Genomic DNA, 108555 nt, shown 5'->3' with positions numbered 1-108555 from the left:
AGATCGCCGGGCGGGAGCCGGGGCCGAACAATTGGCAGCGGTTCGGGCGGGCAGGGGCGGCAGGCTGAATACGGAAGCTCATGGGGCACCTATGGGTAATTTTGTTTCATCATCAGTCCCCATTCTGGTATGAAATTGCGCCGTCAATCGCAAGGAGGTTTTCGCAGTCGCAGCATTTCAATGATTTTTGTGGCCTCGCGGCGCAGCGCACGAATTTTGCGCAGCCAACGGTAATTCGCGGGAAATCCTGCGCATTTGCATGCAGATGCGTCGACAACGCCACGCACTTGCGTATTCTCGCGCGCAATATGCGGACAAATTCAATGCCGGAGGCTTGCCATGATCAAAACCCCCTATCTGCTCTTTCTGGGCGACGCGCCTGACTCTCTGTCCGCCAAAGTCGCCCAAGGCATCAAGGACTGGCGCCCCGACAATGCGGTCGGTCAGTTTCGCATGGAAGGCTGCAAGGCCGATCTCGGCTTGCAAGACATGACGCTGGCCGAAGCGCGTGAGGCGGGGGCCGAGACATTGGTCATCGGCGTCGCCAACCGTGGCGGCAAGATCAGCGCGGCTTGGAAAGAGGTGCTGATCGAGGCGCTGAACATGGGCTTCGACATCGCCTCTGGCCTACACAACCTGTTGCGCAACGAAGCCGATCTGGTCGCCGCCGCCAAGGCGAGCGGCACAACCCTGCATGACGTGCGCGTGCCCAGTGTCGAATATCCCATTGCGGACGGTAAGAAACGCAGCGGCAAACGGGTTCTGGCCGTGGGCACCGATTGCTCGGTCGGGAAAATGTACACCGCCCTCGCGCTGGATGAGGCGATGCGCGAAAAAGGCATGAAAAGCACCTTCCGTGCCACGGGCCAGACCGGCATCCTGATCACCGGCGAAGGCGTGCCGTTGGATGCCGTGATCGCCGATTTCATGGCCGGGTCGGTGGAATATCTCACGCCCGACAATGATGACGACCATTGGGACATCATCGAAGGGCAGGGCAGCCTGTTCCACGTCTCCTACTCAGGCGTGACCATGGCGCTGATCCACGGCGGCCAACCCGATGCGCTGATCCTCTGCCATGAGCCAACCCGGACCCATATGCGCGGCCTGCCGGAATACAGCTTGCCAAGCATGGAAGCGGTCCGCGACGTGGCTCTGACACTGGCGCAGGTGGCCAACCCCGACTGCAAGGTCGTTGGTATCTCGGTCAATACCTACCACATGCCTGAGGCCGAGGCGGACGCCTATCTGGCCGAGGTCGAAGAGCGTCTTGGCCTGCCTGCGGTCGATCCCTTCCGTCAGGGTGCTGCACGACTGGCCGATGCGCTGGCGGCGCTGTGATCATGCAGATCGACGTTACCGCAGATACGTTCAAACTGGCACAGGTCTTTACCATCAGCCGTGGTTCGCGGACCGAGGCCAAAGTGCTGACCGTCCGCGTGACCGATGGTGGCGTGACCGGCTGGGGCGAATGCGTGCCCTACGCGCGCTATGACGAGACCCTCGAATCGGTCACGGCTGAGATCAACGGCTTGCCCGGCGATATCACCCGCCAAGCGCTCTATGACCTTTTGCCTGCCGGGGCCGCACGCAACGCGGTAGACTGCGCGCTGTGGGATCTGGAAGCCAAACGCGCGGGCAAGCGCGTTTGGGAACTGGCCGGGCTGACGGCCCCGGGGCCGGAAGTCACGGCCTATACCCTCTCGCTGGACGAACCCGAGGCGATGCGCGCGCAGGCCGCGAAACACAGCCATCGGCCCCTGCTCAAGATCAAGCTCGGCACGCCTGATGACATGCCCCGGCTCGAAGCCGTGCGCGCAGGTGCGCCCGATGCCACCATCATCATCGACGCCAATGAGGGTTGGTCGGCAGAGGTCTACGCCGACCTTGCGCCCCATCTGGTGCGCCTTGGCGTGGCGTTGGTCGAACAACCCTTGCCCGCAGGGGACGACGACGCGCTCTTGGGCATGGACCGCCCCGTGCCGGTCTGCGCCGATGAAAGCTGCCATGACCGTGCCAGCCTGCCCGGCCTCAAGGGCAAATACGACGTGGTGAACATTAAGCTCGACAAGACCGGCGGGCTGACCGAAGCGCTGGCGCTGCGCGATGCGGCGCGGGCCGAAGGGTTCGACGTGATGGTCGGCTGTATGGTCGGATCGTCGCTGGCGATGGCCCCGGCGACGCTGGTCGCCCAAGGCGCGAAGGTGGTGGACCTTGACGGCCCGCTGCTTCTGGCCGAAGACCGCGACAATGCTTTGAAATTCGACGGCGCGGGCGTGCATCCCCCCGTGGCCGCGCTCTGGGGGTGACCATGCGAACTGTCTATGTAAACGGCGAATACCTGCCCGAGGATCAGGCCAAGGTCTCGATCTTTGACCGGGGGTTTCTGATGGCCGATGGGGTCTATGAGGTGACGAGCGTGCTGGATGGCAAGCTTATCGCTTTTGACGGCCATGCCGAGCGTCTGACCCGCTCAATGAACGAGCTCGACATGCGTGCGCCTGCGACCACCGAAGAACTGCTGGAAATTCACCGCGAGTTGGTGCGGCTGAATGACATCAAAGACGGGCTGATCTACCTTCAGGTCACGCGCGGGTCGGATGGCGACCGTGATTTCGCCTTCCCCGATCCCGAAACCACCGCGCCGTCGCTGGTTCTGTTCACCCAGTCGAAACCGGGTCTGGCCGACAACCCTGCCGCCCGTGATGGCATCCGCGTCATCAGCATCGAAGACATCCGCTGGGGCCGTCGCGACATCAAAACGGTGCAGCTTCTCTACCCATCGATGGGCAAGATGATGGCCAAGAAGGCGGGTGTCGAAGACGCTTGGATGGTCGAAGACGGTTTCGTCACCGAAGGCACCTCGAACAACGCCTATATCGTGAAAGACGGCAAGATCGTCACGCGCGAGACCTCCAGCGACATCCTGCACGGCATCACCCGCAAGGCGGTGCTGGAACTGGCCCGTGAGGCACAGATGCAGGTCGAAGAGCGTAACTTTACCATCGAAGAGGCACAGCAGGCGGATGAGGCGTTTGTGACCTCGGCCAGTGCTTTTGTGACCCCCGTAGTTGAGATTGACGGCGCCAAGATCGGCAGCGGCACGCCGGGCAAATTGGCGCCCCGTCTGCGCGAAATCTATCTCGAAGAGATGCGCAAAACCGCGATCTGAGTTTCAGAACCGCGATAAAACCAGCCCCGCCGCCACCAGCGCGGCGGCGGAGATGCGGGTGGGAGTTATGGCCTGCACCGTCAGGCCCAAAAGCCCCGTCGCATCGATGATCAGCGCCGCGCTTAGCTGGCCGAGGATCAGGGCTGAGATCACCGTCAGCGCCCCCAGCGTCGGGATCGCCCAGAGCACCGACCAGACGTAGAACGCCCCCAGCACACCACCCAGCAGCAAGACCGGCGAAGCCGAAGCCGCGCGGGGCAGGGCGCCCAACTCTCCGCGCATCAGCAAGACCCCCAGCAGGATCGCGAACCCCACGCCAAAGGACACCGCCGCCGCAGCGACCCCGCTGCCGATGTTGCGGCCCAAGGCGGCGTTGATCGGGGTCTGCAGGGCGACAGCCGCGCCCGCGACGGCCACGATGATAAGGGCGAGGATTGGGGTGTTCATGATGTCTCCGGCTATGGCTTGGCCCAGCATGGGACTTGCCCGGTCGGACGCAAGGGCTTTCGCAGGTCTGACCATCGCGGATAGTGTGGCGCAAAGTGAGGAGGCCATGATGCGCAACGAGATTGACCGGGCAGAGATGGAAGCAGCCGTGGGCCGCGAATTAGGCGTCTCGCCGTGGTTCATGATGGATCAGGCGCGGATCGACGCCTTTGCCGATGTGACCGAAGATCACCAGTTCATCCATGTCGATCCCATCCGCGCCGCAGAAACCGACTTCGGCGGCACCGTGGCGCATGGGATGCTGACCCTGTCGATGATGTCGGGCATGGCTTATGGCGCGTTGCCAGTGATGACGGGGGCCAAGGCGTCGATCAACTACGGGTTCGACAGCGTGCGTTTTATCGCGCCTGTGCATTCTGGCAAGCGTATCCGCGGCCGGTTCACATTGGCCGAGGCGCAGACGCGGGGGCGGGGCGATCTGATGACCCGCTTCGCGGCGAAGGTTGAGATTGAGGGGGCCGACCGACCCGCGGTTAAGGCGGATTGGCTCGTGCTCTACCAGTTTTAGCCGCCCCCTCGGTGTGCGGTTAGCCGTATTCTACAAGGGTGATGTTCGGTATGTCCGCTTCGGTCAGCCCTTCCAATATGCCGAAAGATAAGCCTGCTCTTTGCAGCAACACCGCCTCGCGGTCCGGATCGTAGACCATCTCCAGCGGGTCTTCTGCGTAGTAATCTACGGCCAGCAGATCTTCGTCTGTGTCAAAATCGGTGATCACCACGGCAGGGGGGCCGGGATCATTTGTATAGGTGAGGTTAAACAGGTCTCCGTCCTCGCCGCCGGTTGCGATGTCGCCGTTGTCGAGTGTCATGCGGTCATTGCCTGCGCCACCATAGACCGTGTCGGCCGAGGCATCGTTATCCAACGTATTGAAAGTGTCGTTACCTTCTCCGCCATAAAGCTGGTTAAAGCCTTGACCATCTTGGATGAAATCATTGCCCGCCCCACCATAAATCGTGTCATTCCCTGCATCGTCGGAATCATAGGGTACGCTGTCATTGCCAGCGCCTAGGAATATCCAGTCGTCGCCCGCGCCCCCGGAGATCGTATCGTTGCCCGCTCCGCCATAAATCGAGTCATCGTCGTTTCGACCGCTGATATTGTCGTCACCGGCGCCGCCATCGATGTTATCATTGCCATCACCGCCGATGCCGCGATCTGCGCCGTTGCCAAGGTTGATTATGTCATCCCCGTAATCGCCCCAGACGCGATCATTACCACCACCGGAATCAATCACATCATCGCCATCGCGACCGGCGATATCGTCAGTGTTATCACTTCCGGTAATCGTATCGTCGCCGCCACGCCCGGTGATAAACCCGCCTTCGTCCCGCGCGACGATGACATCATCGTCATTGCTGCCATGAAAGGATTGAACGTCATCGGGTACAAGTAAGGTATCCATTGATGTATCCGTGGGTTCAGGCGGATCTTCGGGGCGGTCATCATCTGAATCGTCGTCGTTCAAGTTAAGGATGAGGCCGAGGCCCAGCAAAGCTGGAAGTGCGAAAAAAGCGAGCATGAGGCAGTATCTCCTGATGGGAATACGCCAACACTCAGTGAAAAATTTACCTAAATCAAGTTATGTAAAATTTCTTTGTTGCCCAACTGCGAACAGTAGCGGCGCTATAACCGCTACTGTATCTACATGGTGTTCAATATTCAGCCTTTACCGACATTCTCCTCAAACGCGGTTTTGAACGCCTCTTTCTGACTGTCCTTCGCATCCGTCTGATGATTGGCTTTCCACTCGTCCATTGTCATCCCGTAGAACAGCTCGCGGGCCTCTTCCTTGCCCATGTCGATGCCACGCTCATTGGCGGCTTCCTGATACCAGCGCGACAGGCAGTTGCGGCAAAATCCGGCGAGGTTCATCATGTCGATGTTCTGCACATCGGTCCGGTCTTCCATCAGGTGTTTCTGCAACCGGCGAAAGGCGGCGGCTTGCAGTTCGATCTCGTGTTGGCTGGGCATTGCAGCTTCCTTCTCATATCACTGGACGGCACCGCGAGGGACCGTCATTCTGATGAAACCTTTGACAGGCACTCATGGGGGCGCTAGGCCACCGGATAGGCGATGTTATCGTTAACATTCGCTTTGGGGACATAGGACACGAAGGAACAGATATGAGACGTTTGCGCAATGTAAAGATCGTGGCCACACTCGGGCCAGCCTCCGAAACCCGAGAGGTGATCGCGGCATTGCACAACGCCGGTGCAGATGTTTTCCGGCTCAACATGAGCCACGGCAGCCATGAAGAGATCCGCGAAAAGCACCGTATCATCCGCGAGATCGAGAAAGAGACCGGCGGCGCGATTGGCATTTTGGCTGACCTTCAGGGGCCGAAGCTGCGCGTGGGTGTTTTCGAGGGCGACGGGCCGACCTTGGAAGAAGGGGCATCCTTCCGGCTTGATCTTGATGAGGCGCCGGGCGATGCGGCCCGTGTTTGCCTGCCCCATCCCGAAATTTTCGCAGCCCTTGAGCCGGGCGCGAGCCTGTTGGTGAATGACGGTAAAATCCGTCTGAAGGTGCGCGACTGCGGTCCTGATTTTGCCGATTGCGAAGTCGTGACGGGCGGTGTGATCTCGAACCGCAAGGGCGTAAACGTGCCCGACGTGCTGCTGCCTTTGGCCGCCCTGTCCGAGAAGGACCGCGCTGATCTGGAGTTCGTCTGCGAGTTGGGGGTCGATTGGCTCGCCCTCAGCTTTGTCCAGCGGCCCGAGGATGTGACCGAGGCGCGCGATCTGGTCAAAGGCCGAGCGGCGATCCTGTCGAAAATCGAAAAGCCCGCCGCGGTGGAGCGTTTCGAGGCGATCTTGGATGTCAGCGACGGCATCATGGTGGCGCGCGGCGATCTGGGCGTGGAGCTGCCCGTGCAGAACGTGCCGCCGATCCAGAAGCGTCTGGTGCGCAAATGCCGGGCGGCGGCCAAGCCGGTGATCGTGGCGACTCAGATGCTCGAATCGATGATCGAAAGCCCGATGCCGACCCGCGCCGAAGTGTCGGACGTGGCCACGGCGATCTATGAAGGCGCGGATGCGGTGATGCTGAGTGCGGAATCAGCCGCCGGGGATTACCCGCTGGAGGCCGTGGCGACGATGGATAACGTCGCCCAAGAGGTCGAGGCCGATCCGACCTATACGCAGATCATCGAATCTTCGCGCACGGCGGACCGTACCACCGTGGCCGACGGGATCGTCGCCGCCGCGCGTGAGATTGCCGAGACGACGGACATCAAGGCGATCTGCTGTTTCACCCAATCGGGCACCACCGCGCTGCTGACCGCGCGCGAACGCCCCCGCGTGCCGATCATCGCGCTGTCGCCACTGGTCAATACCGCGCGCCGTCTGGCGCTGAGCTGGGGCACGAATTGCATCATCACCGATGGGCATGACCGGTTCAAACTGGCCGTCCTCAGCGCCGCGCGGGCGGCATTGTCAGAGGGCTACGCCGGGCCGGAGGATCATATCGTGGTGACAGCCGGTGTGCCTTTCAACGTGCCGGGCAGCACCAATATTCTGCGCGTGGCGCCCTGTGACGAACGTTTGATTTACGCCTCCGATCCGGAGTAGCCTTCCTCAACTAGGGGGATGTTGCGTGTGAACTCTGACTTGGCAATGGTGGTCGGCATCGTTCTGGCGGTGCTGTCGATCCCTTCGATCCTCTCTGCGGTGACCGACCGTCGGTCGCCGCGCGCCTCGGCCATCACGATCTTGATTGCTGCCGGGCTGATCGTCTTTGCCCTGCAGAAAAATCCGGGGCGCTATTCCTTCGAGACGCTGCCGGATGTCTTCGTTTCCGTGGCGGCGGACCTGTTGCCTTAAGCGCGTCCACAGCGCTGCTCAAAACCTCTTGCATCCTTGCCCGGGCGCGCCTATACGGCGCATCTTAGCCTGCACGACCGGCCTCAAGTGGCATGCCGAGTCGTGTTTATACCGAACTCAAAAGACGGAGACGGAAATGCCCAAGATGAAGACGAAATCGAGCGCCAAAAAGCGCTTTAAGGTCTCGGCGACTGGTAAGGTCATCGGCAGCCAAGCTGGCAAACAGCACGGTATGATCAAGCGGACCAACAAGTTCATCCGTAACGCACGCGGCACGACAACACTGTCCGAGCCCGATGCAAAGATCATCAAGGGCTTCATGCCCTACGCCCGCTGATATAGGAGTACCGAGATGTCCCGAGTTAAAGGTGGTACAGTCACCCACGCGCGTCACAAGAAGATCATCAAAGCCGCAAAAGGCTATTATGGTCGGCGCAAGAACGTCTTTAAGGTCGCCACACAGGCGGTCGACAAGGCCAACCAATATGCAACCCGTGACCGCAAGAATCGCAAGCGCAACTTCCGCGCTCTGTGGATCCAGCGGATCAACGCCGCCGTGCGCAGCCACGACGAAGCGCTGACATACAGCCGCTTCATCAACGGTTTGTCGTTGGCCGGTATCGAAGTGGACCGTAAGGTTCTGGCCGATCTGGCCGTGCATGAGCCCGAAGCCTTTGGCGCGATCGTCAAACAGGCGCAGGACGCACTGGCAGCCTAAGCTGACGTTGTTTTGAATTTGCGAAAGCCCCGCCTGATGGCGGGGCTTTTTGCGTTTGGGGGATCTGCGTTTCGGGGCGGGCGCACGGGCCTTGCCATAATCTTGCCCCGATAATCCCTTGCCACGGCCTTGCCTGCTCCTCACCCCCATGGACAATCTGCCCCAACGACAGGTCACTGTGCAGCCTATCTGCACCGGTGCCGCAGTAATTATCGTTGTTGGTCGGCAGGTTATTTAAAAAAGGTGGGGACGTTTATGCCCGGAATTGTAATCAACAGGTTGGACGAAGACCCCCATGAAACGGTCCACGGCATCCGCGACGATACCAGTTCGCGCGGTGTCGATTTGGATGGGGCGCGGATCACGCTGACCTATGCGGATGGCACGACCGAGACGCTGACTTGGCACGCGACAGACCTCTATACGAATGGCGCGGCGGTTGGCGAGAACACGCAGATGTCCTTTGGCTATGACTGGCACCATCTGGAAACGACCAAACCTCTGGCCACTATGGAGATTGACCTCCAGCCCGCCAGTTCGGTTTTCGATACCACCACAGCCCCGGATGACGATCCGAACGGCGGCTCTACCCCTACGTCGCTAGAGGGGTTTCCCTTCCGGGTAAGCGCAGACTCGCGGGATTTGGCCGGTGATCTTGAGGTGACCTACGCTGGCATCGTCAATCTGGCGGGTAGCCCGCCTGCGGGGGATCTTTTCACCACCATGACCGTTGATTTCTCCGCTCTGCCCAAGGGTGGGCTTGTGGGAAGTCTGGATTGGAAGTCCGACATCGACACGATGCGCGAGGAGGGGGATCTCGTCTCGACCGGCGTGGCCTGTTTCACGCGCGGCACCTTGATCACCACCGACAAGGGCGATCTGCCGGTCGAAACCTTGGCCCCCGGCGCGCGCGTGCTGACCCAAGGCAGTGGCTATCAAGAGCTTGTCGCCGCACTGCGCCGCTCTGTCGGGGCGTCGGAACTGGCGAGGAACCCCAAGCTGTATCCCATTCGGATCTCTGCTGGGGCATTGGGCGCGGGCCTGCCCAAACGCGATCTCATGGTCTCGCGGCAGCACCGCATGGTTGCGCGCTCGGGAATCGTGAAGCGGGTTTGCGGGGCCATGGCGGTGCTCGTCGCCGCCATCCGGCTGACCGAACTGCCGGGGGTGCATATCGACGATCGTGTGGCGCAGGTGGAATATTTCCACCTGATCTTCAAGCAGCACGAGGTCCTCTATGCCGAGGGCGCGCCGAGCGAGAGCTTCCTGCTGACCGCCGAGACGATCGGCACCCTAAGTCATGCGCAGCGCGAAGAATTCGCTGCACTCTTTCCCACCTTGGTCGCGGGCGACGGTTTTGGCGCATCCGCGCATCCGATCCCACCCGGGGCGGTGCAAAAACGGCTGATCGAAAAGCACAAGAAGAACGGGCGCGCGTTGCTATCGGTCTAACGTGTCGGGGTCATAGGGGTTCAGGCTGGCGGGGGGCAGGCTGATGCCGTCCTGCGCGGCCCGATGGGCGATCGCCTCTTCGCTGCGGCCCAGTTGCACGGCGATCACGGGAGGCGCTGTGCCCTCTGCCGCCAGAATGCGAAGCTGCTCAAGGTCTGCGGCGCTCCATGGGGCGCCGGTGCTGCGGTCATAATCTGCCATGTCGGAGGCTCCTTTCAGAGGTAAAACACGCCGCGACCACCGGCGGTTCCTCCGGGCGGGGAAGGGGGCGCGGCTGCGCCCCCTCATGCCGTTACTTCAACAGTGCCAGCATCTCTTTCGCCGCTTCTTCGGAAGAGGCGGGGTTCTGGCCGGTGACCAGCTTGCCGTCGACCAGCACGTAAGACGCCCAATCGTCGCCCTTGCTGTAGTCGCCACCGTTTTTCTTCAGCATATCTTCGACCAAGAAGGGCACCACATCGGTGAGGCCAACGCCCTCTTCCTCGGTGTTGGTGAAGCCGGTGACGCGCTTGCCAGAGACCAGCGGCTTGCCGTCGGCTTGGGTGTCCTTGAACACCGCAGGCGCGTGGCAAACGGCGCCAACGGGGCGGTCGGAGGCCCAGAAGGTCTCGATCAGGCGCTTGCTGTCGGCGTCATTGGCCAGATCCCACAGCGGGCCGTGGCCACCGGGGTAGAAGATCGCGTCGAAACCGTCCGCATCCACGTCGCCCAGCACTTTGGTCGAGGCGAGCGCTTTTTGCGCAGCGTCGTCGTCTTTGAAACGGCGAGTGGCATCAGTCTGCGCGTCGTCGCTGTCGCTGTTGGGGTCAAGCGGCGGCTGGCTGCCCTTGGGCGAGGCGAGGGTCACATCAGCGCCCGCGTCTTTGAAGACGTAGTAGGGCGCAGCGAATTCTTCGAGCCAGAAGCCGGTCTTGTTGCCGGTGTCGCCCAGTTCGTCATGCGATGTCAGAACCATCAGGATTTTCATAGTCTCTCCTTTCGGGGGAGTTTGGGCGCGCCGCTGCCATGAGGGCGCGCCGGAGGGATGCGGCCTAACGCATGGCAGAGGTGGTGGTTCCCCCATGCCGCTACAACCCCTACGGCTTGCATTCGCGGGGCGAGAGGGCTAGCAGGACGGGGTATTATTCCAAGGGCCTGTCATGGACGATCTGAAGCAAAAGTACCTGAGCCAAATCGCCGATGCCGGTGACGAATCCGCATTGGAAGACATCCGGCTGGCTGCCGTCGGCAAGAAGGGCGAGGTCGCGCTGAAGATGCGCGAGCTGGGCAAGATGACCCCCGAAGAGCGGCAGGTCGCTGGCCCCGCGCTGAACGCGCTGAAGGATGAGATCAACTCGGCGCTTGCCGCCAAGAAGGCAGCACTTGGCGATGCCGCGCTTGATGAGCGTCTGCGCAGCGAATGGCTCGACGTGACCCTGCCCACGCGGCACCAGCGTCAGGGCAGCATCCACCCGGTCAGCCAAGTGACCGAAGAGCTGACCGCGATCTTTGCCGAGATGGGTTTCTCGGTCGCCGAAGGCCCGCGCATCGACACCGATTGGTACAACTTCGACGCGCTGAACATCCCCGGCCACCACCCCGCGCGGGCCGAAATGGACACGTTTTACATGGCCCGTGCCGAGGGCGACGAGCGCGCGCCCCACGTGCTGCGCACCCATACTTCGCCGGTGCAAATCCGCACGATGGAGGCCGAAGGCGCGCCCCTGCGCATCATCTGCCCCGGCGGTGTCTACCGCGCGGATTACGACCAGACCCACACACCGATGTTCCATCAGGTCGAAGGTCTGGCGATTGACAAGGATATATCGATGGCGAACCTCAAGTGGACGCTTGAGGAGTTTTTCGCCGCGTTTTTCGAGATCGACGGCATCAAGACCCGCTTCCGCGCCTCCCACTTCCCCTTCACCGAGCCTTCGGCTGAGGTTGACATCCAGTGTTCCTGGGTCGACGGCCAGCTGCGCATCGGCGAGGGCGACGGCTGGTTGGAAGTGCTGGGCTCCGGCATGGTGCACCCCAAGGTGTTGCAGGCGGGCGGGATCGACCCAAACGAATGGCAGGGCTTTGCCTTTGGCATGGGGATCGACAGGATCGCGATGCTGAAATACGGGATTCCGGACCTGCGGGCGTTCTTTGATTCAGACCTGCGCTGGCTGCGGCATTATGGGTTTGCGAGCTTGGATCAGCCGAATTTGCATGGTGGGTTGTCGCGTTAAGCTACGCGTTCAGCGCGACACGGTCGCTATAGAAACCTCAGAAACTGCGTAACGCATCGCAACACAGGTCTAGAATGAAACTCTTTCGTCACGAAAACCGCGAGAATAGCGCTGGCTCCCGCGCGCTTTATGCGAAGTTCGAGATGGCCTACACCTTTGTGGATTTCTGCGCAGCGATCTGCTTTGTCGTAGGTTCGGCGCTGTTTTTCTTCGAGAGCACGCAGACCAGCGCGACGTGGCTCTTTTTGATTGGTTCGATCTTCTTTGCCGCCAAGCCGTGCCTGCGGGTGATCCGCGAAATCAAACTTTATCGGATGGGCGACATGGCCGATCTGGCCAAACGATACGAGAATTAGGGAACGATTATGAAATTCACCCTCTCCTGGCTCAAGGACCATCTCGACACCACGGCGTCGATTGATGAGATCACCTATGCCCTCACGGACCTCGGCCTCGAGGTCGAAGGCGTCGAGAACCCGGCGGCGAAGCTGGCCGACTTTACCCTCGGCTATGTGCAATCCGCCGAAAAACACCCCGATGCCGACCGGCTGAACGTTTGTCAGGTGGAAACCGACGAAGGCGTCATGCAGATCATCTGCGGCGCGCCGAACGCGCGGGCGGGGATCACCGTCGTCGTGGCCAAGCCGGGCGTCTATGTGCCGGGGATCGACACGACCATCGGCGTCGGCAAAATTCGCGGTGTTGAGAGCTTCGGCATGATGGCCTCCGAGCGCGAGATGGAGTTGAGCGAAGAGCACGACGGCATCATCGAGCTGCCCTCGGGCAAGCCCGGCGACCGGTTCATCGACTGGCTGGCCGAGAATGACCCCGCGAAGGTCGACCCGGTGATCGAGATCGCCATCACGCCCAACCGCCCCGATGCGCTCGGCGTGCGCGGCATTGCACGCGACCTTGCAGCGCGGGGCTTGGGCAAGCTGAAGCCGCGTGATTGCGATGCGGTTGAAGGTAACTTTGCCGCGCCGATCTCTGTCAGCATCGACGATGACACGCTGGACGGCTGCCCGGTGTTCTATGGCCGCGTGATCAAGGGTGTGAAGAACGGCCCAAGCCCGCAGTGGCTGCAAGATTGCCTGCGCGCCATCGGGCTGCGTCCGATCTCATTCCTTGTCGATGTGACCAACTTCTTCACCTTCGACCGCAACCGTCCGCTGCATGTTTTTGACGCCGATAAGGTCAAAGGCAACCTGCGCGTTCACCGCGCCAAGGGCGGCGAAGAGATCGTTGCGCTGGATGAAAAGACCTATACCCTGCAAGCGGGGCAGATGGTCATCTCCGACGACAGCGGCGTGGAAAGCATCGCGGGCATCATGGGCGGTGAGGCCACAGGCGTGACCGAAGACACGGTGAACGTCCTTGTCGAAAGCGCCTATTGGGACCCGGTGCAGATCGCCTATGCGGGCCGCGCGCTCAAGATCAACTCGGATGCGCGCTACCGTTTCGAGCGCGGCATTGATCCGGCGTGGACGCCTTATGGCATCGAACACGCCACGCGGATGATCCTTGATCACGCGGGCGGTGAGGCGTCTGAGGTTGTGGTTGCAGGGCAAGTGCCTGACACCCGCCGCGCCTACAAGCTGGACGCGGCCAAAGTGCAGTCGCTGGTCGGTATGACGATCCCCGAGAGCGATCAGCGCCAGACACTGACCGCGCTTGGCTTCCAGCTCGACGGTGACATGGCGCAGGTGCCAAGCTGGCGGCCCGATGTGCAGGGCGAGGCCGATCTGGTGGAGGAGGTCGCGCGGATTGCGTCGCTCACCAAGCTCGAAGGCAAGCCGCTGCCGCGTCTGACAACGGGCGTGCCGCGCCCCGTGCTCTCGCCCATGCAGCGGCGCGTCGTGACCGCACGGCGCACGGCGGCGGCGCTTGGGTACAACGAATGCGTGTCTTACAGCTTCATCGACCAAGCCTCTGCCGCGCTGTTCGGCGGCGGTACGGATGAGACACGGCTGGAAAACCCGATCTCGTCGGATATGAGCCACATGCGCCCCGATCTGCTGCCCGGTCTGTTGCAGGCCGCGGCCCGTAATCAGGCGCGCGGTTTTGCCGATATGGCGCTGTTTGAGGTCGGCCCCGCGTTCAGCGGCGGCGAGCCGGGCGAAGAGCAGATCATGGTCAGCGGCCTGCTGGTGGGCCGCACCGGTCCGCGCGACGTGCATGGCGCGGCGCGGGCGGTGGATGTCTATGACGTCAAAGCCGATGCCGAAGCTGTGCTGGCGGCCATCGGCGCGCCCGCCAAGGTGCAGGTCCTGCGCGGCGCGGCGGATTGGTGGCATCCGGGCCGTCACGGCAAGGTCTGCCTTGGCCCGAAAAAAGTGCTCGGCATCTTTGGCGAAGTGCATCCCCGCGTGCTGGCCGCGATGGACGTCAAAGGCCCCGCGATGGCCTTCACCATCTATCCCGCCGAAGTGCCGCTGCCGCGCAAATCCGGTGCCACGCGCCCGGCACTACAAATCAGTGACCTGCAAGCGGTCGAGCGTGACTTTGCCTTTGTCGTCGATACGGATGTCGAGGCGCTGACGCTGGTGAATGCGGCCAAGGGGGCCGACAAGAACCTCATCGAAGACGTGCGCGTTTTTGACGAGTTCATCGGCGGCAGCCTTGGCGAGGGCAAGAAATCCCTCGCGATCACTGTGCGGCTGCAGCCCAGCGACAAGACGCTGAAGGATGCAGACATCGAAGCCGTCGGTGCTAAGGTTGTCGAGAAAGTGACCAAAGCCACGGGCGGCGTGCTGCGCGGCTGAACGAAAGGACGAGCGATGAAAGTCTATCTCTCCGGTGAAATCCACACCGATTGGCGCGAACAGATCATCGAAGGGGCGCGCAGCCTTGAGGTGACCTTCATCGCGCCGGTCACCGACCACGCCGCCAGCGACGATTGCGGCGTGGCGATCCTTGGGGAAGAGGCCGACAAGTTCTGGCACGACCGCAAGGGCGCGCAGATCAACGCGATTCGCACCCGCAAGGCGATTGCCGAAGCGGATGTGGTCGTGGTGCGCTTTGGCGAACAATACAAGCAGTGGAACGCGGCCTTTGACGCGGGCTATGCCGCCGCTTTGGGCAAATCGCTGATCATCCTGCACGGCCCCGACCATGCCCATGCGCTAAAGGAAGTCGATGCCGCGGCGCTGGCCGTGGCCTCCGAACCGGCTCAGGTGGTCGAGATTCTGCGCTATGTGCTCACCGGTACCCTGCCGGGGTGACGCGGCAGCGGGGCTAGCCGCCTTAAAATTTAACATCTATCAAGGGCTTAAGTGCGAATCGATTCGGCAGCGTAGTGGACGCCGCTGCCTTGCGGGCTAAACCTTCACTAGCTGGAGGTTCATCAGCCTTGATCTGCCCCCGAAAGGCAGGCCAAATCCGACCCCCGCTGCCGTGCCAAAGTTGCGTGGCGGGTTAACTTTGGAAGGAGAAGGTCCATTTTAGCCGACACGCCCGCAGAGCAGGACGCGCGTCTTGAGACGCTCTATTCCTATGATATTCTTGATACCGAAGCCGAAGCGGATTTCGACGACATCGTCGAGCTTGCGTCCAAGATCTGCGAAACGCCCGTCTCTCTGATCAGTCTGGTTGATGAAAAACGCCAATGGTTCAAGGCCCGTGTGGGGTTTGAGCCGCAGGAGACCGGTTTGGATCAATCGGTCTGTTCTCACGCTATCATTGATGGGGGCTTTACCGAGATTTCGGATATGGGGGCCGATTCGCGCACCGTGGACAACCCGCTCTATGTGGGCGACCCACGGGTGAAATTCTATGCCGGGGCGAACCTTGTCGCGCCGAACGGCCAACCGATCGGCACGCTTTGCGTGCTGGATACCAAGCCGCGCACCCTGAACGACTTCCAACGCCAAGCGCTGCAAACCCTGTCGCGTCACGTGATGATGCAGTTGGAACTGCGCAAGAAAATCCGCATCGAGGCCGCCCTGCGCGCCGAGATGGACCACCGGGTGAAAAACTCGTTCCAGACCATCGCGTCACTGCTGCGGATGGCGACGCGCAAGGTGCAAGACCCCGACGCGAAAGATGTACTCGCCCTTGTAGAGCGGCGTTTCGGGGCAGTGGCATCGCTGCACAGCGAATTGATGGGACAGGGCGGCAGAGGCAAGGTGCAAACCTCTTCCTACCTTGAGCAGTTGAACAAACTTCTCGCCGCCAGCGCGCCGGATCACGTCACCATCTTTTGCGAGGCCGAGCCGGGCGAGTTGCAGGCCGTGCAAGCCTCGGCGCTTGGCATGATCGTGAGCGAGTTCGTGGCCAATTCGATCAAACACGCCTTTGTCGGGGATCGGGCAGGAGAGATCAGGATTTCTCTGCGTCGGCAGGAGGGGGGCGAGAGCTGGCTTTTGGAGTGTCGGGACAATGGTCGCGGGCATAACGGTGCCGTGTCGGGTGCCGATAGCACCGGCCTTGGGCGGTTGTTGATGGCGACGGCGGCTGAACAGCTAAGCGGGCGACTGAGTACCGATTTCAGCGCCAATGGCGCGCTTTTGCGGGTCTGTTTTCGGCAATAGGCGTGCCCGGAGCTGCAAATCGGGCGGTTCACCTGAAAACTTTATTGACCCCAATGTGCCGCAGTCCCAACTATCGGGTATGACGGCGAGGATATCGGCGCGACGTGGAATAGGGACAGAACTGTGATTCAAGAATTCAAGGATTTCATCGCCAAAGGGAATGTCATGGACATGGCCGTTGGTATCATCGTCGGGGCGGCATTTACGGCGATCGTGTCGTCGCTGGTGGCCGACCTGATCAACCCGATCGTCGGGCTTTTCACCGGTGGGGTGGATTTTACCAACAATTACGCGGTGCTGTCGGGCGATGTGCCCGCGAATGCCTCGTTAGAGCAGGCCCGAGAGGCGGGCGCGTCGGTCTTTGCTTACGGCTCGTTCCTGATGGCCGTGATCAACTTTTTCATCATCGCCTTCGTCGTCTTCATCCTGGTGAAGATGGTGAACCGCGTGAAATCGGCTGCGGAAAAGCCTGATGAGGTGGCGCCAGAGGTCAAGACCGGTCCATCGCAGCTTGATGTATTGTTGGAAATTCGGGATGCTTTGAAAACGCGCTAAGCGGCGCTATCGAATGAGAAAGGCCCGCCAGATTGGCGGGCCTTTCGTGTCTCACCGGTGGCGTTTAGCCCGCGATGGCTTGATCTGCGGTGATGCTGTCGATCCCAAGCGCGTCGCCCACGGCGGCATAGGTCAGCTTACCCGCGTGCACGTTGAGCCCGGCCTTGAGGTGGGGGTCATCCGCGCAGGCCTGTTTCCAGCCCTTATCGGCCAGTGCCAGCATGAAGGGCATGGTGGCATTGCCAAGCGCGATGGTCGAGGTGCGCGCCACGGCGCCGGGCATGTTGGCCACGCAGTAGTGCATGACGCCGTCGACCTCATAAACCGGGTCTTGGTGCGTGGTCGCCTTGGAGGTCTCGAAACAGCCGCCTTGGTCAATGGCCACGTCGACCAGCGCTGCGCCGGGTTTGAGTTCGGACAGTTGCGCGCGGCTGATCAGCTTGGGCGCTGCGGCACCGGGGATCAGCACCGCGCCGATGATCATATCGGCTTGGCGTGCCAGTTCGATGGTGTTGCCCGCGCTGGCATAGGCGGTTTTGAAGGTGCCGCCATAGATGTCATCAAGATAGCGCATCCGGGGCAGCGACCGATCAAGCACAGTCACATCCGCACCCATACCGGCAGCGATCCGGGCGGCATGGGTGCCGACGACGCCGCCGCCGATGACCATAACCTTGGCCGGGCCAACACCGGGCACCCCGCCCATCAACACGCCGCGTCCGCCATTGGCCTTTTGCAGCGTCCAAGCGCCAACCTGCGGTGCAAGACGCCCCGCAACCTCGGACATCGGCGCCAAGAGGGGCAGCCCGCCATTCCGGTCGGTCACGGTTTCATAGGCAATCGCGGTACAGCCCGAGGCCAGCAGATCATGCGTCTGATCCGGGTCGGGCGCGAGGTGCAGATAGGTAAAGAGCAATTGCCCTTCGCGCAGCATTTTGCGTTCGCCCGCCTGTGGCTCCTTCACCTTGACGATCATATCGGCGCTGGCAAAGATTTCCTTGGCCGTGTCGATGATGGTGGCACCTGCGGCGGTGTAATCCGCATCTTCAAAGCCCGCGCCGACGCCCGCCCCTGCCTGCACGATGACCTCATGCCCGTGGGCGATGGCTTCTTGTGCGGCATTGGGCGTCAGGCCGACGCGGAATTCCTGCGGTTTGATTTCTGTCGGGCATCCGATTTTCATGGGGGTCACTCCTCCTCCGTAGTGGGACAGGATTATCACAGCCGTCGTGCATATCGCTGCGAATTTGGGGTCGCCAAGCTGGGCGGTAATCGAATATCATTGCGTAGAAATGGAATTAGACGCGAAAGTATTGCGCATATGGCCTTGGATGAGATTGATCGGCGTGTTCTGCGCGCTTTGCAGCGCAACGGGCGGATGTCCAATGCCGAATTGTCGGACGTGGTGCATCTGTCGCCCTCGGCCTGTCATCGCCGTGTGCAGCGGTTGGAGAAAGAGGGCTATATCCGCGATTATGTCGCCCTGCTTGACCCGCGCAAGCTGGATATGCCGACCACGGTGTTTGTTGAGATCACCCTGCAGGCGCAGGCCGAAGAGGTGTTGGAAGCCTTTGAGAAGTCGGTCTCGCGCATTCCCGATGTGTTGGAATGTCATCTGATGGCGGGAACGGCGGATTACCTGTTGAAGATCGTGGCGGAGAACACCGAGGATTTTGCCCGAATCCATCGCCAGCATTTGGCGCGGTTGCCGGGGGTGGCGCAGATGCAGTCGAGTTTTGCGCTTAGGACGGTGTGTAAGACGACGGCACTGCCGGTGTAGTTGGTTCCACACGATCTGCGCCGCCGCGCCGCCAGCCCGGAATCAAGGCCGAAGGCCGCCGGGCAGCGCCAGACCGCCCGGACGGGCTGGCGCCTTTGCTGAGGTCGTGCCGTCCTGAGGTATTTCCCAAGCGCAGCTACCATAAACTGCCTAATTGGGGGATTTCGAGCGCCACCCCGCGGTCTGGCGTTGCCCGGCTCCGCTGCGCTCCCCCACAAAACAAAACCCCCGCTGCCATCGGCACCGGGGGTTCTATATCTGTTGCGTGTCGCGGGAATGATTTACATCATACCTTCGCGTTGCGCTTTTTTCCGTGCCAGTTTACGGGCACGACGGATCGCTTCAGCTTTCTCGCGCGCTTTTTTCTCGGACGGTTTCTCGAAATGTTGCTTGAGCTTCATTTCACGGAAAACGCCTTCGCGCTGTAGCTTTTTCTTCAGAGCCCGAAGGGCCTGATCGACGTTGTTGTCGCGAACACTAACCTGCATGTGGTTGTCACCACCTTTCTAGGATAAAGTTGCAAGGAATTGCAGGAAATGGGCCTATAACAGCCTATATCTCCTTTGTCCACCCCATCACGCCCCGATAGGAGCCCGCCATGACCCCGCCCAAGGCCGACCCAAAGGACCAGCTGCTTGATGCCGCATTGATGCATGTGCCGTTTGACGGCTGGTCGCCCGCGACGTTCAATGCCGCGATCAAGGACAGCGGTCTGGACCCGGCGCTGGCGCGCGCGGTTTGCCCGCGCGGGGCGGTCGATCTGGCCGTGGCCTATCACCGGCGGGGCGATGCCAAGATGTTGGAAGGTTTGGCGCAGGCTGATCTATCACAGATGCGGTTCAGGGACCGAATTGCCAAGGCCGTGCGCCTGCGGCTCGAAGCCGGGGATCGTGAGGCGATCCGCCGAGGCAGCACGCTTTTCGCCCTGCCGCATCACGCGCCCGAAGGGGCAGGCCTGATCTGGGAGACCAGCGATAAAATCTGGACTGCACTCGGCGATACATCGGATGATGTTAACTGGTACAGCAAACGCGCCACGCTGTCTGGGGTTTATTCTGCCACGCTGCTCTATTGGCTGGGGGATGCCAGCGAGGGGCATCAGGCGACGTGGTCTTTCTTGGACCGGCGGATCGACGATGTGATGCAGATCGAAAAACTCAAAGCCCAAGTGCGCGAAAGCCCGACGCTCAGCCGACTGATGGCCGGGCCGAACTGGCTTTTGAGCCACATCAAAGCGCCGCGAGGGCAGCAGGACCCTGATCTGCCGGGCCGCTGGACGCCGCCGAGCTGACGCAACCTGCGGGCGAACTGCGGGCTTCCCCGCCCGCCCGGCAGGTGCTAGGTCGGGGCACCCGGTTTCATACAGGCCCCCGATGACCAGCCAGACGCTCCCGCTCATTGATATTGAAAAGGTGTGCTACACCCCCGCAGGCACGCCGGTGCTGCGCGACGTCAGCCTCAGGTCAGATGCCTCGCGGATCGGCATCGTGGGGCGCAACGGGTCGGGTAAGACCTCTTTCGCGCGGGTTCTGTCTGGGTTGGTGGCCGCAGATGAGGGGCAGGTGCGGATCGGCGGGATCGACGTGGCCCGTGACCGCCGCCGCGCCATCGGCGCTGTGGGCATCCTTTTCCAGAACCCCGACCATCAGATCATCTTCCCAACTGTGGAAGAAGAAATTGCCTTTGGCCTGCTGCAAATGGGTCAATCTAAGGCCGAAGCGGCGCGGGGCGTGGCGGCAATCCTTGGTCAGTTTGAGAAGCGTCATTGGGCACAGGCGTCGATCCATCAGCTCTCACAGGGGCAGCGGCAGTTGGTTTGCCTGATGGCGGTTCTGGCGATGCAACCACGGGTGCTGGTGCTCGACGAACCCTTTGCCGGGCTCGACATCCCCACGCGGCTGCATCTTGAACGGGTCTTGGCCGGGCTCGACCTGACGCTGGTGCATATCACCCACGATCCGGCAGCGGTGGCGGGCTACGATCACATCCTCTGGTTGGAGCGCGGCGAGGTCGCGCAGCAGGGCAGCGCGCGTCCGGTGCTGCGCGCCTTTGAGACCCGGATGAAAGAACTGGGAGCGAACGATGATCTCTCTGACCTCGCCGGTTGAGACCCGCGCCCACGGCTGGCCCGCGGGGGCCAAGCTGGGGGCGCTTTGTGCGGCGACACTGTTGCTATTCGGGGTCGAAGATCCGGTCTGGCAGATCGCCTTTTGTGCCGGGATGTTGCTGCTTTACGCCCTGCCGGGGCGGGCTTTTCTAAAGGGCGGCTTGGGGCGGCTGCGGATGCTCTGGCCCTTTGTGGCGCTGATCTTGTTGTGGCATGTGCTGATCAGCGATGCAGAGGCGGGCCTTGTCATCGTGCTGCGCATGGTCACGGCGGTGGGGCTGGCCAATCTTGTGACCATGACCACGAAACTCAGCGATATGATGGCGGTGGTGCGTTGGCTTGCCACGCCGCTGCGCCGCTTTGGGGTCCGAACCCGCAGTCTGGAGTTGGCCGTGGCGCTGGTGGTTCGTTTCACGCCGGTGCTGGCGGCCAAAGGGCAGATGCTATCGCTGGCGTGGCGCGCGCGGTCGCGCAGACGGGCGGGCTGGCGGATTGTGATGCCCTTTACCGTGCTGGCCATCGACGACGCCGAACATGTGGCCGAGGCGCTGCGCGCGCGGGGCGGGCTGTGATTGCTTGACCGGGGAAGAGGGCTGGCCTAGGCATTGGGAACTTTAATTCAAGGACCCTCTCAATGGAACGCAATCTGACAATGATCGCCCTCTTCGCCGCGCTGATTGCGGCATTGGGCCTGATCCCGAAATTCACGCTTGGCTTCGGTGTGCCGATCACGGCGCAGTCGCTGGGTGTCATGCTCTGTGGCACAGTGCTGGGCGCATGGCGCGGCGGTCTTGCCGCACTGCTATTCGTGGCACTGGTGGCGCTTGGTCTGCCGCTTTTGGCCGGAGGCCGTGGCGGTCTGGGCGTCTTTGCCTCGCCGACCGTTGGTTTCCTCGTTGGCTTCCCGATCGGTGCCTTTGTGACTGGCTTTATCATGGACCAGTGGCGCAACGCGCCGGTGGGTCTGGCTGCCGGGGTTTCGGCCGTCTTGGGCGGCATCCTTGTGGTCTATGCCTTTGGTATCTTCGGCATGATGATGACGCTGAACAAGACGCTGCTTGAGGCGACCCTGCTGGTCCAAGCCTTCATCCCCGGTGACCTGATCAAAGCCGTTCTGGCAGGTTTCATCACCTCCGGTCTGGCCAAGGCACGCCCCGCAAGCGTGTTGTCGCGCAGCTAAAACGATTGGCCCGCTCCCCCAAAAGGGGGCGGGCCGCTACAGTCGCATCAGCGCGGCAGAGCCGATCCCCCCGGCTGCGGCAATCGCCGCCAATCCGGTGCCCGACCCCCGCGCCACCAATTCATGCCAGAGCCGCACCGCGTTGATCGCACCCGATGCACCAATCGGATGCCCGCGTGCCAAGGCACCCCCGCCGATGTTGACGATCTGTGGCGCGACCCCCGCGCCGGTGGCGCAGGCGATGGCCTGCACGGCATAGGCCTCCATGATCTCGGCGAGGGTCAGATCGCTGGCGGTTAATCCCGTTTGGCGAAAGACTTCGCCAATCGCCACCAGTGGTGCCAACCCCGGCTCTTCGGGTTTGCTGCCCTTGGTAGCGGTGGCGATGAGTTCGATTTTTGGCACGGTGAGCTCAGCCGCCATTCGGTCTGAGACAACGACGCAAAAGGCCGCTGCATCGGCAGCGACGGCGGCATTGGCGGCGGTGATGTCACCTGAAAGTACCTTGGCACGCCGGCAAAGCGCGGGGCTAAGGCGGCGGGTAAAGGTATCGGTCCCGGATCCCGCAAGTGGCACCAGCTCTGTTTCGGACGGCAGATGCGCGCGTGCCTTCGCGTGGCTTTCCACGGCCCACTCATCCTGCGCCTGACGGGAGATGCCTTGCGACCGGCCAAGCGCTGCGGCGGCATCGGTCATGTCGGGATCACGTTCGGGCCACGGGGTGAAGGGCGCTTGCGTATAGGCTTCGGGCGGGCGGCTATCGGCAAAGGTGCGGTAGCGCAGCGGTTGGCGGGAATAGCTTTCCGCGCCGCCCGCCACGACGATATCCGCCGCACCGCTGAGGATCATCTGCCGCGCCAAGGCCAGCGCATCCAAGCCCCCCGCGCATTGCCGGTCGATGCTGAGACCCGCGACATGTTCAGGCAGTCCCGCCGCCAGCGCGATGCTGCGCGCCGGGTTGCCGCCGGGGCCAAGGGCGGTGCTGCAAATCACCTCATCAACTTGGCGCGGCGCGATGCCTGCGCGGGTCAATGCAGCGGTGAGGATGGGGGCGGCGAGGTCGGGTAGCGAGAGGTGCGCCAAGGCTCCGCCGCGCGGGGTAACCGGGCTGCGGCAGGCCGAAATGATGTAGGCGCTGGTCATATTTGACCCTCCAGCCAGTTGGAGAGGGCGTTAAGGTCGATCTTGCCCGAGGGGAGCAGTGGCAGATCAGAGTTAAAAAAGACGCGACGCGGGGCGGCCAGCGTGCCAAGTGCTGCGCGGCAATTGGCGATGATCTCTTCGGCGGACAGTTCTTTTGCGGCAGTTTCAACCACCGCAACCAGATGCTGCCCCCGCAGTGCGTCTTCGCGGGGCAGAACCGCGCAGGGCAGGCGTGTATGCGCGGCGATCACCGTCTCCACCGCTTCGGGGAAGACCATTTGGTCGGCGATCTGCACCATCCGTTGTCGCCGTCCTTTGATCCACAGATGCCCGTCGGCATCCAATTCGCCTATTTCACCCACCGTCACAAACCCATCCTGCCAACGGGTGTCGGTGCTGCTTCCCAAAGCGTAACCGTCGAAAAGGTAGGGGCTGCGCACCCAAATCTCGCCCACATCAGAGGTGGGCCGCCCCGCCCTATCCAAAAGGCGGAGATTGACGCCGGGGTAGGGGCGGCCGACGGACCCTTCGGGGGTATGCGCATCGGCCAGAGTGATAAAGCTCGTCTCGGCCGCGCCATAGAAGACAGGCACCGCAGCCTCGGGGCAGAGCCCTTTGACCACCGCCCGCGTGGCCGCGTCGAGCGCGCCGCCGCCACAAAGAACCAGACGCAGCGAAGGCAGTGGCGCGGCTGCACCCCGCGCGAGCAGCCGCAATTGCGTCGGCGTGGCATAGAGGATCGTCGCCCCCGCCTCGGCAACACATACCGACTGTCTCCGGGGAGATTGATCCGCCAAGACATGCGCGTCAAGGCCGAGGTGCAGCGCCTCCAGCACGGCATAGAGCGACAGGGAGTGGCTGAGATGGCCCAGCACAGCAACGCTATCGCCACTGCTCAGCGCAAAGCGGTAGGCATTCACGTCAAAGCTGGCGATCCAAGAGGTTTGGCTGCGGCGCACGGCCTTGGGCTGGCCGGACGCGCCGCCGGTGAGGGTAAGGAATGCGCCGGGCGGGCAGGCGATGTCATCGGGCAGAGGGCGGTCGCTGAGGCAAAAGGGGGCCTGCTGGCTGATCGCTGTGGTAAGGGCCGTCAGCGCGTCGAAGGTCGGGGTTGCGGGCAGGGCGCGGAAGCTGTCGCGCTGGCCTTCGGGCGCGCGGGGCACTTCCGATTGTCCCGCGAAAAGCCGCGCGTCCTGATGCCATCTGAAATTGCCTTGCGCGCGCATCCGCCTTCTCCCACTTCCGTCGGGCTTCAAATTCCGGGTGCACGCCCCGGGGCCGCCCGTTAGGCTGCGGCAAAACCAGACCCGAGGATACTTCAGACATGACAGAGACCATGCGTGCAATCGAAATCACCGAACCCGGCGGTCCGGACGTTCTTCAGGGCACCACCCGCCCGCGGCCCCAACCGAAACATGGGCAGGTCATCATCAAGGTCGCCTATGCCGGGGTGAACCGCCCCGATGCGCTGCAACGTGCGGGCAAATATGCGCCGCCGGCCACCGCCAGCGATCTGCCGGGACTGGAGGCCTCGGGCGAGGTGGTCGAGGTCGGCCCCGGCGTGACGACACTGGCACCGGGGGATCTGGTCTGCGCCCTGCTGCCCGGCGGCGGCTATGCCGAATATGTGGCCACCCCCGCCGCGCATTGCCTGCCGATCCCCGAAGGCATGGGGCTGAAAGAAGCGGCCTGCCTGCCCGAGACGTTCTTTACCGTCTGGTCCAACCTCTTCATGCGGGGCGGGCTTAAGGCTGGGGAGAAAGTGCTGATCCACGGCGGATCTTCCGGCATCGGCACCACGGCGATCCAACTGGCGCGCATTTTGGGTGCGCGGGTGTTTGTGACCGCGGGCACGGATAGCAAATGCTCGGCCTGCATGAAGCTGGGGGCCGAAGTGGCGATCAACTATCGGGATACGGATTTCGTTGACGTGCTGCAGGCCGAGGGCGGCGCGGATGTGATTCTCGATATGGTCGGGGGCAGCTATATCAACCGCAACCTGAAGGCTTTGGCCGAAGATGGCAGGCTGGTGCAGATCGCTTTCCTGCAGGGCGCCAAACAGGAGGTGAACTTTGTCACGCTGATGACCCGCCGCCTGACCATGACCGGATCGACCCTGCGCCCGCAAAGCGATCTGGCCAAGGCGCGGATTGCAGAGGAGCTTTTGCAAAACGTCTGGCCCCTGTTGGAGCAGGGCCGCGTCGCCCCGGTGATGGACAGCACCTATGACCTGTCCGAGGCGAATGACGCGCACCGCCGGATGGAGGCCAGCGGCCATATCGGCAAGATCGTTCTAAAGGTCGGTGGCGCGCTGGACGCCGAGGCAGACCAATAAAATTTGAATCAGTAACGAATTGTTAACCAGTAATTCGTTTACTGATAGCACGGGTGGCCGGGACGCCAGCCACCCGTGTTGGAGAGAGAGCCGAAAGGCATTGAATGCGGGGGAGGAAATTACGCCTCTCCCGTTTTCGTCCAGATACCCGCGCCGATGGGTTTAGCGCAGAGGGGTGAACAGGGCGTTATCAAGCGTACAGTCCCGCCGAACGTCTGGCCCGCAGGGGATGAACTCAAGACTGCGAGACAGACAGATGCGCGCCTCTTGGATGTGGCCTTGCTTGCAGGTGATGGTGATCCCCTGTGCGGTCAGGTCGGGGTTCGCCTTGAGGAATGCCTCCTCTACCACGGAGGCGGGCAGGGAAACGGCGCGGTCGAGCTTGCGAAAGACCTCGGGGCGGTTGATGCGGGCGTAGGCCTCTCGTGAGAGGGCAAAATAATCCGCCGAATCCAGCCCGCTGCAAGAGCCGTGTTTCTTCCATTGATGCCATGCCAAGCCCCCGGTGCCCATGATATCGGCCATTGCCCCGGTCTGTGCGCGGTTGGGCGGGCGCTGGCCGCTTTGGCAATAGGACGGATACCCGCGCGTGAATTGTGGCCAAAGCCCATGCAGGGTCCAGCCGTGGTCCTTATCCGCATCGCATTGCGGAGACTGCCGCGCGTCGCCGGTCAATTCGCACCAATTGGGCGACCATGACAGGGACATGACGTAATAGTCGAATTCACCCGAACGCTCCCCCTCGGCCAGAGAGGGGGCGGGGGCAAGCAGCCCGAGGATCAGCAGACAGGCGCGCAGTGGCCGCATTGGGTCTTTCCTTATGACGTTTGAGCCAGTATACAGCCCGCAACTTCCCCGACAATGAAGACCGTTCTGCCAAGCAGGACAGCCTTTCAGGCGACGGGAAAATTGCGTTTTTAGGAGAGTGACATGGCAAAACCGATTATGGCCAAAGCCACCGCCGTCTGGCTCGTGGACAACACCACCATCAGCTTCAAGCAGATCGCTGATTTCGTCGGCATGCATGAATTGGAAGTGCAGGGCATCGCCGATGGCGACGTGGCGCAGGGCGTGAAGGGTTTTGATCCGGTTGCCAACAACCAGCTCACTCAAGAAGAGATCGACGCGGCGCAGGACAATCCGCTGCACAAGCTGAAGCTCAAGTTCAACGCCGCCGCCGAGGGCGAAGAGAAACGTCGCGGCCCGCGCTATACCCCGCTCAGCAAACGTCAGGACCGTCCGGCGTCGATCTTGTGGTTGGTCAAGTTCCACCCCGAGCTTAGCGATGGTCAGGTCAGCAAACTGGTGGGTACCACCAAGCCGACAATCCAAGCGATTCGTGAGCGCACGCACTGGAACATTTCCAATATCCAGCCGATCGACCCGGTTGCCTTGGGCCTGTGTAAGCAGTCCGAGCTTGACGCCGCCGTGCAAAAGGCCGCCGCGAAAAAGGCCGCTGCGGGCGAAGTGATGAACGACGACGAGCGCCGCAAGCTGGTGTCGACTGAGCAGAGCCTCGGCATGGACAACGAGCCCAAAATCCCCACGGCCATCGAAGGTCTGGAGACCTTCACCCTCTCCGGCAACAGCACGGACGACGAAGAGGAAGATGATCATTCCAAGGGCGATTACTCCGACGCCGACAGCTTCTTCTCGCTGCCAGAGAGCACCGATGAAGACGACGAGGATGAAGACAAGGCCAAGGGCTAAGCCCCTTCAGGGCGGTGTGGCGGAAGGAACTTTCGCCACAAGGATGTGTTAACGTGACAGGGCGTCGGATTCTTCGGCGCCCTGTTTCTCTTTGTTAAAAAGGCGCTTTGCGCCGGGGGATGGATTTGGAAACGGCATTGGACTGGATGATCTGGGGGCTGGCAGGGCTACTGATACTGTGCAGCCTGCTGCCGCTGAGCAAGCTGCCTTTCGGGGCGATCCGGGGGCTGGCCTTTCCACGTGAGCAATTCCTTGGTCTGGCGCTGCTGCTGGCCGCCGCCTTTGCGCTGGTCCAAGGGCCGACAACGACTTACGGCATGATTGGCATCGCACTCATGCTGGGCGTGGCAGCGCTTCAGGCGCTTTATATCACCAAGTTCACCCCAATTTGGCGCAAGCAATCGCTCGCCGCTTCGCCCGAGCTGCGCCGCGAGACGGACCGCCATTTCAGCCTGCTGGCGGCTAACGTCAAGAAATCCAACCGGGACTATGGCAAGCTCATCGCCCTCGTTGAGGCGCGGGTGCCGGATATCTTCATGGCCATCGAAGTGGATCAGGATTGGATTGATGCGCTGGATGCCGGGCTGGGCAAGAACTACGAGCACCGCATCGAGGTGCCGCTCGACAATGGCTACGGGCTTTGCGTGATGTCGAAACTGCCGCTGTCGGAGGTCGAGGTGCGGGAGTTGGTGACGCGCGACGTGCCGTCGATCCGCGCCCGGGTGCATTTGCCGATGGGGGAGGATTTCCGCCTCTATGTCGTGCACCCCGAACCGCCTGTGATCGAACATGACACCAAGGGGCGCGACAGCGAGATTGCGATGGTCGGTATCGAGGCCGAGAAAGATCCGCTGCCCGCCGTTGTTACCGGTGATCTGAACGATGTAGCTTGGTCCACGACGACGCGGCGCTTCCAACGGCTCTCTGCCCTGCTGGACCCGCGCGTGGGGCGCGGCATGTATAACACCTTTAGCGCGACGATGCCGTGGATGCGCTGGCCGCTCGATCACCTGTTCCACGACCCGCAGTTCCGCCTGCTTGAGATGGACCGACTTGATAAGATCGGGTCGGATCACTTCCCCATGTGGTTTGTCTTGGCGTTGGCCCGGACCGAAGCCGCCGAAAGTGACCCCGAAGAAACCGATCCAGAAGAGGAGCAAGAAACCAAAGATATGATCAAAGAAGAACGCAAAAGAGACCGCGACCCCATCGGTAGTGACTGGGAAGATGAGGAAGCCTAACAATCTGCCTCTCGGCTAATTTTACCCCTTGTACGAATCCTAAAACGGCGTATGTGGCGCATTACAGACGCCAACGCACGCGCCTCTGGCCGGTCAGTTCCTACTCTGACTGACCCGCGTTTATGTAGCGACGGTAACGTCTCTTGAAACGACACGCGGGGAACCAGCCCCACCTGCTCTTTGGAGATGACCATGAACGCTACAGTCCCCGGTGCCCTGCGCACCGCATCCACTGCATTCGCCGATCCGGCTGCCGCCTATATCGCTGCCAACAGCTTTGACAAACCAACGCTGGTGATCAGCCGCGACCGTGTCGCCGCGCAATATGACGCGCTGCACAAGGGGCTGGGCGAGGCGCATATCCACTACGCGGTGAAGGCAAACCCGGCGCCGGAAATCATCCGTCTGCTGGTCAAAAAGGGCTCTGGCTTTGACGCGGCCTCGCGGGCAGAGATTGAGCTTTGCCTCGGCCAAGGTGCGAAACCGGAAAACATCTCCTTCGGCAACACCATCAAACGCGCCTCCGACATCGCTTTTGCGCATTCCGCAGGCGTGACCCTGTTCGCAGCCGACAGCGAAGCCGAACTCGACAAAATCGCCGCCCATGCACCGGGCGCGCGGGTCTACCTGCGCTTGATCGTTGAAAACTCCATGGCAGACTGGCCGCTTAGCCGCAAATTCGGCTGTGCCGGTTCCGCGCTGCCTGCGCTGCTGAACCACGCGGTTGCCGTGGGCCTCGTGCCCTTCGGCCTGTCCTTCCACGTCGGCTCGCAGACCCGAAAGGCGGAGTTCTGGAACCCGGTGTTGGATCAGGTCGCGCCGCTGTGGCATGCCGCCCGCGCAGATGGCCATGACCTGCAACTGCTGAACCTCGGCGGCGGCTTTCCAGCCTTTTACGGCGAGAGCATCGAAGCGCCCCGCGCCTATGCTGCCGCTGTGATGCGCGCCGTCAAAGCCCGCTTTGGCGACGTGCCGCAAGTGATGGCAGAGCCGGGCCGTGGTCTGGTGGCCGAGGCCGGTCACATCGCCGCCGAAGTCATGTTGGTGAGCCGTAAGTCCGCGGATGATCTGCACCGTTGGGTCTATCTGGATATCGGTCGTTTCTCGGGTCTGGCGGAAACTGAAGGCGAAGCGATTCGCTATCAGATCGTCACCCCGCACGACGGCGAAGAGACCGGACCCTGCGTTTTGGCTGGCCCGTCCTGCGATTCGGCGGACATTCTTTACGAAAAACGACCGATTCATCTGCCTTTGGCCCTGCGCGATGGCGATAAAGTGATGATTCGCGCTTGCGGAGCCTACACAAGCTCTTACAGTTCGGTTGGGTTCAATGGATTTCCGCCGCTTGATGTGATCGTGCTCTGACAGCACGATCTGCGTCGCCACGGAAAAGGGCCGTCTGCTTTGGGAGGAGCGGGCGGCCCGCTTTGATTCTGGGTAGGGTTAAATCGACTTACGCGCCTGCATTGCGGCGGTGATCGTCCCGTCGTCGAGGTAATCCAACTCCCCGCCAATCGGCACCCCTTGAGCGAGGGAGGTGAGCCGCACCCGGCCCTCCAACTGATCCGCGATGTAATGCGCCGTGGTCTGCCCGTCGATCGTGGCGTTGAGCGCGAGGATCACCTCGCTCACGCCTTCGGTGTCGATCCGGTCCACCAGACGCGGGATACGCAATTCCTGCGGGCCGATGGCATCCAGCGCCGAGAGCGTGCCGCCCAGCACATGATAGCGGCCCTTGAACACGCCGGACCGTTCCATCGCCCAAAGGTCAGCCACATCCTCGACCACGCAAAGCTCGCCATTGGCGCGTTTTTCAGAGGTGCAGATGTCGCAGACATCAGCGGTGCCCACGTTGCCGCAGTTCAGGCATTCGCGCGCCGTGGCGGCGACGGTCTGCATCAGGTCGGACAGGGGCGTCAGCAACAGCGCGCGTTTGCGGATCAGGTGCAGCACCGCGCGCCGGGCCGAGCGGGGGCCAAGGCCGGGCAGTTTCGCCATCAGCTCGATCAAAGCGTCGATGTCGCGGGTAGAGCTCAAGGCGGGGCACCTGTGGGAAAAGGGAAGGGAGGGGCGTTTCCGCCCCAACCGTTTAGAAGGGCAGTTTCATACCTGCGGGCAGGCCCATGCCTTCGGTCAGCTTGCTCATCTCGGCCTGCGCACGTTCAGAGGCTTTACTCTGCGCGTCTTTGATGGCGGCAAGGATCAGGTCTTCGACGACTTCTTTCTCGTCTTTGTTAAAGATCGACGGGTCGATATCGAGACCCTTCAACTCACCCTTGGCGCTACAGGTCGCTTTGACGAGGCCCGCACCGGATTCACCCTGAACGGTGATATTGTGCATCTCCTCTTGCAGTTCGGCCATTTTGCCCTGCATTTCCTGAGCTTTTTTCATCATCCCGGCCATATCGCCGAGGCCGCCTAATCCCTTGAGCATCTGGGGTCTCCTTGTTGTGTTGTCGTTTATATGTGGCGTGAGGTGGGGGGTATCAACCGTCCTCGAACGGATCCCATTCGTCTTCGACCTCTGGCAGCGCCTCTGCCGTGGCGGCGGCGGCGATGTCTTCGGGGGTGCGGATCGCGGTGATGCGGGCCTTGGGGAACTGTGCCAACACGGCCTGCATCATCGGGTGCTCTTGGGCCTGTTTCTTCAGCGCAAGTTCACGCGCATCGCGGATCTGTGCGATGGTTTCGGCGCCGCCCTCGTTGACCAGCGACACCGCCCAGCGGTTGCCGGTCCAGAGTTGCAGCTTTTGCCCCAGCCGTTGCGCCAGATCGCGGGGCGCGTCGTCGGTGGGGACGAATTCGATGCGACCGGGCTGATAGGCGGCCAGTTGCAGGCAGGTTTCGACCTCGACCAGCAGTTTTACATCGCGGTTCACGCGGATCAGCTCAACCACATGTTCAAAGGTCGGGAAGCGGGCCAGCGCGGCGTTCAGGTCTTGCGCCAAGGTGGTGCTCTGCCCCTGTGGACCGGGGTTAGATGCCATGCGCTGCTGGGCGTGTTGCACGGCCTGCGCGCCGGTGCTGCCTTGGGGCGCGCCATTGCCGCCGCCGCTGCCACCGACGGGGCCGGGGGCCGGGGGTGGCGTGCTGTTTTGCAGCTTGCGCACCAGTTCCTCGGGCGAAGGCAGATCGGCCACATGGGTCAGGCGGATCACGGCCATTTCGGCGGCCATCATCGCGTTGGGGGCGGCGGCGACTTCGTCCAGCGCCTTGAGCAGCATCTGCCACAGCCGCGTCAGCACGCGCATCGGCAGGGTCTCGGCCATTTGCTGGCCACGGGCGCGTTCTTCCGGGGCGATTGTGGGGTCTTCGGCGGCATCAGGTGTGATTTTAACGACCGACACCCAGTGGGTGATCTCGGCCAGATCGCGTAGCACCGCCATCGGGTCGGCCCCATCGGCATATTGCGCGGAAAGTTCCGTCAGCGCCGCGCCTGCGTCACCACGCAGCACCATGTCAAAGAGGTCCAGCACCCGGCCCCGGTCGGCCAGCCCCAGCATGGCGCGCACCTGTTCGGCGCCGGTTTCGCCCGCGCCGTGGCTGATCGCTTGATCCAGCAGCGAGGTCGCATCACGGGCGGAGCCTTCGGCGGCGCGGGTGATGAGCGCCAGCGCGTCGTCGGTGATCTCGGCCCCCTCGGCTGTGGCGATTTTGCGCAGCAGAGCAATCATCACTTCGGGCTCAATCCGGCGCAGATCGAAGCGCTGACAGCGCGACAGCACGGTCACAGGCACCTTGCGGATCTCGGTGGTGGCGAAGATGAATTTGACGTGTTCGGGCGGCTCTTCCAACGTCTTCAGCAGCGCGTTGAACGCGCCGGTGGAAAGCATGTGCACTTCGTCGATGATATAGACTTTGTAGCGGGCCGAGGCGGCGCGATAGTGCACCGAATCGATGATCTCGCGGATGTTGGCGACGCCAGTGTTCGAGGCCGCGTCCATCTCCATCACGTCGACGTGGCGGCCTTCCATGATCGCGGTGCAGTGTTCGCACACGCCGCAGGGATCAGTCGTTGGCCCGCCGTTACCGTCCGGCCCGATGCAGTTCATCCCCTTGGCGATGATCCGCGCGGTGGTCGTCTTGCCGGTGCCGCGGATGCCCGTCATCACAAAGGCCTGCGCGATCCGGTCGGCGGCAAAAGCGTTCTTGAGCGTGCGCACCATGGCGTCTTGGCCGACAAGATCGGCAAAGGTTTCGGGCCGGTATTTGCGGGCCAGAACGCGGTAGGCGGATGTATCTGTCATGGTGCCCCAGATCGGATTCGGTCAAGGCCGTAAACTAGGCGCTCCGCGCCGTGGCGTCTACCGTGCTTGCGGGATGCTCAGAGCATCCAGAGGATCGCGCCGACGCCGGTTGAGGCAACCGCAAGGATCGCGGCCAGAATTTTCATGCGACCGTTGGGCTGGGCGTTGGCGTGATGGTCGCTCAGCCGCTTTTGGGTTTTCGCCGCCGACGCCTGTGCCGCCCAATAGACATAGAGCGCGGCTATGATGAAGACCGAGGCCACAGCCTTGGCCACCCATGTCGGCTCAAACTCACCAAAGACGGCACGCAGACCAATCGCCACGGCCACACAGGCCATGCCGGTGCGCATCCAGCCCGCAAAGGTGCGCTCATTGGCCAGGATCGTGCGGTCCTCGGCCCAATCGGTGCGGCTCTCAGCGAGATCGTTTTTATCCTTCATTGAACCAATCTGCGCTTTGCGCGTTCATGTGGCAATAAACTTTGACATAGCGGGGGACGGTTCATGCGTTTGCGGGGAATTGGGCGGAGCAAGAATGTCATTCGCCGTAGCGGAGGCGCCGGCAAGGCTGGCGGACTTGGTCTGGTGGGCGTTCTGGCGGTTATGGCCATTGGATATTTCACCGGCATCGACGTGACCCCGCTATTGACCGGCCAAGGCGGCGGTCAGGTCCAGCAGTCCCGCCCGCTGAGCGACAGCGAAGACCCGCAAGTCGATTTCGCCGCCCGCGTGCTGACCACGACAGAACAGGTCTGGAGCCGGATTTTCCAAGAGCAACTGGGGGAAACATATACGCCGCCCAAGCTTGTCGTGTTCGAGAATGTCACCCAAAGCGCCTGTGGCGGTGCCTCCGGCGCAACCGGCCCCTTTTACTGCCCGGCGGATAACATGGCCTATCTCGACACCGCCTTTTTCCGCACGCTGGACCAGCGCCTTGGTGCAGAGGGCGATTTCGCGGCGGCCTATGTGATCGCGCATGAGGTCGCCCATCATGTGCAAAATGAGATCGGCGTCTTGCCGCAGGTGGCCCGGATGCGGCAGCAGTCCTCTCAGGTTGAGGCGAATGCCCTGACCGTGCGGCTTGAACTGATGGCTGATTGTTTTTCAGGGATCTGGGCGTCGAACGTCGAAGGGTTGATGGAGAAAGGCGACCTTCAGGAAGCTCTGAATGCGGCGCGGATGATCGGAGATGACCATTTGCAACGGCAGGCCGGTCAGGTGCCACAACCGCATACCTTTACCCATGGCACGTCAGAGCAACGTGCGCGTTGGTTCGAACGGGGCTTTGAGAGCGGCGAGATCGCGGCCTGTGATACATTTGAGGCGGATCGGCTGTAAGATGATGTGGGCGGCGCCCTCCCTAGGGGGCGATGCCCGTGGTGCCCGCAGGCGGGGCATGTCGCCGGGCCTGTTATCTCTCAACCGCGACAATTTCTTTGGAGAAGCGACCCCTCTCATCGTTCCTGCGGAACGACTGCCGGGGCGTCGCATTGCACAATGAGACGGTGGTGAGAGGCTGATAACGACCCAAGCGGGGCTCGTTACGGCTGCTTCCTTCCGGATCTGACCGGGTTGGCGAGGCGCTTGCCCGCACCAACCTCTCAAGGCCCATATAGGAGGGGAAGGATCGAAGTGCAAGCCTCACAAGCGGATCCAAATCTGGGCAAAGCCCGACGCCGTCATTCCGCGGGGATCGGGCGACAGGTGCGCGATATCATTAAGAAAGGGCAGTGCGCCCGGTGAGGTATAGTGGACCGCTTGCGCTCCGGTCGCATCGAAGTGCCATGGGAGGGCGTCCGACCACGGGTGGTCCGGGCCCGTGGCGAGGGCGGCAATCAGCGCGTCTGTCAGGGGCAGCGGGCTGCGCAGGGCGACATCTGCGATGGGGGTACGGTCAAATCCGCCGCCGCCCGCTGCGCGAAACTGGTTGGTTGCCAATAGAAACTGTTGGTCGGGCTCGACAGGAACCCCCTGCCACGACAGCGCGGTGATACGGGCCCCACGGGGGCGCTGCGGGTCGATTGCATAGGTCACGCCGTAGATCGTATCGCAGTGAAAGGGCGGGCGGCACGGGTCGAGAAGCGGACCTGTCGCACTGCCAAGCGGGGCGAAAACCTCGGCCGCTTTTTCCAGCCGTCGCCGGAGGTCAGCCCCCGTGATACGCAGCGCCCAGACCGCGTTTTGATAAGGAACCAGCCCGGCGATATGGCGGCGCTGCACCGCACCGGGGGGGATGTGCAGAAAATGCTCGGGCCCGCCGCGCCCGCCCGCCGTATGTGCCGCCGTGGCCGCGAGGATGGGCAATGCGCTGTCTGCCGTGCCCGCCACGCCCTTGCGTATCACCTCGGCCTGCGCGCGGGCGGTCAGCGCGTCGATGGGGGTGGGCATGGCAAGGGCAAAGTAGTTGTGCAGCGGCCTCCCCGTGTGACCGACCACCTCTTCCAGATGCTTGCGGGTGCCAATGTGACTGATCCGCGCGGCACTGAGCACCACGGGATCGGCCAGCGTTTGCGCGCTGTTGTCGCGCAGGTGGCTGTGATGCTGCGACACCCGCCAACCCCCCCGTGCGTCCCGTTCAAGGGCCAAATCTAGCACCGCCAAATCGGACCCGCCAAACCCCGGCATTGCCGCCGGTCGGTTGGACAGGGTGCCTGCCTGCGTGTCGACCCCCTTGCGCGGGCCGTGGTCCGCGCCGGGAAACCGAAGGTGGGTGTGGCCGGTAATCACGGCGTCGATCCCTTCGATCTGAGCCAAGGCGCAGATGTCTTCTTCGGCGGCGATCTCTCCTTTTTGGGGGATGCCCATATGGGCCAGCAGCACGATCAGGTCGGCCCCCTCTGCCCGCAGCGTCAGGGCGGCGCTGCGCAGGCTTTCGAGGGGGCTGACGATCTCAGCCGCGTCTTCCAAGACCTCGCGGTTCCAAATCGCCGTTCGGCCCGGCAGAACGGAGAGCAGGCCAACCTGCAGCGTAGAGGAGGGATGCCCCCCGACAGCGGGCAGCAGGCATGACACAACGGCCCAGCGGCGCAGGGGGCCGGGATCGGTCAGATGCAAATTAGTTGAGATCAGCGGCATATCAATCGCGCCCGCCACGGCGCGCAGATAGGGCAGACCATGATCAAGGTCGTGATTGCCCAAGCCCAATCCATCATATCGCAGATGGTTTACACAGGCGACAAGCGGATGCGTGGGGGTGACCGGCATCTGGGCGAGTTGGTCGCCCAAGGCATTGCCCTGCAACAGATCACCATTGTCGAGCAAGAGACAGGCCGCGCCCTGTTCAGCGGCCTCTTGCCGGGCGGCGCGGATCAGCGTGGCAACCCCGGCCAGCCCATGGTGCCCCACCGAACGGTCGCCCACATAATCATGGCCTACAATTTGCATGTGCAAATCAGTCGTGGCCAATATGCGCAGACGTGCCCCGACCGGGGTGCCCCCCTCGGGGGGAACGACACCGGCCGTGACATATGTGCTGCGCTTGTTCACCGTAAAGGGAATTACTCGTTAAAATTACACAACCTAAAGCTGTTTTGATATGACCAGATTTCAACCGCTCTGGCAAGGGGGCTTGGGATTGCCAATATCGCCTGCGCCGTGGCATGGCTGGGCGAAACGCACAAAGCCTGTATCGGGCCGGTATCGGGAGAGCACCATGCGTCACGCGGAGACGGTAACCTTTGGAGGCTCGGCCCTTGATCGGGCGGGAGAGATACGTGGCAACCCGGAAGCGTTGGCGCAGCTTCGCGCCGACCCTGCGGCGCGCGCCATCGTCTTTTGGCGTGGCAAACCCCTGATCGCGCCTGAACGCCCTGCCGGTTTGGTCCGATTGGCGATGGATCACCCGGCGCTGCAAGAGGCCGCTGCCGCGCCGATCTTGCTGGGCCGTGAGGACGGGGCCGCGCGCTTTGCCGTCGATATTTCAGGCTGGCAGCCTGCCGATCTGGACCAATCGCAACTGGGGGCGTTCCTTGACCCCAGCGAGCAGCGGCACCCACTGCTGGGCGATGACATGGCATTCGCCGAGTTGCGGCGGGTGATGACATGGCTTGACCCGCGCGATGCCGAACTGGCTGCCAGCGGCAAGGCGATCCTCGGTTGGCACGAAACGCACCGCCATTGCGCGCGCTGCGGCGCTGCGACCGATCCGGCCCAAGGCGGATGGCAGCGCGTCTGCCCCGACTGCGGCGGCGCGCATTTCCCGCGCACCGACCCGGTGGTCATCATGTTGATAACCCATGGCAACTCCGTGCTCATGGGCCGCTCCCCCGGCTGGCCCGAGGGGATGTATTCCCTGCTGGCAGGCTTTGTCGAACCGGGAGAGACGGTAGAGGCCGCCGTGCGGCGGGAGGTTTTTGAAGAAGCAGGGGTGCAAGTCGGCGCGGTGAGCTACCTTTCCAGCCAGCCATGGCCTTTTCCGGCCTCGCTGATGTTGGGTTGCGCTGGCGAAGCGCTGAGCCGTGACCTGACCATTGAGCCGGTTGAGATCGAAGACGCGCTTTGGGTCACCCGCGAAGAGATGATGGATGTCTTTGCCGGAAGCCACCCGCGTCTGTTGCCCGCCCGGCGCGGGGCCATCGCGCATTTCTTGCTGGAAAACTGGCTTGCGGATACACTGACCTGATACACCGACCTAACAGGCCCGCTCAAAGCGGCAGGGGTGGCAAATGCGAGCAGAAGAATTGGAACGGACGGAATGAAATTCTCGACCAAAGAAGACGTCGAAGCCCCGATTGAGGCGGTCTTTGACATGTTGTGCGATTTTGAGAGCTTTGAGCGGGCGGCCATGCGGCGCGGTGCCGAGGTGCAGCGCGCCGATACGATGCATCAGCCCGGTGTGGGAATGACGTGGAACGCGGTCTTCCCCCTGCGCGGCAAGCGGCGCGAGCTGACGCTTGAAATGGTGACCTTCGACCGGCCCAACGAGATGGTGATCGACAGCATGTCGCAGGGGTTGGCGGGGCAAATGTCCTTTGAACTGATGCCCCTGTCGCGCAACAGCACGCGCGTGTTGGTCGCGCTTGAGATCAAGCCGCTGACGCTTTCCGCGCGGCTTTGGGTGCAATCGCTCAAACTGGCCAAGACGACCCTGACCAAGAAATACAAGGACCGCGTCGCGGAATATGCCCGCGGTATGGAAGAGCGTCACGCCCGCGGCGTCAAAGTCTGAGCCTGCGCGCCCAGCCTACATCCCGGTCGGCGCGCCCCGGTCGGGATGGGCGGGGTAGGCCCCCAGAATCTCAAGCATATTGGTGAAATACCCCAATTCATCCAGCGCGCGTTTCACCGCCGGGTCTGCGGGATGGCCCTCGATATCGGCGTAGAACTGTGTCGCGGTGAAGGACCCGCCGACCATATAGCTTTCGAGCTTGGTCATGTTCACCCCATTGGTCGCAAAGCCCCCCATCGCCTTGTAAAGCGCGGCGGGAATGTTGCGCACCTCGAAGACGAAGGTGGTCAGCATCCGCTCGGCCCGGCGCGAAAGGTCGATCTGCGGGGCCATCAGCAGAAAGCGGGTGGTGTTGTGGTCCATATCCTCGATATCGCGGGCCAGCACGGTCAGGCCGTTGATCTCTGCCGCGACCTCGCCTGCCAGAACGCCATCGGTGCTGCCCTCGGTCGCGGCCAGTTCGGCGGCGGCCCCGGCGGAATCGGCGGCGGGTTCAGAGGTGATGCCATGTTGCTGCAAGAAACTGCGCGCCTGCGGCAGCAGCACCAGATGCGCGCGGACATGTTTGATGTCTTTTAATGCCACGCCGGGGCGGGCCATCAGAGCGATGCGCACCCGGACGAAAGCTTCGCCGATGATATGCAGCCCGCTTTCCGGCAGCAGGCGGTGGATATCGGCCACACGGCCATAGGTCGTGTTCTCCACCGGCAGCATCGCCAGTTCGGCGCGCCCTTCATTTACGGCGCGGATCACGCCTTCGAACGACTGGCAGGGCACCGGTTCCATGTCGGGGCAGGCTTGAAGGCAGGCCTCGTGACTATAGGCGCCAAGGGCCCCTTGGAAGGCGATGCGCGGCGTGGTCTGGGCGGTCATGGATCGTATCCTGCTGCAAAAGGCGCGGAGAAGGGCAATTGGTCGCGGTAACTACACCTTGCCTGCGCCAAGGGAAAGCAATAGATACGCGGGCAACGATGCCAAGAACCATGGCCCGCCCATGGTGCCAATACCAAGTGATGGACCCTGACGCATGTTCGATACAATGACCCTGACCAAAATCGCAGCCGGCGTATTCGGCGCCTGGTTGGTACTTCTGCTGGGCAAATGGGCGGGGGAAGAGATTTACCACGCCGATGCACATGGGGAAGCGTCCTATGTGATCGAAGTGGCCGATGCCGGTGGTGACGAAGGCGGCGAAGAGATCGACTTTACCGCCGTGATGGCCGAAGGCGATGCCGACAGCGGCTCTAAAGTGTTCCGCAAATGCGCCGCGTGCCACAAGGTCGACGGCTCCAACGCCGTTGGTCCGCACCTTGACGGTGTGGTCGACCGCGATATCGCCTCGGTTGACGGTTTCGGGTATTCCGGCGCTCTGACCTCGCTCGAAGGTGCATGGACCCCGGAAGAGCTGAGCGCCTTCCTCACGAGCCCCAAAGGCTATGCCCCCGGCACCACCATGGGTTTCGCCGGTCTGCGTAAAGTCGAAGACCGCGCTGACGTGATCGCTTACCTACAAAGCGTTTCCAACTAATTCCACGCTGCATTGCGTGAGTGAAAGCCGCCCTCTGGGGCGGCTTTTGCGTTTGGGCGCGGCTATGCGGTTAAGGCATTCCCGCCTAATGCTTCCCAATATAACTCAAGGCGGTCCTTAAAAGGGCCTGTGAGGCCGCGCGCTGTTGGGTGAACAACATGAACAACCGGAGACTGCGTTCCCGCAGCAACCAATGCGTCGCGAGCGTCATTCCCAATCGCAAGGATGCGGTCTGGTTGAAATGCTTCTACCTCTTGTCGAATGACAGAAAAACATAGTTCACGTAGCGCTCTGTCCTTCCGTATGACATTTCGGCCTGCATAAAGTTTAACGGCATCTGTGGCCCAGACATCGTAACCTGAAAAGACACAACGTCTAATCAGTTGCCAAATCATGCCCCAATGACGCCGACAACGGTGATAGTCACTATCAATCCCGAAAAACGTTCCAACCGAAAGAATTGGTTCATCGCCTTCTCGTTTGGGATCTTGGGCGCATAGCATAATGCGACCTCGGGCAGTGCGGTCAGCGGATATTAGGCAGGGAAGGTCATAGCCTATTGTCTTGGACAAATAGGGGGCAAGAAGGTCAGTATGCCAGTTTTCTCGGGGTATCTCTGGCATTTTGCGATTTGGCATATGCCCGTGGTGGAACTCCCGACGCAACCGATCGGAAATATCGTACAGCGTAGCTGGATCGAATAGTTCATTCTGTGTCATGATGAGTTCACGCCATGGAGACGGATTGAAAAGTATGTCTCTGTCAAATCCTTCAGCGCCAATCAGCTCTGCCATTTTTAGTCCTCAATATAGATTTTTAGATCGATAGACATTGATGATATGAAATTACCGTAGCTGGAAGTGAAGCCCGTGGTCAAACGGCTCCGATTATCCCTTACTGATACCTTGGCGCTCTTGGGCGCGGCGGAACGTCTTCTTCATGCGGGTGTTGGGCCATGAAACGTCCACACCGAAAGGAGACGCGACATGCAAAGTCATACAACCACGGTCAATGGGATCGAAATGCGTTGGGAAGAGACGGGGGCGGGTGATCCTGTCATCCTGCTTCACGGTATTCCCACATGCCCCGCGCTTTGGCGGGATGTCGCCCCGAAGGTCACCGGGCGCCGGGTGCTCGCTTGGGAAATGCCGGGGTATGGTGCCTCTATCCCGCAGGGCGAAGGGCGTGATATTTCGGTCTCGGCCCAGGCGGACTATTTGGTCGCTTGGATGCGCGATCAGGGTATCTCGCGTGCGATCCTTGCCGCGCATGACCTTGGCGGCGGTGTCGCGCAAATTGCAGCGGTGCGTCATCCTGGAATGGTCAGCGGGCTGCTTTTGACGAATGCGATCAGCTATGATTCATGGCCCGTGCCGCTGGTCAGCGCCGTGGCCAAGACTGGCGGCGTGGCGAAACATGCGCCCGATGGGTCGTTCCACCAGTTGCTGAAGATGATGTTCTCCAAGGGGCATGAGACCGACGCCGCCGCCGAGGCTGCCTTTGACGCCCATGCCCCGCATTACGCCCAACATGGAGAGGCCGAAGCCTTTGTCCGGCAGGCGCAGTCGCTGGACGTGGAAGATACCAAGGCCATCGCGGACAAGCTGCCCACGCTCAACATCCCCGCTCGGATCGTTTGGGGCGCGGCCGATGAGTTTCAAAAGCTCGAATATGGGGAGCGGCTGGCGAAAGATCTGAATGCACCGCTGCGGCGGATCGAAGGGGGCAAACACTTCACGCCTGAGGATCACCCGGACCTATTGGCGGAAGAGATCAACGCATTGATCCGCACGGTCGACGGAGCCTGAGCAAAGAGCGGGGCGCGGCATAGTGCGCTCCCCGCGCTTCAAAATTACTGAGCCGCGATCACCGGGGCGGCGACGTTTGCCGCGGCGATCCCGCCGATGTCGCAGCGCCACGCGGGCAGGCGGATCACGGCGCGGCTGCGGCCCGCCTCTACATGCACCTCGAAATCCCCGCCGTGCATTTCGATCAGCTTGCGGGTCAGCGGCAGGCCAAGGCCCAGCCCGCCCTTGGTGCTGCGATGGTCCATCATGCCGCCGACGACAAAGGGTTTGTAAAGCTCGGCAAGGTCGACGTGATCGTCAAAAGAGCCATTGTCGGTGATCGAAATCTCGATATTGCCCTCGACGTCTTTGAACGTCCCTAGCGCGATCTCACTGCCCCCGTGTAGCACGGAGTTCAGAACCAAGGCCGTCACTGCCAATTCGATCTGGTCGCCATCTATGTGCATTTCCTCAAGCGGCAGGCTGTCGCGCAGAGTGATGGTTTTCGTGGTCGCATCTGTGGTGGCGAAATGCAGGGCCGAAACTGATTGCAAAAGATCGTTCAGATTGCATTTCCGCTCGTTCAGGCGCAGCTCTCCGGTGCTGACATTGCTGTAGGATATGATCGTCTCGATCAACGCGCTGAGGTGGTCGACAGACCGTCGGGCAGAGCGAATCAGCAGCGGGTTCACCCCTTGTTCGGCTTTAGCCTCCAACATACGCAGGCTGCCGAAGAGAACCGTGAGCGGTGTTCGCAGTTCGTGACCTACCAGCGTTAAAAAGGTGGATTCGGCGCTGGTGTCGGCCTTTAGCTCAGGGGCGTTCGGCTGGCTGCGCTCAAGCGCCGCGACGACCATACGGCCAAGGTCTTCCAACAGGGCGATCTGTTTCTCGGAGGGCTGTTCGTGCGGTTGCAGGTCCAGCGCGCAGAGGCTGCCAAAGCGGTGGCCCGAGGACAGGATCAGTGGCACGCCGCAGTAATAGCGCGCCTCGGGTCCGCCCTTGGCAACCATGGGGTGGCGCTCAAATCGGGGGTCTTTGCTGAGGTCGGGCACCACCAGTGGCACGTCCGACATGATCGTATGGCTGCAAAACCCGGTGTCTTTCGGCATCGGTTCCAGCGGGTAGCCAACCACGGATTTGTACCATTGGGTTTCGGCCTCCACGACGCTGATATGTGCAATCGGACAGTCAAGCAGACGGCGGGTGGCCTCGCAGATAGTGTCGAACAAAGCTTCGTTCTCGGCTGTGAGGCCGGGCACATCAAAAACGGCGCGCAAGCGGGCTTCTTCGTTAAAGGGAATCGGGTAGGTTCTCATCGTCTGCTCCAGTTTACGCATCGTTAACTTGAGTGAAGAATCTGTTAATTTTGGGGCGAGAAATCGGCTGGCCTGCGAAGTTCCCGGGCGTCGGGCTACACATTCTCGCGAGCGGAAGCGGGGGAAATCGCCCTTCGATGGGGCAACCTCCGCGGTGGACCGCCCGTGCAGGGCAACCTTACATATTCGCAACTTGTATCTTGGCATCTCACAGCGTTAGCCTAGATGACGCCTACCCGGACTATGCCACGCCAAGGAGTGACCTATGCCCCGTGCCCAGACCCGCGCCGCGACCCGCCCTTCGGTCTTTGATGACCTGCCGCTATGGCTCGCGACGCTGACGCTGATGGTGGCGGCCCTCTTGGCCGGTGCCGCCGCGGCGCAGGAGCAGGAGCAGGAGGTCATCAAAAGCCATGGCTATTCATTTTATGGCGATCTGACCTACCCGGCGGATTTCGAGCATTTTAACTATGTGAACCCCGATGCACCCAAGGGCGGGGAAATCTCGATCCCCTTCGTGGGCACGCTGGATTCGATGAACCCCTATTCCGGCAAGGGCCGTGCGCACCTGTTCTCGATCTTCGGGTTTGAAAGCCTGCTGGGCGAGGCCCCATCGGGTGAGCCGCTGCCAGCGGATGTCTATGGCGAAAGCTACTGCCTGCTGTGCGAAGGCCTTGAGTATCCCGAGGACAAGTCTTGGGTGACCTTCCACATGCGCCCCGAGGCGACGTTTTCGGACGGCACGCCGGTGACCGCGCATGACATCGTGTTTTCGCACAACTTGCTCTTGGATGAGGGTCTGAAGTCCTATGCCGACGCGGTGCGTAAGCGCATCCCCAAGGTCGAGGCGCTGGACGACCACACGGTGAAGTTCCACTTTGCCGACGGTATCTCCCGCCGCAGCCTGATCGAGACGGTGGGCGGCGTGCCCGCATGGCCGAAACATTGGTTCGAGGAAACCGGCAACACCCTTAAAGACAGCTGGATGGACCCGCCCCCCGGATCGGGCGCCTATATGGTCGAAAGCGTCGATCTGACCAAGCGCATCGTGCTGAAACGCAACCCCGACTACTGGGGCCGCGACCTGCCGATCAACCGTGGCCGCATGAATTTCGACCGCATCCGGCTGGAGATTTTCAGCGACGACACTTCGGCCTTTGAGGCGTTCAAGGCGGGCGAATACACCTTCCGCGCCGAAGGGGATTCAAAGAAATGGGCCACGGGCTACGACTTCTCCAAGGTGAGTGACGGCGACATCGTCAAGGCCGAGCTGCCCGACGGCTCGCCCCCCACGCCATCGGGGATCATCTTTAACCTCGGCCGCGAGACGCTGCAGGACCGCCGTGTGCGCGAGGCTGTGGCACTGATGTTCAACTTTGAATGGACCAACGAGTCGCTGCAATACGGGCTCTTCAGCCACCGCGCCTCGTTCACGCAAGACACGCCGCTGATGGCCGGGGCCGCGCCCGAGGGGGCGGAACTGGCGCTTCTGGAAAGCCTTGGCGATCTGGTGCCGGGGGAGCTGTTGAGCGCGCCTGCCGTGGTGCCGCATACCTCAGACCCCAGCCGCCTGTTGGACCGCCGCAACGCGCGGCAGGCGTCCAAGCTGTTGGAGGATGCGGGTTGGACCGTGCAGAACGGCATGCGTGTCAATGAGGCGGGCGAACCCCTGCGGCTGAACTTCCTGATGAACTCCGCCGGGTCGCCGACGATTTCGGCGGTGATCGAAAATTTTGTGGGCAACCTGCAATCCATCGGCATCGACGCGCGGCTGGAGAAGGTGGACAGTTCGCAATACACCGCCCGCGAGCGGGACCGCGACTATGACATGATCTATGACGCCTATGCCGCCTTCCTTGGCACCGGCACCGGTCTGTCGCAGCGCTACGGGTCCGAGGCGGCGGAATTTTCGCTGTTCAACCCCGCAGGGCTTGCCAGCCCGCTGGTCGACGCGATCATCGAAGCCTCGCTCGATGCCGAAACGGCAGAGGACGAAGATGCGGCTCTGATGGCTCTGGATCGGGCGCTGCGGCATGAATTCTTCATGATCCCCACATGGTACAACGACAGCTATTGGGTTGCCTATTACGACCAATACGACCACCCCGAGATTCCGTCCTATGCTTTGGGCTACCTCGATTTCTGGTGGTATGACGAAGACCGCGCGCAGCAATTGCGCGCCTCCGGCGCCTTGCGGTAAAGCGACCTCATGGGTGCTTATATTCTCAGACGGCTGTTGCTGGTGATCCCGACCTTGTTCGGCATCATGCTGGTCAACTTTGCCTTGGTGCAATTCGTCCCCGGTGGCCCGGTCGAGCAGGCCATCGCGCGGATACAGGGCGGCGGCGATATCTTTGGCGGCTTTGCCGGGGGCAACAACGACGCCGGGGTCGACACGATGGCACGCGGGTCTGACAGTACCTATGTCGGCGCGCGCGGGTTGCCGCCTGAGTTAATCGAGGAGTTGGAGAAGGAATTCGGCTTCGACAAACCCCCCGTGGAGCGGTTCTTTCACATGCTGTGGAACTACATGCGGCTTGATTTCGGCGAGAGTTACTTCCGTGCCATCAGTGTGATCGACCTGATCAAGGAAAAGCTCCCGGTCTCGATCACGCTTGGGCTTTGGTCAACGCTGATCGCCCACTTGGTGTCGATCCCCCTAGGCATTCGCAAAGCGGTTCGCGACGGAAGCCGGTTCGATACCTGGACCTCGGGCGCTATCATTGCGGCCTATGCGATCCCCGGTTTCCTCTTTGCCATCCTGCTGCTGGTGCTCTTTGCCGGTGGGTCTTACTGGCAGATCTTCCCGCTGCGTGGCCTGACCTCGGATAATTTCGACAGCCTCAGCCCCTTGGGCAAGGTGTCCGACTATTTCTGGCACATCACGCTGCCGGTACTGGCCTCGACCATCTCGGCCTTTGCCACGCTAACGCTGCTGACCAAGAACAGCTTTCTGGACGAGATCAAAAAGCAATATGTCATCACCGCCCGCGCCAAAGGCCTGTCAGAGCGCAAGGTGCTTTACGGGCATGTTTTTCGCAACGCGATGCTGATCGTGATCGCCAGTTTTCCGGCGGTCTTCATCTCGGTCTTCTTCGGCGGGTCGATCATTATCGAGACGATCTTTAGCCTTGATGGGTTGGGGCGTCTGGGTTTTGAGGCAGCGGTTGCGCGCGACTATCCGATTGTCTTCGGGACGCTCTTCATCTTTGGCCTCATCGGCCTTGTCGTCGGCATTTTGTCGGACATGATGTATGTGCTCGTCGACCCGCGCATCGACTTTGAGAAGAGGGAAGGCTGATGGCGCTGTCCCCCCTGAACCAGCGCCGCTGGCGCAATTTCACCGCGAACCGCCGTGCCTATTGGTCGTTGTGGATTTTCGCGATCCTTTTTGGCATTTCGCTGCTGGCCGAGTTCGTGGCCAACGACAAGCCGATCCTCGTGAGCTACCGCGGCGAGTATTACGCGCCGATCTTCAATTTCTACCCCGAGACCGCTTTTGGCGGGGATTTCCAGACCGAAGCCGCCTATCGCGACCCGGAGGTGCAATGCCTCATTGCCACTGGCGGATTGGATGCCTGTTTCGACGATCCTGAGGGCTATATCCTCGACGCCGAGGATGGCGAGGTTGAAGGCGAAGCGATCGATAAGGGCTGGGCGCTTTGGCCCGTCATTCCCTATTCCTTCGACACCGCCGTGGACCGCCCCGGTGCCGCACCGCTGCCGCCCAATGGGCAGAACTGGCTCGGGACCGACGGCACCAAACGCGATGTTATGGCACGGGTGATTCATGGTTTCCGGCTTTCGGTGGTGTTCACCCTGATCGTCACCGGGGCGGCGTCGATCATCGGCATTCTGGCGGGTGCGGTGCAGGGCTTCTTCGGCGGCTGGCTCGATCTGATCTTTCAGCGCATCATCGAGATTTGGTCCTCAACCCCGTCGCTCTACGTGATCATCATTATGTTCGCGATTCTGGGGCGAAGTTTCTGGCTCTTAGTGATCCTCTTGGTGCTGTTCTCATGGACGGCGCTGGTGGGCGTGGTGCGGGCCGAATTCCTGCGCGCACGCAACCTTGAATACGTCCGCGCTGCCCGTGCGCTTGGGGTGGGCAACGGCACCATCATGCTGCGCCATATGTTGCCCAACGCGATGGTGGCGACGCTGACCATGCTGCCGTTTATCATCACGGGCACGATTTCCACGCTGGCGACGCTCGACTTCTTGGGCTTCGGCCTGCCGTCCTCGGCGCCGTCGCTGGGGGAATTGACGCTGCAAGCTAAGCAGAACCTGCAAGCGCCTTGGCTGGCCTTCTCGGCCTTCTTTACCTTTGCCATCATGTTGTCGCTGCTGGTCTTCATCTTTGAAGGCATCCGCGACGCATTCGATCCCAGAAAGACCTTCTCGTGACTGCTTTGTTGGACGTCAAAGACCTGCAGGTTTTTTTTCGGCAGGACGGGCAGTTGATGCCGGCGGTGCGCGGGGTCAGCTTTGCCGTGAACCGGGGAGAGACGGTGGCTCTGGTGGGCGAAAGCGGCTCGGGCAAGTCGGTCTCGGCGCTCTCGACGGTGTCGCTCTTGGGCGATAGCGCGCGGGTCAGCGGCTCGGTCACCTATGACGGGCAAGAGATGATCGGCGCGGATGACAAGCTGCTGCATAAGGTGCGCGGCAACGACATCTCGTTCATTTTTCAAGAGCCGATGACCTCGCTCAACCCGCTGCACACGATCGAAAAGCAACTGGCGGAGTCGCTGGCGCTGCATCAGGGATTGCAGGGGGCCGAGGCGCGGGCGCGGGTGTTGAGCCTCTTGGAACAGGTCGGCATCAATGACGCGGAGAGCCGCATGGGCGCCTATCCGCACCAGCTTTCCGGCGGGCAGCGGCAGCGCGTAATGATCGCGATGGCGCTGGCCAACAAGCCCGACATCTTGATCGCGGATGAGCCAACCACGGCGCTCGACGTGACCATTCAGGCGCAGATTCTCGACCTGTTGAAAGAGCTGAAGGATGAGATGGGGATGGGGCTTTTGTTCATTACCCATGACCTCGGGATCGTACGGCGCATCGCTGACCGGGTCTTTGTCATGCAGAAAGGGCTGGTCGTCGAAGAGGGGCCGACCGCCGAGATTTTCGACAATCCGCAACACCCCTATACACGCAAACTGCTCGGCGCCGAGCCCACCGGCGCGCCGGCCCCCGTGGCGGCGGATGCGCCCGAAGTGCTGCGGACCGACAACCTTAAGGTTTGGTTCCCGATCCAGAAGGGCCTGCTGCGTCGTACCGTGGGCCATGTGAAGGCCGTCAACGACACCAGCCTGTCGATCCGCGCGGGCGAAACGCTTGGCATCGTCGGCGAAAGCGGCTCGGGCAAGACCACCGCGGCGCTGGCGATCATGCGGCTCATCGGCTCGGAAGGGGAGGTGACTTTTCGTGGCGAGGACCTGCGCAAATGGTCCACTAAAAAGCTGCGCCGCCTGCGTGCCGACATGCAGATCGTCTTTCAGGACCCCTTCGGTTCGCTCAGCCCGCGGATGACCTGTTTCCAGATTATCTCGGAAGGGCTGGCGATCCACAAGGTCGACAAGGGGCGCGATAAACGCGCGCTGGTGGCCGAGGTGATGACCGAAGTGGGGCTCGACCCCGCGACGATGGACCGCTACCCGCATGAGTTTTCCGGCGGCCAGCGCCAGCGGATCGCCATCGCCCGCGCCATGGTACTGCGGCCGAAGCTGCTGGTTCTGGATGAGCCAACCTCGGCCTTGGACATGACGGTGCAGGTGCAGATCGTTGATTTGCTGCGGGAGTTGCAGGCGAAATACGGGCTCACTTATCTGTTCATCAGTCACGATCTAAAGGTCGTGCGGGCAATGTCGCACAAGGTGATGGTGATGAAGCGCGGCGATGTGGTGGAATACGGCGACGTTGATGCGCTTTATGACAATCCGCAGACCGACTATACGCGCAAGCTGTTGCAGGCGGCTGGTTAAGCAAGCGTCGTAAGTGCGGGGAGGGAGAGGGGGCGCTGCCCCCATCGCGCCGGGGGCGCGATTCCCCCGCGGTATTTTCAAAAGGATGAAGATTGGGGGGCGTCGCCTGAGGGGCGGCGGCGTTTAGCCTTCGCTCGGGCCGATCATGAAGCAGCTGACGTTGCGCGCGGCCAGACGGCGGCAGGCGAGGTCGGCGCTTTCGCGTGACAGGCCGAGGAAGTTCGCGTCATAGCCCTGCGGGCGCTGCACCACTTTGCGCAATGTGCCATCAAGCGTCGACATTTCGGCCAGTGCGGTTTTCAGCAGGATCTTCTCGGCGGCGTAGCGGCTGGGGAAGCGGCCCACGTTGACCCCCCAGTGGCGACCGCCCGAGGTGGAGACGCGGGTCACGATTTCTTGCTCTACCGCCTGCTGTACGGTCAGCGTTACGTCTTTGGGCCGCGGTTCGGGGCGGGGGGAGGCCTGCGCGGTGGCGATGACGACTTCGGCGTCTTTGATCTCTGGTGTGGGCGCGGCGGCGGGCGGGGTTGGCGCGGTTTGCACCGCTTCGCGTAGGGCTGCCGTGATGTCGCTGTTGGAGACGGTGCTGGTTGCTTCGGGGGCTGCCGCAGTGGCGACGACCACGACCTCGCTGCGGGGGCGGAGTTGCGGGCGTTTGGAGGTGGTGACGGCTCCGACAAGGCGGATCGTTTTGCCTGCGGCACCGGGGGCCGCGGGCGTGTCTTCGACATCGGCGTAGACCAGGGGCACTGGTTTGCGCAGGGGGGCCGAAGAGGGGGCGCGGCGGAAGCCAAGGTCCATCAACTCGGCCACTTTGGCGTTGCGCGAGGCGGTGGATTTGCCCCCGAAGACGGTCACGATGATCCGTTCGTTGCCACGCTCGGCCGAGGCCGTCAGGTTGAAGCCGGCGGCGCGGGTATAGCCGGTTTTGATGCCATCGGCGCCTTTGTAAGACCCCAGAAACCGGCGGTTAGTGTGGGAGACCTTGCGCACGCCCGCATCGGCGGTGATGCGCGAAAACAGGTTGTAGTACTGCGGGTAATCATAGAGCAGGTGGCGGCCCAGAGCCGTCATATCGCGCGCGGTGGAGAGGTGGCCGCTTTCGGTCAGCCCGTGCATATTCTTGAAGGTGGTGCGCGTCATGCCAAGCTGTTTGGCGGTGCGGTTCATTCGGCGGGCAAAGGCGGCCTCGGACCCTTCGATGGCTTCGCCGATCGCGGTGGCGGCATCATTGGCCGATTTCACGGCGGCGGCGCGGATCAGGTAGCGCAGGGCGATTTTTTGGCCCGGACGCATGCCCAGTTTGCTGGGCGGCTCTGAGGCGGCGTTCTTGGAGATCGTTACTTGAGTATCCAGTGAGAGTTCCCCACGTTCGACCGCTTGGAAAGCGATGTAGAGGGTCATCATCTTGGTCAGGGAGGCCGGGTGGAGGCGCGTGTCGGCGTTCTCTGCGTGGATTTCTTTGCCGGTGCGGGCATCGATGACATAGGCGGCATAGGGGGCTGCCATGGCGCTGAGGGGTAGGATGACCAGAACCCAGAGTGCTGCGAATAGAAATAGCCCGTAACGGGCCGGCTGAATGCGCCGAGCCTTCATATTTGCCTGCCTTTTACTGCCTCAAGTCGCCGTTTTTCTGGCTGACCATTTATTGATTGGTTCAAGGCTAGCATAGGACGGCGCATCGCGGAAGCCGTCGAATCCGATGGACAGGGTAAAAAAGGACGGATCTCTTCTCCAATATGTAGAGGCTTGCGCACATTGACCCACTATAAGCGCGAATAAGGCAAGAATTAGGCGTAAATTGGCCCGCAGTGGGGCGTTTTTGGCTGGGCCGCAGAGGCGACTCACCGGCCCGGGCGAGTCACCCCGAAACGATCTTTTTCACCGTCTCTGGGAGGCCGGAAAGATCTTTAATTTCAACAAAACGTGGTGAATTGGTTGGCGGTTCGGCGTGTTCCATCGCCCATGTGAGGTCATGGGGCACGTAGACGCCCCAGCCGCCCGCCTCGATCATCGGGCGTACATCGGAGGCCAGTGAGTTGCCGACCATCAGCCCCCGCGCGGCGCCTTGCCCATGCTGCTTAAAAATGTGGCGATAGGCGGCTTCGGTCTTGCGAGAGACGATTTCGACCGCATCGAACCTCTCTCGCAGGCCCGATTGCGCCAGTTTGCGCTCTTGATCCAGCAGGTCGCCTTTGGTCACCACGATCAGCCGGTAATCACCGCGCAGGGTTTCCAGCACGTCTTCGACATGGGGCAGCAGTTCAATCGGATGGTCCAGCATCTCGCGCCCGGCGGCGAGCAGGTCACCGATCACCTCGGCGGGGACTTTGCCCTCTGTCACCTCGATTGCGGTCTCGATCATCGACAGGGTGAAACCTTTGATCCCGTAGCCGTAATGCGGCAAATTGCGCCGCTCGGCTTCCAAAAGTCGTGCCATCAGGTGGTCGCGTTCACTATGTTCGGCCAGAAGGGCTGCAAAACGGTCGTGAGAGAGTGCAAAGTAGCGTTCATTATGCCACAATGTGTCATCCGCATCGAAACCGATGGTGGTGAGTGCCCCGCCCATATGTGCTGCCTCTTTCCTAAATTGGTTCAGGGGTTATATAGACGGCTGCACGACGAACAAGCTCTACCCCCAGCCGCAGGAGCAGCAATGCACCGTGACGACGCGAAAGCAGATTGGACGATCCGAGTAGCAGACCGGCCCGCGATGGGTTGGCAGATGATGGCGGACGGCCCCAAGGATGACGACGACACCGAGTTGTTGACCAAAACCCGCCCCAAGACCAAACGCCCGCCGCTTTACAAGGTGATGCTGCTGAACGACGATTTCACCCCGATGGAATTCGTGGTGCATGTCTTGGAACGTTTCTTTGGCCTGAACCATGCGCAGGCGTTTGAGATCATGCTGACGGTTCACAAAAAGGGGCTGGCCGTGGTTGGCGTCTTTAGCCACGAGATCGCGGAGACGAAAGTGGCGCAGGTGATGGATTTCGCCCGGCGTCATCAACATCCGCTGCAATGCACTATGGAAAAAGAAGAATAACACGTGATTGATCCGCGACTGGAACTGGCCCTGAACGGCGGTGGGCTGGACTTGCCCGAAACTGGGGTGATCGCCATCTTTCAGCCCCCCGTGGATGCCGATTTGGCCGGTTTGCCGGTAGAGCGCTGCAAGATCATTCACGATTTCAAGCCAGCCTATGACGCTTGGACCGCGCGGGGCTATGAGGCCGCGCATTCGGTAGAGGGGCGTTATGCCGCCGCCATCGTCTGCCTGCCGCGCGCCAAACATGAGGCCCGCGCCTTGGTCGCGCAAGCCTGTGCCGTAAGCGACGGGCCGGTGGTGGTTGATGGGCAAAAGACCGATGGCGCGGATTCGATCCTGCGCGAGATGCGTGCGCGGGTGACGGTGCAGGGGCCGATCTCCAAGGCGCACGGCAAGCTCTATTGGATCGACGCGGGCTCAAGCGATTTCTTCACCGATTGGGAAGCTGGCCCCGCCCAGACGGAGGGCGGCTTTTGGACCGCGCCGGGGGTTTTCTCTGCAGATGGGGTCGATCTGGCCTCGGCGCTATTGGTGGATGCGCTGCCCGATAACCTTGGGGCCGAGGTGGCCGATCTCGGCGCAGGTTGGGGCTTCCTCTCGGCGCATATCCTGACGCGGCCCAAGGTGAAGACCGTGCATTTGGTCGAGGCCGGGCATTTGGCGCTGGAATGCGCGCGTCATAACGTGACCGACAACCGCGCCGTGTTCCATTGGGAGGACGCCACCGAATGGCAGCCCCCGCACCGGATGGATGCGGTGGTGATGAACCCGCCCTTCCACACCGGCCGCGCCGCTGAGCCGCAGATTGGCCAAGCCTTTGTCGCCGCAGCCGCGCGTATGCTGTCGGGGCAGGGCGACCTGTGGATGGTGGCCAACCGGCATCTGCCCTATGAGGCGGAACTGAAGAAACGCTTTGCACAGGTGGCGGAACTTGGGGGCGATGCGCGGTTCAAACTGTTCCACGCCACACGTCCGCTGACCCGGCGCCGCTAAGCCTTAAGGGGGTATCCCGATGTCATTCTCGATCTCAGGCAAAACAGCCATCATCACAGGTGCCGCAGACGGCATTGGCCTTGCCATCGCGCGGCATCTGGCCGACCGGGGCGCCAATGTGATGTGCGCCGACTCTAACGAGAAAAAGCTGATGGAAGAGCTGGGCGACACGCCGGACGACGGGAATGTCCGCGTTTTTGCCGGGGATCTACGCCAGCGGCTGACCATCGCCAACCTCGTCTCGGCCACGATCGACGCTTATGATCAGGTCGATATCCTTGTGAATGCCTCGCGGCAGGTGTTGCCGACCGATCCGCTGGATGTGGAAGACGGATCGGTTGATACGCTGTTGCAGCAGAACCTGATGACGGCGCTGCAACTGTCGCAGCAGGTGGCGCGGCGGATGATAAAACAGGCCGAGGGCCAGACCGAGGGGCAGGTGGGGTCGATCATCAACCTCAGTTCCATCGCGGCACAACGCCACCAACCGGATATGATGGGCTATGCCATCGCCTCGGCGGCGGTGCAGCAGATGACCCGCTCTCTGGCGCTGGTGCTGGCTCAGCACCGGATACGGGTGAATGCGATCTCTTTCGGGTCGGTGATGAGCGCGTCGCTGCGCGCCGCCGTGGCCGAAAACCGCGACTGGCGCGAGGATATTCGCGCGCACACGCCGCTTGGCCGTATCGCCGGGCCGAATGAGCTTTGCGAGGCGGTGCAATTCCTCGCCGCTGAAAGCTCGGGCTTTATGACCGGTGAGATCATGACCATTGATGGTGGGCGTACCCTGCTTGATGTGGTGTCGGCCCCCGCACATTGAGACCCGCGCATTAAGACGGGGCGGCAGTTTTCTTCGGCAAAAATGAATTCATCCATCTTTCGCCCTTGACCCCAATGCCAAGCTGCCTTATCCGACGCGCCACGGCGTTATAGCTCAGTTGGTTAGAGCGAACGACTCATAATCGTTAGGTCCCTGGTTCAAATCCAGGTAACGCCACCATCCTCCCCCTTTTTCGTATGACGATATGCCTGCTGGGCTGGCACTGGCCACCTGCGCTTGGGTTGCACACGGGGCTGGAAGGGATAGAAGATAGCCCATGCCCCGCGCGGGTTTGAGCAGATGAAAGCAGCCTTATGACCACGGAAAACTTCGTTCACGAGATCAACGTCACTTGGGGCGATTGTGACCCGGCGCAGATCGCCTATACCGCGCGGCTGCCCTATTTTGCGCTGGATGCGATCAACGCATGGTGGGAGGCGCATTTCGATGGCGATGGTTGGTTCCAACTGCAGATCGACCGCAATATCGGCACGCCTTTCGTGAACCTTTCGATGGATTTCCGCAGCCCGGTCACGCCAAGGCACAAGCTGATGTGCGAAACCTATCCGACGCGGCTCGGCAACAAATCCATCACCTTCGGCATGAAAGCGCGGCAGAACGGGGTGCTGTGTTTCGAGGGGTCGTTCACCTGCGTCTTCACCATCGCGGATGTGTTCAAAAGCCAATCCGCGCCCGAAGAATTGGCCCGCGTGATCAAACCTTTGGTCCGCGTTGACCTCGCCTGAGGCAATTGCGCCGCGCGCAGTTGAAGTTCCCCCGATTGCAGCGTCTTATCGCGCAGCACATTGAGGGAGACGAAGATGACGATCAGGACTGCGGTAATCGGATTGGGGATCATGGGCCGGCGCATGGCCGAGAACATGGTGCTGCACCCCGACTTCACGGTCACCACCATGTGGGATCCCGACCCCGCGGCCTGTGCCGCCGCGCAAAAGGTCGCACCGGATGCGACAGCGTCGGCCACGGCGTCCGAGGCGATGGCCGATGTCGATCTGGTCTATCTCGCCTGCCCCCCGGTGCCGCGCAAAGCCTATGCGCTTGAGGCCGCGGCAGCGGGCAAGGCGATCTTCCTCGAAAAGCCGCTGGGCGTGGACATCGCGGAGAGCCGCGCGTTGGTGGCCGAGTTGCAGGCTGCGGGCGTCACGGCGGCGGTGAATTTCACCCAAGCGGCGGGGGCGGCGCTGACCGATCTAACGCGGTCGATTGGTGAGGGTGCGCTTGGCGATCTTTGCGGTATCGACATCATCGTGACCTATCCGGCCTGGCCCCGCGCGTGGCAGGTGGATGCGGATTGGCTGCGCTTTGCCGAAGAGGGCGGCATGACCCGCGAGGTAATCTCGCATTTCCTGTTTTTGAGCGGGCGGGTGCTGGGGCCGCTGACCCTGCAATGGGCCCATGCGGAATATCCCGACGCCGAACTTTGCGAGACCCATGTCGCGGCACGGCTGGTCAATCCCGTGGGCTTGCCGGTTTCGATCCTTGGCTCTGTTGGTGGCGTGCAGCCGGACCGGCAAGAGGTGACGGTGAAAGGGGCCAAGGCCAGCCGCCGCATCTCGGAGTTTGCCATCGACACCCTGTCGACCGGAGAGGCCTTCGCGCTGACCAACAGCAGCCCCACCGACACCCGCGCCACCAGCCTCAAAGCGCAGCTTGACGACATGGCGCTTCTGATGGACGGCGGCCCGAGCCGACTGGCCACACCAGAAGAGGCGCTGCGGGTGCAGGAGCTGATCGAAGGCATTTTGGCCAACGGAAGGACACAGTCATGACCGCCACCTTGCAGTCATCGCCCGAAACCTGCCACTGGGGCTACTTTGAGGCCAGCCGCCCGCCCGCGCTGACGATCCAAAGCGGCGACGAGGTGATCATCAACACCGTCTCTGGCGCGCCGAACTGCCTGCCGCCCGAAGGCTTCCATGTGCCGCCGGAACTTTACGACATCCACAAGGCCGGCCCGCCGCCGATGCCGGGCCATATCCTGACCGGCCCGGTGGCCGTCGAAGGCGCGACGCCCGGGGATGTGCTGAAGGTCGATATCCTTGATGTCGTGCTGCGGCAGGACTGGGGGTATAACTTCATCCGCCCCTTGGCAGGCACGCTGCCGCAGGATTTCACCGAGACCTATCACAGCAACATCCCGCTGGACGCAGAGCGGGGCATCGCCCGGCTGCCTTGGGGGCTGGAACTGCCCTTGGCCCCGTTCTTTGGCGTGATGGCCGTGGCACCGCCGCCCGAATGGGGCCGGATCGCCACCATTGAGCCGCGCAAGCATGGCGGCAACCTTGATAACAAGGAGCTAGTTGCAGGCAGCACGCTTTACCTGCCGGTCTTCAACGAAGGGGCGCTGTTTTCCTGCGGGGATGGGCACGGCGCGCAGGGCGACGGCGAAGTCTGCGTCACGGCGATTGAGACGGCGCTACAGGGGCGCTTTCGTCTGACGGTGTTGAAGGATCGCGGGCTCAGCTATCCGCAGGCCGAAACGCCAACCCATGTGATCACCATGGGCATGGCCCCCGACCTTGACCGCTGCGCGGAGATGGCCCTGCGGGAGATGATCGCGCTGGTGTCTGAGCGTGCGGGGATCAGCCGCGAAGACGCCTATGTGCTCTGTTCGCTGGCCGGGGATCTGCGCATCACCCAGACGGTGAACCGCGAAAAGGGCGTTCATATGATGATGGCGAAAGAGTTGATCGGAGGGTAAGGCGCCCCCCCCCCCGTAACGAAAAAGGGCCGCATCGCTGCGGCCCTTTCGCGTTTCTACCTACTGGCAGATCACTCTTCCGCCCAAGCCATCCGCGCCGGGTGGTATTCAAACCCAATGTGGTGCGCGGCACCCACCAACCCCTCGCGGGTGTGGTTATAGAGCGAGCGCCAGTAAGGCTGGATCGTGACGCCATCGTCTTGCAGCATCTTCTCACCCTTCGCCATGATCTCGCGCCGTGCCTCAACATCGGCCGTGGCCAGCGCCTCGGAGAGCAGGGCGTCGAACTCAGGGTTGGCATAGCCAAACTCGTTCCACGCCTCGCCCGAGCGGTAGGCCAGCGCCCAGATTTGCACGCCCAGAGGCCGCGCGTTCCAGTTGGTGGAGGAGAAGGGATATTTCACCCAGTCGTTCCAGAAGGTCGAGCCGGGCAGGATGGTGCGTTTGACCTTGATGCCCGCGTCGCGCAGCTGTGCGGCGACGGCATCGGTCGTGTCCTTGCGCCACGCATCGTCGATCGAGAAGAGCTCATGCTCGTAATCCGCCATACCGGCTTCTTCCATCAGCGCGCGGGCGGCTTCGGGATCAGTCTTGGGCGGTTCGACCTCTGCATATTCAGGGTGCATCGGGCCAACGTGGTGGTTTTCGGCCACGATCCCACGACCGGCATAGCCCAGTTCCAGCAGCACGGCGTTGTCGACCGCCAGTTGCAGCGCGTTGCGCACGCGCTTGTCTTCGTAAGGCTTCATGCCGTCGATTTCGGCCAATTGGTTGGGGCGGATCACGATGGTCGCCGCTGTGGCGATCTCGTTCTCGACCCAACCGTCGAGCGTGCTCATCACGTCGATGTATTCGCCTTCCATGGAGTAGAAAGCGTCGACCTCTTCGGCCTCGGCAGCGGCGATCCATGCGGAAGGGTCGGTGCCGTAGTCGATGTATTCCAGACGGTCGATGTAGGGCCCGCCAAAGACTTCAGTGCCCCACCATGTGTGGTCGGGGTTCTTCACCAGCACGCTTTTCACGCCCACTTCGAGCGATTCGGGCAGGTAGGGGCCGGTGCCCTTGGGGTTTTCCAACATGGTGTCGGGGTCGAAACCCTCGGGCGTGATCGCGGCGGGGTAGTCGGCCATGCCGGGGATCAGTGTGATGTCGGACTTTGGCAGCTTCAGCTTGACCCTGTGGTCATCGACCACCTCAATCGCACCTTCGATCGCCTTGCCGGTCTCTTCGTCCACCAGCGTGGCGAAACGGCCCGCCATGGAGTTGCCTTCGAGCGATTTATCGCACCAGCCTTCGATGTTGCGCGCCACGTCCTGCGCGGTGAAGGGGGTGCCGTCGTTCCATGTCACGCCCTTGCGGACGTTCAGCGTGTATTCGGTGGCGTCGTCGCTGATCTCCCAGCTTTCCAGCAGGCCGGGGGTGAAGGTGCCGTCGTTCTCCCAGATGGCGAGATACTCCAACCAGCCGCGGCTGAAGTTGGCGATTTGCGACCAGTCATAGGTGCGCGGGTCTTTTAGGGCACGCACCTCCATCTGCATCCGCACGGTGCCGCCTTCCTTGAGGTTGGCATGGGCCGCCGCACGCGCGGGCGCGGCCATGCCAAGCATCCCGTAAGCTGTGGCGGACGTGGCCCCGAAGGCGCTCGCAATCGCCAGAAACTCGCGTCTGTTGACGGGGTCTTTCTTGGCGTTCTCGGCTGATGTCAGCACGGATTGCGGCAGCGGTTTTCCGGTGCGTGTCAAAAATTCCATGATTTTCCTCTCTGTTGGTGCGCTGGCCGGGGCCATCGCGGATCCCCACTTTTAAGGGTGGGGTAGGTGATGCAGTTGACCTGCTTTTGTCGCCTCTTGAGGTGGGCGCGGGGTGTTTAGTCTGCCGATCAGGCGCGTTGCGTCAAGCCTGTCGCGGGAAGTTGAGGAGCAAGTTAGCGCAGGAAACCGTCCCGGCAAGCGGGGTGGCCGGGAAAACCACTGGTAAAATGGCGGTTTAGGCCAGATCACGCGCCGCTTTGAAAAGCGTCTCAAGCCGGGCGGGGTCGCCGACCTCATTGGCCAGCATCAGCACCAATCGCGCGTTCAGGGCGTGGCTTTCGGCCTCGCTCAGCCCTTCGTGGGCGGCCATGAGCGCGGCATAGACGGTGTCACCCTCGGTGCCGAGGTTGTCTTGAAGGATCATGCGGTGGCTCCTTTCGCGCAGTCCAAAGCGCCGTCAAAGGCACGGGCAAAGGCGCGGGAAATCGCGGCCCTGTCGGGCTGGTCGAAGACGGCGCAGACATGGCCATCGGGGCGCAGCAGATAGAGGAACCCGCTGCCATAGCGCTGCTGTGCATGGCCATCCTTGCCTTGAAAACAGGGATAGGCACCCTGCGATTGGTCGATGCCGATACGGCTCAGGCCGGGGATATCCGGGGCCGTGATCCCGCCGACCGCGAGCAGGGTGAACTGGCCCTGAACCTCCCCCAGCAGCCAGCGATCCCCCGCAGGTCCGGCAAGCGGCGCGTCGATCAGCGCGTTGCCGGGGCGCAGGGGGGCGTCGCCTGCAGTTTGCAGCGGGCTGTGGGCCAGCGTGCAGGGTTGTGACAGGCGGCCTGAGTTAATCAGTTTGCGGGCGAAAGGATGACGCGCGGCGAGGGTCAGCACCTCGTTGCGAAACAAGGTTTCAATGGGCGATTTTGGCGTCATAAAGTTCGTCGCACGGGCGGAGTTGCGCATGTTCTCATCCGCGCCATGACCGCGTTCGATGTCATAGCTCTCGATCAGGCTGGTGGGCGCGTCGCCCTGCACGACAGCGGCGAGTTTCCAGCCGAGGTTGTCGACATCCTGCACCCCGCCATTGCCGCCCCGTGCGCCAAACGGGCTGACCACATGGGCGCTGTCCCCGACAAAGACCACGCGGCCCTGCACGAACTTCTCCAACCGTGCGCAGCGGAACTTATAGACGCTCATCCAATCCAGCCGGAAAGGCGCATCGCCCAGCATCTGCTTCAGACGCGGCAGGACTTTCTCTTCGGTCGCCTCGGCCTTCGGGTCGGTCTCTGGCCCCAGTTGCAGATCGATGCGGTAGATATTGTCGGGCTGTTTATGCAGCAGCGCGGATTGGCCGTTGTGAAAGGGTGGGGCGAACCAGAACCAACGCTCGGGTGTGTCATGGTCGCCAAAGGGAGAGGTTTCCATTTCGACATCGGCGATTAGGAAATGTTCGTCAAAGGTCTGGCCCTCAAAAGGCAGTCCCATGCGTTTGCGGGTGGCGGAGCCCGCGCCGTCGCAGGCGATGTACCAGTCTGTTTCCAGTAGGTACGGCCCGTCCGGCGTCTCAACCGTCAGTTCAACGTGATCGGCGTGGCCTTTGTGATTGGTCACCTTGTTGAGAAACCGCAGGTCGATCAGGTCGGGGAAATCTTGTGCGCGTTCAACAAGGTACTCTTCGACATAGTATTGCTGGAGGTTCACGAAGGCCGGGTATTTATGCCCCGGCTCGGGCAGCAGATCAAAGTTATAGACCTCCCTCTCGCCGTGAAACTGGCGGCCCACTTTCCATGTTACGCCTTTTTCCAGCATCCTCTCACCGATGCCCAGCCTGTCGAAAATCTCCAACGTTCGTTTCGCCCAGCAGATCGCGCGAGAGCCGAGCGAGACGACATTGTTGTCATCCAGCACGACCGATTTGACCCCGCGCAGGGCCAAGTCCACCGCCATAGACAGCCCGATGGGGCCGGCGCCCACGATCACCACCGGGTGCCGTGGCTCGGGCGCGGTGAGGCCGGGCGGGGGGTTGTAGGGAAAGGGGGTGTAGGCATAGGCCATGGCGGTTTCCTCAGACAAGAGCGCGCAAAAGCAGCAGGACAAGCAAGGCCAGTGTGGTCAGCGTCACCCGTCGGCGCGACTTGCGGTGCTCTGGCGCGCGCAGCATCTTTGACCAAACCTGTGCCGTATCGCGCAGCCCGGCGTAGGGCTGCCCGCTCCGGCGCGCAGCTTGGCGGCGGTGATCCATCACCAGTGCAAAGACCAGATAAAACCAGAGCGCCAGCGCCAGTATGATCAGAGCAGTAAGAAGCGCGGGCAGCGGCATCAGTCCGACAGCGCCTCCCACATCTCTTTGTCGCGCTTAGCCGTCCAGATGCGCGGCGTGTCGATGTCGAGCGCTTCGTCATAGGCGCGGGCGACGTTGAAGGGCAGGCAGTGCTCATAGATTGCATAGTCGCCGAACTTAGGGTCGCATTCGGCGCGCACGGCGTCCCATGCCTCTTTCAAGGTGCCGCCACGCAGGGCCACACGGGCCGCCGGACGGTAGGTTGAGCGCACGAAGTCAGCGGTGCTGTCAATTGCGGCATTAACCATATCGCGGCCAATCAGCGCGTCGCCGCGACCGGGTGCAATGGCATCAAGGTCAAAGGCGCGGATGCGCTCCAGCGTGTCGGGCCAGTCGTGGAAATGCCCATCGCCGCAGTAGCAGGCGGAGTGGTATTCGACGATGTCACCGGTGAACATGACGTTCTGATCGGGCACATAGATCACCGCATCCCCCGCCGTATGGGCGCGGCCCAACTGCATGATATCGACCCGGCGCTTGCCGAGATAGACGCTCATCCGGCCGTTAAAGGTGGTGGTGGGATAGGTCAGGCCGGGGATGCTCTCGTGGCCTTCAAACAGGCGGGGGAAGCGTTCAAATTCGCTGTCCCAATCTTCTTGGCCGCGCTCGGCGACCATGGCGCGGGCTTTCTCGGACATGATGATTTGCTGCGCGCCAAAGGCCGAGGCCCCGAGCACGCGCACCGCGTGGTAGTGGGTCAGCACCACATGGCTGATCGGTTTGTCGGTGACCGAGCGGACGCATTCGATGACCTTATTCGCCAGACGCGGTGTGGCCTGCGCTTCGATGATCATCACGCTGTCGTCGCCGATGATGACGCCAGAGTTCGGATCGCCCTCGGCGGTGAAGGCGTAAAGTCCCTCGCCCACCTCGGTGAAGGAGATTTCCTTTTCGGTCATGTCGCCTTGGGATGCGAATTGCTTGGCCATGTGATGTCCTTCTGTCTTGGTTCGTCTGCGCGGTTGCGCGGCCTGTTCAGGAAAAGTCGATTGCCGGGCGGATTTTGCCGGTGCAACTGCCGAAACCCACGCGAAAGCCGTCGCCCTGCGCATGCCCGGTGAGGGTCAGCGTGTCGCCGTCTTCGACAAAGCTGCGGCTGCTGCCGTCTGCGAGGGTGATCGGCTCTTTGCCGCCCCATGACAGTTCCAGCAGCGAACCACGTTGTGATTTTTCAGGGCCGGAGATGGTGCCTGAGCCCAGCAGATCGCCCGCATTCATCGCGCAGCCCGAAGAGGCGTGATGGGTCAACTGCTGCGCGGCGGAGTAATACATCTCGCTGTAGTTTGTGCGGGCGATTTCTTCGGCTCCGCCCCCCTCGGGCTGGAGCAGCACCGACAGGTCAATGTCATAGAGGCCGGGTTTGGTTTCGCGCAGGTAGGGCAAGAGGTCCTTTTCGCGCTCAGGTGTCGAGGTGCGGAACGGCTCAAGCGCGTCGCGGGTCACGATCCAAGGAGAGATCGACGTGGCAAATGCCTTGGCCTGAAACGGGCCGAGGGGTTGGTATTCCCACGCCTGAATATCCCGCGCTGACCAGTCGTTGAGCAGCACATAGCCAAAGATCATCTCATCCGCCTCGTCGATGCTGACGGGCTGGCCCATCTCGGTCGAAGTGCCGACGATCGCGCCCATCTCAAGCTCGATATCCAGCCGCTGGCAGGGGCCAAAATGCGGCGCATCGGCGTCTGGGGCTTTTAGCTGGCCATTGGGGCGGGTGATCTCGGTCCCCGAAACGACGACGGTAGAAGCGCGGCCATTGTAGCCGATGGGGATGTGCAGCCAGTTCGGCGGCAGGGCGTTTTCGGCCCCGCGAAACATCGTGCCGACATTGGTCGCGTGATGCTTGCCCGCGTAGAAATCCGTGTATTCCGAGACCATCATCGGCATGTGCAGCCGCGCTTCGTCCATCGGCACCAGATGCGGCGCGACGGCGGCCTGATCCGGGGCATCGGCGCAGAGCAATTCCACCAGCCGCGCCCGCAGGGAGGCCCATGCCGCAGGGCCGAGGTCCATCACATCGTTCCAATAGGGCACATCGAACACCGGCTCTTCGGCGAGGGTGATTAGCCCCTCTTCCTCCAAAGCCGCCATGTCGAGGATCTGATCGCCAATCGCCACGCCACAGCGCGCTTCCAGCCGATTGGTCGTGAAAACACCGTAGGGCAGATTGTTGAGGGGGAAATCGGTATCGGCGCTGTTGGCGCTTTCCACCCAAGAGGTCATCAGGGTCATGTCGGTCCTTTCAGGGGGCAGGCGGGCTTACTTCTTGCCAGGTGTGCCGTCGAATTTCTTCTCAAGGCTCTCCCAGCAGTCGATGTAATCGTCCTGCAGGGGTGCTTCTTTGGCGGCGAATTCGGTCAGATGCTGCGGGAAGCGGGTCTCGAACATGAAGGACATTGTGTTGTCGAGCTTATGCGGCGCAAGCTCGGCGTTTGACGCCCCTTCGAACGCATTCCGGTCCGGCCCATGCGGCAGCATCATGTTGTGCAGGGACATCCCGCCGGGGATGAACCCCTTGGGCTTGGCGTCATACTGACCGTGGATATTGCCCATCAGCTCAGACATGATGTTTTTATGATACCACGGCGGGCGGAAGGTATCTTCGGCCACCATCCAACGGTCGCGGAACAGCACGAAGTCGATGTTGGCGGTGCCTTCGACGCCCGAAGGCGCAGTCAGGACGGTAAAGATCGACGGGTCCGGGTGGTCGAACAGCACCGCGCCCACGGGGCAATAGGTGTTGAGGTCGTATTTCACCGGGGCGTAGTTGCCATGCCATGCCACCACGTCGAGCGGCGAATGCCCGATCTTGGTCTCATGGAACTGGCCGCACCATTTGATCGTCACGGTCGAGGGCGCCTCGCGGTCTTCAAACGCCGCCACGGGGGTCTTGAAATCGCGCGGGTTCGCCATGCAGTTCGCGCCAATCGGGCCGCGTGCTGGCAGGTGGAACTTCTGGCCATAGTTCTCACAAACAAACCCCCGCGCCGGCCCCTCCAGCACTTCGACACGGTAGACCAGCCCACGCGGGATGATGGCGATCTCTTGGGGGGCGATGTCCATCACGCCCAACTCGGTGCAAAAGCGCAGCGTGCCTTCCTGCGGGACGATCAGCAGCTCGCTGTCGGCGGAATAAAAATAGCTGTCCACCATGCTCTCGGTGACCAGATAGATATGGCTCGCCATGCCGATCTGCGTGTTCACATCCCCCGCCGTGGTCATGGTGCGCATGCCGGTAAGCCACGTCAGCGGCGCGTCGGAATGCGGCACCGGATCCCAGCGGTATTGGCCAAGGCTGGTCACATCCTGCGGCTGATGCGGGGCGGATTTCCAATAGGGCAGATCGATCCGCTCATACCGCGACGAGTGTTTGACCGAGGGCCGGATGCGGTAGCACCACGTGCGCTCGTTCTGATGAGACGGCGCGGTAAAAGCGGTGCCCGAAAGCTGTTCGCCATAGAGGCCGTAGTTGCATTTCTGCGGGGAGTTCATGCCCTGCGGCAGCGCGCCGGGCAGGGCCTCCGTCTCGAAATCATTGCCAAAACCGGGCATATAGCCCGGATGCGTGCCCGAGGTGGTGGCCGCGGTTGTCATCGTTGATGGCTTTGATTGGCTGGTCATCTGTGCCCCCTTGCAGAATCTGTTGCAACGGTAATAGTTGTATTTGTAACTAACAAGCGGCGTGATATGGAAACCGACAAATTCGATTTGCAACAGTTCCTGCCCTATCTTCTGAACCAAGCGGCAGAAGCGTCTTCGCTGGAGTTTCAGCAGATCTATAAAGACCGCTACGGGATGTTGCGCACAGAGTGGCGGGTGCTGTTTCATCTTGGCCTTTATGGCCGTCTCACCGCGAGTGACATCGGCCAGCGGGCGCGGATGCATAAAACCAAAATCAGCCGCGCTGTGCATCGTTTGAATGAGCGCCGCTTTGTTGACCGCACCCGCAATGAGGATGACCGCCGGGTCGAATATCTATCGCTGACCCGGCAGGGCCAAGCGGCCTATGACGATCTGCGCGCCGTGGCACGGCGCTATGATGCGGCATTGATGGATGCGCTTGACCCCGCCGAGGCCGATGTGCTGCGTCGGGCGTTGCTCAAGCTGTCAGGAGCGGGACCGGGGGGCTTTACTTAAGCAGCGGAAAGCGCCACCGATGGCGCATGACTGATCAAACCAAAGGCCTCCTGCTCACCTTTTTCGGGGTGATGTGCATCGTTCCCGAAGCGCTTTTCGTGCGCGTCATCGACGCGCCGATGCTGACGCTGGCGTTCTGGAAAGTGACCCTCGTTGGATTGGCGATTGGCACAGGGTTGCTACTGGCCCAAGGCACCGCGCCCTTCCGCGCCCTGCGCCGCGCGGGGTGGGCCAGCGCGATTTACGTCGGCGGCGTGGCCTGCGCCGGGGTCGGCTTTGTGCTGGCTGTGCGCCTGACCTCGGTGGCGAATGTGGTGTTTATTCTCGCCTCATTGCCCGTCTTCGCGGCGATCTACAGCAAGGTGTTTTTGGGTGAGCCGATTAGCCGACGCATGTTCTTTACCATCGCGGCGGTGTTGGCCGGACTTGCCGTGATTGCCATTGGCTCGGGCGAGACCGAAAATGCCTCGCGCGCGGGGGACCTGTTGGCGCTGTCGATCTCGGCGATCTTTGCCGGTGCGCTGACTGCGGCGCGCCACGCGCGCGCGGTGTCGATGGTGCCGGCGGTTGCGCTGGCCTATCTGCTGGCCGGGGCGGTCCTGCTGCCGGTGGCGCAGCCCCTGCAAATGCCCGCCGCAGAACTGCCGCAGATGCTGCTCTACGCGGTCTTTATGGCCGCCAGCGCGGGGCTCATCGCGCTCGGGCCGCGCTATATCTCAAGCGCGGAAGTCGGTCTGCTGGTCTTGTTGGAATCCGTGCTTGCCCCGCTGCTGGTCTGGGCGGTGCTGGGCGAAGATCCGGGCGTCTACGCGCTGATCGGCGGCGGCATCGTCGTGGGCGCGCTGTTCCTGTCGAACCTCATTGCCCTGTCACGCCGCCGCCGTGTCGTGCCGCCGCTGCCTCATCACTAACTTCAAAAGTCGGGGGTGACGCCCGGCAGGTCCAACGCCTTGATCAATTCGCGCAGTTCCTGCCGCGCAGCGATGTTGGAGATATTGAGCTGTTTCACCCCGATATCTTTGAGGTCCAGCAGCGTTAGGCCGCGCGGAAAAAGCTCCCGAAAGATCACCCGCTCATTGAACCCCGGTGCGGTGCGAAAGCCGATCCGCTTGCTGAGATTGCCAATCGCCCGCTCCATCTTTTCTTTGTTCACCATCCGCTGCGCACCCAGACGGTTGCGCACCACGACCCAGTCAATCGCCGAAAGCCCGGCCTGTGCGCGCAGCTGCCGCGCATTCCAAACCATCTCGGAATAGACCGACGGCCCGGTGATTTTTTCCCCATTGGCATCGATATGGGCCAAGAGGTCAAAGTCGATGAAACTGTCGTTAAGCGGGGTGATCAGCGTGTCCGCCAGCGAATGCGCGACCTGGCTCAACCGGGTATGAGAGCCGGGACAGTCGATCAGAATGAAATCATTATCCGGCTCTAACTCCGCCACCGCCGCGCTGATGCGGTGGTCATACATGTTCTCGCCGGGGCGCAGGCTGCTGGCCTCCACATCCGGCAATTCGCAAAGCGTCGGACTGGCAAGCGTCAGACCGGACTCGCGCATGAAATCACGGCGGTTCTCGATATAGCGGCCAAAGGTCCGCTGCCGCAGGTCGAGGTCCAGCCCGCTGACCTTATGGCCAAGGCGCGCCAAGGCCGTCGCCACATGCATGGAAACGGTCGATTTGCCCGCGCCGCCTTTTTCGTTACCGACGACGATTATATGCGCCATACTGCTGTCCCTTCGCGCCTGCCCTTCAAAGCAGGATATTGTTGAGCCGCACTATATGTAGGGTTCTCCGCTTTGGAAAGTGGCGAGGCGGCTTGTTCAGCCCGACCGTGGCAGCGCTGCCGCGTTTGGACAACAGAGGGATTTGCCTTATTTTCACCATCTAAGGCGCAGTGTAACACCGCGCCTTACCGCCCTGACTGGCGGTCCAAGTAACCGTTCAATCAAGGCCCCCTTATGGCAGATCACAACCCCGGCACATCCAGCAGTTCAAAACCGACGACCGCGCGCGGCGTGCTGCCCTCTTTGGGCGCAGTGATCGCGGAATTCGCGCTTGTCTGCCTGCTGGTGGCTCTGGTGCCGGTCACGGTTTACCTTGATACAGCCGTTCTGGGCGATGGCGTCTCCGAAGACTCGCTGACAGAACATCTGCACAATACTTTCCTCGCTATTGCGGCTGCCATCTTCATGCTGGGCGCTTACAAACATGTGGGCATGCGGGGGTACCTCACACTGGTGGCCACGCTCTTCGCCTGCATGTTCCTGCGCGAATATGACGCCGCGCTCGACCGTATCCAGCACGGGTTCTGGATTTACCCCGCCCTCGTGACACTGGCCGTGGGCAGCTTCATCGCATGGCGCAACCGCGGTACAACGCTCCTGCCGATGCTGCACCATCTGCAAACCCGCTCTGCCACCTTTGTCTATATCGGTGTGGTGCTGCTGCTCTTTTTCTCGCGGACCTTCGGCACCGGCTCCCTGTGGGAGGCCGTTATGGGCGCCGCCTATGACCCCCAAGTCAAAACCACCGTCCAAGAAGGCACCGAGCTGCTCGCCTACCTGCTGATCGCCTACGGTGCGGTGCTTTCGCACCTGCACGGCTACGGCACCCAAGCCGCCCTCCAAGAGCGCCGCCTCTAACCCCATCAGCCTATCTGCGCGCCGGCGTCCACCGATGCGCAGCCCTCCCTCATTTCATCCTTTTAAAAATACCGCCGCACCGCCTGCCAAATACGCCCGGTCCCGGCCCCATCACCCCCAAACGCAAAAGGCGCGACCCATAGGGGCCGCGCCTTTGCATTCGCAATGTAGGGTAGGCTTAGAAGCCCAGACCTGCATATTTGTTCTTGAACTTCGACACACGGCCGCCGGTGTCCATGATGCGGCCAGTGCCGCCGGTCCACGCGGGGTGCACGGAAGGGTCGATGTCGAGCGACAGCTGGTCGCCTTCTTTGCCCCATGTCGATTTCATTTCCACAACGGTGCCGTCGGTCATCTTGACGTTGATGATGTGGTATTCGGGATGTGTATCGGTTTTCATCGACCAGTCCTTTATGCGTTCGCGCGGGGCTTGTAGTGAGCGTTTTCGACGATCCGTGCGGATTTGCCGCGACGGCTGCGCAGGTAGTACAGCTTGGCGCGACGCACGCGGCCACGGCGTACAACGGTGATGCTGTCGATGTTGGTCGAATGCAGGGGGAACACACGTTCCACGCCTTCGCCAAAGGAAATCTTGCGCACGGTGAAAGACCCGGCAATGCCGTGGCCGTTCTTGCGCGAAATGCAGACGCCTTCGTAGTTCTGCACACGGGTGCGGGTGCCTTCGGTGACTTTAAAGCCAACGCGAACGGTATCACCGGCACGGAAGTCGGGGATCTCTTTCCCCAGCTCGGCGACTTGTTCCGCCTCGATCTCTGCGATCAGGTTCATCTGACCTATCTCCTATGATGTTCGCGGTATTCCACGAAATTATGTCGCGACCCAGAGCTTCGGGTTCTATCGGGCAGCGCCGGGATCGTTTCCGATCATGGCCCCCCGCCGGAGGTATCGTCGTCATTGCTTTATTCGCTTGCGCCGTAACGCAAAGCACCGGAGCCGCCAAAGCGATTCCGGATGCGCGGGGTATAGGGGGCAATCGCTAAAGGATCAAGGGGGCTCTCGCCGCCTTGATCCCCAGTTTTGTAGCTCAGCGCGTCAGGCCAGCGCAATCACGCCCAAGACAACGAGCAGGAAAAGCACCAGCACGATGCCGATCAGCACTTTTGCCCCGGTCATCGCAGCCCCCGACACACGGCCAAAGCCCAAGAGAGCCGCCACAGCGGCGACGATCAGCAGAATGAGAATCAGCTCAAGCATTTGGTTTCTCCCTCCAATATGGGGGATCAACGCGCCGCGCGAGGGCGGGTTCCCTAGGGGTGGCTTGCTTAGTCTTTGCCCTCAAACGCGGCCCACATGTCTGGGCGGCGTTTGCGGGTCAGGTCTTCGGCCTGCGCTTGCCGCCATTTTGCGATCTCGCCATGGTTGCCCGACATCAGCACAGGGGGGATGTCGCGCCCCTCCCATGTGGCGGGGCGGGTGTATTGCGGGTGTTCCAACAGCCCCGAGGCGTGGCTTTCCTCTTCGATGCTGTCGGCATTGCCCAGCACGCCGGGCAAAAGGCGCACGGTGGCGTCGATCATCGCTTGGGCCGCCAGTTCGCCGCCCGTCATGACGAAATCGCCCAAGCTGACCTCGGTAATGCCGAAATGTTCGATCACCCGCTCATCGACCCCTTCAAACCGCCCGCAGAGCATCGTCACCCCTGCGCAGCTTGCCAGATCGCGCGCCATGGCCTGATCGAACCGACGCCCGCGCGGCGACATATAAAGGATTGGCCAGCGCCCATGTGCATGGCTTTGCGCGCGGGCAAGTGCGGGGCCGACAACATCGGCGCGCATCACCATGCCCGCCCCGCCGCCCGCGGGGGTGTCGTCGACATTGCGGTGTTTGCCAATGCCAAAATCGCGCAGGTCGTGGGTGTGCAGCTGCCAGCGGCCTTCGTGCAGTGCCTTTCCGGTCAGGCTCGCCCCCAGCACGCCGGGGAATAGATCGGGAAACAGCGTAACGATCCGCGCCTGCCAGACATCAGCGTAATCGGGCGTATCTTGCATCAGGGCACGAGGTTTCAGACTGGGGCGTGCGCTTTGGCGTCCGTGGGAGCGGGTGGGTTTCATGCGGTTCCTGCCTGTGTCAGTAGGGCGGTCTTGGCGCGGCGGCGCGCCTGAGGGTCATCGGCGTGTCGGCGGTTGGCGTCAAGCAGAGCCTGCAAGAGTTCCGCAGGCAAGCGTCGGTTCTCGGGCGGTGGCAGGGTTAACTGCTTCAAAAGGTCTTGCGGTAGCTCACATAGGTCGAGGAGCGGAGTCGCAGGCCCGAGCGGCAGATCGCGGCAATCCTCCAGCCGTGTTTGGTGTACCGGGCAGGGAAGGCGGCGGGTGATCTCTTGAACCATCGCGTTCAAGTCCGACGAAGGGGCATAGCGGGCAGTAAAGTCAGCAAGGTCGAGCGTCATCGACGAGGCTTTGACATGCTCCCAATAGGCCGAGGCGATCCAGTCCGCCGGGGCTCGGGTGGAGAGGTAGACCATGATCTCTGCCCGGGGAAAGCACTGGCGCAGGCTGCGGGTGAAGCTGTCCAACAACTCGGGCGCGGCGCTGTAATCGGCCAGATCGCCCCGGCCCGGCAGGTGACCGGCTAGTTCCTCAGCCGAGAGGATCAGCGTGCGGCGCGGCATCTGGGGCAGGCCGTCGAGCAGGGTCTCGAACCGATGTTCCGCTTTCAACAGCGTGAGCGGATCGCGCCATGTGGAATAGCCGCGCGTGGCGTGCAGCAGGTCTTTCATATGCCAGCGCAAGCGCAGCGCGACATGGGGTTTCAAGGCGGTGCGGTTTGCGCGCAATGTGGCCTGAAGGGAACTGGTCCCGGTCTTGTGAAAGCCGGGATGCAGGATGATCCGGCGGGGCATCATCCGGCTCCGGTCTCAGCCATCCGTACCATCCGGCAGCACGCCCAAGGGCGGGTCGGCGACGATCCGGCCCGAGGCAAGATCGACGGTCGGCACGGCGGCCTTGGTGAAGGGCAGGAAGGTGGTGGCCGAGGTGCCCGCCAATTGCAGTTCCAGCAGGTCGTCCGCCCCGTGGTTCTGCACCGTTTTCACGCGGCCCAGCAGCGCGCCACCGGTGTCATAGACCTCAAGCCCGATGAGATCGGCGTGGTAGAACTCATCATCCGGCAGGCCGGGCAGTTGGTCGCGCGCGGCAAAGAGAGAGACACCGCGCATGTCGTCGGCCTCTTCCTTGGTGGTGATCTCGGCGATGCGGGCGGCAAAGCCGTTCTTGACCGGGTGCAGCAGAGCAAGGGTGAAGGTCCGGCTGCCATCCTCGGTGCTTAGCGGGCGGTAGTCTTCAATGTCTTCGGGCACGGCACAGTAGCTTTTCACGCGCACTTCGCCGCGCACGCCGTAAGCGCCCGCGATGGCGCCGACGCAGATCAGGTCTTGGTCACTCATTGCAACAACTCCGAATTGACACAGATCGTCCCGGTCCATCCTCCGGCCCCGGCCTTGCATTCGTCCTGCATTAACTGCCGATCATAACGGATGCCAAGGACAAAGCCGAGCACCAGCACGGCCAGAAGGAACAGTAGTTTTCTCATTAACGGGTCTCGATCTTCAGGCTTGGGGCGCGGGTCTCCCAGCCCTTGGTTTCCAGTTCCGGCGTCAGGCTGTTGTCTTCGGGCCAGCCCATGCAAAGATAGGCCACCAGCGACCAGTCCCTTGGAACGGCAAGATCACGGTTCAGCCGCGCAGGGTCAAGCACGGAAACCCAGCCCAGCCCAAGGCCATGGGCGCGGGCGGTGAGCCATAGATAGTTGATCGCACCCACCACGGAATAGCGGCGCATCTCGGGCATTGTCCCGGCACCAAGGCCACTGCCCTTGTCGGTGCTTTCATCACAGTAAATCGCCAGTTGCTCGGGCGCTTCGCTCATGCCCGAGAGCTTGAGCCCGGCATAATGCGCGGCCTTCTCGCCGTCATATCCGGCAAGGGCGCGGGCATTGGCTGTTTCGAAATTCTCAAGCGCGGCTCGGCGCGCGGTGTCAGATTGCACGCGGATGATCCGCCACGGTTCCGACAGGCCCACAGAGGGGGCGAGGGTGAAGCTGTCGAGGCAGGTTTGCACCAGTGCCTCGTCCAGCGGGTCTGTGCGAAAGCGGCGCACATCGCGCCGCCATCGCATCAGGTCGTGCAGCCCGGCACGGAAGTCTTCAGAGAATGCATCCATGCCGGGCGCTCGCGGCTTATTCTGCGGAAGCTTCTTCGGCAGGGGCGTTGGCAGCTTCGGCAGCGGCAGCGGCTTTGTCGGCCTTTTCCTGCACGCGCTCTTGAGCTTTCTTGCCCGGTGCGCCCTTCTTGGGGTTGTTACGCTCGGTCTTTTCGCGAACGCCAGCGGCTTCCAGCATACGTGTCACACGCTCGGTCGGCTGGGCGCCTTTGGCGATCCATGCTTCGATCTTTTCAACGTCCATTTTCACGCGGTCTTCGCTGTCTTTCGGCAGCAGCGGGTTGTATGTGCCCAGCTTCTCGATGAAGCGGCCGTCGCGCGGCATGCGGCTGTCGGCTGCAACGATACGGTAGAAGGGGCGCTTTTTGGAGCCGCCGCGGGCGAGACGAATTTTCATGGCCATGATGAGTAGTCCTTTGAGTTGGTAAGCAAGAAGGGGCTGCGCCCTGTCTTACGATTGGTGGCTTTTGTGGTGCTGAATGACTTCAGCGATGATGAAGTTCAGGAACTTCTTGGCGAATTCGGGGTCGAGGTCGGCCTCTTTCGCCAAATCTTCGAGCCGTGCGATCTGGGCCGCTTCGCGGGCTGGATCGGACGGGGGAAGGTCGTGTGTGGCCTTGAGTTTCCCCACGGCCTGTGTGTGTTTGAACCGCTCGCCCAGTGTATAGACGAGGATCGCGTCGAGCCGGTCGATCGAGGCGCGATGCCCCTTCAACAGCTCGGCGGCGCGGCTGGCGGTATCTGTGGTGGTGTCGGTCATTTCTTTTTCCCGAAACCGCTGAGGCCGCCGGGCAGGCCCATGCCGCCGCCGCCCATGCCGCCCAGACCGCCGGGCAGCTTGCCGCCCATCTGCTTGGCCGCCGCTTCCAGCGCCTTGGGGTCCATCTGGCTTGGGTCCATGCCGCCGGGCATACCGCCTTTGCCCATCATGCCCTTCATGGCTTGCTTGAGCATGCCGCCTTTGCCCATTTTGCCCATCTTCTTCATCATGTCGGACATCTGGCGGTGCATCTTCATCAGCTTGTTGAGGTCAGAGACCTCCATGCCGGCACCGCGTGCGATACGCTTCTTGCGGCTGGCTTGCAGCAGGGCAGGGTTGGCGCGCTCTTTCTTGGTCATCGACTGAATGAGGGCGATCTGCTGCTTGAGGATCTTATCGTCGAAACCGGCGTCTTCGACCTGTTTCGCCATTTTCCCCATGCCGGGCATCATGCCCATCATGCCCTGCATGCCGCCCATCTTGATCATCTGTTCAAGCTGCATCTTGAGGTCGTTCATATTGAACTGACCCTTCGCCATGCGCTTCATCATCTTCTCGGCCTGTTCGGCCTCGATGGTTTCTTGGGCCTTTTCGACCAGCGCGACGATGTCGCCCATGCCAAGGATGCGGCCCGCGATGCGCTCAGGCTCGAAGGTTTCGAGCGCGTCCATCTTTTCGCCCAGACCGACGAATTTGATCGGCTTGCCCGTCACGGCACGCATCGAGAGCGCCGCACCGCCACGGCCATCGCCGTCCATCCGGGTCAGGACGACACCGGTGATGCCGATACGCTCGTCAAAGTTCTCGGCGGTGTGCACGGCGTCTTGGCCGGTCAGGCCGTCGACGACCAGCAATGTTTCACGTGGATTGGCCACGTCGCGCACGGCTTTGACCTGCTGCATCAACTCTTCGTCGATGGACAGGCGGCCCGCGGTGTCGAGCATATAGACGTCATAGCCGCCCAAGCCCGCCTGCGTTTTGGCGCGTTTTGCGATTTGCACGGGGCTTTCGCCTTTGACGATCGGCAGCGTGTCGACGCCGATCTGCGTGCCGAGGATGGCAAGCTGCTCCATCGCTGCCGGGCGGTTCACGTCGAGCGAGGCCATCAGCACGCGCTTGCCGTCACGCTCCTTCAAGCGTTTGGCGAGCTTCGCGGTGGAGGTGGTTTTACCGCCGCCCTGCAGACCGACCATCAGGATCGGGGCGGGCGGGCTGTCGATTTTCAGCGCGCCGGGCTCGCCTTCGCCTTTCAGCACGTCGATCAGCGCGTCATGGACGATTTTCACGACCTGCTGGCCGGGCGTGACCGATTTGGTCACCGCTTGGCCGGTCGCCTTGTCCTGTACCGCTTTGACAAAATCACGCGCCACGGGCAGCGAAACGTCAGCCTCCAGCAGGGCGACGCGCACTTCACGCAGGGCGGTTTTGACATCTTCGTCGCTGAGCGCGCCTTGTTTGGTCAGGCGGTCAAAGACACCAGAGAGCCGTTCGCTGAGATTTTCAAACATGGGCACAGGGCCTTTCGGGTCGGTTGCACTTGCCCCTACTTAAGGACGCGCGCGAAAATGCACAAATGCCCCAGTGGGCGCAACGCGCTGACTGGGGGCGATCCCGACGCCATGCCGGGACCGGAAGGCAATGCTTCCGGAGATTGAGGGGCGTTTACGCGCTGGCGCGGCGTGAGTCAAGCCGGGCAGGGCGGGCGGCAAAAGCTAGCCCAAGCAAAAGCCGCGCCCCGGTGATGGGACGCGGCTGTTTCTGAGCGTGAGGCTGCTTAGGCCGCGTCGCGCAGCGCGTCGATCTGGGCGTTGGCGCGGGCGATGGTGCCTTCGGCGTCCATGGCCAATTGGTCCGCCGCGACAAAGGTCACGTCGGTGATGCCCAAGAACCCCAGCACGAAGCGCAGGTAGCCACTGGCGAAATCGGCGGCGGAATCGATGCCGGTGCCGCCAGAGGCGAAGGCGACGATGACGCGCTTGTTCTCAAGCAGGCCAACGGGGCCGTCTGCCGTGTAGTTAAAGGTCACCCCGACGCGGGCGATCAGGTCGATCCACGCTTTCAGCGAGGCGGGGATGGTGAAGTTATAGATCGGCGCGCTGATGACGATTGTATCGGCGGCTTGGACCTCGGCGACCAGCGCGTCGGACAGGGCGAGGGCTTCTTGATCCAAGGTGCTGCGCTCGTCGGCGGGTTTCACGCGGGCGCTGGCCCATGTGGAATCGATCAGCGGCAGGGGCTCAATGGCGATGTCGCGGGTAACCACATCGCTGTCACCAAGGGTTGAGATGATGCGGTCTGTCAGCTTACGGGTGACAGAGTTCTCGCGGTTCACGGATGTTTCGATACGCAGGGTGGCCATTTGGCGGCTCCTTGTTCCAAGGGTCAATCTGATGACATGGAATTGGGCATTGTGCTCCCGAACGCAACTGCCAGAATGAACGTGACCATGTTCGTAAATGCACAAGTCAGGAAGGCAGGGTGAACCATGGACAATTGGGATGAGATCAGGACGGCCTATCAGGTCGCGCAACTTGGCACCGTCAGCGGCGCGGCAGAGGTGTTGGGCGTGCATCATGCCACCGTTATCCGCCATATCGATGCCTTGGAGGGGCGGCTTGGCGTGAAGTTGTTCCAGCGTCACGCGCGCGGTTATACGGCGACCGAGGCGGGCGAGGATCTTCTGCGGGTGGCGCGGGCCACGGACGATCAGTTCAGCCAGTTGGCCGGGCGGATCAAGGGGCGTGGCAGTGATGTGTCGGGCGAATTGGTGATCACATCGCTTGATTTCCTTGCCCCGCAGCTGGCGCCATTGTTGACTGAGTTCCAGCGCCAGAACCCTGAGTTGGTCGTGCGTTACCTGATCGGAGATCGCCTGTTCCGGCTGGAGTATGGTGAGGCGCATGTCGCAATCCGCGCCGGGGCCGCGCCGGACCAGCCCGACAATGTGGTGCAGCCCTATGCGCAACTTGCGGTCGGGGCCTATGCGAGCCGGGATTACGTGGCGCAATTCGGCATTCCGCAGGGGCCGGAGGACTACCACAAGCACCGCTTCATCGCAGCCGATAACCGCGACAGCCGCGCGCCCTATCACAAGTGGCTTTGGGCCACGGTACCAGAGGAAAGCGTGACGTGGCGCAGCACCAGCGGCGCGGCGATGGAGGCGGCACTGCGGGCCGGGGCAGGAATCGGTGGCCTGCCCGCTGCCATGGGGCGCAATGATCCGCAGTTGGTCGAGATTCACGCCCCCCGTCCCGATTGGAGCAGTGCCCTGTGGTTGGTCACCCATGTTGATCTGCACCGGACCAGTAAGGTGCAGGCGGTGCTGCGGTTCCTGAAGGAACATGCCGAGGATGCGGTCACATGTCCCGAATAAGCGCTTCGGCGCAGGGGCATCTGGCGATGCTCTGTTTCTCGGCGCTGGTGGCGGGGTCATTCTCGCTCGGGGCGCAGGTGGCGAATGAGATCACGCCCACGGCCCTCAATGCCGTTCGGTTCGCCTTGGCCACGGTATTGGTCGGAGCTTTGGCTTGGGGACGGGGCGATATCAACCGGGCAGGCTTTGCAGCACCTTGGCGCTATTTCGTGTTGGCGGGGCTCTTTACACTTTATTTCGTGCTCATGTTCGAAGGGCTCAAGACCGCGCCGCCGGTGGCTGCGGCGGCGGTCTTTACCCTTGTCCCGGTCATGGCGGCGGGCTTTGCATGGGCATTGGTGCGGCAGATCATGACGCCGCGCATGGCGCTGGCATTGGCGATCGGCGGAGCCGGGGCGCTGTGGGTGATCTTTCGCGGCGACCTCGCGGCGCTGTTGGCGTTCGACATCGGCCGGGGGGAGGCGATCTATTTCGTCGGCTGCATCAGTCACGCACTTTATACGCCCATGGTGCGGCGGCTGAACCGAGGCGAGAACGCGGTGATGTTCACCTTTGGCACCTTGCTGGCGGGGACAGTGCTGCTGGGGCTCTACGGCTGGCAGGATATCCGCGCGACGGACTGGGGTGCGCTTCGGCCCTTGGTCTGGATCACGATCCTATACGTTGCGGTCTTTGCCACGGCGGCCACGGTGGTTCTGTTGCAATTCGCGGCGCTGCGGCTGCCCTCGGCGAAAGTGATGGCCTATACCTATCTTACGCCAAGCTGGGTGATCCTTTGGGAGCTGGGTTTTGGCAATGCCCTGCCGGGCGGGCTGATTTGGGGTGGCGTCCTACTGACCATTCTGGCGCTTTACCTGCTGCTGCGCGACGACAGCGCGGAAAAAACACAAAAATTCAAAAAGATGCAGATTTGATGGAACCGGACCGCGTGATCCCGCGTTGGGGCGTGAAATGAAAGTGAAGGACACAACCATGCGTAGTATTATTTACCTGATCGGGTTGATCGTAGTGGTATTGGCTATTTTGCGTTTTGCATTCGGCGTCATCTGACCGTCGATTGATCCTCCCCTTGTCTTATTTACCTCGTGGCAAGGGGGGATCACTCTCTCTACTCAGACCCTGAGCGCGTCACGCCTTCCGCAGTCTCAGGCAGTTCGATTTCCAAAAATCGCTCGAAGGCATCAAGGTTCACCGGCTCAAACTGCCCGAACCCCTGCATCCAGACCGACGCATTCCGCAAAGCATCCGGTTCCAGTTTGCACCACTTCACACGGCCCCGCTTTTCCTGACTGATCAGCCCTGCCGCCGTCAGCACGCCCAAATGTTTCGAGATCGCGGCCAGCGACATCTCGAACGGCTCGGCCACGTCGGTCACGGCCATATCATCCTCCAGCAGCATCGCGAGGATGGCGCGCCGGGTGGGGTCCGCAAGGGCGGCAAACACCTGATCTAGGTCTTGGGTCATGTGCCTGCATAGCGCGGGGCGCGGGAGTGGGAAAGCAGCCATTGCGGCTAACTTAACCACCGGGTTGAATAAGCATCCGGCGCGGTTTCACTGGGATTTGCTTGCGCTGTTTCAAGGGTGCCACCGTCTCGCTCCGGCTAACCTACTGTAAAGACCCGAAAACCTGCGATGCCCAAGGTTGTTGACTCTAACCCGCCCTGACAGTAGCACCGCAGCAGATATTCCTAAGGGGATTTTGGTGTGACCAGCCCGGACCAACGGCAGCAGATGGAGCAGCTTGAGGCCAAACTGGCGGCTGCGAAACAACGCGGCGCACCCAAGCCCCGAGCGGATGAGCATTATTCTCAGGCCAATATGGCATGGCGGATGGTGATTGAACTTGTGGCCGGTCTAGGGATCGGTTTCGGCATCGGATACGGGCTTGATGTGCTCTTTGGCACGCTGCCCATCTTCATGGTGCTATTTGTAATGCTGGGCCTTGCGGCGGGGGTGAAGACGATGCTCCGCACCGCTGAGGAAATCCAGGGCAAACAACAGGCCGAACCGGCCGAACAGGATAAGCCCCATTCGGGCAAGGACGAGGGAGCCTGAGATGGCAACAGAGATAGACGGTGCCGCAGCAGGCGGTCTGGAATTCCACCCGATGGACCAGTTCATCGTATCGCCGCTTTTCAGCGACGATGCTTCCGTTGCTTGGTACACCATCACCAACGCTACCTTCTGGATGGCGCTGGCGGTTCTGGCGACATTCGCTCTGCTGGTGCTGGGCAGTGCACGCCGCTCGGTCGTTCCGGGCCGGATGCAATCGGTTGCCGAACTGGCTTACGGCTTCATCCACAAGATGGTCGAGGACATTTGCGGCAAAGAAGGGCTGAAGTTCTTCCCCTATATCATGACCCTGTTCATGTTCATCGTCATGGCGAACTTCCTTGGCCTGATCCCAACAGCCTTTACCCCCACCGCGCATTTCTCGGTGACCGTGGTGCTGGCGCTGGCCGTGTTCATTACCGTGACCGTCGTGGGCTTCGTTAAGAACGGCGCAGCTTTCCTGAGCCTCTTCTGGGTTTCCTCGGCCCCTCTGGCGCTGCGGCCGGTGCTGGCGATCATCGAATTGATCAGCTACTTCGTGCGCCCGGTAAGCCACTCCATTCGTCTGGCTGGTAACGTCATGGCGGGCCACGCGGTTATCAAAGTTTTCGCCGGTTTCGCTGCCATCGCAGTGATCTCTCCGGTGTCGGTGCTCGCGATCACCGCGATGTACGGTCTCGAAGTGCTGGTGGCCTTTATCCAGGCCTATGTCTTTACCATCCTGACATGCGTGTACCTCAAGGACGCGCTGCACCCCGCACACTAACAACCCCAACAACGGCGGGGCTTCCCGTCAAAGTTTTAACTTCCAATCGTAAGGAGATACCCCAATGGAAGGTCAACTCGCACATATCGGCGCAGGCATCGCAGGTCTCGGCACAGGCATCGCAGCCCTGGGTGTCGGCAACGTTGCCGCCAACTTCCTGTCCGGCGCACTGCGCAACCCATCGGCAGCCGCAAGCCAGACAGCGACCCTGTTCATCGGCATCGCGTTTGCAGAAGCTCTGGGGATCTTCTCGTTCCTCGTCGCTCTGCTGCTGATGTTCGCTGTCTAAGCTCTCGGAACTGTAATCCTTACGAGCGGGCAGGCGCGCATCGCCGTGTCTGCCCGGCTGTAACGGCAAAGTTTCCAAGGAGAAGCCACGATGGCAACTGTAACAACCAGCGACGGGCTGGCCGACGCGACCGGCATTGCGACCCATGCTGCCGAAACGCCGGGCATGCCGCAGCTGAACTTCGATCACTGGGGCAACCAGATTTTCTGGCTGATCCTCGCGCTGATCGCCACCTACCTGATCCTGTCGCGCGTGGCTCTGCCTCGTATCGGTGCGGTTCTGGCTGAACGCCAAGGGACCATCACCAATGACATCGCGGCTGCCGAAGACCTTAAGGTCAAGGCACAGGAAGCCGAAGCCGCCTATGATAAGGCCCTGATCGACGCCCGTGCCGAGGCACAGCAGATCGTGGCCCAAGCCAAAGCGGACATGCAGGCTGATCTGGATGCCGAAATGGCCAAGGCCGATGCCGAGATTGCCGCGCAAGTGGCAGAATCGGAAAAAGCCATCGCCGAAATTCGCGCGGGCGCCATGGACAACGTACAAGCCGTTGCCAAGGACACCGCAGAAGCGCTCGTCGCTGCCCTTGGTGGCACGGCAGATGCTGCAACCGTTGATGCCGCCGTCGACGCGCGGATGAAAGGATAAGCCATGACCAAATCCATGCGCCTGACACTTTCGACCCTGCTCGCTGGCATGGTGGCTTCGCCTGCTTTTGCGGCCACCGGACCTTTCTTCTCGCTGCGCAACACGGACTTCATCGTGCTGCTGGCCTTCCTGCTGTTCCTCGGTATCTTGATCTATTTCAAGGTTCCGACGCTGTTGATCGGCATGCTCGACAAACGCGCCGATGGCATCAAGACCGAGCTGGAAGAAGCCCGCGCCCTGCGTGAAGAAGCGCAGACTTTGCTCGCCTCCTATGAGCGCAAGCAGAAAGAGGTGCAGGACCAAGCGGATCGCATCGTGTCTTCCGCCAAGGAAGATGCCCGTCTTGCTGCCGAACAGGCACGGGCGGATATGGCCAAGTCGCTTGACCGTCGCATGGCTGCCGCGAAGGACCAGATCAGCTCGGCCGAGGCCGCCGCTGTGAAGGAAGTCCGCGACCAAGCCGTGACGATCGCTGTGGCCGCTGCGCGCGATGTGATCGCCAAGCAGATGACCGCTGCACAGGGCAACAAGCTGATCGACGATGGCATCGCCCAAGTCGAAGCCAAGCTGCACTAAGCCAGCGCCCCATCGAATTTTGAAAGCCCCGGTTTCGCCGGGGCTTTTTCTTTTGCGTTAGGCTTTTATTAACCCAACCGCGACAGGCTCAAACCATGCGTTTGCTTCTTATCATTGCGGTGGTGATCGGCCTTGCGGCCTGTACAGCGCCTAGTCGGGACTTCAGGGGCATTCCGGCCGAACGCATCACCGTGGAGGGTTCGGTGTTCGATGTGCGCATTCGGGGGGAGCGGGCGGAAGCGGTGCGGGTGAACACCCAATACGCGCCGCGCTTTGGCCCCATCCGCGGGCGGGCGGGGCGTGCGATGGCACAGGCGAGCGGCTGCGAGGTGAAAGAGGTCTTGGGCGATCAGGCGCTGGCCGTTGGCGTGTTGGATTGCGACTAGAGGGCGCTTGCTGTGGTTGAGGCGGAACACCGGGCTGTGACTTGGACGGCGTCAGAATGACGACACGCGCCGATCCGGCGGGGCTGGCGGAGGCCAGTCTCGGAAATGGCCGAGAGACGACAATATCTTGTGGATAACCGCCGACCGCCCCCTGTCCCTTGGGGCTTTTGATTGACTCGGACCCGTGCCAAACGGCAAGTTCGCCGCTCAGGCAAGAATCAATCACGGCAGGGCAAACTTGCGTTTTTCCAAACTCAGATTAACCGGCTTCAAAAGCTTCGTGGACCCGACGGACCTCGTCATTTCAGATGGGCTGACCGGAGTCGTGGGGCCGAACGGCTGTGGCAAATCCAACCTGCTCGAAGCCTTGCGGTGGGTCATGGGCGAAAACCGCCCGACCGCCATGCGGGGCGGCGGCATGGAAGACGTGATCTTTGCCGGGGCCGCCTCGCGCCCGGCGCGTAACTTTGCCGAAGTGGCGCTGCATCTCGACAACAGCGACCGGCTCGCACCTGCGGGCTTTAACGAACAAGACGCGCTTGAGATCGTGCGCCGCATCACTCGCGATGTCGGCAGCGCCTATAAGGTGAACGGCAAGGATGTCCGGGCGCGGGATGTGCAGATGCTCTTCGCCGATGCCTCCACCGGGGCGCATAGCCCGGCGCTGGTCCGGCAAGGGCAGATTGCAGAGCTGATCAACGCCAAGCCGAAAAGCCGCCGCCGCATTCTGGAAGAGGCTGCGGGGATCTCGGGGCTCTACCAGCGCCGCCATGAGGCCGAGTTGAAACTCAACGGGGCCGAACAGAACCTCGCCCGCGTCGATGATGTGGTTGAACAATTGGCCGCTCAATTGGCCACGCTGGCCCGGCAAGCGCGGCAGGCCGCGAAGTACCGCGAGATTGGCGAAGCGCTGCGCCGCGCCGAGGGCTTGTTGCTCTACCGCCGCTGGCGCGAAGCGGACGAGGCGCGCGCAAAGGCCGAGGATGACCTGCGCGCCCGTGTTGCCGCAACGGCAGAGGCCGAAGCGCAGGTGCGGCGCGTGGCCGAAGGGCGCGAGGAGGCCGAGGCCGCCTTGCCCGGCTTGCGCGAGGAAGAGGCGATTGCGACCGCGATTCTGCAACGTCTGACCACACAGCGCGACACGCTGGCCGATCAAGAAACCCGTGCCGCGTCATTGATCGACACCCTGACCAGCCGCATCACCCAGTTGACCCGCGATATCGAGCGGGAAGGCGGGTTGAACCGCGACGCGGAAGAAACGATCGAGCGTCTCGAAAGGGAAGCGTCCGAGCTTGCCACAGCCGATGAGGGGCACGACAGCGCCCTTGAGGCGGCGGCAGAGGCCGCGCGCGAGGCGGCGGAAGTCTTGCAGACCCGCGAGGCGGACCTTTCCCAGCAGACCGAAGATGTCGCCCGTCTGGCGGCGCGGCACAGCTCAGCCGAACGGCTGCTGCAGGACAGCCGCAAAACGCTGGAGAAGTCGGAAGCCGAAGCCCGCAAGGCCCGCGATGCAGTCGCTCAAAGCCAAGCGACCCTCGACAAAGCTGGTGTGGATTTTGCAGCGGCCCAGCAGGCCGAGGCGAGCGCCGTCACGGCCTCAGCCGCGGCGGATGCGGCTCTTTTGGCTGCGGAAGAAACCCACGCCGACACGCAGTCGCGCGAAGCCGATGCCCGTGCAGAGCGGTCCGAGGCCGAGGGCGAGGCCAATGCGCTGCGCGCAGAGGTGGGCGCGCTGGCAAAGCTGGTCGAGCGCGACACGGCGGAAGGCGGGCAGATCCTCGACCGGTTGCAGGTTGAACAAGGGTTTGAAAAGGCGCTTGGCGCGGCTTTGGCCGATGACCTGCGCGCGCCAGAAGTTGCTACCGATCGACCCTCCGGCTGGTCGATCTTGCCGGGCTACCTAGAGGCGCAGCCGCTGCCCGCAGGGGCGACGCCGCTAACGCAGCATGTCACGGTCCCGAAGGTGCTGGAACGCCGCATGAGCCAGATTGGGCTGGTGGATCCTGAGGCGGGCGCGCGGCTTCAGGCGCAGTTGCTGCCCGGGCAACGGCTGGTCTCGGCAGAGGGTGATCTTTGGCGGTGGGACGGGTTCCGAGCCATGGCCGAGGATACGCCATCGGCTGCGGCCCTGCGCCTGCAGCAGTTGAACCGGTTGGAAGTTCTGAAACAGGCGCTGGAACAGGTGAGCGAACGTGCCGATGCGGCACGGGCCGCGCATGAAACCCTGCAGCAGCAGTTGGCCGAGCAGGCCGAGGCCGACAAACGTGCCCGCGAAGCGCGGCGCGACGCGGATCGACAGGTGGCCGAAGCGGGGCGCGCCCTGAGCCGGGCGGAGGCGGATCGCAACCTTGTTCAAAGCCGTCTGGAATCCCTTGGCCTTGCCGTGAAGCGCCATGAGGAGGCCGCGATTACCGCGCGGGCCGAGGTGATGGACGCCGAACGTACCTTGGCGGGCTTGGACGATCTTGCCGCTGCCCGTGCGACTGTCGACGATATCCGCATGACGGTCGAAGCGTCCCGGATCACGATGATGTCGCGCCGCTCGGCCCATGACGAATTGCGCCGCGAAGGCGAAGCCCGCAGACGCCGGGTGCAAGAGGTCTCGAAAGAGGCCAGCGGCTGGCGGCACCGGTTGGAGACAGCGGGCAAGCGCACCGCCGAATTGGTTGAACGCAAAGCCGCCTCCGAGGCGGAGTTGGCCGAGGCGGGTGCCGTGCCGGCGGAAATCGCGGCGAAGCGGGAAGAATTGTCAGGTGCGATCACCGCAGCCGAAACGCGACGCACCCATGCGACCGACACGCTGGCCGCCGCCGAAGCTGCGCTGAAGGCGGCGACGGATGCCGAACGCGACGCGGAACGGCAGGCCTCGGACGCGCGGGAAGCCCGCGCCCGGGCCGAGGCGCGCAGCGATGCCGCGCGTGAGACGGTGACCCATGCGGCGGACCGTATTCAGGACGAGCGGCAAGTCACGCCCGAGGTCCTGCGCGATGCGCTGGACATCGAGGCGGATCAGACCCCGCCGGTGGACGCGCTGGAAGAGGACGTAAATCGTTACAAAAGGCAGCGGGATTCCTTGGGCGCGGTGAACCTGCGCGCCGAGGATGACGCCAAAGAGATACGCGAAGAGCACGGCGCGCTGCTGACCGAGAAGGCCGATTTGGAAGAGGCAATCAAGACCCTGCGCAGCGGGATCGCGGGCCTCAACCGCGAGGGGCGGGAGCGGCTGCTGACGGCCTTTGAACAGGTGAACGCGAACTTCTCTATGCTGTTTACCCACCTCTTTGGTGGCGGCGAGGCGAACCTCGTGATGGTCGAAAGCGATGATCCATTGGAAGCCGGGTTGGAGATCCTGTGCCAACCGCCGGGCAAGAAGCTGAGCACCCTGAGCCTGCTGTCGGGCGGGGAGCAGACCTTGACCGCGATGGCGCTGATCTTTGCCGTGTTCTTGGCCAATCCGGCGCCGATCTGTGTGCTGGACGAGGTCGACGCGCCGCTTGATGACGCAAATGTGACCAGGTTCTGCGATCTGTTGGATGAGATGTGCCGTCAGACCGATACGCGGTTCCTGATCATCACGCACCATGCGGTGACGATGGCGCGGATGGACCGGCTCTTTGGGGTGACCATGGCGGAGCAGGGGGTCAGCCAGTTGGTTTCTGTCGATCTTAAGAAAGCGGAAACCCTGGTCGCGTAAAGGTGGGAGACGCCGGTTGCGAGGACCGGCCCTTAAAGCGTGCGCGCATCAGGTTGCCGCGGGGTTGCGTGCTGCCGTGAAGCTGTTGCAAGCCGCGTCGCCGAGGCCGTAGTTAGCGTGGACAGAGAGCCGCGATCAGCTTTTGCGCGACACTGTGACGCCAGAGACGTCCTCAATAAACGTTAGAATTCGGGCCTTTACCGCATCGTCCTTGATGGAGCCGATGGCATTCACGATCTCAAGGGAGGGGTCATTGCTGTTCTCGGGGTGGTCGTCATCCAGCCCTTCGAAGAAATAGCCGGGGGTCACATTCAGTATCCGGGCAAGCTCATGCAGGCGGCTGGCGGCAATCCGGTTGGAGCCGATTTCATACTTCTGGATCTGCTGAAACGACAGTTTGAGTTCACGCGCCACATCGGTCTGGGATTGCCTTCGCAGGGTGCGGGCCTGCTTGAGTCGGCGACCGACGTGAACGTCTACAGGGTGGGACATAGTTCAATACCTCAGGTTGAGTACAATACATTCACTACCCGCAATGTGTTGAGGATCAATTGCCTAGATATGGCCCCTTTGGGTTAACCGATTTACCTTGGCTGGATGGATTATGTTGCGTTACCGGATGATTCATGTACCATCCGTTGCCTATGAACCAACATATGTCCGATATTGAGCCGGTCGCACCCGTGCCCCCGACCCCGCAAAAGGACCCTGCGCCGGCCCTTTTGTTCGAGATGATACGCTCATTCGTGACCTTGGCGCAAACGCTGAACCTCAGCCATGCGGTTGCTCAACTGGCAAGCACGCGGCAAACGGTTCGGCGGCATATCCAGCAATTGGAAAAGGCGATGGGCGCGCCGCTGTTCACGATTGAGAACCGGCGCTATTCCCTGACTAAGGCTGGCGTGGAGGCCTTGCCCGAAGCGCGCGATATCATTGACCGGGGCAAGCTGTGGCTGGATGGCAAGACGCGCCACGCCGACGGGATGCTGCGCCTTTCGCACGAAGAGCCGAACGGATGGAGTTTTCACCAGCAACAGCAGCCCTTGTCGCTGATCTGGGATGGGGGCTCCGCGATGATGCAGGCCGCGCTTCAGGCGTGGTGCATGAGCCGGGGAGAGTTGGAGAGCGAAGCCTTTCGCGCCATGCGCCCCTATGTGCTGGTGTATCGCGACTCGCCCAATGGATGGATCTGTACCGAAGTGGGGGAGAAATCGTTCTACACGCAGTGGTGGGGCTGGACCAACGCGCGCAGCAGCATCGGACGGCCACTGAAGCTGTTTCCGGGCGGGCCCGAGTTTGAGAATATGCTGAACTTCCCCTTTCGAGAGGTGGAGGCGACCTGTGGCGTTCGGTTGGACGAGGTGGTTACCCAAATCCCACGCGAAGAGGGTGGCGAGCCGGTGCCCTTGGCCTACAAACGCCTGCTGATGGCCGGGCGGTATCCGGACAAAAGCTTTGCCCTGATCGCGGCGGTGGACCGGTCGACCTCAGTGAATATCGCCGGTGTTGATGACAGCTTCCTGCGCGAGATGCCTTTGGACGCAAAGGTAACATTCGCAGGCTGACGAACATTGAGGGCAAGATGCAAAAAGGGCCGCCCATCAAGGCGGCCCTTTCTGTTTTGGATGCTAACGCAAAGGCTTAGCTGATCGCTGCGGCTTTCACATCGTCGTCGATATAGGGCAGGTATTGTTCAAAGTTGTCCGAGAACATCTTGACCAGTTTGGCCGCCTGACGGTCATAGGATTCCGGATCGTCCCATGTGCGGCGCGGGTCGAGCAGGATGTCGGCGACGCCGTTGACCGAAACCGGAACGTCGAAGCCAAAGTTCGGGTCTTTGCGGTATTCAGCCTCTGCCAGACGCCCTTCAAGCGCCGCGCTCAACAAAGCGCGGGTGGCTTTGATCGGCATCCGCGAGCCGGTGCCGTATGCGCCGCCGGTCCAGCCGGTGTTGACCAGCCAGCAGGTGGCACCATGCTGGGCGATCTTCTCGCGCAGGAGGTTGCCGTAGACCTCGGGGCGGCGCGGCATGAAGGGCGCGCCGAAACAGGTGGAGAATGTGGGCTCAGGCTCGGTCACGCCACGCTCGGTGCCCGCGACTTTGGAGGTGAAGCCCGACAGGAAGTGGTACATCGCCTGCGCCGGGCTGAGCCGCGCGATCGGAGGCAGCACACCGAAGGCATCGCAGGTCAGCATGATGATGTTCTTGGGGTGGCCGCCGACGGCCTTCTCGCTGGCGTTGGAGATATAGTGCAGCGGGTAGGCGGCGCGCATGTTGGCCGTGAGCGAGTCGTCGTCGAAGTCCAGCTCGAAGGTATCGGGATCGAAGACCATATTTTCGATCACGGTGCCGAATTTAGAGGTCGTCGCGTAGATTTCCGGCTCTGCCTCGGGGTTGAGGTTGATGGTCTTGGCATAGCAGCCGCCTTCGAAGTTGAAGGTGCCGTTGTCGGACCAGCCGTGCTCATCGTCGCCGATCAACGTGCGCTCTGGATCGGCGGAGAGCGTGGTCTTGCCGGTGCCCGACAGGCCGAAGAAAACGGCCGTATCAACGGGGTTTCCGGTGGCATGGTTGGCCGAGCAGTGCATCGGCATGATGCCTTTCTCAGGCAGCAGGTAGTTCAGCAGGGTGAAGACCGACTTTTTGTTCTCGCCCGCGTATTCAGTGCCGCCGATGAGGATCATCTTGCGGTCGAAGTTCATCGCGATCACGGTCTCGCTGCGGCAGTTGTGCTTGGCCGGATCGGCCTGGAAGCTGGGGCAGTTGATCACGGTGAAATCGGCGGTGAAGTCCTGCAGCGCTTCGGCATCGGGGCGGCGCAGCATGGTGCGGATGAAGAGGCCGTGCCATGCCAGTTCCGTTACCATCCGTACGTTGATCGCATGCTTGGGGTCGGCTCCGCCAACGAGGTCTTGGACGAAGTAGTCTTTGCCCTGCATATGGGCGATCATGTCTTGATAGAGCGCGTCAAACCCTTCGGGCGACATCTCGGCGTTGTTTTCCCACCAGATGCTGTCGGCCACGCTGTCGGTTTTGACCACATGTTTATCTTTGGGAGACCGGCCTGTGAACTTGCCGGTGGTCACCAGAAAGGCACCGCCTTTGCCAAGGCTGCCTTCGCCCCGTTTCAATGCCGCCTCGACCAGCGCAGGCTCGGTCAGGTTGTAATAGACATCGCCGAGCCCGCTGATCTGCTGATCTTCGAGGCTGAACTGCGGGTTTACCCGTCCAAATGTCATGTGATGTCTCCTGTGGTAGCGCGTGAGCAGCGCAGTACGTGTCCGAGCGGGCGCAATTGCCCTGGGCATCGGGGGCCTTGAGAGCCTCTTAACACGGGCGTTTTCAGGTTGAACAGGCAGCTTTGTCACAGTTAGCGCCATCATGTAAAACTTTGTTTCGAAGCGCTTAGATCCCGGCCCAAAGCGATGCGCACCACCCTGGACTTATCTTGGGTGAGAGTAATTAAAGTGCGGCAATTTAGCCATTCCTAACCAAATTATGACCGAATTGGTGCATCTCGAAGGCACGATTCGCACTTAAGGATTGATTCGATCTGTAATATTGGAGATCACTGACTCCAAAAATAAGAACGAATTGAGCAGCATAAGGAAGCAGGCAATGTCAAAGATTGCATTGGTAGACGATGACAGGAACATCCTGACATCTGTTTCGATGACTCTTGAAGCTGAAGGCTTCGAAGTGGAGACCTACAACGACGGTCAAGCCGCGTTGGACGCCTTCAACAAGAAACTGCCGGATATGGCAGTGCTGGACATCAAGATGCCCCGCATGGACGGCATGGATCTGCTGCAACGTTTGCGTCAGAAAACCGCGATGCCGGTGATCTTTTTGACCTCCAAAGATGATGAGATCGACGAGGTGCTGGGCCTGCGCATGGGGGCCGACGACTACGTCAAAAAGCCGTTCAGCCAGCGCCTGCTGGTCGAGCGTATTCGCGCCCTTTTGCGCCGCCAAGACGCGGTGGAGACGAATGAGGTCGGCGATACCGAAGAGACCAAAGTGATGGAACGTGGCGATCTGCGGATGGACCCGTTACGCCACGCGGTCAGCTGGAAGGGCAAGGACGTGTCTCTGACCGTGACCGAATTCCTGCTGTTGCAGGCTCTCGCACAGCGCCCAGGTTTCGTGAAATCGCGCGACCAACTGATGGACGTGGCCTATGACGATCAGGTCTATGTGGATGACCGGACGATCGATAGCCACATCAAGCGCCTGCGCAAAAAGATGCGCAGCGCAGATGATGAATTTTCGGCGATCGAGACGCTTTACGGCATCGGCTATAGATATAACGAAGAGTAAACCCGGCGCTTAACGCGGGTCGAAAGGAAGCTTGTGCGGGACATGGCTGCTGGCAGGGACGGTGATGTTGTACTGGGGGACGATTGGGTCACTCCTGACAGTGCCGCGCCGGATGAAATTCGGGTCAAGCGCGAACGGCGGGGGCTGTTCTCGCTCCGCTCCTCGCCGCTGACGCGCAAGATCATTACCTTTAATCTCATCGCGCTCAGCGTTCTGGTGGCGGGGATCCTCTACCTCAATTCCTCGCGCGACAGTCTGGCGTTGCAACGCGCCGCAGCGCTGGTGTCCGAGACGGAGCTGATCGCCGATGTGATCGAAGCGCAGCTTCCTGCAGGGGCGCCTGTGAACCTCACCACTGGCGATGGTGTCGATGTGGCCGCCACGCTTGAGGGGCTGGACCTGCGCGGCGGTATCGAAGTTTTCGTCTATGACCCGGCGGAAACGCTGGTGGCCCGCACCGCTGGCAGCCTGACCGTCGCCGAAGCCCTCGCCGCTTCCGAGGCGGGCGAGCGGACGCTGTTGAACGACGGGTTGAACTGGCTTTGGGAGCGTGTCTCGGCCCCCTTCGGCACGGATGAGGTCACCGCCTCCCCACCGCTCGAAGAACAGCTGCGCGGCATGGTCGGCACCAGCGTGACCGGCGGCACCCGGCTGGAAGGCACGCTTGCTATCGAAGGAGGCACGCTGTTCAGCGTTGTGACCCCCATCATGCAGGGCGACACCCCCGTCGGCGTGGTCGCCGTGGCCAGCGCGGCGGGAGAGATTGACCGTCTTGTGCGCAGCGAACGTGAGCGCGTTTTGCAGATGTTCGTCATCGCCACACTGGTCTCTATCGGGCTCAGCCTCGTGCTGGCCTCGACCATTGCCAACCCGCTGGCCGAACTGTCCACTGCCGCCGAACTTGGCCGCGACAAGGATGCGCGCAAGATGAACCCCGGCCGCATTCGCATCCCCGACCTGACCGCGCGCCCCGACGAGATCGGCCGCCTGTCAGGCGCACTGCGCGGGATGGTTTCGGCGCTATACAACCGGATTGACGGCAACGAACAATTCGCCGCCGATGTGGCCCATGAGATCAAGAACCCGCTCGCCTCTCTGCGATCTGCTGTTGGCACCCTGCGCATGGTCAAACGCGACGACCAACGCGAGAAGCTGCTAGATGTGATCGAGCATGACGTGCGCCGCCTCGACCGGCTGGTCAGCGACATCTCCAACGCCTCGCGGCTTGATTCCGAACTGGTCAAGGAAGAGGAAGAGCCCTTCGACCTGCTGCAAATGCTGGGCAATCTGGGCCAATATCTGGGCGAGGATGCGAAATCCAAGGGCATCGACTTTATCACCGATCTGCCCGCCGCGCCGATCACCGTACATGGGCTTGAGGCCCGTTTGGCGCAGGTGTTTGTGAACCTCATCACCAACGCGATTTCTTTTTGCGAAGATGGCGATGCGATCCGGGTCTGGGCGCGCAAGCGTGCCAACCGCGTGCTGATCGTGGTCGAGGACACCGGCCCCGGCATTCCCGAACAGGCGCTTGGCAAGATTTTCAAACGCTTCTATTCGCAGCGCCCGGAAGAGCATTTCGGCAATAACTCCGGCCTGGGCCTCGCGATCTCGAAACAGATCGTCGAAGCCCACGGCGGGGTGATCTGGGCCGAGAATATTCGCCCAACCGAAGCCGACATCACCTCCGAACCGCTCGGTGCGCGTTTCGTCGTGGGGCTGCCTACATAAAGCACGGGCGCGGGGCCTGATATGACAGTCGAGCGCGAAAACCTCCACGCCAGCTGCGTGGCGATCAACGGGCGTGGGGTGCTGATCCTCGGCCCCTCCGGCGCGGGCAAATCGGCCCTTGCCTTGCAATTGATCGCCCTCGGCGCCAAGCTGGTGGCAGATGACCGAACCGATGTCACCCGCCATGGCGAGCAGGTAATCGCCAGCGTTCCTGACACGATCCGCGGCCTGATCGAAGCGCGCTACGTGGGCATCCTGCGGGTCGAAGATCACGGCCCCGTGCCCTTGGGCCTTGTCGTCGATCTGGCCCATACCGAATACCAGCGCTTTCCAGAGCGCCACAGTCATCTGATACAGGGTGTCACGTTGCCCTGTTTTCACAAATGCGATAGCGCTCATTTTGCGGCAGCAATTCATCTGTATATAGCAGGTGTGAAAGAACCGAATTGATCAGTCAGACCTCATCAACAGACCCCGCCACTCGGCGGTTGGTCCTTGTCACCGGCCCTTCGGGCGCCGGACGCTCCTCTGCGCTTAACGTGCTGGAGGATGCGGGCTTTGAGGCGATCGACAATCTGCCGCTGCGTTTGCTGCCCGCGCTGCTTGACCGTCCCGGTGATGCGCAATCGGTGGCCTTGGGCATCGACGCGCGCAACCGCGACTTCTCGACCGAAGGTGTGCTGGAACTGATGGGCCGCCTGTCGGCCGAGCAGGGGTGGAGCGCAGAGTTGCTTTATCTCGACTGTGCACCCGATGTGCTATTGCAGCGATTTTCCGAAACCCGCCGCCGCCACCCGCTGGCCCCCGCCGACCGCCCAGTTGACGGCATCACCCGCGAGCAAGAGCTGCTACACCCGATCCGCGCCCGCGCCGATGTGTTGATCGACACGACCACGCTCAACGTGCACGAGCTGCGCGCCGAGGTGGAGCAGTGGTTCGCCCCCGGCGGCCAGCGCCACCTCACGGTCTCGGTGCAGAGCTTCTCCTACAAACGCGGCCTGCCGCGCGGCGTCGATGTGGTGCATGACTGCCGTTTCCTTAGAAACCCCTATTGGGTGCCTGAATTGCGCAGTGGCAACGGGCGGGATGCGGCTGTCGCGGCCCATGTGGCGGGCGATAAGCGCTACACAGATTTCGCCGATAAGGTGCTCGACCTTAGCCTGCTGTTGCTGCCCGCCTACCGCGAAGAGGGCAAATCGCATATCTCCATCGCATTTGGCTGCACGGGTGGCCAACACCGTTCCGTCGCCATGGCGGAAGATCACGCTTTGCGCCTTGCAGAGCAGGGCTGGCAGGTGTCAATTAGGCACCGTGAGCTGGACCGTCAGCATCGTGAGGAAAACAAGCCGTGATCGGGATCGTCATCGTCGCACATGGGGGGCTGGCGCAAGAGTATCTTGCCGCCATCGAACATGTCGTGGGATCCCAATTCGGCGTACGCGCCATCGCGATTGAGCCCGACCACGACCGCGCCGACAAAGAACGCGAGATATGCACCGCCGCCGATGCGGTGGACCAAGGCGCCGGCGTTGTGGTCGTCACCGATCTTTTCGGCGGATCACCCTCAAACCTCAGCCTCTTGGCGTGCCGCCCGGAAAACCGCCGGATCATCTACGGCGCGAACTTGCCAATGTTGATCAAACTCGCCAAATCGAGGCATATGGATGTGCCCGATGCCGTGCGTGCCGCACTCGAAGCTGGTAAGAAGTATATCGACAGCCAGAATGTCAGCGCAGGTTAGAAGGCCCCAGTACGTCATGCCCGAATTTTCTTTAAAGATCGTAAACGAAAAAGGCCTGCACGCGCGCGCCTCCGCCAAATTGGTAGAAGTGGTCGAGGCTTTTGATGCCCGCGCCGAAGTCAGCAAGGATGGCATGTCGGCCTCAGGCGACAGTATCATGGGGCTGTTGATGCTCGGCGCCTCCCGCGGCACCTCGATTGATGTCCAAACTTCCGGCCCCGATGCCGATGCCTTGGCCGACGCTTTGACCGCCCTCGTAGCGGATAAGTTCGGCGAAGGGTACTAAGCCCGCCGGGCGGGAAAAAGGATCCTCCGACCCCATGGATGACGCGCAAAAGCAGGCGGCCAAACCGGCCCAGACAGGTAACGGTACGGTGACCTTCACCAAATACGACCGCCGCAGCCTGTCTTATGCCTCGACCTTCGATGACCCATGGAAGGCGCGTGTGATCTCCGCGATGGAGCTTTTCACAGGCAAGCTCAAAATCCTGCGCCTGATCCGCAAGTTTGAGCAACGCGGCACCCCCTCGGGCCAAGCCTTCTGGCGCGCCGCACTCGACACGATGGGCATCGATCTCACCACCCCGCAAGAGCAGCTTGACCGCATCCCCAAAGAAGGGCCGGTCGTGGTTGTGGCGAACCACCCCCACGGCATGGTCGACGGCATGATTTTCGCCGATCTCATCGGCCGTGTGCGCCCCGACTACCGTATCCTCACCCGGTCACTGCTCACGTCGATCGACGAGGTGGCCGGCAGCTACATGATCCCGGTGCCATTCCCGCACGACCCGGATGCGCAGCGTAAAGGCGTTGAAATGCGCGCCAAAGCCATGGCCCACCTCAAAGACGGCGGCGTTGTGGCGCTATTCCCCTCCGGCGTCGTTGCCGCATCAGAAAGCTGGTGGGGCCCGGCGGTCGAAGCAGAATGGAACGTTTTCACCGCCAAGATGATCCGCCGCTCTGGTGCGCAGGTGGTCCCTATGCGCTTCCCCGGTCAGAACAGCCGCGCCTATCAGATCGCGAACAAACTCAGCCCGATGCTGCGCCAAGGGTTGTTGCTGCATGAAATCGCCCACGCCTGCGACAAGCCCCAAGGACCGATCGTCGGCCATCCGCTTGCCCAAGAAGAGATCGACCGCTGGGCCGACGACCCGCGCGGCTTCATGTCTTGGCTCCGCGCCCACACTTTGGCGCTGACCAACTGATCTTCATCCTTTTAAAAATACCCGCGGGGGAATCGCGCCATTGGCGCGATGGGGGCAGGGCCCCCAACACCCTTACGGCTTAGCGCGTCGGTACCGGTGTCTCGCCCCGGTAATCATAGAACCCGCGCTGCGTTTTGCGGCCCAGCCACCCGGCTTCGACATATTTGGTCAGCAGCGGGCAGGGGCGGTATTTCGTATCGGCCAGCCCATCATGCAGCACGTTCATGATCGCCAGACAGGTGTCCAAACCGATGAAATCCGCCAGTTCCAGAGGGCCCATTGGATGGTTGGCCCCCAGCTTCATCGAACTGTCGATCGACTCGACGTTGCCGACCCCTTCATAAAGCGTATAGACCGCCTCGTTGATCATCGGCATCAGGATGCGGTTCACGATAAAGGCTGGGAAATCCTCGGCCGAGGCGGCGGTCTTGCCCAAGCGGTCCACCACGGCTTTGCAGGCGTCATAGGTCTCCTTATCCGTGGCGATGCCGCGGATTAGTTCGACCAATTGCATCACCGGCACGGGGTTCATGAAATGAAAGCCCATGAATTTCTCGGGGCGGTCGGTGCGGCTGGCCAGACGGGTGATCGAGATCGAAGAGGTGTTCGAGGTCAGGATCGTCGTCGGTTTCAGATGCGGGATCAGGTCTTCGAAAATCGCCTGTTTCACCGTTTCCCGTTCCGTGGCGGCTTCGATCACCAGATCGCTCTGGCCCAGATCGCTCAGCGTCTGGGTCGTAGTGATGCGCGCCATGGCGGCGTCGCGCTCGGCAGCGGTGATCTTTTCGCGGCTGACTTGACGGTCCATATTGCCGGTCACGGTTTTCATCGCTTTGGCCAGCGCATCGGCGCTGACATCGTTCAGCAGCACGTCGTAGCCCGCCAGCGCCATGACATGGGCGATCCCGTTGCCCATTTGCCCTGCTCCCACGATACCGATTTTCTGGATGTCCATGGCCTGTCCTTTGCTTGAGTTCGGCGCACAATAGGGCGCGTGGCGGGGGTGCCGCAAGGGCAGCTGTTTACGAAAACTCACGGCAAATTCGCCCTTTAACAGAATCGCAGCCCCTACCGTGCAATCTGGCTTTGGGTGAACAACAAAGGTGGGTTCAATGACCTATGACGCAGTGGGGCCAGCGCCTCTGGACTATTTGCCATGCCGCTATGGCACCTCAAAGCTGATGTTTCGCGGCCCCCGCCGCAGGCTGGAGGCGCCCTATATCGCCTTTCTCGGCGGGACGGAGACCTATGGCAAATTCATTGAGGAGCCGTTTCCCGCGCGGGTCGAAGCCGAGATCGGCAAGACCTGCGTGAATTTCGGCTTTCCCAACGCGGGGATCGACGCCTTTGCGCATGATCCTTTCGTCGCGCAGGCCGCTTCGCAGGCGGATGTGACGGTAGTTCAGGTCATGGGCGCGCAGAACATGACCAACCGTTTCTATTCGGTCCACCGGCGCCGGAACGACCGGTTTGTTGGGGCCTCCGCGCTGTTGCAGACGATCTACCGCGAGGTTGATTTTTCCCAGTTCCACTTCAACCGGCACATGCTGACCCACCTCATGCAAGTCTCGCCCGAGCGGTTTGAGGCGGTGCGCGCAGAGCTGCAGCAGGCCTGGCTGGCGCGCATGCGTTTGATGCTGGGGCAGATACAGGGGCGCACGCTTTTGCTTTGGTTGGCCGACCGCCAGCCGGTCGCGGAGGCACAGCAGCCGGTGGGGGAGTTGGGCCATGATCCGCTGTTCGTGACCCGCGAAATGTTGGACTCGGTGGCCCTACATGCCACGGCCAAGATTGAGGTCGTCTCTCCCAAAGACCCCTTTGCCGGGCCGACCGCTGGCATGGTGGTCAGCGAATTCGAGGCGCAGGCTGCGTCGGAAATGCTGGGCCCCATGGCCCATGCCAATGCCGCCGCCGCCCTGACCGATGCGCTGCAAAGCATGTCCTGACGCTCCCGGTACAGGCGCATGCAATGAAAAAGGCCCGCCGAGAACGGCGGGCCTTTGGTGTTTCACGTGAAGAGCTTTACAGCTTTTCGATCAGTTCCGGCACGGCGTCGAAAAGGTCCGCCACAAGGCCATAGTCGGCAACCTGAAAGATCGGCGATTCTTCGTCTTTGTTGATCGCGACGATGATCTTGGAGTCCTTCATCCCCGCAAGGTGCTGGATCGCACCGGAGATGCCGACCGCGATATAGAGGTCAGGAGCCACAACTTTACCAGTCTGGCCCACCTGCCAATCGTTCGGCGCATAGCCCGAATCAACCGCCGCACGCGACGCGCCAACAGCCGCGCCAAGTTTGTCGGCCAGTTTTTCGATCAAGGCGAAGTCTTCTTCGGAGCCGACGCCACGACCACCGGAAACCACGACGCCTGCGCTTGTCAGTTCGGGGCGGTCCGATTCGGCGACCTTGTCTTCGACCCATGTCGACAAGCCGGGGTTGTCGGCAGCCGAGATGGTCTCGACCGAAGCAGAGCCGCCTTCACCCGCAGCATCGAAGGTCGATGTACGGAAGGTGATGACTTTCTTGGCGTCGTTGGATTTTACGGTCTGCACCGCGTTGCCGGCGTAGATCGGGCGCTCGAATGTGTCGGCATCGACAACGCCCGAAGCATCCGAAATCACCATGACATCAAGCAGGGCCGCGACGCGGGGCATGATGTTCTTGGCATCCGTGGTGGCGGGCGCGACGATGTGGTCGTAGTCACCAGCCAGCGACACGATCAGTGCTGCGGTGGCTTCGGCCAGACGGTGGCCCAGCATCTCGTCTTCGGCGACCAGCACTTTGGAGACGCCATCGATCTTGGCCGCCGCTTCGCCTGCCGCCGCGGCAGAGCTGCCCGCCGCCAGAACGGTCACGTCGCCCAGTTTCTTGGCCGCGGATACCGCCTTGGCGGTTGCGTCCATCGACAGTTCGCCGTCGGAAATCTCTGCAATCAGAAGAACAGCCATTACACAGCCCCCGCTTCTTTGAGTTTCGCCACAAGCTCGTCAACCGAACCGACCTTGATGCCAGCGGCACGTTCGGCGGGTTCCACGGTTTTGACGATTTCCAAGCGGTTGGAGACATCGACGCCGTAGTCTTCGGCGGTCTTTTCATCCAGCGGCTTTTTCTTGGCCTTCATGATGTTCGGCAGCGAGGCATAGCGCGGCTCGTTCAGGCGCAGGTCCACGGTGACGACTGTGGGCATGGAGACTTCGATGGTCTGCAAGCCGCCGTCGACTTCGCGGGTGACTTTTGCCTTGTCGCCTTCGATGGCGATTTCCGAGGCGAATGTTGCCTGCGACCAGCCCATCAACGCCGAGAGCATCTGCCCGGTGGCGTTCATGTCATTGTCGATCGCCTGTTTGCCGCAGAGCACGAGGCCCGGCTGCTCTTCGTCGACAATGGCTTTGAGGATCTTTGCCACGGCCAGAGGCTCGATGTCCTTATGCACATCGTCCGATGCGACCACGAGGATCGCGCGATCCGCACCCATGGCGAGCGCGGTACGCAGCGTTTCCTGCGCTTGCTTCACACCGATGGAGACAGCGACGACCTCTTCAGCCTGACCGGCTTCTTTCAGACGAATCGCTTGTTCAACGGCGATTTCGTCGAAGGGGTTCATCGACATTTTCACATTGGCAAGATCAACACCCGATCCGTCCGCTTTGACACGAACTTTCACGTTATAGTCGATCACGCGTTTGACAGGCACCAATACCTTCATGAGCGGTCTCTCTCCTCAGTTTGCGACGCGGGCTGGTGGCCCGGTCTCCCTAATTCTCCACACGGGTGTAACGAAGCGGATCGGATCAAAACAGGCCAAAATCGGCAGGTCGGCAGTTTTGAACGCGGCGTTTTCCCCGATTTTCGTCTGTTAGCGCTATTTTATGCGCGGTTCGCGCCCGGCACCCAGAGCACGTCTTCCTTGCCCGCGTTATTGGCCATACGCGCGGCGACGAAGAACCAGTCGCTGAGACGGTTCAGATAGGTGACACAGGCCGGGTTGATCGCCGTTTGCTCGGACAGCAGAACCGCCAGCCGTTCGGCGCGGCGCGCCACGGTGCGGCATACATGCAGATGTGCGGCCAGCGCGCGGCCACCGGGCAGGATAAAGCTGCGCAGCGGCTCCAACTCGGAGTTCATCACGTCGATCTCGCGTTCAAGCCGGTCAACCTGTTCTTGCGTGACCCGCAGGGGCGGGTACTCTGCATCGCGGTCGGCCGCCATATCGGGGCGGCAAAGGTCGGCGCCCAGATCAAAAAGGTCGTTCTGGATGCGGGCCAGTGCTTCGTCCGTCGCGCCGGTGGCTTCAAGCCGGGCAACGCCGACAAAACAGTTCAACTCATCCGAGGTGCCATAGGCCTCGACCCGCGCGTCATGTTTGGCGACACGTTCGCCATTGCCAAGCGCAGTCGTGCCCTTGTCCCCGGTGCGGGTGTAAATCTTGTTCAGTACAACCATCAGATCGTGCCCCCTCGGAAATAGACATAGGCAAGGATCAGCAGCACGGCGATGAACTGCGCGATAATCCGCCAGCGCATTAGCTTGTTGGCGTTGCGTTTGTTGAACTTGCCTCCGGTGGCAAAGCCGCCCAGCCCCATCAGGAGCACGACGGCGACCGCCACGACGGAAAGCAGGACGATCACGAAAAACGGATCATTTGGCATAGGCTGTCCTTTCGTTGGCCCCGAGATGTAGCGGCGCAGGACAGTCGCGCAACCAAAATCAGCGGCTGGTGACCCAGTCCAGCGCCCGCGTCGGCAGGATACGCCGCAAAACACCGGCGATGTGGGTTGGGGTTGTGACGAAATAGCGCGGGCGGGGTCGGGGGGACTCGACGGCATGGGCCAGCTTTTCGACCACCGCCTCGGGCGGGAGTTCGAAACGGTCCTTTTTGCCACTATCGTCATAGAGCCGGGGGCGCATGGTGGCCTCATACTCCGCCGCGCGGGGGCTGTTTTTCCAGTCGATCCAGCGCTCGAAGCGCGGGATCGCCTTGGTCCGCAGCTTTGAGGTGACGGGCCCGGGTTCGATCAGGATCAACTCAACCCCCGTGCCGCGCATTTCAAGCCGCAGGGTGTCGGTCAGCCCCTCCAGCGCGAATTTCGTGGAGTTATACGCCCCGCGCCATGGCATCGCCACCATGCCAAGCACCGAAGAACATTGCACGATCCGCCCATGCCCCTGTTTGCGCATCACCGGGATCACCGCGCGGGTCAGGCTGTGCCAGCCAAAGAAATTCGCCTCAAATATCTCGCGCAGGGCATCGGTGGGAAGGTCTTCGACCAGTCCGGGCGTGGCGTGGGCGCCGTTGTTAAAGACAGCATCCAAGGTGCCGCCGGTTTGCTCTAGTACTTGGGCGAGGGCCGACTGGATGCTGGCCTCATCGGTATAATCGAGACGGGGCGCATCGAACCCTTCGGCGCTCAGCCGGTCGCAATCCGCTTGTTGGCGGCAGGCGGCAAAGACGCGCCAGCCGCGGGCGCGCATGCCATGGGCGGCGGCATAGCCGATGCCGCTGGAACAACCGGTGATGAGGATGGAACGGGTCGCAGACATGCAAAGGGCCCTTCATTTGAAAGGCCCTTCATCGCGCGATGCTGTAAGATTGGCAAGTTAGCCGTTGTTGAGCAGGAAGTCTGCCATCCAGCCGGATGCCGTGCCGTCGACGCTGCGAAAGCGCACCCAACCGGCACCGTTATCTTCGACCACCTCTACGGCGTCACCTTTGCCCAGTTTCCCGACCACACCGAAATTGGTGCCCGGCCCACCGCGGACATTGACGCGGGTGCCATTCACTTTGCGGATGTCGGCCTGCGTCGTGCTGACATAGGTCGTGCCGTTGTCGGTGGCGTTGATCAGGCTTGGAATGACGACCGGCGCATTGGCGCTTGTGGTCGAATAGGCGGCCTTTTCTACTTTGGGGGTGCTGGTGCTGACGGCTTTCACGACTTTCGCGCCAGCGCGGTCCGCGGGGGTGGCCACGGCCTTTTGCACCATCGCGTCATTGGCCTGCGGCAAGTCGCTGAGGGTCGTAAGGTTCAGCGCCACGCGGGTCGCAGTCACATCCCGTGCCGGTGCGCGCTCGGCGAAGGGGGTGATGGGGCTTTCGGCCTTGCGGGCTGCATTTGCCGCGGCGGCGGTGACAAGGTTGGACGAGGTTGTGCCGGCTTCTGCGCTGGCGATCAGCGCCGAAGCTGCCGTCTCAGAGCTGGCCATCTGCGGGCCTGCTGGCACGAAATCCGCCCCGCCGCTCATCTCGTAGAATGCCCAGCCCATGAAACCAAATGTCAAAAAGATGAACCGTTTCATTTTGCTGTTCCTTGTCCCGTGTCAAAACCATGTTGCTGTTGAGAGACCAACGCGAAACTTCGCGAATGGTTCAATTCCGATTGGCAAGAATTCGCATATCCGGAAAGTATTGCTTTTTTCTCACTTGAAACCGTGTTGGCGACCTTTTTCCCGAGTCGACTGCGGGCAAACGGCGGGCAATCTGTCGCTTGCCCGCTCTGCCGTGCTTGGCTAAAAGACCCGTCATGTCAGACATAAGCACACCCCCAGAACTCGACCCGAATGACCTGTCCGAGCCGCTGCGCCGCGCCTTGGGAGAGCGGTATCTGACCTATGCCTTGAGCACGATCATGCACCGGGCGCTGCCGGATGCGCGCGATGGGTTGAAACCGGTGCACCGCCGCATCCTTTATGCCATGCGCGAGTTGCGGCTGTCCTCGACGGGCGGCTTCCGTAAATCGGCAAAGATTTCGGGCGACGTGATGGGGAACTATCACCCGCATGGCGATGCCGCGATCTATGACGCGATGGCGCGGTTGGCGCAGGATTTCAACGTGCGCTATCCGCTGGTCGACGGGCAGGGCAACTTTGGCAACATCGACGGCGATAACCCGGCGGCCTCGCGCTATACCGAGGCGCGGATGACCGCCGTGGCCGAAGCCATGCTGGAAGGGCTGAACGAGAACGCTGTCGATTTCCGTGAGAACTACGACGGCACATTGACCGAGCCGGTGGTGCTGCCCGCGCAATTTCCGAATCTGCTGGCCAATGGTTCTTCGGGCATCGCCGTGGGCATGGCCACGAACATCCCGCCGCATAACATTGCCGAGCTGTGTGACGCCTGTATTCACCTGATCAAGACGCCCGACGCCCGCGACGAGACGTTGTTGAACTACGTCCCCGGCCCGGATTTTCCCACCGGTGGCGTGATCGTCGAGCCGCCTGAGAATATCGCCAATGCCTACCGCACGGGGCGTGGCTCCTTCCGGCTGCGCTGTCGTTGGGAAGTTGAGGACCTTGGCCGGGGCGCTTGGCAGATTGTCGTTACCGAGATTCCCTATCAGGTTCAGAAATCCAAGCTGATCGAAAAGATCGCCGAACTGATCCAGACCAAGAAGATCCCGATTCTTGCCGATGTCCGCGACGAATCCGCCGAAGACATTCGCATGATCATCGAGCCGCGCTCGAAGAACGTCGATCCGAACGTGCTGATGGGGATGTTGTTCCGCAACTCGGACCTTGAGGTGCGCTTCTCGCTCAATATGAACGTGTTGATCGACGGCCAAACGCCCAAGGTCTGCTCGCTCAAGGAAGTGTTGCGCGCTTTCCTCGACCACCGGCGCGAGGTGCTGCAACGTCGCTCGCGGCACCGGATGGACAAGATCGACCACCGGCTTGAGGTGCTGCAGGGCCTGATCACGGCTTTCCTGAACCTTGACCGGGTGATCGAGATCATCCGCTACGACGACGACCCCAAAGCCGCCTTGATGTACGAGGATTGGAGCCGTGCGCATCAGGATACGCTGAGCCGCGCGATGGACGAATCCGCCTATGTCTCGCCCTTGGCGGGGGTCGATGTGTCGAAACTGGCGGTCATCGCGGATGCCGAGGCCGAAGCCACCGGCGTGCTGACTGAGAGCGGTGACACCCGCGCCATCCCGCACAGCTATGCAGGCCGCGAGAATGGCCTGTCGGATGTGCAGGCCGAAGCGATCCTCAACATGCGCCTGCGGTCCTTGCGGCGTTTGGAAGAAGACGCGCTGGTGAAAGAGCGTGACACGCTGATGACCGAACGCGCGGGGCTCGAAGACCTGCTGGAGAGCGACGACCTGCAATGGTCCACCATCGCCGACCAGCTGCGCGCGACGAAAAAGCAGTTCGGCAAGGACTGGGTGATCGACGGCATCAAACGCGGCCAGCGCCTGACCGAATTCGACACCGCCGGAGAGGTTGAGGATGTCCCGATCGAGGCGATGATCGACCGCGAACCGATCACCGTGGTCTGCTCCCAGATGGGCTGGATCCGCGCCATGACCGGCCATATCGATCTCGGTCGTGAGTTGAAGTTCAAAGACGGCGACGGCCCGCGCTTTATCTTCCATGCCGAAACGACGGACCGGTTGCTGGTCTTCGGCTCGAACGGGCGTTTCTACACCGTCTCCGCCGCCAACCTGCCCGGCGGGCGGGGCATGGGCGAGCCTTTGCGTCTGATGGTTGATCTGCCCAACGAAGTGCAGATCGTGTCACTCTTTATCCACCAGCCGGGGCGCAAGCTGTTGGTTGCCTCAACGGCAGGCGACGGTTTCGTGGTGCCCGAGGATGACGTCGTGGCCCAGACCCGCAGCGGCAAACAGGTGCTCAATGTGCGTGGCGAAGGCGTCTCGGCGCTGGTCTGTCATCCGGTGTCGGGCGACAGCGTCGCCACCGTGGGCGAGAACCGCAAGGTGCTGGTCTTTGGCCTTGATGAATTGCCCGAGATGGGCCGGGGCAAGGGCGTGCGCCTGCAGAAGTACAAGGATGGCGGCCTGTCGGACGCCACGACCTTCACACGGGAAGCGGGCCTCAGCTGGCAAGACCCGGCGGGCCGGACACGTACCGAGGCCGATCTGGCCGAATGGACCGGCAAGCGCGCAAGCTCGGGCCGGATGGCGCCGCGCGGCTTCCCGCGCGACAACAAGTTCACGTGAAACAGCCGCGCCTTTCGGGGCGCGGTCAGTCCAGCGGCTCGGCGGTCATCCAGACGCCGCCCTCGGGGCGCAGTGTCAGGATCATCACCGGCTCCGGGTCCTTTCCCAGCACAGGCGTGAACTTGAACCGCCCCAGCAGGGTGGCGAGGATGATCACCGCCTCCTGCAACGCAAAGCTCGCCCCGATGCAGATGCGCGGTCCGTCCCCGAAGGGCAGATAGGCATAGCGATCAATCGCCTTGCGGTCGGCAAAGCGCTCGGGCCGGAAAGCATCGGGATCGTCCCAAAGCAGTTCATTGCGGCCTAGCGCGTAGATCGGGATCATCACCGTGTCGCCGGGGCGGATTTCGCGGTCGCAGAGCCTGTCGTGCTTTTGCGCCGTGCGCGAAATGATCCCGGCGGCGGGGTAGAGCCGCAGCGCCTCATCGATGATCATCCGCACCAAGGGCAGCTTGTCCACATCGTCGCCGGTGCAGGCACGGCCTTGCAGCACATCGCGCACCTCTGCGCGGGCGCGCGCCTGCATCTCGGGGTCGAACCCCATGAGGTACATCGACCAAGCCAGCGTCAGCGCCGTTGTCTCATGCCCCGCGACGATGAAGGTCAAAAGGTTGTCGCGTAACTCTCCGGTGTTCATCTGGCGCTTGGTCTTGGGGTCTTCGCCCTCCAGTAGCAGGTCCAGCAGATCGGGCGTGCCGTCATGGCCGCGCGCCACCCGCGCTTCGATCGCCTGATCGGCCATCGCCTTCATCTGCTTCAGCGCCTGACCGGACATCATCCGCCCCGGACGCGGCAGCCAATCGGGCAGGCCGAGGATATCGAAGAGGCTGATCTTACCCGCCTCGGCGATATAGTCGTCGATGGCGCCATGCACTTTGTCGCGGTCAAAGGTGCCATCGCCTGAGAAGGTCACGTCGCCAATCACCTCGAAAGTCGTCGTCACCATCTCATCGAGCATATTGACCGCGCGCGGCCCCGCAGCGGCGATGCGCTTGGCCGAGCGGTCGGCGGCGGCGCTCATCACCGGGGCAAGGTTGCGCACGTTGCGCTGAGAGAAGACGGGGGCTGCCGCCCGACGCTGCCAGCGCCAATGCGCCCCTTCTGCAATGAAAAGCGATTCCCCGATGGCCGGGCGTAGCAGGTTCTTGGTGACATCGGACTTCGGGTAGTCCTCCAGCCGGTCGAGCAGGATTTCCCGGATCGCACCCGGGTCCATCACCATATGCCAGTGCTTGCCGGTCTTACCCGAAACCATGGGCTGGGTGGTGGCGATCTTGGGGATGATGCTCAGCACGTTGCGCCGGGCCATCTGCAAACTGCCGAGCATTCCTACAGGCTCGGTCACCAGCGGTACGCGCACGGGCAGGGGGGATGGTTGGGTCATGATGCTGTCCTCACTCATATCCAAGATAGACCGGACCGGCAGGCGCGCAACTGCGGCAAATGATTGCGCCCCTCCCGGCCATCGGCTACCCCTTTTCGAAATCTTAACGCCCCCGAAGGATTGCCCATGTTCCGAGTTCTTGCCCTGTTGACCTTCGTCGCGACGCTGGCCGCCTGCAACGGGGCCTCCGACCTCGACAAAGCGCCGACCCCGCTGGGGGACTTCAACCTGCACCACAATATCGTCGTGGCGCCCAAAGCGCAGAAGGGGCCGCTGAGCCGCGAGGTCAGCAAAGAAGAACTGGCCGAGGCCGTGCGCGCCGCCACCGCCGAACGCTTTGACCGCTACGATGGGGAGCGTCTCTATCACTTTGGCATCAGCGTGGAAGGCTACGTGCTGGCGCAGCCGGGCATCCCGCTGGTCTTTGCCCCGAAGTCGATCCTGATCCTTAACCTCACGGTCTGGGATGACGCGAAGAACATGAAGCTGAACCCCGAGCCGCATCAGATCACTGTCTTCGAATCCCTCGATCAGGGCCCGGTTGTTGGCTCGGGCTATACCAAATCCGCCGAAGAGCAGCTCAAGAACCTCAGCCAGAACGCGGCCAAGTCGATCGAGACCTATCTGGTCAAGCAAAACCGCGAAGAGGGTTGGTTCAGCGGTGGTGTGGCATCGTCGCCTGCCGGGGAGTCGGAGGATAAATAACCCCCGTCGGGGCGCGCCGAACCGCTGCCGCATGGGCCCGATGGGCTTTAAGTGGCCCCAAGACGCAAGTCACGCTTGATTTTACCGCCCGAACCCAATACATCGCCCGCCAGATAGGGTTCGGGTCCCCGTTGGGGCCCCTCAATTAAAAGGGCGCCACCATGGCAAAGGCAAAGTTTGAACGTAACAAGCCACACGTCAACATCGGCACAATCGGCCACGTTGACCACGGTAAAACCACGCTGACCGCGGCGATCACCAAATACTTCGGTGACTTCCAAGCGTATGACCAGATCGACGGCGCGCCCGAAGAGAAGGCCCGCGGCATCACCATCTCGACCGCACACGTCGAGTATGAGACCGAAGCACGTCACTACGCCCACGTCGACTGCCCCGGCCACGCTGACTATGTGAAAAACATGATCACCGGTGCGGCTCAGATGGACGGCGCGATCTTGGTTGTGAACGCGGCCGACGGCCCGATGCCCCAGACCCGCGAGCACATCCTGCTCGGCCGTCAGGTTGGCATCCCCGCCATGGTCGTCTTCATGAACAAAGTTGACCAGGTCGACGACGAAGAGCTGCTCGAGCTGGTTGAGATGGAAATCCGCGAGCTGCTGTCTTCCTACGACTACCCCGGCGACGACATCCCCGTTGTGCCCGGTTCCGCACTGGCGGCGATGGAAGGCCGCGATGAGGCCATCGGCGAAAACGCGATCCGCAAGCTGATGGAAGAAGTCGACAACTACATCCCGACACCTGAGCGTGCTGTTGACCAGCCGTTCCTGATGCCCGTCGAAGACGTGTTCTCGATCTCTGGTCGTGGTACCGTTGTGACCGGCCGTGTTGAGCGGGGCGTGATCAACGTTGGCGACGAAATCGAAATCGTCGGCATCCGCGACACCAAGAAAACCACCTGCACAGGCGTGGAAATGTTCCGCAAGCTGCTGGACCGTGGTGAAGCTGGCGACAACATCGGCGCGCTGCTGCGTGGCGTTGAGCGTGACGGCGTTGAGCGCGGTCAGGTTCTTTGCAAGCCCGGTTCCGTGAACCCGCACACCAAGTTCGAAGCCGAAGCCTATATCCTCACCAAAGAGGAAGGTGGCCGTCACACGCCGTTCTTCGCGAACTACCGTCCGCAGTTCTACTTCCGTACAACTGACGTGACCGGCACCGTTCAGCTGGCAGAAGGCACCGAGATGGTCATGCCCGGCGACAACGTGTCCTTCGGCGTTGAGCTGATCGCACCGATCGCCATGGAAAACGGCCTGCGCTTCGCGATCCGCGAAGGTGGCCGTACCGTTGGCGCCGGCGTTGTTTCCAAAATCACTGAGTGATTTTGGGCTGGGCCTTCGGGCCTGACGTCTGAGAGATTTGAAAGGCCGCAGCGTTTGCTGCGGCCTTTTGCTTTTGTGGGGGGGCACCTACGGCCCTTGAAACGAAAAAAGGCCGGCTCCTGTAAGAGCCAGCCTTTCTCATTCCTATCTTTCGCACTTACGCGGCGTCTGCGTTCACACCGCCCTTGGTCGCGATCTCCGTCATGCGGCGGTCGCCGTCATAGGTGTGATTAAGCTGCTCCTGCAGCTGCGCGCCGTCTTCGTCCTCGCCCAAGCGATTGGCAAAGGCCACAACGCAGCCGTATCCGGCCAATGCATAATGCACCATGCGCTGATACTGCGTGATGATCATCGCATCGCGGGCGTCGTTGTCGCCGAAGTCTTCTTCCAGCACATGTTTATGCGCCTCTTTCACAAGGCCCTCCATGCCGTGGCAGTGCTCTGCGTCGGGATCGAGGTCATGTTTCGCGCAGATGGACTTCAGCACATCCATCCCTTTGGCGATTCCGTTGCTGCCATCGATCAGCGCTTCCGACAGCTCCTTGTCCTCCGCCGCGCGACCCAGTGCGTTGGTCGCTTCAAGCGACTGCTTGCAGGCAGAGTAGAGGTCTTGCAGTTGGTCGGTGTAGACGTCTTTGAGATTGTTCATAGTCATCGGTCGTCCTCCAATTTCGGGCTTGGTTCGACGAGAAAACGTAAGCTGGCCGTGCAATGTTCCCCAAAGAAGAGAATATCACCGGAAAGGTCAGATCTGCTCTTGATCCGCCGCCCGTTTGCGACTACCCAAACCCCCGGCATAGGGGTTTAGCTCAGTTGGTAGAGCATCGGTCTCCAAAACCGAGGGTCGTGGGTTCGAGTCCCTCAGCCCCTGCCACATCTCTTCAAATCTGTAATGAGGACCTGCGCATCTAGCGGGGCGGTTGGTTTGTTTTCGCCGCTTGGTGTCTCATCGGCCTGGGGATTGCCGCCTGAAGGGCTGTTGTGAGTCGCCGCATTTCTTACACTTTAAAACGGCTCCCCTGTCGTTGGAACGGAACCGCCAAGCTGGCTTTCTGTAGTGCGAAGGAAAAGGTGGCAGAAACCGGGGTTTTAATCCGGAAGAGCCACGATGAGCCCGGAAGAAAGCGGATGGGCTAGAAGCCTTTAGAATATGGGAAATTTAGGTGACGAGGCGGCGAGTGTGGTAAGTTGGCACTGCCAATTAACCTTCGCACCCCTGCCGACCTCATCAGTATAGCGCAAGAGTGGCGTTATAAAAATAAGGGTTTTGCCAAAAAAAGGTGGGACGCAACGTCGGCATTTCAGCAGAGACGTCCCACCTTGTTAAAACCCCAGTTAAATATGATTTAAAAGGAAGGATAGCCAAGGATGCATTGTCCTGAGGTGGGACGTTACTGTTTTCTCAAAGAAGTAGCTAACAGATCACTCGGCTACGACTACCGATCCGCCCTCTGAGCTGAGCGCGGCAGAGTCGGGGGAAGGTCGAGCTGAGAATTCTGTTCTACCAGACTTTTGCATTCCAGCGGCAGACAGAAGTGCTCTATTCTGTGTTCGAGCCGAGTTAAGCATATAGTCCCATTCAATGGCCTCAATCGTAACGCCAGAAAAGTCGCCGCCCAACCTGCGTTGGCGACCTAGGCCATTGTAGATGGGCTCCCATCCAGAGACCTCTTCGCCCAAGCGACCCAAGAAGTCGGCTACGACTAGGCAATGAAATTGACAGTCAACGAGAGGGGGCCCAGCCGATGACCCTTCGGGAATGCAGGTCCAATATCACAGCCAGATACAGCCAACCCTCTCGTGTCCAAATATAGCTGATGTCGCCAGCCTATTTCTGGTTTGGCGCATCTGCCATGAAGTCACGATCCAACAGATTGGGCGCGATGTCGAACTTGTGATCGCTGTCCCCCTCTCGGCAGGTTGCTCCGCAATCGCTTGCCGGGCAATGGTTGTGACCTTGTGCTTACGTGTTCGCACAACAGATATGCAGTTCTGGCGCGTCCACTGCCTGGTAGTCGCTGCTTGCAGCGATGAGAGGGAAACGGCCAACACGACGATGGCCAACATCCAGACCAATTTCCTTCAACTCTTCGGTCATGCGCGGCCTGTCATGGCTGCCAGGCTCAGACGAGATTGCACTTTGATATGTGCAAGCGTGATCAGATCAGACCGCTGCCTGCGGCTGGCGGGGCGGCTTCGGAAGGCGCGCAGACCGCGCGAGCTGACCTGCATAACTTGGCACATACGCTGTATGGAAAACGTGGTCTGGTGCTCTTCGATGAACTTAAACCTCACAGATTTTGACCCGCAAGAAATACTGTGGCCTCTTTAGAATCTCCCGCTCATCCTTGAAATTGCGGTTTTCGCACCCAAGCCGGTCATTCTGTTGGGCAAAGCTCAAATCCCCTTTCGACACCGCATCCGTATCTCGATGTGCTGTGATCCGCTTGTTCAGTGTCGACATCCCGACGCCAAGATCATCCGTCGCTTGCTTGCGTGTTAGTTCACTGGTCAGTGCGATACGCACCACATCTTGGCGGAACTTGCCGTCCATTTCATTTCCATAGTCAATCTCCTTTGTTTGTTTCAGTAGATGCTATCAAAGGAGCGGCTTTAAACCGCGGCAGGTCCAAAGCGATTCACGTCACCTGAGAGGCAGCTGCTTTAAATCGCCGTAACATCCTGTCGCCAGGTGAGCCTGATTACTGCGTCAAAGCCCAGAAATAGCGCGCGATTTCAGTTACTTGTCGAAAGGTTCCCTGAAACCCACACTTTTCTCAACTTTCTGCTTGCGGGTTTCTGTCACTCGCCTTAGAACCCCCTCTACCGGCGGCGCAGAGATGCAGCAGCGGGGCGCCAGACGGGGCGGACGGGAGCGGAGACGCTGAGTTCGGTTCGGAAAGCGGATAAGAAAATTCGAGGTATTAGGGCGGGGCGCGCCAAGAAGTTAGGGCGCATCTCAGTTTCTTTTGTCTCAACGTTGTTTGAAAATTTGATATCTGAAGAGATATGTGGGCGGTTTGGTTCATTCGATGGATCAACGTCTGTATATCGCGCTCTTAGGCTTCGGCCGATGATAGAGTGTCAGCTTCACTGTTTGGACGGCTTTCGACTACTTTGTAGTCTCAAGCACAACAAACAGAGAATGGCTTGTATCTTTCAGTAAGGGATACAGGTCGATGTGCAGAGGTTCGACGTCAAGGATAAGCTAGCAATAGCTTTTCAACTTGAGAGTTTGATCCTGGCTCAGAACGAACGCTGGCGGCAGGCCTAACACATGCAAGTCGAGCGAGACCTTCGGGTCTAGCGGCGGACGGGTTAGTAACGCGTGGGAACGTGCCCTTCTCTGCGGAATAGCCACTGGAAACGGTGAGTAATACCGCATACGCCCTTCGGGGGAAAGATTTATCGGAGAAGGATCGGCCCGCGTTAGATTAGATAGTTGGTGGGGTAACGGCCTACCAAGTCTACGATCTATAGCTGGTTTTAGAGGATGATCAG

At 61.6% G+C, this 108555-nt stretch carries 119 protein-coding genes, 2 tRNA genes, 1 rRNA gene, 1 other RNA gene and 1 pseudogene (2 of these 124 running past the window's edge); 66 read left to right on the top strand and 58 right to left on the bottom strand.

What is annotated here, in order from left to right; translation table 11 throughout:
- Positions 1–82, bottom strand: the 5' portion of a protein-coding gene (locus tag T8A63_RS17015) for an L-malyl-CoA/beta-methylmalyl-CoA lyase (protein ID WP_322344505.1). The gene continues 878 nt to the left of window position 1, outside the view; only the first 82 of its 960 coding nucleotides appear in the window; its start codon is at positions 80–82; the stop codon falls past the left edge of the window.
- A 257-nt stretch (positions 83–339) separates the two neighbouring features.
- On the opposite strand from T8A63_RS17015, the gene dgcN reads away from it, so the two are divergent.
- The 3 genes from dgcN to T8A63_RS17000 are packed head-to-tail and all read left to right on the top strand — an operon-like array spanning position 340 to position 3172.
- Positions 340–1341: an N-acetyltransferase DgcN gene (dgcN, locus tag T8A63_RS17010; protein ID WP_322344504.1), complete on the top strand. Its 1002-nt coding sequence runs from the start codon at positions 340–342 to the stop codon at positions 1339–1341.
- Between the two features lie 2 nt (positions 1342–1343).
- Complete coding sequence (dgcA, locus tag T8A63_RS17005; RefSeq protein WP_322344503.1) at positions 1344–2309, top strand: N-acetyl-D-Glu racemase DgcA; 966 nt, start codon at positions 1344–1346, stop codon at positions 2307–2309.
- 2 nt (positions 2310–2311) lie between these two features.
- Positions 2312–3172 (top strand): D-amino-acid transaminase, encoded by an 861-nt coding sequence (locus T8A63_RS17000; protein ID WP_322344502.1) that lies wholly within the window; start codon positions 2312–2314, stop codon positions 3170–3172.
- A gap of 3 nt (positions 3173–3175) precedes the next feature.
- On the opposite strand, the gene T8A63_RS16995 is transcribed toward T8A63_RS17000, so the two are convergent.
- A complete protein-coding gene (locus T8A63_RS16995) occupies positions 3176–3619 on the bottom strand; it encodes a DMT family transporter (protein WP_322344501.1) in 444 nt (147 codons plus the stop codon).
- Here T8A63_RS16995 and T8A63_RS16990 point away from each other — a divergent pair.
- Positions 3618–4187 (top strand): MaoC family dehydratase, encoded by a 570-nt coding sequence (locus tag T8A63_RS16990; RefSeq protein WP_322344500.1) that lies wholly within the window; start codon positions 3618–3620, stop codon positions 4185–4187. The two genes, T8A63_RS16995 and T8A63_RS16990, sit on opposite strands and share 2 nt — an antisense overlap.
- Positions 4188–4206: 19 nt before the next feature.
- On the opposite strand, the gene T8A63_RS16985 is transcribed toward T8A63_RS16990, so the two are convergent.
- Positions 4207–5199, bottom strand: coding sequence for a calcium-binding protein (locus T8A63_RS16985; RefSeq protein ID WP_067624796.1), 993 nt, complete (start codon positions 5197–5199; stop codon positions 4207–4209).
- 140 nt (positions 5200–5339) lie between these two features.
- The gene (locus T8A63_RS16980) at positions 5340–5651 is read right to left on the bottom strand and encodes a DUF1244 domain-containing protein (RefSeq protein WP_322344499.1); all 312 of its coding nucleotides are present in this window, start codon (positions 5649–5651) and stop codon (positions 5340–5342) included.
- A gap of 152 nt (positions 5652–5803) precedes the next feature.
- On the opposite strand from T8A63_RS16980, the gene pyk reads away from it, so the two are divergent.
- From pyk to T8A63_RS16955, 5 genes are all read left to right on the top strand, one after another.
- On the top strand, positions 5804–7249 hold the full coding sequence (gene pyk, locus T8A63_RS16975) for a pyruvate kinase (protein WP_067624802.1): 1446 nt from the start codon (positions 5804–5806) through the stop codon (positions 7247–7249).
- A gap of 27 nt (positions 7250–7276) precedes the next feature.
- A complete protein-coding gene (locus tag T8A63_RS16970) occupies positions 7277–7501 on the top strand; it encodes a hypothetical protein (protein ID WP_067624919.1) in 225 nt (74 codons plus the stop codon).
- A 136-nt stretch (positions 7502–7637) separates the two neighbouring features.
- Positions 7638–7838 (top strand): 50S ribosomal protein L35, encoded by a 201-nt coding sequence (gene rpmI / locus T8A63_RS16965; RefSeq protein WP_007118125.1) that lies wholly within the window; start codon positions 7638–7640, stop codon positions 7836–7838.
- A gap of 15 nt (positions 7839–7853) precedes the next feature.
- Positions 7854–8219, top strand: coding sequence for a 50S ribosomal protein L20 (gene rplT, locus T8A63_RS16960; protein WP_007118124.1), 366 nt, complete (start codon positions 7854–7856; stop codon positions 8217–8219).
- Positions 8220–8474: 255 nt separating this feature from the next.
- On the top strand, positions 8475–9671 hold the full coding sequence (locus T8A63_RS16955) for a Hint domain-containing protein (protein WP_322344498.1): 1197 nt from the start codon (positions 8475–8477) through the stop codon (positions 9669–9671).
- On the opposite strand, the gene T8A63_RS16950 is transcribed toward T8A63_RS16955, so the two are convergent.
- Both T8A63_RS16950 and T8A63_RS16945 read right to left on the bottom strand, forming a co-directional pair.
- Positions 9660–9872, bottom strand: a complete 213-nt coding sequence (locus T8A63_RS16950; protein WP_322344497.1) for a hypothetical protein — start codon at positions 9870–9872, stop codon at positions 9660–9662. The two genes, T8A63_RS16955 and T8A63_RS16950, sit on opposite strands and share 12 nt — an antisense overlap.
- A 91-nt stretch (positions 9873–9963) precedes the next feature.
- Positions 9964–10638 carry a type 1 glutamine amidotransferase domain-containing protein gene (locus tag T8A63_RS16945; protein WP_322344496.1) on the bottom strand — a complete coding sequence of 225 codons (675 nt, stop codon included), beginning with the start codon at positions 10636–10638 and terminating at the stop codon, positions 9964–9966.
- A gap of 172 nt (positions 10639–10810) precedes the next feature.
- Here T8A63_RS16945 and pheS point away from each other — a divergent pair, with 172 nt between their 5' ends.
- The 4 genes from pheS to T8A63_RS16925 all read left to right on the top strand — a co-directional run bounded on the left by pheS (position 10811) and on the right by T8A63_RS16925 (position 15105).
- Positions 10811–11884, top strand: coding sequence for a phenylalanine--tRNA ligase subunit alpha (gene pheS, locus T8A63_RS16940; RefSeq protein ID WP_067938059.1), 1074 nt, complete (start codon positions 10811–10813; stop codon positions 11882–11884).
- Between the two features lie 74 nt (positions 11885–11958).
- Positions 11959–12240, top strand: coding sequence for a YrhK family protein (locus tag T8A63_RS16935; protein WP_067624820.1), 282 nt, complete (start codon positions 11959–11961; stop codon positions 12238–12240).
- A gap of 9 nt (positions 12241–12249) precedes the next feature.
- Entirely contained in the window at positions 12250–14646 is a 2397-nt protein-coding gene (pheT, locus tag T8A63_RS16930; RefSeq protein WP_322344495.1) for a phenylalanine--tRNA ligase subunit beta, read from the top strand.
- A 15-nt stretch (positions 14647–14661) separates the two neighbouring features.
- A complete protein-coding gene (locus T8A63_RS16925; RefSeq protein WP_067937951.1) occupies positions 14662–15105 on the top strand; it encodes a YtoQ family protein in 444 nt (147 codons plus the stop codon).
- Positions 15106–15324: 219 nt separating this feature from the next.
- Here T8A63_RS16925 and T8A63_RS16920 read toward each other — a convergent pair whose 3' ends face one another.
- Positions 15325–15540 (bottom strand): hypothetical protein, encoded by a 216-nt coding sequence (locus T8A63_RS16920; protein WP_322344494.1) that lies wholly within the window; start codon positions 15538–15540, stop codon positions 15325–15327.
- Between T8A63_RS16920 and T8A63_RS16915 the strand changes: the two genes are divergently transcribed.
- Both T8A63_RS16915 and mscL read left to right on the top strand, forming a co-directional pair.
- On the top strand, positions 15439–16413 hold the full coding sequence (locus tag T8A63_RS16915; protein WP_322345767.1) for a histidine kinase dimerization/phosphoacceptor domain -containing protein: 975 nt from the start codon (positions 15439–15441) through the stop codon (positions 16411–16413). The two genes, T8A63_RS16920 and T8A63_RS16915, sit on opposite strands and share 102 nt — an antisense overlap.
- A 123-nt stretch (positions 16414–16536) precedes the next feature.
- Positions 16537–16968: a large conductance mechanosensitive channel protein MscL gene (gene mscL, locus T8A63_RS16910; RefSeq protein WP_067937956.1), complete on the top strand. Its 432-nt coding sequence runs from the start codon at positions 16537–16539 to the stop codon at positions 16966–16968.
- A gap of 64 nt (positions 16969–17032) precedes the next feature.
- Here mscL and ald read toward each other — a convergent pair whose 3' ends face one another.
- A complete protein-coding gene (ald, locus tag T8A63_RS16905; protein WP_067937958.1) occupies positions 17033–18151 on the bottom strand; it encodes an alanine dehydrogenase in 1119 nt (372 codons plus the stop codon).
- 138 nt (positions 18152–18289) lie between these two features.
- Here ald and T8A63_RS16900 point away from each other — a divergent pair, with 138 nt between their 5' ends.
- On the top strand, positions 18290–18748 hold the full coding sequence (locus T8A63_RS16900; RefSeq protein ID WP_067624832.1) for an Lrp/AsnC family transcriptional regulator: 459 nt from the start codon (positions 18290–18292) through the stop codon (positions 18746–18748).
- Between the two features lie 281 nt (positions 18749–19029).
- Here T8A63_RS16900 and rpsU read toward each other — a convergent pair whose 3' ends face one another.
- Positions 19030–19236: a 30S ribosomal protein S21 gene (gene rpsU / locus T8A63_RS16895; RefSeq protein WP_007118112.1), complete on the bottom strand. Its 207-nt coding sequence runs from the start codon at positions 19234–19236 to the stop codon at positions 19030–19032.
- A 110-nt stretch (positions 19237–19346) separates the two neighbouring features.
- On the opposite strand from rpsU, the gene T8A63_RS16890 reads away from it, so the two are divergent.
- The 4 genes from T8A63_RS16890 (at position 19347) to T8A63_RS16875 (ending at position 22035) form a co-directional block, all read left to right on the top strand.
- A complete protein-coding gene (locus tag T8A63_RS16890) occupies positions 19347–20039 on the top strand; it encodes a COQ9 family protein (RefSeq protein WP_322344493.1) in 693 nt (230 codons plus the stop codon).
- An 82-nt stretch (positions 20040–20121) separates the two neighbouring features.
- On the top strand, positions 20122–20856 hold the full coding sequence (locus T8A63_RS16885; protein WP_067624838.1) for an energy-coupling factor ABC transporter ATP-binding protein: 735 nt from the start codon (positions 20122–20124) through the stop codon (positions 20854–20856).
- Positions 20831–21427, top strand: a complete 597-nt coding sequence (locus T8A63_RS16880) for a CbiQ family ECF transporter T component (RefSeq protein ID WP_322344492.1) — start codon at positions 20831–20833, stop codon at positions 21425–21427. Before T8A63_RS16885 ends, T8A63_RS16880 begins: the two co-directional genes overlap by 26 nt.
- A 62-nt stretch (positions 21428–21489) precedes the next feature.
- Positions 21490–22035, top strand: coding sequence for a biotin transporter BioY (locus T8A63_RS16875; RefSeq protein ID WP_067624844.1), 546 nt, complete (start codon positions 21490–21492; stop codon positions 22033–22035).
- Positions 22036–22071: 36 nt separating this feature from the next.
- Here T8A63_RS16875 and T8A63_RS16870 read toward each other — a convergent pair whose 3' ends face one another.
- Both T8A63_RS16870 and T8A63_RS16865 read right to left on the bottom strand, forming a co-directional pair.
- A complete protein-coding gene (locus tag T8A63_RS16870; protein WP_322344491.1) occupies positions 22072–23178 on the bottom strand; it encodes a thiolase family protein in 1107 nt (368 codons plus the stop codon).
- Positions 23175–24404, bottom strand: a complete 1230-nt coding sequence (locus T8A63_RS16865; RefSeq protein WP_322344490.1) for an AMP-binding protein — start codon at positions 24402–24404, stop codon at positions 23175–23177. The genes T8A63_RS16870 and T8A63_RS16865 overlap by 4 nt, the downstream gene beginning before the upstream one ends.
- Positions 24405–24502: 98 nt before the next feature.
- Here T8A63_RS16865 and T8A63_RS16860 point away from each other — a divergent pair, with 98 nt between their 5' ends.
- Entirely contained in the window at positions 24503–25513 is a 1011-nt protein-coding gene (locus T8A63_RS16860; RefSeq protein WP_322344489.1) for an NAD(P)H-quinone oxidoreductase, read from the top strand.
- A gap of 162 nt (positions 25514–25675) precedes the next feature.
- On the opposite strand, the gene T8A63_RS16855 is transcribed toward T8A63_RS16860, so the two are convergent.
- Complete coding sequence (locus T8A63_RS16855) at positions 25676–26320, bottom strand: ribonuclease T2 (RefSeq protein ID WP_322344488.1); 645 nt, start codon at positions 26318–26320, stop codon at positions 25676–25678.
- 123 nt (positions 26321–26443) lie between these two features.
- On the opposite strand from T8A63_RS16855, the gene T8A63_RS16850 reads away from it, so the two are divergent.
- The 3 genes from T8A63_RS16850 (at position 26444) to T8A63_RS16840 (ending at position 29829) form a co-directional block, all read left to right on the top strand.
- Complete coding sequence (locus tag T8A63_RS16850; RefSeq protein WP_322344487.1) at positions 26444–27223, top strand: DUF1013 domain-containing protein; 780 nt, start codon at positions 26444–26446, stop codon at positions 27221–27223.
- A 119-nt stretch (positions 27224–27342) separates the two neighbouring features.
- Complete coding sequence (locus T8A63_RS16845) at positions 27343–28464, top strand: endonuclease/exonuclease/phosphatase family protein (protein ID WP_322344486.1); 1122 nt, start codon at positions 27343–27345, stop codon at positions 28462–28464.
- 186 nt (positions 28465–28650) lie between these two features.
- Positions 28651–29829, top strand: coding sequence for a type III PLP-dependent enzyme (locus T8A63_RS16840; protein ID WP_322344485.1), 1179 nt, complete (start codon positions 28651–28653; stop codon positions 29827–29829).
- 78 nt (positions 29830–29907) lie between these two features.
- Here the strand turns inward: T8A63_RS16840 and recR are convergent, their stop codons facing one another.
- The 4 genes from recR to T8A63_RS16820 all read right to left on the bottom strand — a co-directional run bounded on the left by recR (position 29908) and on the right by T8A63_RS16820 (position 33151).
- Positions 29908–30501: a recombination mediator RecR gene (gene recR, locus T8A63_RS16835; protein ID WP_067624873.1), complete on the bottom strand. Its 594-nt coding sequence runs from the start codon at positions 30499–30501 to the stop codon at positions 29908–29910.
- Positions 30502–30553: 52 nt separating this feature from the next.
- Positions 30554–30898 (bottom strand): YbaB/EbfC family nucleoid-associated protein, encoded by a 345-nt coding sequence (locus T8A63_RS16830; RefSeq protein WP_322344484.1) that lies wholly within the window; start codon positions 30896–30898, stop codon positions 30554–30556.
- A 52-nt stretch (positions 30899–30950) separates the two neighbouring features.
- Positions 30951–32711: a DNA polymerase III subunit gamma/tau gene (locus T8A63_RS16825; RefSeq protein ID WP_322344483.1), complete on the bottom strand. Its 1761-nt coding sequence runs from the start codon at positions 32709–32711 to the stop codon at positions 30951–30953.
- A 77-nt stretch (positions 32712–32788) separates the two neighbouring features.
- The gene (locus T8A63_RS16820) at positions 32789–33151 is read right to left on the bottom strand and encodes a YidH family protein (RefSeq protein WP_067940430.1); all 363 of its coding nucleotides are present in this window, start codon (positions 33149–33151) and stop codon (positions 32789–32791) included.
- Positions 33152–33214: 63 nt separating this feature from the next.
- On the opposite strand from T8A63_RS16820, the gene T8A63_RS16815 reads away from it, so the two are divergent.
- Positions 33215–34048 carry a neutral zinc metallopeptidase gene (locus T8A63_RS16815; protein WP_067624885.1) on the top strand — a complete coding sequence of 278 codons (834 nt, stop codon included), beginning with the start codon at positions 33215–33217 and terminating at the stop codon, positions 34046–34048.
- A 168-nt stretch (positions 34049–34216) separates the two neighbouring features.
- Here the strand turns inward: T8A63_RS16815 and ffs are convergent.
- Together ffs and T8A63_RS16805 are read right to left on the bottom strand one after the other, a co-directional pair.
- An RNA gene (gene ffs, locus T8A63_RS16810) (signal recognition particle sRNA small type) lies at positions 34217–34314 on the bottom strand.
- Between the two features lie 37 nt (positions 34315–34351).
- Positions 34352–36196: a 5'-nucleotidase C-terminal domain-containing protein gene (locus T8A63_RS16805; RefSeq protein ID WP_322344482.1), complete on the bottom strand. Its 1845-nt coding sequence runs from the start codon at positions 36194–36196 to the stop codon at positions 34352–34354.
- Between the two features lie 166 nt (positions 36197–36362).
- Between T8A63_RS16805 and nudC the strand changes: the two genes are divergently transcribed.
- Positions 36363–37331, top strand: a complete 969-nt coding sequence (gene nudC / locus T8A63_RS16800; protein ID WP_322344481.1) for an NAD(+) diphosphatase — start codon at positions 36363–36365, stop codon at positions 37329–37331.
- A 72-nt stretch (positions 37332–37403) separates the two neighbouring features.
- Positions 37404–37877 (top strand): SRPBCC family protein, encoded by a 474-nt coding sequence (locus T8A63_RS16795; protein ID WP_067624890.1) that lies wholly within the window; start codon positions 37404–37406, stop codon positions 37875–37877.
- Between the two features lie 15 nt (positions 37878–37892).
- Here the strand turns inward: T8A63_RS16795 and T8A63_RS16790 are convergent, their stop codons facing one another.
- Positions 37893–38750 carry a prephenate dehydratase gene (locus T8A63_RS16790; RefSeq protein ID WP_322344480.1) on the bottom strand — a complete coding sequence of 286 codons (858 nt, stop codon included), beginning with the start codon at positions 38748–38750 and terminating at the stop codon, positions 37893–37895.
- A gap of 154 nt (positions 38751–38904) precedes the next feature.
- Here T8A63_RS16790 and T8A63_RS16785 point away from each other — a divergent pair, with 154 nt between their 5' ends.
- Positions 38905–39405 (top strand): c-type cytochrome, encoded by a 501-nt coding sequence (locus T8A63_RS16785; RefSeq protein WP_067624897.1) that lies wholly within the window; start codon positions 38905–38907, stop codon positions 39403–39405.
- A gap of 62 nt (positions 39406–39467) precedes the next feature.
- Here the strand turns inward: T8A63_RS16785 and T8A63_RS16780 are convergent, their stop codons facing one another.
- A complete protein-coding gene (locus T8A63_RS16780; protein WP_300049913.1) occupies positions 39468–40199 on the bottom strand; it encodes a hypothetical protein in 732 nt (243 codons plus the stop codon).
- A 192-nt stretch (positions 40200–40391) separates the two neighbouring features.
- Between T8A63_RS16780 and T8A63_RS16775 the strand changes: the two genes are divergently transcribed.
- Complete coding sequence (locus T8A63_RS16775) at positions 40392–41213, top strand: alpha/beta hydrolase (protein WP_322344479.1); 822 nt, start codon at positions 40392–40394, stop codon at positions 41211–41213.
- Between the two features lie 44 nt (positions 41214–41257).
- Here the strand turns inward: T8A63_RS16775 and T8A63_RS16770 are convergent, their stop codons facing one another.
- Positions 41258–42511 (bottom strand): GAF domain-containing sensor histidine kinase, encoded by a 1254-nt coding sequence (locus T8A63_RS16770; protein WP_322344478.1) that lies wholly within the window; start codon positions 42509–42511, stop codon positions 41258–41260.
- 265 nt (positions 42512–42776) lie between these two features.
- On the opposite strand from T8A63_RS16770, the gene T8A63_RS16765 reads away from it, so the two are divergent.
- Genes T8A63_RS16765 through T8A63_RS16750 form a run of 4 tightly spaced genes read left to right on the top strand, consistent with a single transcriptional unit; the run spans position 42777 to position 48495 of the window.
- Positions 42777–44711, top strand: coding sequence for an extracellular solute-binding protein (locus tag T8A63_RS16765; protein ID WP_416153220.1), 1935 nt, complete (start codon positions 42777–42779; stop codon positions 44709–44711).
- A gap of 9 nt (positions 44712–44720) precedes the next feature.
- A complete protein-coding gene (locus T8A63_RS16760; RefSeq protein ID WP_322344477.1) occupies positions 44721–45812 on the top strand; it encodes a microcin C ABC transporter permease YejB in 1092 nt (363 codons plus the stop codon).
- Positions 45812–46918, top strand: a complete 1107-nt coding sequence (locus T8A63_RS16755) for an ABC transporter permease (protein WP_322344476.1) — start codon at positions 45812–45814, stop codon at positions 46916–46918. Before T8A63_RS16760 ends, T8A63_RS16755 begins: the two co-directional genes overlap by 1 nt.
- On the top strand, positions 46915–48495 hold the full coding sequence (locus T8A63_RS16750) for an ABC transporter ATP-binding protein (RefSeq protein ID WP_322344475.1): 1581 nt from the start codon (positions 46915–46917) through the stop codon (positions 48493–48495). Before T8A63_RS16755 ends, T8A63_RS16750 begins: the two co-directional genes overlap by 4 nt.
- A 123-nt stretch (positions 48496–48618) precedes the next feature.
- Here the strand turns inward: T8A63_RS16750 and T8A63_RS16745 are convergent, their stop codons facing one another.
- Together T8A63_RS16745 and T8A63_RS16740 are read right to left on the bottom strand one after the other, a co-directional pair.
- Positions 48619–50091 carry a D-alanyl-D-alanine carboxypeptidase family protein gene (locus tag T8A63_RS16745; protein ID WP_322344474.1) on the bottom strand — a complete coding sequence of 491 codons (1473 nt, stop codon included), beginning with the start codon at positions 50089–50091 and terminating at the stop codon, positions 48619–48621.
- A gap of 265 nt (positions 50092–50356) precedes the next feature.
- A complete protein-coding gene (locus T8A63_RS16740; protein WP_322344473.1) occupies positions 50357–51064 on the bottom strand; it encodes an HAD family hydrolase in 708 nt (235 codons plus the stop codon).
- Between the two features lie 156 nt (positions 51065–51220).
- On the opposite strand from T8A63_RS16740, the gene clpS reads away from it, so the two are divergent.
- The 7 genes from clpS to T8A63_RS16705 all read left to right on the top strand — a co-directional run bounded on the left by clpS (position 51221) and on the right by T8A63_RS16705 (position 56082).
- Positions 51221–51544, top strand: coding sequence for an ATP-dependent Clp protease adapter ClpS (gene clpS, locus T8A63_RS16735; RefSeq protein ID WP_120352290.1), 324 nt, complete (start codon positions 51221–51223; stop codon positions 51542–51544).
- Positions 51545–51547: 3 nt separating this feature from the next.
- A complete protein-coding gene (locus T8A63_RS16730; RefSeq protein WP_322344472.1) occupies positions 51548–52540 on the top strand; it encodes a class I SAM-dependent methyltransferase in 993 nt (330 codons plus the stop codon).
- A 19-nt stretch (positions 52541–52559) separates the two neighbouring features.
- Positions 52560–53360 carry an SDR family NAD(P)-dependent oxidoreductase gene (locus tag T8A63_RS16725; RefSeq protein WP_067939675.1) on the top strand — a complete coding sequence of 267 codons (801 nt, stop codon included), beginning with the start codon at positions 52560–52562 and terminating at the stop codon, positions 53358–53360.
- A 103-nt stretch (positions 53361–53463) separates the two neighbouring features.
- Positions 53464–53540 (top strand) — tRNA-Met (locus tag T8A63_RS16720).
- A gap of 134 nt (positions 53541–53674) precedes the next feature.
- Entirely contained in the window at positions 53675–54106 is a 432-nt protein-coding gene (locus tag T8A63_RS16715) for a thioesterase family protein (RefSeq protein ID WP_322344471.1), read from the top strand.
- A 75-nt stretch (positions 54107–54181) separates the two neighbouring features.
- A complete protein-coding gene (locus T8A63_RS16710; RefSeq protein WP_322344470.1) occupies positions 54182–55150 on the top strand; it encodes a Gfo/Idh/MocA family protein in 969 nt (322 codons plus the stop codon).
- The gene (locus T8A63_RS16705) at positions 55147–56082 is read left to right on the top strand and encodes an acetamidase/formamidase family protein (RefSeq protein ID WP_322344469.1); all 936 of its coding nucleotides are present in this window, start codon (positions 55147–55149) and stop codon (positions 56080–56082) included. Before T8A63_RS16710 ends, T8A63_RS16705 begins: the two co-directional genes overlap by 4 nt.
- A gap of 71 nt (positions 56083–56153) precedes the next feature.
- Here T8A63_RS16705 and T8A63_RS16700 read toward each other — a convergent pair whose 3' ends face one another.
- From T8A63_RS16700 to hmgA, 7 genes are all read right to left on the bottom strand, one after another.
- A complete protein-coding gene (locus tag T8A63_RS16700; protein ID WP_322344468.1) occupies positions 56154–57833 on the bottom strand; it encodes an ABC transporter substrate-binding protein in 1680 nt (559 codons plus the stop codon).
- A 235-nt stretch (positions 57834–58068) separates the two neighbouring features.
- On the bottom strand, positions 58069–58257 hold the full coding sequence (locus T8A63_RS16695; RefSeq protein ID WP_067623468.1) for a DUF2783 domain-containing protein: 189 nt from the start codon (positions 58255–58257) through the stop codon (positions 58069–58071).
- Complete coding sequence (locus T8A63_RS16690; RefSeq protein WP_322344467.1) at positions 58254–59885, bottom strand: FAD-dependent oxidoreductase; 1632 nt, start codon at positions 59883–59885, stop codon at positions 58254–58256. The genes T8A63_RS16695 and T8A63_RS16690 overlap by 4 nt, the downstream gene beginning before the upstream one ends.
- A 10-nt stretch (positions 59886–59895) precedes the next feature.
- Complete coding sequence (locus T8A63_RS16685; protein WP_093927319.1) at positions 59896–60150, bottom strand: hypothetical protein; 255 nt, start codon at positions 60148–60150, stop codon at positions 59896–59898.
- Positions 60150–61100 (bottom strand): MBL fold metallo-hydrolase, encoded by a 951-nt coding sequence (locus T8A63_RS16680; protein ID WP_322344466.1) that lies wholly within the window; start codon positions 61098–61100, stop codon positions 60150–60152. The genes T8A63_RS16685 and T8A63_RS16680 overlap by 1 nt, the downstream gene beginning before the upstream one ends.
- A 46-nt stretch (positions 61101–61146) precedes the next feature.
- The gene (gene fahA / locus T8A63_RS16675; protein WP_322344465.1) at positions 61147–62400 is read right to left on the bottom strand and encodes a fumarylacetoacetase; all 1254 of its coding nucleotides are present in this window, start codon (positions 62398–62400) and stop codon (positions 61147–61149) included.
- Between the two features lie 27 nt (positions 62401–62427).
- The gene (gene hmgA, locus T8A63_RS16670) at positions 62428–63789 is read right to left on the bottom strand and encodes a homogentisate 1,2-dioxygenase (protein ID WP_322344464.1); all 1362 of its coding nucleotides are present in this window, start codon (positions 63787–63789) and stop codon (positions 62428–62430) included.
- A gap of 66 nt (positions 63790–63855) precedes the next feature.
- On the opposite strand from hmgA, the gene T8A63_RS16665 reads away from it, so the two are divergent.
- Positions 63856–64305, top strand: coding sequence for a MarR family winged helix-turn-helix transcriptional regulator (locus T8A63_RS16665; RefSeq protein WP_067627177.1), 450 nt, complete (start codon positions 63856–63858; stop codon positions 64303–64305).
- A 26-nt stretch (positions 64306–64331) separates the two neighbouring features.
- The gene (locus tag T8A63_RS16660) at positions 64332–65216 is read left to right on the top strand and encodes a DMT family transporter (protein WP_322344463.1); all 885 of its coding nucleotides are present in this window, start codon (positions 64332–64334) and stop codon (positions 65214–65216) included.
- Between the two features lie 2 nt (positions 65217–65218).
- On the opposite strand, the gene T8A63_RS16655 is transcribed toward T8A63_RS16660, so the two are convergent.
- Positions 65219–66028 (bottom strand): division plane positioning ATPase MipZ, encoded by an 810-nt coding sequence (locus T8A63_RS16655; protein ID WP_067627180.1) that lies wholly within the window; start codon positions 66026–66028, stop codon positions 65219–65221.
- A gap of 234 nt (positions 66029–66262) precedes the next feature.
- On the opposite strand from T8A63_RS16655, the gene T8A63_RS16650 reads away from it, so the two are divergent.
- On the top strand, positions 66263–66946 hold the full coding sequence (locus T8A63_RS16650; protein ID WP_082849513.1) for a hypothetical protein: 684 nt from the start codon (positions 66263–66265) through the stop codon (positions 66944–66946).
- A gap of 178 nt (positions 66947–67124) precedes the next feature.
- Here the strand turns inward: T8A63_RS16650 and rpmE are convergent, their stop codons facing one another.
- The 12 genes from rpmE to T8A63_RS16590 form a co-directional block, all read right to left on the bottom strand.
- Positions 67125–67346 (bottom strand): 50S ribosomal protein L31, encoded by a 222-nt coding sequence (gene rpmE / locus T8A63_RS16645; protein WP_067262252.1) that lies wholly within the window; start codon positions 67344–67346, stop codon positions 67125–67127.
- Between the two features lie 11 nt (positions 67347–67357).
- Positions 67358–67735 (bottom strand): 50S ribosomal protein L19, encoded by a 378-nt coding sequence (rplS, locus tag T8A63_RS16640; RefSeq protein ID WP_067627182.1) that lies wholly within the window; start codon positions 67733–67735, stop codon positions 67358–67360.
- 264 nt (positions 67736–67999) lie between these two features.
- Positions 68000–68161, bottom strand: coding sequence for a DUF1328 family protein (locus T8A63_RS16635; protein WP_082849512.1), 162 nt, complete (start codon positions 68159–68161; stop codon positions 68000–68002).
- A gap of 68 nt (positions 68162–68229) precedes the next feature.
- Positions 68230–69018 (bottom strand): tRNA (guanosine(37)-N1)-methyltransferase TrmD, encoded by a 789-nt coding sequence (gene trmD, locus T8A63_RS16630; RefSeq protein ID WP_067627184.1) that lies wholly within the window; start codon positions 69016–69018, stop codon positions 68230–68232.
- Positions 69015–69806, bottom strand: a complete 792-nt coding sequence (locus tag T8A63_RS16625) for a hypothetical protein (RefSeq protein ID WP_322344462.1) — start codon at positions 69804–69806, stop codon at positions 69015–69017. The genes trmD and T8A63_RS16625 overlap by 4 nt, the downstream gene beginning before the upstream one ends.
- Before the next feature lie 15 nt (positions 69807–69821).
- On the bottom strand, positions 69822–70349 hold the full coding sequence (gene rimM / locus T8A63_RS16620; RefSeq protein WP_322344461.1) for a ribosome maturation factor RimM: 528 nt from the start codon (positions 70347–70349) through the stop codon (positions 69822–69824).
- Positions 70346–70495: a hypothetical protein gene (locus T8A63_RS16615; RefSeq protein WP_201722045.1), complete on the bottom strand. Its 150-nt coding sequence runs from the start codon at positions 70493–70495 to the stop codon at positions 70346–70348. Before T8A63_RS16615 ends, rimM begins: the two co-directional genes overlap by 4 nt.
- Positions 70495–71124 (bottom strand): 5,6-dimethylbenzimidazole synthase, encoded by a 630-nt coding sequence (gene bluB / locus T8A63_RS16610; RefSeq protein WP_322344460.1) that lies wholly within the window; start codon positions 71122–71124, stop codon positions 70495–70497. The genes T8A63_RS16615 and bluB overlap by 1 nt, the downstream gene beginning before the upstream one ends.
- A 16-nt stretch (positions 71125–71140) precedes the next feature.
- Entirely contained in the window at positions 71141–71527 is a 387-nt protein-coding gene (gene rpsP, locus T8A63_RS16605; protein WP_067627189.1) for a 30S ribosomal protein S16, read from the bottom strand.
- A 48-nt stretch (positions 71528–71575) separates the two neighbouring features.
- A complete protein-coding gene (locus T8A63_RS16600) occupies positions 71576–71884 on the bottom strand; it encodes a chorismate mutase (RefSeq protein WP_120351902.1) in 309 nt (102 codons plus the stop codon).
- Positions 71881–73392, bottom strand: a complete 1512-nt coding sequence (gene ffh, locus T8A63_RS16595; protein WP_120351901.1) for a signal recognition particle protein — start codon at positions 73390–73392, stop codon at positions 71881–71883. The genes T8A63_RS16600 and ffh overlap by 4 nt, the downstream gene beginning before the upstream one ends.
- Before the next feature lie 266 nt (positions 73393–73658).
- Positions 73659–74243, bottom strand: a complete 585-nt coding sequence (locus tag T8A63_RS16590) for an FMN-dependent NADH-azoreductase (RefSeq protein WP_067627194.1) — start codon at positions 74241–74243, stop codon at positions 73659–73661.
- A gap of 126 nt (positions 74244–74369) precedes the next feature.
- On the opposite strand from T8A63_RS16590, the gene T8A63_RS16585 reads away from it, so the two are divergent.
- Together T8A63_RS16585 and T8A63_RS16580 are read left to right on the top strand one after the other, a co-directional pair.
- Positions 74370–75257, top strand: coding sequence for a LysR family transcriptional regulator (locus T8A63_RS16585; protein ID WP_067937980.1), 888 nt, complete (start codon positions 74370–74372; stop codon positions 75255–75257).
- Entirely contained in the window at positions 75245–76171 is a 927-nt protein-coding gene (locus tag T8A63_RS16580; protein WP_322344459.1) for a DMT family transporter, read from the top strand. The genes T8A63_RS16585 and T8A63_RS16580 overlap by 13 nt, the downstream gene beginning before the upstream one ends.
- 194 nt (positions 76172–76365) lie before the next feature.
- On the opposite strand, the gene T8A63_RS16575 is transcribed toward T8A63_RS16580, so the two are convergent.
- Positions 76366–76722 (bottom strand): ArsR/SmtB family transcription factor, encoded by a 357-nt coding sequence (locus T8A63_RS16575; protein ID WP_067627198.1) that lies wholly within the window; start codon positions 76720–76722, stop codon positions 76366–76368.
- A 240-nt stretch (positions 76723–76962) separates the two neighbouring features.
- Between T8A63_RS16575 and T8A63_RS16570 the strand changes: the two genes are divergently transcribed.
- From T8A63_RS16570 to smc, 7 genes are all read left to right on the top strand, one after another.
- Positions 76963–77313, top strand: coding sequence for an AtpZ/AtpI family protein (locus tag T8A63_RS16570; protein WP_322344458.1), 351 nt, complete (start codon positions 76963–76965; stop codon positions 77311–77313).
- A 1-nt stretch (position 77314) separates the two neighbouring features.
- Complete coding sequence (locus tag T8A63_RS16565; protein ID WP_322344457.1) at positions 77315–78076, top strand: F0F1 ATP synthase subunit A; 762 nt, start codon at positions 77315–77317, stop codon at positions 78074–78076.
- A gap of 64 nt (positions 78077–78140) precedes the next feature.
- Complete coding sequence (locus tag T8A63_RS16560) at positions 78141–78365, top strand: F0F1 ATP synthase subunit C (protein WP_007118046.1); 225 nt, start codon at positions 78141–78143, stop codon at positions 78363–78365.
- A 90-nt stretch (positions 78366–78455) separates the two neighbouring features.
- Entirely contained in the window at positions 78456–79013 is a 558-nt protein-coding gene (locus tag T8A63_RS16555; protein WP_269342938.1) for a F0F1 ATP synthase subunit B', read from the top strand.
- Positions 79014–79028: 15 nt separating this feature from the next.
- Positions 79029–79589: a F0F1 ATP synthase subunit B gene (locus tag T8A63_RS16550; RefSeq protein WP_067627217.1), complete on the top strand. Its 561-nt coding sequence runs from the start codon at positions 79029–79031 to the stop codon at positions 79587–79589.
- 95 nt (positions 79590–79684) lie between these two features.
- On the top strand, positions 79685–79975 hold the full coding sequence (locus tag T8A63_RS16545) for a hypothetical protein (protein WP_322344456.1): 291 nt from the start codon (positions 79685–79687) through the stop codon (positions 79973–79975).
- Between the two features lie 238 nt (positions 79976–80213).
- On the top strand, positions 80214–83669 hold the full coding sequence (smc, locus tag T8A63_RS16540; RefSeq protein WP_322344455.1) for a chromosome segregation protein SMC: 3456 nt from the start codon (positions 80214–80216) through the stop codon (positions 83667–83669).
- A gap of 135 nt (positions 83670–83804) precedes the next feature.
- Here the strand turns inward: smc and T8A63_RS16535 are convergent, their stop codons facing one another.
- The gene (locus tag T8A63_RS16535) at positions 83805–84161 is read right to left on the bottom strand and encodes a helix-turn-helix domain-containing protein (RefSeq protein ID WP_067627207.1); all 357 of its coding nucleotides are present in this window, start codon (positions 84159–84161) and stop codon (positions 83805–83807) included.
- Positions 84162–84325: 164 nt separating this feature from the next.
- On the opposite strand from T8A63_RS16535, the gene T8A63_RS16530 reads away from it, so the two are divergent.
- A complete protein-coding gene (locus T8A63_RS16530) occupies positions 84326–85234 on the top strand; it encodes a LysR family transcriptional regulator (protein ID WP_236627437.1) in 909 nt (302 codons plus the stop codon).
- 76 nt (positions 85235–85310) lie between these two features.
- Here T8A63_RS16530 and T8A63_RS16525 read toward each other — a convergent pair whose 3' ends face one another.
- Positions 85311–86909 carry a phosphoenolpyruvate carboxykinase gene (locus T8A63_RS16525; protein WP_067937990.1) on the bottom strand — a complete coding sequence of 533 codons (1599 nt, stop codon included), beginning with the start codon at positions 86907–86909 and terminating at the stop codon, positions 85311–85313.
- Positions 86910–87288: 379 nt separating this feature from the next.
- Between T8A63_RS16525 and T8A63_RS16520 the strand changes: the two genes are divergently transcribed.
- From T8A63_RS16520 to T8A63_RS16490, 7 genes are read left to right on the top strand one after another with little or no spacing between them, the layout of a single operon-like run.
- On the top strand, positions 87289–87990 hold the full coding sequence (locus T8A63_RS16520; protein ID WP_067260621.1) for a response regulator transcription factor: 702 nt from the start codon (positions 87289–87291) through the stop codon (positions 87988–87990).
- Positions 87991–88032: 42 nt separating this feature from the next.
- Positions 88033–89721: a sensor histidine kinase gene (locus T8A63_RS16515; protein ID WP_067623972.1), complete on the top strand. Its 1689-nt coding sequence runs from the start codon at positions 88033–88035 to the stop codon at positions 89719–89721.
- A 21-nt stretch (positions 89722–89742) separates the two neighbouring features.
- Positions 89743–90171, top strand: a complete 429-nt coding sequence (locus T8A63_RS16510) for an HPr kinase/phosphatase C-terminal domain-containing protein (protein ID WP_322344454.1) — start codon at positions 89743–89745, stop codon at positions 90169–90171.
- Positions 90168–91073, top strand: coding sequence for an RNase adapter RapZ (gene rapZ / locus T8A63_RS16505; RefSeq protein WP_300049780.1), 906 nt, complete (start codon positions 90168–90170; stop codon positions 91071–91073). Before T8A63_RS16510 ends, rapZ begins: the two co-directional genes overlap by 4 nt.
- Entirely contained in the window at positions 91070–91462 is a 393-nt protein-coding gene (locus T8A63_RS16500) for a PTS sugar transporter subunit IIA (RefSeq protein ID WP_067623967.1), read from the top strand. The genes rapZ and T8A63_RS16500 overlap by 4 nt, the downstream gene beginning before the upstream one ends.
- Before the next feature lie 16 nt (positions 91463–91478).
- A complete protein-coding gene (locus T8A63_RS16495; RefSeq protein WP_067623964.1) occupies positions 91479–91748 on the top strand; it encodes an HPr family phosphocarrier protein in 270 nt (89 codons plus the stop codon).
- Between the two features lie 34 nt (positions 91749–91782).
- Complete coding sequence (locus T8A63_RS16490) at positions 91783–92667, top strand: lysophospholipid acyltransferase family protein (protein ID WP_300049772.1); 885 nt, start codon at positions 91783–91785, stop codon at positions 92665–92667.
- A gap of 79 nt (positions 92668–92746) precedes the next feature.
- Here the strand turns inward: T8A63_RS16490 and T8A63_RS16485 are convergent, their stop codons facing one another.
- Positions 92747–93622 carry a 3-hydroxybutyryl-CoA dehydrogenase gene (locus tag T8A63_RS16485; RefSeq protein ID WP_067623959.1) on the bottom strand — a complete coding sequence of 292 codons (876 nt, stop codon included), beginning with the start codon at positions 93620–93622 and terminating at the stop codon, positions 92747–92749.
- A gap of 157 nt (positions 93623–93779) precedes the next feature.
- On the opposite strand from T8A63_RS16485, the gene T8A63_RS16480 reads away from it, so the two are divergent.
- Positions 93780–94613, top strand: a complete 834-nt coding sequence (locus T8A63_RS16480; RefSeq protein ID WP_322344453.1) for a DUF6473 family protein — start codon at positions 93780–93782, stop codon at positions 94611–94613.
- Positions 94614–94689: 76 nt separating this feature from the next.
- Here the strand turns inward: T8A63_RS16480 and T8A63_RS16475 are convergent, their stop codons facing one another.
- The 6 genes from T8A63_RS16475 to T8A63_RS16450 all read right to left on the bottom strand — a co-directional run bounded on the left by T8A63_RS16475 (position 94690) and on the right by T8A63_RS16450 (position 98962).
- The gene (locus T8A63_RS16475) at positions 94690–95616 is read right to left on the bottom strand and encodes an electron transfer flavoprotein subunit alpha/FixB family protein (RefSeq protein WP_067623955.1); all 927 of its coding nucleotides are present in this window, start codon (positions 95614–95616) and stop codon (positions 94690–94692) included.
- Positions 95616–96374, bottom strand: a complete 759-nt coding sequence (locus T8A63_RS16470; protein ID WP_067623952.1) for an electron transfer flavoprotein subunit beta/FixA family protein — start codon at positions 96372–96374, stop codon at positions 95616–95618. Before T8A63_RS16470 ends, T8A63_RS16475 begins: the two co-directional genes overlap by 1 nt.
- 161 nt (positions 96375–96535) lie before the next feature.
- The gene (locus tag T8A63_RS16465; RefSeq protein WP_067940757.1) at positions 96536–97111 is read right to left on the bottom strand and encodes a cob(I)yrinic acid a,c-diamide adenosyltransferase; all 576 of its coding nucleotides are present in this window, start codon (positions 97109–97111) and stop codon (positions 96536–96538) included.
- On the bottom strand, positions 97111–97317 hold the full coding sequence (locus tag T8A63_RS16460; RefSeq protein ID WP_067623948.1) for a twin transmembrane helix small protein: 207 nt from the start codon (positions 97315–97317) through the stop codon (positions 97111–97113). Before T8A63_RS16460 ends, T8A63_RS16465 begins: the two co-directional genes overlap by 1 nt.
- 58 nt (positions 97318–97375) lie before the next feature.
- Positions 97376–98209: an SDR family oxidoreductase gene (locus tag T8A63_RS16455; protein ID WP_322344452.1), complete on the bottom strand. Its 834-nt coding sequence runs from the start codon at positions 98207–98209 to the stop codon at positions 97376–97378.
- Between the two features lie 57 nt (positions 98210–98266).
- Positions 98267–98962, bottom strand: coding sequence for an SH3 domain-containing protein (locus T8A63_RS16450; protein WP_322344451.1), 696 nt, complete (start codon positions 98960–98962; stop codon positions 98267–98269).
- Positions 98963–99186: 224 nt separating this feature from the next.
- Between T8A63_RS16450 and T8A63_RS16445 the strand changes: the two genes are divergently transcribed.
- Positions 99187–101628: a DNA topoisomerase IV subunit A gene (locus tag T8A63_RS16445; RefSeq protein ID WP_300049752.1), complete on the top strand. Its 2442-nt coding sequence runs from the start codon at positions 99187–99189 to the stop codon at positions 101626–101628.
- Positions 101629–101653: 25 nt separating this feature from the next.
- Here the strand turns inward: T8A63_RS16445 and T8A63_RS16440 are convergent, their stop codons facing one another.
- Complete coding sequence (locus T8A63_RS16440) at positions 101654–103012, bottom strand: cytochrome P450 (protein ID WP_322344450.1); 1359 nt, start codon at positions 103010–103012, stop codon at positions 101654–101656.
- 126 nt (positions 103013–103138) lie between these two features.
- On the opposite strand from T8A63_RS16440, the gene T8A63_RS16435 reads away from it, so the two are divergent.
- Both T8A63_RS16435 and tuf read left to right on the top strand, forming a co-directional pair.
- Positions 103139–103717 carry a hypothetical protein gene (locus T8A63_RS16435; RefSeq protein ID WP_322344449.1) on the top strand — a complete coding sequence of 193 codons (579 nt, stop codon included), beginning with the start codon at positions 103139–103141 and terminating at the stop codon, positions 103715–103717.
- A gap of 161 nt (positions 103718–103878) precedes the next feature.
- The gene (gene tuf / locus T8A63_RS16430) at positions 103879–105054 is read left to right on the top strand and encodes an elongation factor Tu (protein ID WP_269347167.1); all 1176 of its coding nucleotides are present in this window, start codon (positions 103879–103881) and stop codon (positions 105052–105054) included.
- A 157-nt stretch (positions 105055–105211) separates the two neighbouring features.
- Here tuf and T8A63_RS16425 read toward each other — a convergent pair whose 3' ends face one another.
- Entirely contained in the window at positions 105212–105709 is a 498-nt protein-coding gene (locus T8A63_RS16425; RefSeq protein ID WP_300058398.1) for a DUF892 family protein, read from the bottom strand.
- Between the two features lie 143 nt (positions 105710–105852).
- Between T8A63_RS16425 and T8A63_RS16420 the strand changes: the two genes are divergently transcribed.
- A tRNA-Trp gene (locus T8A63_RS16420) sits at positions 105853–105928 on the top strand.
- Between the two features lie 861 nt (positions 105929–106789).
- Here the strand turns inward: T8A63_RS16420 and T8A63_RS16415 are convergent.
- The 3 genes and pseudogenes from T8A63_RS16415 to T8A63_RS16405 all read right to left on the bottom strand — a co-directional run.
- Positions 106790–106960: pseudogene (locus tag T8A63_RS16415) on the bottom strand (DDE-type integrase/transposase/recombinase); the annotation flags it as partial.
- A gap of 57 nt (positions 106961–107017) precedes the next feature.
- Entirely contained in the window at positions 107018–107152 is a 135-nt protein-coding gene (locus T8A63_RS16410) for a hypothetical protein (protein WP_322344448.1), read from the bottom strand.
- Between the two features lie 186 nt (positions 107153–107338).
- Positions 107339–107608, bottom strand: a complete 270-nt coding sequence (locus T8A63_RS16405; RefSeq protein WP_322344447.1) for a hypothetical protein — start codon at positions 107606–107608, stop codon at positions 107339–107341.
- A 669-nt stretch (positions 107609–108277) separates the two neighbouring features.
- On the opposite strand from T8A63_RS16405, the gene T8A63_RS16400 reads away from it, so the two are divergent.
- Positions 108278–108555: ribosomal RNA gene (locus T8A63_RS16400) — 16S ribosomal RNA — on the top strand; it runs 1186 nt beyond the window's last position.

The sequence above is a fragment of the Sulfitobacter sp. OXR-159 genome, assembly GCF_034377145.1.
In the GTDB taxonomy this organism is placed as follows: domain Bacteria; phylum Pseudomonadota; class Alphaproteobacteria; order Rhodobacterales; family Rhodobacteraceae; genus Sulfitobacter.
Note: the sequence above shows the minus strand (reverse complement) of the source record. Positions and strands in the feature narration are given on the sequence as shown.

Excerpts from the sequence above, each read along its gene's own strand:
- T8A63_RS16705 (WP_322344469.1), top strand. The coding sequence starts at position 55,147 with ATGACCGCCACCTTGCAGTCATCGCCCGAAACCTGCCACTGGGGCTAC.
- T8A63_RS16845 (WP_322344486.1), top strand. The coding sequence starts at position 27,343 with ATGGATTTGGAAACGGCATTGGACTGGATGATCTGGGGGCTGGCAGGG.
- T8A63_RS16680 (WP_322344466.1), bottom strand. The coding sequence starts at position 61,100 with ATGGCCAAGCAATTCGCATCCCAAGGCGACATGACCGAAAAGGAAATC.
- T8A63_RS16410 (WP_322344448.1), bottom strand. The coding sequence starts at position 107,152 with ATGACCGAAGAGTTGAAGGAAATTGGTCTGGATGTTGGCCATCGTCGT.
- T8A63_RS16520 (WP_067260621.1), top strand. The coding sequence starts at position 87,289 with ATGTCAAAGATTGCATTGGTAGACGATGACAGGAACATCCTGACATCT.
- trmD (WP_067627184.1), bottom strand. The coding sequence starts at position 69,018 with ATGAAACCCACCCGCTCCCACGGACGCCAAAGCGCACGCCCCAGTCTG.
- T8A63_RS16780 (WP_300049913.1), bottom strand. The coding sequence starts at position 40,199 with ATGGCAGAGCTGATTGGCGCTGAAGGATTTGACAGAGACATACTTTTC.
- T8A63_RS16580 (WP_322344459.1), top strand. The coding sequence starts at position 75,245 with ATGTCCCGAATAAGCGCTTCGGCGCAGGGGCATCTGGCGATGCTCTGT.
- T8A63_RS16785 (WP_067624897.1), top strand. The coding sequence starts at position 38,905 with ATGTTCGATACAATGACCCTGACCAAAATCGCAGCCGGCGTATTCGGC.
- dgcA (WP_322344503.1), top strand. The coding sequence starts at position 1,344 with ATGCAGATCGACGTTACCGCAGATACGTTCAAACTGGCACAGGTCTTT.
- T8A63_RS16625 (WP_322344462.1), bottom strand. The coding sequence starts at position 69,806 with ATGCCCCGCCGGATCATCCTGCATCCCGGCTTTCACAAGACCGGGACC.
- T8A63_RS16740 (WP_322344473.1), bottom strand. The coding sequence starts at position 51,064 with ATGGGCGGGGCACTCACCACCATCGGTTTCGATGCGGATGACACATTG.
- T8A63_RS16775 (WP_322344479.1), top strand. The coding sequence starts at position 40,392 with ATGCAAAGTCATACAACCACGGTCAATGGGATCGAAATGCGTTGGGAA.
- rpsP (WP_067627189.1), bottom strand. The coding sequence starts at position 71,527 with ATGGCCATGAAAATTCGTCTCGCCCGCGGCGGCTCCAAAAAGCGCCCC.
- T8A63_RS16405 (WP_322344447.1), bottom strand. The coding sequence starts at position 107,608 with ATGGACGGCAAGTTCCGCCAAGATGTGGTGCGTATCGCACTGACCAGT.
- T8A63_RS16660 (WP_322344463.1), top strand. The coding sequence starts at position 64,332 with ATGACTGATCAAACCAAAGGCCTCCTGCTCACCTTTTTCGGGGTGATG.
- pheS (WP_067938059.1), top strand. The coding sequence starts at position 10,811 with ATGGACGATCTGAAGCAAAAGTACCTGAGCCAAATCGCCGATGCCGGT.
- T8A63_RS16590 (WP_067627194.1), bottom strand. The coding sequence starts at position 74,243 with ATGGCCACCCTGCGTATCGAAACATCCGTGAACCGCGAGAACTCTGTC.
- T8A63_RS16440 (WP_322344450.1), bottom strand. The coding sequence starts at position 103,012 with ATGACCCAACCATCCCCCCTGCCCGTGCGCGTACCGCTGGTGACCGAG.
- T8A63_RS16545 (WP_322344456.1), top strand. The coding sequence starts at position 79,685 with ATGCGTTTGCTTCTTATCATTGCGGTGGTGATCGGCCTTGCGGCCTGT.
- T8A63_RS16510 (WP_322344454.1), top strand. The coding sequence starts at position 89,743 with ATGACAGTCGAGCGCGAAAACCTCCACGCCAGCTGCGTGGCGATCAAC.
- ffh (WP_120351901.1), bottom strand. The coding sequence starts at position 73,392 with ATGTTTGAAAATCTCAGCGAACGGCTCTCTGGTGTCTTTGACCGCCTG.
- rpmE (WP_067262252.1), bottom strand. The coding sequence starts at position 67,346 with ATGAAAACCGATACACATCCCGAATACCACATCATCAACGTCAAGATG.
- T8A63_RS16560 (WP_007118046.1), top strand. The coding sequence starts at position 78,141 with ATGGAAGGTCAACTCGCACATATCGGCGCAGGCATCGCAGGTCTCGGC.
- T8A63_RS16535 (WP_067627207.1), bottom strand. The coding sequence starts at position 84,161 with ATGTCCCACCCTGTAGACGTTCACGTCGGTCGCCGACTCAAGCAGGCC.
- T8A63_RS16770 (WP_322344478.1), bottom strand. The coding sequence starts at position 42,511 with ATGAGAACCTACCCGATTCCCTTTAACGAAGAAGCCCGCTTGCGCGCC.
- T8A63_RS16450 (WP_322344451.1), bottom strand. The coding sequence starts at position 98,962 with ATGAAACGGTTCATCTTTTTGACATTTGGTTTCATGGGCTGGGCATTC.
- pheT (WP_322344495.1), top strand. The coding sequence starts at position 12,250 with ATGAAATTCACCCTCTCCTGGCTCAAGGACCATCTCGACACCACGGCG.
- T8A63_RS16840 (WP_322344485.1), top strand. The coding sequence starts at position 28,651 with ATGACCATGAACGCTACAGTCCCCGGTGCCCTGCGCACCGCATCCACT.
- T8A63_RS16715 (WP_322344471.1), top strand. The coding sequence starts at position 53,675 with ATGACCACGGAAAACTTCGTTCACGAGATCAACGTCACTTGGGGCGAT.
- T8A63_RS16635 (WP_082849512.1), bottom strand. The coding sequence starts at position 68,161 with ATGCTTGAGCTGATTCTCATTCTGCTGATCGTCGCCGCTGTGGCGGCT.
- T8A63_RS16465 (WP_067940757.1), bottom strand. The coding sequence starts at position 97,111 with ATGGTTGTACTGAACAAGATTTACACCCGCACCGGGGACAAGGGCACG.
- T8A63_RS16995 (WP_322344501.1), bottom strand. The coding sequence starts at position 3,619 with ATGAACACCCCAATCCTCGCCCTTATCATCGTGGCCGTCGCGGGCGCG.
- T8A63_RS16710 (WP_322344470.1), top strand. The coding sequence starts at position 54,182 with ATGACGATCAGGACTGCGGTAATCGGATTGGGGATCATGGGCCGGCGC.
- T8A63_RS16490 (WP_300049772.1), top strand. The coding sequence starts at position 91,783 with ATGGATGACGCGCAAAAGCAGGCGGCCAAACCGGCCCAGACAGGTAAC.
- rpmI (WP_007118125.1), top strand. The coding sequence starts at position 7,638 with ATGCCCAAGATGAAGACGAAATCGAGCGCCAAAAAGCGCTTTAAGGTC.
- T8A63_RS16855 (WP_322344488.1), bottom strand. The coding sequence starts at position 26,320 with ATGCGGCCACTGCGCGCCTGTCTGCTGATCCTCGGGCTGCTTGCCCCC.
- T8A63_RS16550 (WP_067627217.1), top strand. The coding sequence starts at position 79,029 with ATGCGCCTGACACTTTCGACCCTGCTCGCTGGCATGGTGGCTTCGCCT.
- T8A63_RS16860 (WP_322344489.1), top strand. The coding sequence starts at position 24,503 with ATGACAGAGACCATGCGTGCAATCGAAATCACCGAACCCGGCGGTCCG.
- T8A63_RS16665 (WP_067627177.1), top strand. The coding sequence starts at position 63,856 with ATGGAAACCGACAAATTCGATTTGCAACAGTTCCTGCCCTATCTTCTG.
- T8A63_RS16695 (WP_067623468.1), bottom strand. The coding sequence starts at position 58,257 with ATGATCCTTCAAGACAACCTCGGCACCGAGGGTGACACCGTCTATGCC.
- T8A63_RS16875 (WP_067624844.1), top strand. The coding sequence starts at position 21,490 with ATGGAACGCAATCTGACAATGATCGCCCTCTTCGCCGCGCTGATTGCG.
- T8A63_RS16990 (WP_322344500.1), top strand. The coding sequence starts at position 3,618 with ATGATGTCTCCGGCTATGGCTTGGCCCAGCATGGGACTTGCCCGGTCG.
- T8A63_RS16760 (WP_322344477.1), top strand. The coding sequence starts at position 44,721 with ATGGGTGCTTATATTCTCAGACGGCTGTTGCTGGTGATCCCGACCTTG.
- T8A63_RS16470 (WP_067623952.1), bottom strand. The coding sequence starts at position 96,374 with ATGAAGGTATTGGTGCCTGTCAAACGCGTGATCGACTATAACGTGAAA.
- T8A63_RS16890 (WP_322344493.1), top strand. The coding sequence starts at position 19,347 with ATGACCCCGCCCAAGGCCGACCCAAAGGACCAGCTGCTTGATGCCGCA.
- T8A63_RS16980 (WP_322344499.1), bottom strand. The coding sequence starts at position 5,651 with ATGCCCAGCCAACACGAGATCGAACTGCAAGCCGCCGCCTTTCGCCGG.
- T8A63_RS16650 (WP_082849513.1), top strand. The coding sequence starts at position 66,263 with ATGGCAGATCACAACCCCGGCACATCCAGCAGTTCAAAACCGACGACC.
- T8A63_RS16555 (WP_269342938.1), top strand. The coding sequence starts at position 78,456 with ATGGCAACTGTAACAACCAGCGACGGGCTGGCCGACGCGACCGGCATT.
- T8A63_RS16955 (WP_322344498.1), top strand. The coding sequence starts at position 8,475 with ATGCCCGGAATTGTAATCAACAGGTTGGACGAAGACCCCCATGAAACG.
- T8A63_RS16700 (WP_322344468.1), bottom strand. The coding sequence starts at position 57,833 with ATGGAATTTTTGACACGCACCGGAAAACCGCTGCCGCAATCCGTGCTG.
- T8A63_RS16900 (WP_067624832.1), top strand. The coding sequence starts at position 18,290 with ATGGCCTTGGATGAGATTGATCGGCGTGTTCTGCGCGCTTTGCAGCGC.
- T8A63_RS16445 (WP_300049752.1), top strand. The coding sequence starts at position 99,187 with ATGTCAGACATAAGCACACCCCCAGAACTCGACCCGAATGACCTGTCC.
- T8A63_RS16870 (WP_322344491.1), bottom strand. The coding sequence starts at position 23,178 with ATGACCAGCGCCTACATCATTTCGGCCTGCCGCAGCCCGGTTACCCCG.
- T8A63_RS16425 (WP_300058398.1), bottom strand. The coding sequence starts at position 105,709 with ATGACTATGAACAATCTCAAAGACGTCTACACCGACCAACTGCAAGAC.
- clpS (WP_120352290.1), top strand. The coding sequence starts at position 51,221 with ATGATGGCGGACGGCCCCAAGGATGACGACGACACCGAGTTGTTGACC.
- T8A63_RS16795 (WP_067624890.1), top strand. The coding sequence starts at position 37,404 with ATGAAATTCTCGACCAAAGAAGACGTCGAAGCCCCGATTGAGGCGGTC.
- T8A63_RS16615 (WP_201722045.1), bottom strand. The coding sequence starts at position 70,495 with ATGAGAAAACTACTGTTCCTTCTGGCCGTGCTGGTGCTCGGCTTTGTC.
- fahA (WP_322344465.1), bottom strand. The coding sequence starts at position 62,400 with ATGACCCTGATGACCTCTTGGGTGGAAAGCGCCAACAGCGCCGATACC.
- T8A63_RS16850 (WP_322344487.1), top strand. The coding sequence starts at position 26,444 with ATGGCAAAACCGATTATGGCCAAAGCCACCGCCGTCTGGCTCGTGGAC.
- T8A63_RS16655 (WP_067627180.1), bottom strand. The coding sequence starts at position 66,028 with ATGGCGCATATAATCGTCGTCGGTAACGAAAAAGGCGGCGCGGGCAAA.
- T8A63_RS16790 (WP_322344480.1), bottom strand. The coding sequence starts at position 38,750 with ATGACCGCCCAGACCACGCCGCGCATCGCCTTCCAAGGGGCCCTTGGC.
- T8A63_RS16600 (WP_120351902.1), bottom strand. The coding sequence starts at position 71,884 with ATGACCGACACCACCACAGATACCGCCAGCCGCGCCGCCGAGCTGTTG.
- T8A63_RS16435 (WP_322344449.1), top strand. The coding sequence starts at position 103,139 with ATGTTCCGAGTTCTTGCCCTGTTGACCTTCGTCGCGACGCTGGCCGCC.
- T8A63_RS16585 (WP_067937980.1), top strand. The coding sequence starts at position 74,370 with ATGGACAATTGGGATGAGATCAGGACGGCCTATCAGGTCGCGCAACTT.
- rplS (WP_067627182.1), bottom strand. The coding sequence starts at position 67,735 with ATGAACCTGATCGCAGAGATCGAGGCGGAACAAGTCGCCGAGCTGGGG.
- T8A63_RS16755 (WP_322344476.1), top strand. The coding sequence starts at position 45,812 with ATGGCGCTGTCCCCCCTGAACCAGCGCCGCTGGCGCAATTTCACCGCG.
- T8A63_RS16865 (WP_322344490.1), bottom strand. The coding sequence starts at position 24,404 with ATGCGCGCGCAAGGCAATTTCAGATGGCATCAGGACGCGCGGCTTTTC.
- T8A63_RS16575 (WP_067627198.1), bottom strand. The coding sequence starts at position 76,722 with ATGACCCAAGACCTAGATCAGGTGTTTGCCGCCCTTGCGGACCCCACC.
- T8A63_RS16515 (WP_067623972.1), top strand. The coding sequence starts at position 88,033 with ATGGCTGCTGGCAGGGACGGTGATGTTGTACTGGGGGACGATTGGGTC.
- T8A63_RS16460 (WP_067623948.1), bottom strand. The coding sequence starts at position 97,317 with ATGCCAAATGATCCGTTTTTCGTGATCGTCCTGCTTTCCGTCGTGGCG.
- T8A63_RS16745 (WP_322344474.1), bottom strand. The coding sequence starts at position 50,091 with ATGAAGGCTCGGCGCATTCAGCCGGCCCGTTACGGGCTATTTCTATTC.
- tuf (WP_269347167.1), top strand. The coding sequence starts at position 103,879 with ATGGCAAAGGCAAAGTTTGAACGTAACAAGCCACACGTCAACATCGGC.
- pyk (WP_067624802.1), top strand. The coding sequence starts at position 5,804 with ATGAGACGTTTGCGCAATGTAAAGATCGTGGCCACACTCGGGCCAGCC.
- T8A63_RS16495 (WP_067623964.1), top strand. The coding sequence starts at position 91,479 with ATGCCCGAATTTTCTTTAAAGATCGTAAACGAAAAAGGCCTGCACGCG.
- T8A63_RS16815 (WP_067624885.1), top strand. The coding sequence starts at position 33,215 with ATGCGTTTGCGGGGAATTGGGCGGAGCAAGAATGTCATTCGCCGTAGC.
- T8A63_RS16480 (WP_322344453.1), top strand. The coding sequence starts at position 93,780 with ATGACCTATGACGCAGTGGGGCCAGCGCCTCTGGACTATTTGCCATGC.
- T8A63_RS16885 (WP_067624838.1), top strand. The coding sequence starts at position 20,122 with ATGACCAGCCAGACGCTCCCGCTCATTGATATTGAAAAGGTGTGCTAC.
- T8A63_RS16530 (WP_236627437.1), top strand. The coding sequence starts at position 84,326 with ATGTCCGATATTGAGCCGGTCGCACCCGTGCCCCCGACCCCGCAAAAG.
- T8A63_RS16880 (WP_322344492.1), top strand. The coding sequence starts at position 20,831 with ATGATCTCTCTGACCTCGCCGGTTGAGACCCGCGCCCACGGCTGGCCC.
- T8A63_RS16455 (WP_322344452.1), bottom strand. The coding sequence starts at position 98,209 with ATGTCTGCGACCCGTTCCATCCTCATCACCGGTTGTTCCAGCGGCATC.
- T8A63_RS16525 (WP_067937990.1), bottom strand. The coding sequence starts at position 86,909 with ATGACATTTGGACGGGTAAACCCGCAGTTCAGCCTCGAAGATCAGCAG.
- T8A63_RS16725 (WP_067939675.1), top strand. The coding sequence starts at position 52,560 with ATGTCATTCTCGATCTCAGGCAAAACAGCCATCATCACAGGTGCCGCA.
- T8A63_RS16685 (WP_093927319.1), bottom strand. The coding sequence starts at position 60,150 with ATGCCGCTGCCCGCGCTTCTTACTGCTCTGATCATACTGGCGCTGGCG.
- T8A63_RS16830 (WP_322344484.1), bottom strand. The coding sequence starts at position 30,898 with ATGCTCAAGGGATTAGGCGGCCTCGGCGATATGGCCGGGATGATGAAA.
- hmgA (WP_322344464.1), bottom strand. The coding sequence starts at position 63,789 with ATGACCAGCCAATCAAAGCCATCAACGATGACAACCGCGGCCACCACC.
- rimM (WP_322344461.1), bottom strand. The coding sequence starts at position 70,349 with ATGAGTGACCAAGACCTGATCTGCGTCGGCGCCATCGCGGGCGCTTAC.
- rpsU (WP_007118112.1), bottom strand. The coding sequence starts at position 19,236 with ATGCAGGTTAGTGTTCGCGACAACAACGTCGATCAGGCCCTTCGGGCT.
- T8A63_RS16945 (WP_322344496.1), bottom strand. The coding sequence starts at position 10,638 with ATGAAAATCCTGATGGTTCTGACATCGCATGACGAACTGGGCGACACC.
- bluB (WP_322344460.1), bottom strand. The coding sequence starts at position 71,124 with ATGGATGCATTCTCTGAAGACTTCCGTGCCGGGCTGCACGACCTGATG.
- T8A63_RS17000 (WP_322344502.1), top strand. The coding sequence starts at position 2,312 with ATGCGAACTGTCTATGTAAACGGCGAATACCTGCCCGAGGATCAGGCC.
- T8A63_RS16565 (WP_322344457.1), top strand. The coding sequence starts at position 77,315 with ATGGCAACAGAGATAGACGGTGCCGCAGCAGGCGGTCTGGAATTCCAC.
- T8A63_RS16485 (WP_067623959.1), bottom strand. The coding sequence starts at position 93,622 with ATGGACATCCAGAAAATCGGTATCGTGGGAGCAGGGCAAATGGGCAAC.
- T8A63_RS16765 (WP_416153220.1), top strand. The coding sequence starts at position 42,777 with ATGCCCCGTGCCCAGACCCGCGCCGCGACCCGCCCTTCGGTCTTTGAT.
- ald (WP_067937958.1), bottom strand. The coding sequence starts at position 18,151 with ATGAAAATCGGATGCCCGACAGAAATCAAACCGCAGGAATTCCGCGTC.
- T8A63_RS16690 (WP_322344467.1), bottom strand. The coding sequence starts at position 59,885 with ATGGCCTATGCCTACACCCCCTTTCCCTACAACCCCCCGCCCGGCCTC.
- dgcN (WP_322344504.1), top strand. The coding sequence starts at position 340 with ATGATCAAAACCCCCTATCTGCTCTTTCTGGGCGACGCGCCTGACTCT.
- T8A63_RS16825 (WP_322344483.1), bottom strand. The coding sequence starts at position 32,711 with ATGACAGATACATCCGCCTACCGCGTTCTGGCCCGCAAATACCGGCCC.
- nudC (WP_322344481.1), top strand. The coding sequence starts at position 36,363 with ATGCGTCACGCGGAGACGGTAACCTTTGGAGGCTCGGCCCTTGATCGG.
- T8A63_RS16950 (WP_322344497.1), bottom strand. The coding sequence starts at position 9,872 with ATGGCAGATTATGACCGCAGCACCGGCGCCCCATGGAGCGCCGCAGAC.
- T8A63_RS16820 (WP_067940430.1), bottom strand. The coding sequence starts at position 33,151 with ATGAAGGATAAAAACGATCTCGCTGAGAGCCGCACCGATTGGGCCGAG.
- T8A63_RS16935 (WP_067624820.1), top strand. The coding sequence starts at position 11,959 with ATGAAACTCTTTCGTCACGAAAACCGCGAGAATAGCGCTGGCTCCCGC.
- T8A63_RS16475 (WP_067623955.1), bottom strand. The coding sequence starts at position 95,616 with ATGGCTGTTCTTCTGATTGCAGAGATTTCCGACGGCGAACTGTCGATG.
- T8A63_RS16925 (WP_067937951.1), top strand. The coding sequence starts at position 14,662 with ATGAAAGTCTATCTCTCCGGTGAAATCCACACCGATTGGCGCGAACAG.
- rplT (WP_007118124.1), top strand. The coding sequence starts at position 7,854 with ATGTCCCGAGTTAAAGGTGGTACAGTCACCCACGCGCGTCACAAGAAG.
- T8A63_RS16985 (WP_067624796.1), bottom strand. The coding sequence starts at position 5,199 with ATGCTCGCTTTTTTCGCACTTCCAGCTTTGCTGGGCCTCGGCCTCATC.